Origin of the sequence: Streptomyces sp. NPDC090994, assembly GCF_044768905.1 — a bacterium.
Taxonomy (GTDB): Bacteria; Actinomycetota; Actinomycetes; order Streptomycetales; family Streptomycetaceae; genus Streptomyces.
Genome location: NZ_JBIVWS010000014.1, coordinates 1 through 115,343 on the forward strand (window position 1 = coordinate 1; position 115,343 = coordinate 115,343).

95 protein-coding genes and 2 tRNA genes (1 of these 97 running past the window's edge) are annotated in these 115,343 nt (G+C 71.0%); 45 read left to right on the top strand and 52 right to left on the bottom strand.

Annotation, left to right across the window (positions count from 1 at the left end):
• Positions 1-778: 778 nt before the first annotated feature.
• The 10 genes from ACIQR3_RS25480 (at position 779) to ACIQR3_RS25525 (ending at position 6,482) form a co-directional block, all read left to right on the top strand.
• Positions 779-1,405 (top strand): hypothetical protein, encoded by a 627-nt coding sequence (locus ACIQR3_RS25480; RefSeq protein WP_403542790.1) that lies wholly within the window; start codon positions 779-781, stop codon positions 1,403-1,405.
• A gap of 242 nt (positions 1,406-1,647) precedes the next feature.
• Positions 1,648-1,720, top strand: a tRNA-Cys gene (locus ACIQR3_RS25485).
• 107 nt (positions 1,721-1,827) lie between these two features.
• Positions 1,828-2,058 (top strand): hypothetical protein, encoded by a 231-nt coding sequence (locus ACIQR3_RS25490; protein ID WP_403542792.1) that lies wholly within the window; start codon positions 1,828-1,830, stop codon positions 2,056-2,058.
• Positions 2,059-2,917: 859 nt separating this feature from the next.
• A complete protein-coding gene (locus ACIQR3_RS25495) occupies positions 2,918-3,316 on the top strand; it encodes a hypothetical protein (protein WP_403542794.1) in 399 nt (132 codons plus the stop codon).
• Positions 3,317-3,425: 109 nt separating this feature from the next.
• On the top strand, positions 3,426-3,593 hold the full coding sequence (locus ACIQR3_RS25500; protein ID WP_356651084.1) for a hypothetical protein: 168 nt from the start codon (positions 3,426-3,428) through the stop codon (positions 3,591-3,593).
• Positions 3,593-3,808, top strand: coding sequence for a hypothetical protein (locus tag ACIQR3_RS25505; protein WP_403542796.1), 216 nt, complete (start codon positions 3,593-3,595; stop codon positions 3,806-3,808). The genes ACIQR3_RS25500 and ACIQR3_RS25505 overlap by 1 nt, the downstream gene beginning before the upstream one ends.
• 436 nt (positions 3,809-4,244) lie before the next feature.
• Positions 4,245-4,718 (top strand): hypothetical protein, encoded by a 474-nt coding sequence (locus ACIQR3_RS25510; RefSeq protein ID WP_403542797.1) that lies wholly within the window; start codon positions 4,245-4,247, stop codon positions 4,716-4,718.
• A 161-nt stretch (positions 4,719-4,879) separates the two neighbouring features.
• Complete coding sequence (locus ACIQR3_RS25515) at positions 4,880-5,689, top strand: hypothetical protein (RefSeq protein ID WP_403542799.1); 810 nt, start codon at positions 4,880-4,882, stop codon at positions 5,687-5,689.
• Between the two features lie 7 nt (positions 5,690-5,696).
• Positions 5,697-5,987: a DUF4262 domain-containing protein gene (locus ACIQR3_RS25520; protein ID WP_403542800.1), complete on the top strand. Its 291-nt coding sequence runs from the start codon at positions 5,697-5,699 to the stop codon at positions 5,985-5,987.
• Between the two features lie 42 nt (positions 5,988-6,029).
• Entirely contained in the window at positions 6,030-6,482 is a 453-nt protein-coding gene (locus ACIQR3_RS25525; RefSeq protein ID WP_403542801.1) for a hypothetical protein, read from the top strand.
• A 223-nt stretch (positions 6,483-6,705) separates the two neighbouring features.
• On the opposite strand, the gene ACIQR3_RS25530 is transcribed toward ACIQR3_RS25525, so the two are convergent.
• Together ACIQR3_RS25530 and ACIQR3_RS25535 are read right to left on the bottom strand one after the other, a co-directional pair.
• Positions 6,706-7,545, bottom strand: a complete 840-nt coding sequence (locus tag ACIQR3_RS25530) for a hypothetical protein (protein ID WP_403542802.1) — start codon at positions 7,543-7,545, stop codon at positions 6,706-6,708.
• An 85-nt stretch (positions 7,546-7,630) separates the two neighbouring features.
• Positions 7,631-8,176 (bottom strand): hypothetical protein, encoded by a 546-nt coding sequence (locus ACIQR3_RS25535; protein ID WP_403542804.1) that lies wholly within the window; start codon positions 8,174-8,176, stop codon positions 7,631-7,633.
• 189 nt (positions 8,177-8,365) lie between these two features.
• Here ACIQR3_RS25535 and ACIQR3_RS25540 point away from each other — a divergent pair, with 189 nt between their 5' ends.
• Entirely contained in the window at positions 8,366-9,715 is a 1,350-nt protein-coding gene (locus tag ACIQR3_RS25540) for an XRE family transcriptional regulator (RefSeq protein WP_403542805.1), read from the top strand.
• Between the two features lie 44 nt (positions 9,716-9,759).
• Here the strand turns inward: ACIQR3_RS25540 and ACIQR3_RS25545 are convergent, their stop codons facing one another.
• The 4 genes from ACIQR3_RS25545 to ACIQR3_RS25560 all read right to left on the bottom strand — a co-directional run bounded on the left by ACIQR3_RS25545 (position 9,760) and on the right by ACIQR3_RS25560 (position 13,715).
• Positions 9,760-10,554, bottom strand: coding sequence for a GNAT family N-acetyltransferase (locus ACIQR3_RS25545; RefSeq protein WP_403542807.1), 795 nt, complete (start codon positions 10,552-10,554; stop codon positions 9,760-9,762).
• 238 nt (positions 10,555-10,792) lie between these two features.
• Complete coding sequence (locus ACIQR3_RS25550; protein ID WP_392181007.1) at positions 10,793-11,119, bottom strand: WhiB family transcriptional regulator; 327 nt, start codon at positions 11,117-11,119, stop codon at positions 10,793-10,795.
• Between the two features lie 155 nt (positions 11,120-11,274).
• The gene (locus tag ACIQR3_RS25555) at positions 11,275-12,282 is read right to left on the bottom strand and encodes a hypothetical protein (protein WP_403542809.1); all 1,008 of its coding nucleotides are present in this window, start codon (positions 12,280-12,282) and stop codon (positions 11,275-11,277) included.
• Positions 12,283-12,941: 659 nt separating this feature from the next.
• On the bottom strand, positions 12,942-13,715 hold the full coding sequence (locus tag ACIQR3_RS25560) for a GntR family transcriptional regulator (protein WP_403542811.1): 774 nt from the start codon (positions 13,713-13,715) through the stop codon (positions 12,942-12,944).
• Positions 13,716-13,865: 150 nt separating this feature from the next.
• Between ACIQR3_RS25560 and lexA the strand changes: the two genes are divergently transcribed.
• From lexA to ACIQR3_RS25575, 3 genes are all read left to right on the top strand, one after another.
• Positions 13,866-14,567: a transcriptional repressor LexA gene (lexA, locus tag ACIQR3_RS25565; RefSeq protein ID WP_392181011.1), complete on the top strand. Its 702-nt coding sequence runs from the start codon at positions 13,866-13,868 to the stop codon at positions 14,565-14,567.
• A gap of 74 nt (positions 14,568-14,641) precedes the next feature.
• A complete protein-coding gene (locus ACIQR3_RS25570; RefSeq protein ID WP_392181012.1) occupies positions 14,642-14,962 on the top strand; it encodes a hypothetical protein in 321 nt (106 codons plus the stop codon).
• Positions 14,963-15,033: 71 nt separating this feature from the next.
• Entirely contained in the window at positions 15,034-16,452 is a 1,419-nt protein-coding gene (locus tag ACIQR3_RS25575; protein ID WP_403542814.1) for a hypothetical protein, read from the top strand.
• A 191-nt stretch (positions 16,453-16,643) separates the two neighbouring features.
• On the opposite strand, the gene ACIQR3_RS25580 is transcribed toward ACIQR3_RS25575, so the two are convergent.
• Genes ACIQR3_RS25580 through ACIQR3_RS25590 form a run of 3 tightly spaced genes read right to left on the bottom strand, consistent with a single transcriptional unit; the run spans position 16,644 to position 21,426 of the window.
• On the bottom strand, positions 16,644-17,522 hold the full coding sequence (locus tag ACIQR3_RS25580) for a M48 family metalloprotease (RefSeq protein WP_403542816.1): 879 nt from the start codon (positions 17,520-17,522) through the stop codon (positions 16,644-16,646).
• Between the two features lie 57 nt (positions 17,523-17,579).
• Positions 17,580-19,448: an ATP-dependent helicase gene (locus ACIQR3_RS25585; RefSeq protein ID WP_403542818.1), complete on the bottom strand. Its 1,869-nt coding sequence runs from the start codon at positions 19,446-19,448 to the stop codon at positions 17,580-17,582.
• Entirely contained in the window at positions 19,435-21,426 is a 1,992-nt protein-coding gene (locus ACIQR3_RS25590; protein ID WP_403542820.1) for an ATP-dependent nuclease, read from the bottom strand. The genes ACIQR3_RS25585 and ACIQR3_RS25590 overlap by 14 nt, the downstream gene beginning before the upstream one ends.
• Positions 21,427-21,618: 192 nt before the next feature.
• Between ACIQR3_RS25590 and ACIQR3_RS25595 the strand changes: the two genes are divergently transcribed.
• A complete protein-coding gene (locus ACIQR3_RS25595; RefSeq protein ID WP_391398413.1) occupies positions 21,619-21,882 on the top strand; it encodes a hypothetical protein in 264 nt (87 codons plus the stop codon).
• Positions 21,879-22,244: a hypothetical protein gene (locus tag ACIQR3_RS25600; RefSeq protein ID WP_388148282.1), complete on the top strand. Its 366-nt coding sequence runs from the start codon at positions 21,879-21,881 to the stop codon at positions 22,242-22,244. The genes ACIQR3_RS25595 and ACIQR3_RS25600 overlap by 4 nt, the downstream gene beginning before the upstream one ends.
• 56 nt (positions 22,245-22,300) lie before the next feature.
• Here ACIQR3_RS25600 and ACIQR3_RS25605 read toward each other — a convergent pair whose 3' ends face one another.
• Genes ACIQR3_RS25605 through ACIQR3_RS25625 form a run of 5 tightly spaced genes read right to left on the bottom strand, consistent with a single transcriptional unit; the run spans position 22,301 to position 28,557 of the window.
• Positions 22,301-22,891: a hypothetical protein gene (locus ACIQR3_RS25605; protein ID WP_403542822.1), complete on the bottom strand. Its 591-nt coding sequence runs from the start codon at positions 22,889-22,891 to the stop codon at positions 22,301-22,303.
• 57 nt (positions 22,892-22,948) lie between these two features.
• Positions 22,949-23,158, bottom strand: coding sequence for a hypothetical protein (locus ACIQR3_RS25610; RefSeq protein WP_403542824.1), 210 nt, complete (start codon positions 23,156-23,158; stop codon positions 22,949-22,951).
• Entirely contained in the window at positions 23,155-23,457 is a 303-nt protein-coding gene (locus ACIQR3_RS25615; protein WP_403542826.1) for a hypothetical protein, read from the bottom strand. Before ACIQR3_RS25615 ends, ACIQR3_RS25610 begins: the two co-directional genes overlap by 4 nt.
• Before the next feature lie 49 nt (positions 23,458-23,506).
• Complete coding sequence (locus tag ACIQR3_RS25620) at positions 23,507-24,691, bottom strand: hypothetical protein (RefSeq protein WP_403542828.1); 1,185 nt, start codon at positions 24,689-24,691, stop codon at positions 23,507-23,509.
• Between the two features lie 23 nt (positions 24,692-24,714).
• Positions 24,715-28,557: an SNF2-related protein gene (locus ACIQR3_RS25625; RefSeq protein WP_403542829.1), complete on the bottom strand. Its 3,843-nt coding sequence runs from the start codon at positions 28,555-28,557 to the stop codon at positions 24,715-24,717.
• 235 nt (positions 28,558-28,792) lie between these two features.
• Here ACIQR3_RS25625 and ACIQR3_RS25630 point away from each other — a divergent pair, with 235 nt between their 5' ends.
• Positions 28,793-29,179 carry a hypothetical protein gene (locus ACIQR3_RS25630; RefSeq protein WP_403542831.1) on the top strand — a complete coding sequence of 129 codons (387 nt, stop codon included), beginning with the start codon at positions 28,793-28,795 and terminating at the stop codon, positions 29,177-29,179.
• A 74-nt stretch (positions 29,180-29,253) separates the two neighbouring features.
• Positions 29,254-29,892, top strand: a complete 639-nt coding sequence (locus ACIQR3_RS25635) for a GNAT family N-acetyltransferase (RefSeq protein WP_403542832.1) — start codon at positions 29,254-29,256, stop codon at positions 29,890-29,892.
• A gap of 501 nt (positions 29,893-30,393) precedes the next feature.
• Here the strand turns inward: ACIQR3_RS25635 and ACIQR3_RS25640 are convergent.
• The 17 genes from ACIQR3_RS25640 to tap all read right to left on the bottom strand — a co-directional run bounded on the left by ACIQR3_RS25640 (position 30,394) and on the right by tap (position 50,044).
• Positions 30,394-30,885 carry a hypothetical protein gene (locus ACIQR3_RS25640; protein WP_403542834.1) on the bottom strand — a complete coding sequence of 164 codons (492 nt, stop codon included), beginning with the start codon at positions 30,883-30,885 and terminating at the stop codon, positions 30,394-30,396.
• The gene (locus ACIQR3_RS25645) at positions 30,882-32,990 is read right to left on the bottom strand and encodes a hypothetical protein (RefSeq protein WP_403542836.1); all 2,109 of its coding nucleotides are present in this window, start codon (positions 32,988-32,990) and stop codon (positions 30,882-30,884) included. Before ACIQR3_RS25645 ends, ACIQR3_RS25640 begins: the two co-directional genes overlap by 4 nt.
• 158 nt (positions 32,991-33,148) lie before the next feature.
• Positions 33,149-34,840 (bottom strand): DUF4209 domain-containing protein, encoded by a 1,692-nt coding sequence (locus ACIQR3_RS25650; protein WP_403542838.1) that lies wholly within the window; start codon positions 34,838-34,840, stop codon positions 33,149-33,151.
• Between the two features lie 85 nt (positions 34,841-34,925).
• Positions 34,926-35,960, bottom strand: a complete 1,035-nt coding sequence (locus ACIQR3_RS25655) for a hypothetical protein (RefSeq protein ID WP_403542840.1) — start codon at positions 35,958-35,960, stop codon at positions 34,926-34,928.
• 495 nt (positions 35,961-36,455) lie between these two features.
• Positions 36,456-36,881, bottom strand: a complete 426-nt coding sequence (locus tag ACIQR3_RS25660) for a hypothetical protein (protein ID WP_403542841.1) — start codon at positions 36,879-36,881, stop codon at positions 36,456-36,458.
• A 14-nt stretch (positions 36,882-36,895) separates the two neighbouring features.
• A complete protein-coding gene (locus ACIQR3_RS25665) occupies positions 36,896-37,681 on the bottom strand; it encodes a hypothetical protein (protein WP_403542843.1) in 786 nt (261 codons plus the stop codon).
• A gap of 341 nt (positions 37,682-38,022) precedes the next feature.
• Entirely contained in the window at positions 38,023-39,549 is a 1,527-nt protein-coding gene (locus tag ACIQR3_RS25670; protein ID WP_403542844.1) for a hypothetical protein, read from the bottom strand.
• Between the two features lie 159 nt (positions 39,550-39,708).
• Positions 39,709-40,113 (bottom strand): hypothetical protein, encoded by a 405-nt coding sequence (locus ACIQR3_RS25675; RefSeq protein WP_403542846.1) that lies wholly within the window; start codon positions 40,111-40,113, stop codon positions 39,709-39,711.
• Positions 40,110-41,648 (bottom strand): protein kinase, encoded by a 1,539-nt coding sequence (locus tag ACIQR3_RS25680; RefSeq protein ID WP_403542848.1) that lies wholly within the window; start codon positions 41,646-41,648, stop codon positions 40,110-40,112. The genes ACIQR3_RS25675 and ACIQR3_RS25680 overlap by 4 nt, the downstream gene beginning before the upstream one ends.
• 162 nt (positions 41,649-41,810) lie before the next feature.
• Positions 41,811-42,365 (bottom strand): hypothetical protein, encoded by a 555-nt coding sequence (locus ACIQR3_RS25685; RefSeq protein ID WP_403542850.1) that lies wholly within the window; start codon positions 42,363-42,365, stop codon positions 41,811-41,813.
• A gap of 189 nt (positions 42,366-42,554) precedes the next feature.
• Positions 42,555-42,628: transfer RNA gene (locus ACIQR3_RS25690), tRNA-Met, on the bottom strand.
• A 55-nt stretch (positions 42,629-42,683) separates the two neighbouring features.
• Entirely contained in the window at positions 42,684-42,890 is a 207-nt protein-coding gene (locus tag ACIQR3_RS25695) for a cold-shock protein (protein WP_047181530.1), read from the bottom strand.
• A 199-nt stretch (positions 42,891-43,089) separates the two neighbouring features.
• On the bottom strand, positions 43,090-43,371 hold the full coding sequence (locus tag ACIQR3_RS25700; RefSeq protein ID WP_398015769.1) for an HU family DNA-binding protein: 282 nt from the start codon (positions 43,369-43,371) through the stop codon (positions 43,090-43,092).
• A gap of 251 nt (positions 43,372-43,622) precedes the next feature.
• Entirely contained in the window at positions 43,623-44,348 is a 726-nt protein-coding gene (locus tag ACIQR3_RS25705; RefSeq protein WP_403542853.1) for a hypothetical protein, read from the bottom strand.
• Between the two features lie 138 nt (positions 44,349-44,486).
• Positions 44,487-46,898, bottom strand: coding sequence for a Helicase associated domain protein (locus ACIQR3_RS25710; protein ID WP_403542854.1), 2,412 nt, complete (start codon positions 46,896-46,898; stop codon positions 44,487-44,489).
• Positions 46,899-46,936: 38 nt separating this feature from the next.
• A complete protein-coding gene (tpg, locus tag ACIQR3_RS25715; protein WP_403542856.1) occupies positions 46,937-47,515 on the bottom strand; it encodes a telomere-protecting terminal protein Tpg in 579 nt (192 codons plus the stop codon).
• Between the two features lie 18 nt (positions 47,516-47,533).
• Positions 47,534-50,044 (bottom strand): telomere-associated protein Tap, encoded by a 2,511-nt coding sequence (gene tap / locus ACIQR3_RS25720; protein ID WP_403542857.1) that lies wholly within the window; start codon positions 50,042-50,044, stop codon positions 47,534-47,536.
• Between the two features lie 264 nt (positions 50,045-50,308).
• Here tap and ACIQR3_RS25725 point away from each other — a divergent pair, with 264 nt between their 5' ends.
• The 3 genes from ACIQR3_RS25725 (at position 50,309) to ACIQR3_RS25735 (ending at position 51,674) form a co-directional block, all read left to right on the top strand.
• Positions 50,309-50,941, top strand: coding sequence for a hypothetical protein (locus ACIQR3_RS25725; protein WP_403542859.1), 633 nt, complete (start codon positions 50,309-50,311; stop codon positions 50,939-50,941).
• Positions 50,942-51,018: 77 nt separating this feature from the next.
• Positions 51,019-51,408: a DUF6354 family protein gene (locus ACIQR3_RS25730; RefSeq protein WP_403542861.1), complete on the top strand. Its 390-nt coding sequence runs from the start codon at positions 51,019-51,021 to the stop codon at positions 51,406-51,408.
• A gap of 104 nt (positions 51,409-51,512) precedes the next feature.
• Positions 51,513-51,674, top strand: a complete 162-nt coding sequence (locus ACIQR3_RS25735; RefSeq protein WP_403542863.1) for a hypothetical protein — start codon at positions 51,513-51,515, stop codon at positions 51,672-51,674.
• A gap of 97 nt (positions 51,675-51,771) precedes the next feature.
• Here the strand turns inward: ACIQR3_RS25735 and ACIQR3_RS25740 are convergent, their stop codons facing one another.
• Positions 51,772-51,993, bottom strand: coding sequence for a hypothetical protein (locus ACIQR3_RS25740; protein ID WP_047181537.1), 222 nt, complete (start codon positions 51,991-51,993; stop codon positions 51,772-51,774).
• A gap of 29 nt (positions 51,994-52,022) precedes the next feature.
• Complete coding sequence (locus ACIQR3_RS25745; RefSeq protein WP_403542865.1) at positions 52,023-52,358, bottom strand: hypothetical protein; 336 nt, start codon at positions 52,356-52,358, stop codon at positions 52,023-52,025.
• Between the two features lie 739 nt (positions 52,359-53,097).
• On the opposite strand from ACIQR3_RS25745, the gene ACIQR3_RS25750 reads away from it, so the two are divergent.
• Positions 53,098-53,523 (top strand): GFA family protein, encoded by a 426-nt coding sequence (locus ACIQR3_RS25750; protein WP_403542867.1) that lies wholly within the window; start codon positions 53,098-53,100, stop codon positions 53,521-53,523.
• 25 nt (positions 53,524-53,548) lie between these two features.
• Here ACIQR3_RS25750 and ACIQR3_RS25755 read toward each other — a convergent pair whose 3' ends face one another.
• Positions 53,549-55,033, bottom strand: coding sequence for a hypothetical protein (locus ACIQR3_RS25755; RefSeq protein WP_403542868.1), 1,485 nt, complete (start codon positions 55,031-55,033; stop codon positions 53,549-53,551).
• Between the two features lie 40 nt (positions 55,034-55,073).
• The gene (locus tag ACIQR3_RS25760) at positions 55,074-55,586 is read right to left on the bottom strand and encodes a hypothetical protein (protein ID WP_403542870.1); all 513 of its coding nucleotides are present in this window, start codon (positions 55,584-55,586) and stop codon (positions 55,074-55,076) included.
• Between the two features lie 249 nt (positions 55,587-55,835).
• Between ACIQR3_RS25760 and ACIQR3_RS25765 the strand changes: the two genes are divergently transcribed.
• The 6 genes from ACIQR3_RS25765 to ACIQR3_RS25790 all read left to right on the top strand — a co-directional run bounded on the left by ACIQR3_RS25765 (position 55,836) and on the right by ACIQR3_RS25790 (position 59,888).
• Positions 55,836-56,423, top strand: coding sequence for a hypothetical protein (locus ACIQR3_RS25765; protein WP_403542872.1), 588 nt, complete (start codon positions 55,836-55,838; stop codon positions 56,421-56,423).
• 314 nt (positions 56,424-56,737) lie between these two features.
• Positions 56,738-57,370, top strand: a complete 633-nt coding sequence (locus tag ACIQR3_RS25770) for a hypothetical protein (protein WP_403542874.1) — start codon at positions 56,738-56,740, stop codon at positions 57,368-57,370.
• Positions 57,371-57,468: 98 nt separating this feature from the next.
• Complete coding sequence (locus tag ACIQR3_RS25775; RefSeq protein ID WP_403542875.1) at positions 57,469-58,143, top strand: hypothetical protein; 675 nt, start codon at positions 57,469-57,471, stop codon at positions 58,141-58,143.
• A 67-nt stretch (positions 58,144-58,210) separates the two neighbouring features.
• Complete coding sequence (locus tag ACIQR3_RS25780; protein ID WP_403542877.1) at positions 58,211-58,525, top strand: hypothetical protein; 315 nt, start codon at positions 58,211-58,213, stop codon at positions 58,523-58,525.
• An 83-nt stretch (positions 58,526-58,608) separates the two neighbouring features.
• Positions 58,609-59,136 (top strand): hypothetical protein, encoded by a 528-nt coding sequence (locus ACIQR3_RS25785; RefSeq protein ID WP_403542878.1) that lies wholly within the window; start codon positions 58,609-58,611, stop codon positions 59,134-59,136.
• Positions 59,133-59,888 (top strand): hypothetical protein, encoded by a 756-nt coding sequence (locus ACIQR3_RS25790; RefSeq protein ID WP_403542880.1) that lies wholly within the window; start codon positions 59,133-59,135, stop codon positions 59,886-59,888. The genes ACIQR3_RS25785 and ACIQR3_RS25790 overlap by 4 nt, the downstream gene beginning before the upstream one ends.
• Before the next feature lie 79 nt (positions 59,889-59,967).
• Here the strand turns inward: ACIQR3_RS25790 and ACIQR3_RS25795 are convergent, their stop codons facing one another.
• Positions 59,968-60,870 (bottom strand): hypothetical protein, encoded by a 903-nt coding sequence (locus ACIQR3_RS25795; protein WP_403542881.1) that lies wholly within the window; start codon positions 60,868-60,870, stop codon positions 59,968-59,970.
• Positions 60,871-61,720: 850 nt separating this feature from the next.
• On the opposite strand from ACIQR3_RS25795, the gene ACIQR3_RS25800 reads away from it, so the two are divergent.
• Positions 61,721-62,812, top strand: coding sequence for an AAA family ATPase (locus ACIQR3_RS25800; protein WP_403542883.1), 1,092 nt, complete (start codon positions 61,721-61,723; stop codon positions 62,810-62,812).
• Entirely contained in the window at positions 62,809-64,023 is a 1,215-nt protein-coding gene (locus ACIQR3_RS25805; RefSeq protein ID WP_403542885.1) for a hypothetical protein, read from the top strand. The genes ACIQR3_RS25800 and ACIQR3_RS25805 overlap by 4 nt, the downstream gene beginning before the upstream one ends.
• Positions 64,024-64,200: 177 nt before the next feature.
• Here ACIQR3_RS25805 and ACIQR3_RS25810 read toward each other — a convergent pair whose 3' ends face one another.
• Positions 64,201-65,451, bottom strand: a complete 1,251-nt coding sequence (locus ACIQR3_RS25810) for a Fic family protein (RefSeq protein WP_403542886.1) — start codon at positions 65,449-65,451, stop codon at positions 64,201-64,203.
• 2,089 nt (positions 65,452-67,540) lie between these two features.
• Here ACIQR3_RS25810 and ACIQR3_RS25815 point away from each other — a divergent pair.
• Genes ACIQR3_RS25815 through ACIQR3_RS25825 form a run of 3 tightly spaced genes read left to right on the top strand, consistent with a single transcriptional unit; the run spans position 67,541 to position 71,405 of the window.
• Complete coding sequence (locus ACIQR3_RS25815) at positions 67,541-68,746, top strand: hypothetical protein (protein WP_403542887.1); 1,206 nt, start codon at positions 67,541-67,543, stop codon at positions 68,744-68,746.
• A 14-nt stretch (positions 68,747-68,760) separates the two neighbouring features.
• Positions 68,761-69,807 (top strand): bifunctional DNA primase/polymerase, encoded by a 1,047-nt coding sequence (locus ACIQR3_RS25820; RefSeq protein WP_403543059.1) that lies wholly within the window; start codon positions 68,761-68,763, stop codon positions 69,805-69,807.
• Positions 69,804-71,405, top strand: a complete 1,602-nt coding sequence (locus ACIQR3_RS25825; protein ID WP_403542889.1) for a hypothetical protein — start codon at positions 69,804-69,806, stop codon at positions 71,403-71,405. The genes ACIQR3_RS25820 and ACIQR3_RS25825 overlap by 4 nt, the downstream gene beginning before the upstream one ends.
• An 882-nt stretch (positions 71,406-72,287) precedes the next feature.
• Here the strand turns inward: ACIQR3_RS25825 and ACIQR3_RS25830 are convergent.
• Together ACIQR3_RS25830 and ACIQR3_RS25835 are read right to left on the bottom strand one after the other, a co-directional pair.
• Positions 72,288-73,328: a hypothetical protein gene (locus tag ACIQR3_RS25830; protein WP_403542890.1), complete on the bottom strand. Its 1,041-nt coding sequence runs from the start codon at positions 73,326-73,328 to the stop codon at positions 72,288-72,290.
• Entirely contained in the window at positions 73,325-76,123 is a 2,799-nt protein-coding gene (locus ACIQR3_RS25835; protein WP_403542892.1) for a DEAD/DEAH box helicase, read from the bottom strand. Before ACIQR3_RS25835 ends, ACIQR3_RS25830 begins: the two co-directional genes overlap by 4 nt.
• A 326-nt stretch (positions 76,124-76,449) precedes the next feature.
• Here ACIQR3_RS25835 and ACIQR3_RS25840 point away from each other — a divergent pair, with 326 nt between their 5' ends.
• The 3 genes from ACIQR3_RS25840 to ACIQR3_RS25850 all read left to right on the top strand — a co-directional run bounded on the left by ACIQR3_RS25840 (position 76,450) and on the right by ACIQR3_RS25850 (position 79,069).
• Positions 76,450-77,292: an SDR family oxidoreductase gene (locus tag ACIQR3_RS25840; protein ID WP_403543061.1), complete on the top strand. Its 843-nt coding sequence runs from the start codon at positions 76,450-76,452 to the stop codon at positions 77,290-77,292.
• Between the two features lie 181 nt (positions 77,293-77,473).
• Positions 77,474-78,367 carry a carbon-nitrogen hydrolase family protein gene (locus tag ACIQR3_RS25845; protein WP_403542894.1) on the top strand — a complete coding sequence of 298 codons (894 nt, stop codon included), beginning with the start codon at positions 77,474-77,476 and terminating at the stop codon, positions 78,365-78,367.
• A gap of 165 nt (positions 78,368-78,532) precedes the next feature.
• Positions 78,533-79,069, top strand: coding sequence for a GNAT family N-acetyltransferase (locus tag ACIQR3_RS25850; protein WP_403542896.1), 537 nt, complete (start codon positions 78,533-78,535; stop codon positions 79,067-79,069).
• 99 nt (positions 79,070-79,168) lie between these two features.
• Here the strand turns inward: ACIQR3_RS25850 and ACIQR3_RS25855 are convergent, their stop codons facing one another.
• Positions 79,169-80,509 carry a transcriptional regulator gene (locus tag ACIQR3_RS25855; RefSeq protein ID WP_234318561.1) on the bottom strand — a complete coding sequence of 447 codons (1,341 nt, stop codon included), beginning with the start codon at positions 80,507-80,509 and terminating at the stop codon, positions 79,169-79,171.
• A gap of 358 nt (positions 80,510-80,867) precedes the next feature.
• On the opposite strand from ACIQR3_RS25855, the gene ACIQR3_RS25860 reads away from it, so the two are divergent.
• From ACIQR3_RS25860 to ACIQR3_RS25900, 9 genes are all read left to right on the top strand, one after another.
• Positions 80,868-85,523: an FkbM family methyltransferase gene (locus ACIQR3_RS25860; RefSeq protein ID WP_403542898.1), complete on the top strand. Its 4,656-nt coding sequence runs from the start codon at positions 80,868-80,870 to the stop codon at positions 85,521-85,523.
• Positions 85,520-89,716, top strand: a complete 4,197-nt coding sequence (locus ACIQR3_RS25865) for an amino acid adenylation domain-containing protein (protein ID WP_403542900.1) — start codon at positions 85,520-85,522, stop codon at positions 89,714-89,716. The genes ACIQR3_RS25860 and ACIQR3_RS25865 overlap by 4 nt, the downstream gene beginning before the upstream one ends.
• Before the next feature lie 5 nt (positions 89,717-89,721).
• Positions 89,722-95,223, top strand: coding sequence for an amino acid adenylation domain-containing protein (locus tag ACIQR3_RS25870; protein WP_403542902.1), 5,502 nt, complete (start codon positions 89,722-89,724; stop codon positions 95,221-95,223).
• The gene (locus tag ACIQR3_RS25875; RefSeq protein WP_403542904.1) at positions 95,220-96,641 is read left to right on the top strand and encodes a condensation domain-containing protein; all 1,422 of its coding nucleotides are present in this window, start codon (positions 95,220-95,222) and stop codon (positions 96,639-96,641) included. The genes ACIQR3_RS25870 and ACIQR3_RS25875 overlap by 4 nt, the downstream gene beginning before the upstream one ends.
• On the top strand, positions 96,638-97,567 hold the full coding sequence (locus ACIQR3_RS25880) for a phosphotransferase enzyme family protein (protein WP_403542906.1): 930 nt from the start codon (positions 96,638-96,640) through the stop codon (positions 97,565-97,567). The genes ACIQR3_RS25875 and ACIQR3_RS25880 overlap by 4 nt, the downstream gene beginning before the upstream one ends.
• A 65-nt stretch (positions 97,568-97,632) precedes the next feature.
• Entirely contained in the window at positions 97,633-99,219 is a 1,587-nt protein-coding gene (locus ACIQR3_RS25885) for a hypothetical protein (RefSeq protein WP_277725757.1), read from the top strand.
• 31 nt (positions 99,220-99,250) lie between these two features.
• Complete coding sequence (ureA, locus tag ACIQR3_RS25890) at positions 99,251-99,961, top strand: urease subunit gamma (RefSeq protein ID WP_403542907.1); 711 nt, start codon at positions 99,251-99,253, stop codon at positions 99,959-99,961.
• Positions 99,958-101,631, top strand: a complete 1,674-nt coding sequence (locus ACIQR3_RS25895) for an urease subunit alpha (protein ID WP_403542908.1) — start codon at positions 99,958-99,960, stop codon at positions 101,629-101,631. Before ureA ends, ACIQR3_RS25895 begins: the two co-directional genes overlap by 4 nt.
• Positions 101,632-101,658: 27 nt before the next feature.
• Positions 101,659-102,483: a hypothetical protein gene (locus ACIQR3_RS25900; protein ID WP_403542909.1), complete on the top strand. Its 825-nt coding sequence runs from the start codon at positions 101,659-101,661 to the stop codon at positions 102,481-102,483.
• 17 nt (positions 102,484-102,500) lie between these two features.
• Here the strand turns inward: ACIQR3_RS25900 and ACIQR3_RS25905 are convergent, their stop codons facing one another.
• The 12 genes from ACIQR3_RS25905 to ACIQR3_RS25960 all read right to left on the bottom strand — a co-directional run.
• A complete protein-coding gene (locus tag ACIQR3_RS25905) occupies positions 102,501-103,193 on the bottom strand; it encodes a phosphotransferase family protein (RefSeq protein WP_234318560.1) in 693 nt (230 codons plus the stop codon).
• Between the two features lie 420 nt (positions 103,194-103,613).
• Positions 103,614-104,636, bottom strand: a complete 1,023-nt coding sequence (locus ACIQR3_RS25910; RefSeq protein WP_403543063.1) for a tyrosine-protein phosphatase — start codon at positions 104,634-104,636, stop codon at positions 103,614-103,616.
• Between the two features lie 95 nt (positions 104,637-104,731).
• Positions 104,732-104,881, bottom strand: a complete 150-nt coding sequence (locus ACIQR3_RS25915; protein ID WP_403542911.1) for a hypothetical protein — start codon at positions 104,879-104,881, stop codon at positions 104,732-104,734.
• 344 nt (positions 104,882-105,225) lie between these two features.
• On the bottom strand, positions 105,226-106,329 hold the full coding sequence (locus ACIQR3_RS25920) for an NUDIX domain-containing protein (RefSeq protein ID WP_403542912.1): 1,104 nt from the start codon (positions 106,327-106,329) through the stop codon (positions 105,226-105,228).
• A 43-nt stretch (positions 106,330-106,372) separates the two neighbouring features.
• Complete coding sequence (locus ACIQR3_RS25925; RefSeq protein WP_403542914.1) at positions 106,373-107,149, bottom strand: PIG-L deacetylase family protein; 777 nt, start codon at positions 107,147-107,149, stop codon at positions 106,373-106,375.
• A gap of 42 nt (positions 107,150-107,191) precedes the next feature.
• Positions 107,192-108,040, bottom strand: coding sequence for a glycosyltransferase family 2 protein (locus ACIQR3_RS25930; protein ID WP_403542915.1), 849 nt, complete (start codon positions 108,038-108,040; stop codon positions 107,192-107,194).
• 2 nt (positions 108,041-108,042) lie between these two features.
• A complete protein-coding gene (locus ACIQR3_RS25935) occupies positions 108,043-108,966 on the bottom strand; it encodes a hypothetical protein (protein WP_403542916.1) in 924 nt (307 codons plus the stop codon).
• The gene (gene fxlM / locus ACIQR3_RS25940; protein WP_403542918.1) at positions 108,963-111,338 is read right to left on the bottom strand and encodes a methyltransferase, FxLD system; all 2,376 of its coding nucleotides are present in this window, start codon (positions 111,336-111,338) and stop codon (positions 108,963-108,965) included. Before fxlM ends, ACIQR3_RS25935 begins: the two co-directional genes overlap by 4 nt.
• Positions 111,339-111,365: 27 nt before the next feature.
• Positions 111,366-112,748 (bottom strand): phosphotransferase, encoded by a 1,383-nt coding sequence (locus ACIQR3_RS25945; protein WP_403542920.1) that lies wholly within the window; start codon positions 112,746-112,748, stop codon positions 111,366-111,368.
• Positions 112,745-113,596: a class I SAM-dependent methyltransferase gene (locus ACIQR3_RS25950; RefSeq protein ID WP_403542922.1), complete on the bottom strand. Its 852-nt coding sequence runs from the start codon at positions 113,594-113,596 to the stop codon at positions 112,745-112,747. The genes ACIQR3_RS25945 and ACIQR3_RS25950 overlap by 4 nt, the downstream gene beginning before the upstream one ends.
• On the bottom strand, positions 113,593-114,906 hold the full coding sequence (locus ACIQR3_RS25955; RefSeq protein WP_403543065.1) for a methyltransferase domain-containing protein: 1,314 nt from the start codon (positions 114,904-114,906) through the stop codon (positions 113,593-113,595). The genes ACIQR3_RS25950 and ACIQR3_RS25955 overlap by 4 nt, the downstream gene beginning before the upstream one ends.
• A gap of 5 nt (positions 114,907-114,911) precedes the next feature.
• On the bottom strand, positions 114,912-115,343 hold the 3' end of the coding sequence (locus ACIQR3_RS25960) for an MFS transporter (protein WP_403542923.1). The gene runs 936 nt beyond the window's last position; only the last 432 of its 1,368 coding nucleotides appear in the window; the start codon falls outside the window, past its right edge; its stop codon occupies positions 114,912-114,914.

Sequence of the window (115,343 nt, forward strand, 5' to 3'; positions counted from 1 at the left end):
GGTTCCCTCGTGGTCCTGGCGGGCCTTTTCTGTGGTTTCTCGACGGGTTTTCAGGTTGTCCCGGTGGTGTTTCTCTGCGGGTGGTCCTGATTTCCCGTGCTGCCAGATAATTCTAGAGATTCAGGGCCCTGAATTCAAGTTGTGCGGCGGAAATTGACGGGGTGTCCGCTCTCCTGTGCCCGGGGGCTGCTCCGGCGGGGCCGGGGTGCCTCTGTGTGGGCTGTAGCAGCAGCCTACAGGGGTCATGGCGGTTGGGGAAGGGGTTCGGGTGTGATGGCCTCACGGGGCCCGGTACGGCTTTCCGGGGCGCGTGCGGGGGTGGCGTTAGATTCAGGGTTCGGGATTTGGCGGTGTGTTAGATCCGGTGCCCCCGGGGTGTTAGATCCGGGGCCGCTCCAATCGGCGCGTACGGGTGGGGCGTTAGATTCGCCGGTTGGGCGGGGGCGGGTTCCGGGGGTGGCGTTAGATTCGCGTTGCGGGATCGTCCGGGGGGTAGATCGGGGGTCGCGTGAAAGTGCGGTCGGGTGGCCGCTGGTGACCCTGGCGGGGTCGGGGTGAGCCGGGGGCGGGGTCCGGGGGTGGGTGTGGTCGGTCGCTGGGCGGGGCGGTCCCGTGGGGTGAGGTTTCTAGATGGGTGCGGGTTTGGTTGAGCGTGTGGGGGTGATCCCGTTCCGATGTTGCGTGTTCGCGCTTCGGTGTGTATTGTAGTTATCACGAGGTCGGGGGAACGAAGAACCGGCCGAGAAACCACCTACTGACCCTGTTGGAGGGGATCTTCATGTCCGGTACCCAGACGTTCACCACCCCGGCCGGTAACACCTACTCGTACGCCGTCGAGACGGGTGAGAACGGCGAGGCGATCTACGACCTGTCCCGCGTCCTCCAGGACGGGGTGTTCCCCATCGGCACGGTCGTGGTCCACCCGAACTGGGAGCTGTTCCCGAAGACCGAGGGTCTGCTGAACGTCCAGTTCGGCAAGGGCAGCGCCACCGACCGCCACGAGCGGACCGACGCCCCGAAGCTGGGCGACATGGAGCTGCCGTACGTGGTCGGCAGCCACCTGGTCAACCCGGCCGACCTGACCGCCGAGACGGACAACGGAGCCGCGCCGCTGCTCAAGTTCCGCAAGCGGATGCTGGGGGCCGCCTTCGAGACCAGCGCCCCGGCCGAGAACGCCAGCCCGGAGACCTTCGAGAAGGTCCGCGACCTCGTCACCGGCCTGATCACCACCTACCAGACCGACAAGGCCACCCCCGCCCGCCAGGCCACCTACACCAAGTTCCTCAACAAGCAGCGCGCCGAAGCCATCCAGGCCCAGATCAACAAGCTCGACGACAAGGCACAGGCACTCGCCTTCATGCGCGCCGAACTCGTCGAGAAGCTGAACGGCTACAACGCCGCCTAACCCCCCAACAACCCACGGGGCGGCCCCCAACCCCACCAAGAGGACACCAGACCAGGGCACGGGCGGCCCTCCGCCCCCCGGAGGGCCGTCCGTGCCCACCACAGCCCGGCCCCAGGCTCCCAGACCCCCTCCACCCGGGGGCCCGGGGCCGGGCCCTCAGATCCCCGGTCGGGAGTAACTCCCCCACGGTCGGGCCCCGTCAAGTGACGGAGGACCGACCACTGCTCCACGGCCGGGCCGGGGGTGCGGTAGCTCAACAGCAGAGAGCCCGCCCGCAAGGCGGAGATACAGGATGGAGACCTGTCCGCGCCCCCACCCCAGACCCTGAGCAGCCCCTGAGCACCGAGGTCCCACGCCGCTGGCCACGCCCCCTCCACAGCGGCCCGGGGCCGGACCCAACCACCACCAAGGAGCAGCACCTGATGGGCACAACCCTTGCTGACCTGTCGGCTGAGCACATCGGAAAGCTGGTAGAGGTCGACGATTCGCTCATGGTCGACTCCCAGACCGTGCTCTACACCGCCACCCGACGTGTGCGACTCCTCGACTTTCAGCAGCTCAACGGCGCCACGCGCCTTCTTGACGGGCGCGTTCCGCAGTGGCCGGCCTGGATCGAGTGGGCCGACTGGCGCACGTTTCGCGTATTGCACTAACCCGGCTAACCCCCACATCCCCTTCCGCTGGGGGTTGGGGCCGGCCATCAGGCCGGACAGGCTCCTGTAGCTCAGCAATGGACAGAGCGGCCGTAAAACGGAACGGCGTCATGGTGAGAGGTTGCGGATGCACCGGGACCGGGCCCTGGCCAGCCAAAAGCTGGGTCGTGCCACCCGCCCACAGCGCCGCCGCGCAGAGCCCGGCGCTCAGTACCATCCTGCGCTCCACCACGCCACCGTCCTTACTGACCGCTGTCCCGGGGTTTTCGCCCGACCTTGCGACGGTACGGGCCCGGCCGAGCCTCGGGCAGGGCGCCCACCTGCTGGCTTCGCGCGCCCCTCTCTGCCCTGTCACGCCGGGGACGAGGGTGGGCAGGCGGAAGTGCGGGGACGCAGACCCAGCGCACCGCTCGGATACGGGCACGCGCACGTCGCGGTGTAGGGACGGTGGCGCGGACCGGCCGCTCGCGCCCTCCGGTACCTGCCCGGCGGCACCGGGCCCCGAGGCGGACGGTCCCCGGTTGCCGTACAGGCTTGGGGCCGGATCGCTCCGCGCCTTGCACGGGAGCCGGAACTCGCATTGTTGCTTATTTTGTTTCCAATGTGTATTGTGGTTCTCGTAAGGCCGGGGAACCACAGAACCGGCCGATAAGCCACCCGACCAACAGGCCGCCGCCCGCGGCCTCGTCAAGGAAGTCGACCCGCCCCGGGTCACCGGCTGCATCTCCCTGTACGCCCCGAGCCACAGCAGGACAGCCCCTCCCCCAAAGGCAGTCCGCGCCCATCCACACCGCTCCGACGATCCTGAGAGCTCACCTTGTTCTATTTGATGAAATGCCCCTGCTGCGGCCGCCCGACCATGTTTCACGAGCTGGAACGCCACACCGCTCCGAGCATCCTGATCGACCCCGAGACGGGCTTGCCGCCCGGCGTATCTCCCGACGGCCACCGTGCGACCCCTTCACCAGCGGCCGCAGCCAGAGCCCGCAAGCAGCCCCTGTGCCAGCTGTGCCTCGATGACGTACAGGCCGGCGGCGAGGTGACCTTCGCCGTACGCCTGAAGGGTGAGCAGACCGCGGTGGCTCTCGCGCACGAGATGCCCCTCCTCGACGAAGAGGGCCGGGTGATGGCCGTCCGCTGTCCGTCCGCCGGGTGCGGAGCGGTTGTCGACCTGATCAGCGGCCAGCTGGAGGGCCACTCCGTGCGCGGCCAGAAGTGCCGGATGTCGGGCGTGCGGGTGGTGGTCGGTGAGGAGTGAAGCGTGAGCTGAGCAGCCTCACGTGGCTGATCTTCTATCCCTCTCGGGCGATGCCCGAGCCCCATCAGCCGCCCCCGCTCGTCGGGGCGCTAAGCAAGAGGACCGCGTCTTGAACACCAAACTCAGCCCCTCCGAACGGGCCGAGGTGGAAGAACTTCTCGAACGTTGGAACGAGGCCGTCGAAGGCGACAGTAACGACGCCGAGCACGAAATCGGCGTCGACATGTCGGAGCTCCTGTGGAGGCTGCACGGTGGTCTGTCCGTGCGTGAACTCTGATGGCCATCTTCCGCCCCGGCGAGGTCAACTGCAGCCACTGCAACGAACCAACTGGAATCCCGGCTGACGACTGGGCCGGAGAAACCCGTACCGAGGACGGCGAATATGTCGCCTCCGTCGACCCCTGTGTGCGCTGTGCGGTTCACACCTACGGCACCCTGACCCGCTGTCCCGACGACTGCCCCGACTGCGCCGAGAACGACGAAGAGGCGTAAAGCATCGGGGCGAATGCGGAGTTGATCTCAACATGAGTACCCCCGTCCCGGGAACCGGGGCAAAGAAGCGTCCCGCGAGGCGTCGCAAGGTCAAGAACGCTCGGACCGGCTCCGTGGGGAGCAAGATCCTGCCGGGCCGGTACAGCGACGAAGGCGAAAAAGGACCCTGGTTCCGCCGTCTGGTTCGCCGCGCTGAGACGCGTGACTGGCAGCGTGAGACATCGCGGCTCTGACGGTCACCGTTGACCAGGTCTTCTGCCGTCGCGCCGGAGAGCCGCCCACACGCCTCATGCCGCCGTACCCGTTCCCCGCAGGTGCCAGTGCGCCGGTTGAGCAGCCGAACGCGCTCTGCTTCACCTCTGCCTCCCGAAAATGCGCGGCCCTGCCTCCCCCTCTGCATGCGCGCCCGCCGTGGCGCTCGAACCTAGGAAGAAACGTGTCTGCTGATCTGCAGCTCCGTATCCATTCGGCTCCCGCCGCCGAACTCGTTCCGCTGCTCGACCTCATGCGGGAGCACGGACTCCGCGGTGAGTATGAGCGTGGCCCTGCCGAGGTCCTCACGCTGGGGCAGGTCTACCGCGCCCGGGAAGCCGTGCTGGGGCTCTGCGAGGAGGTCGCCACGCGGTTGGAGGAGGACGCCCCGAACGCGGTGTTCGAGCTGTGGCAGGACCCTCACTGGAGCGCCGACGGGCACTACCACGCGTACGTGCCGAAGTTCGGCCATTTCGAGGCTGGTTGTGATGCCGAGGGTGTTCCGCATGTCAGCGTGCATGACCTCATCCAGAGGCTGAGCAACAACCCGGAAGCGCCGCTCGGCGACTGGATGTCAGGTGAGGGAGCCGGCCTTCTCGGCGTCGCGGTGCTCGCCGTGGTGGGCGAGTACCGAGCGCAGCAGTCGTCCGGCTCCTGAGCCGGGACCTTCCCCCTGTATCCCCGTCGAGGCCGGATGGCCGGTGATGCATGCGGATGCGAAGCGCCGCCGCTCAGCGATCGCCCGAGGAATCGACGACGCACTCATCGGCCTGGCCCTCGTCGGCCTCCCCTACATCTCGATTCACTGGAGTACTGATCATGGCGGATATCCGCATGCGCTTCCTCGGGCATCCCTGGGAGCGAACCACCGTCTCTGCCGATTCGGGGGGACGTGAGGAAGTGTTCGTCGCCCTCTTCCTCAGGGCGATGGAGACCGTGCCGGAACTGCGCGCCTTGCCCGACGACCTGGGGGCGTACACCGTCCGCTGGGACGGTGACGAGGTGTCGATCTACCACCCGGACGTCGATCAGGTGCTCTTCCGCGCCCAGCTCGAACCCGAGTGCTCCGCGCAGGGGGGTGATCCGGTCAGGACGCGGCCGCCCGAGCTGTGGCGCGAGGAGCGCGCCGGCGGCTTCTACCCGGCTCCGGCGGTGCTGGCCGAGATCCCGGGTCTGTGGGGCACGGTCCTGGAGCCGCATGAGCACAGGGTGGTCCGGCTGCGGTACTTCTCCGCCTGGGGCCAGTGGTACGTCGTTGAGGTCGACGACGCGAGCGGCCAGGCCTACGGGTGGTCGTGCCTGGGCGGTGACCTGTCGCAGGGCCGGTGGGGCCTTATCGATCTTCCGGCTCTGGAATCGTGCCGTCCGGACGGCGATCCTTCTCAGCTGGTCGCTCGCGATCTGGATTTCACGCCCGACGTCGCGGCCAATGTTTTGCCGGAGGGCCGCCCTCACGATTCTTGCGGGGAAGCGGATTGCCCTGTGTGTCCGCCCGATTTCATGACGGAGTACGTTGCTCGGCTGCGATCCGTGCTCGCGGAGCACGGATTCGCCGTCCAGGCGGTTATGGCAGATGAGGGTTCTGCTGCCTATTGCTACACCGGGTCTGCACGAGTCTCTGGGGTATGAGTTCGTGATGGCCGGGCTGGACGTCAGGGCGATGCAGGGCGTGCTCCATAGCGTCGTCGAGCGGTTCGCCGGATCGTCTGGTCCGGTTGCCGGTGAGGTGCTGGACGGGCTGCTCGCGAACGGATTCCAACTGCTCATGCGCCCCGTGGAGTCCTTGGAGCCGTTCGCGATGCTGCGGGCGGTGTACGGCAGGGAGATCGCCGTGCCGTACTGGCAGGCCGTGTGGCCCGATCGTGACGGCATCTTTCCGACCGACGCCTCTTGCTCGCTTTCCCCGCGCATCCAGCCACTTCTTTAGCCCTACCTACTTTCGACACCATACGTTCTAGGAGGTATTTCTATGCGCCAGCCTGAACCAATGAATGCCGTTGCTGAGCTGCGACTCTTCCTGGATTTCGCCGTTCCTCTGTGCGGCGCTGACATCGCGTACAAGCTCCGGCAATGGGGCCACTCTCGTGAGCAGGCCGAAAACTGGCTGCGTGGTGAGGCCGAGCGCGCTGGCGGCAGCCTGGGCGAGAACGGTGACGTGTTGCAGTTCAGCGATGGTCGGCCTCGGTCGGGGCGCGCACAGGACCGTGTGGTCCGGACGGCGAGTGAGCTTGCTCGCGGTGTGGCGGCCGCGGCGCTGCTTGCCCAGTTGGAGGGGAAGCGCGGGGTCGAGGCCTTCGGTGGCTTCTACGGTGTCCCCGCAGGGCCCGCTGAGGTCGACACGGCGCGCGTCCAGGACGGGGAGGACGGTGCAGTCGGTGACGCCGCTCGCGGCACCTGTCCTGTGCGGAAGCCGGCCGCGTGAGCGCCTTGCGGCAGTCTCCGCACCGTGCTCGTCCTCGCTCCCTTGTCCTCCCGGCCGGGAAGTCGGGTCTGCGGGAATCCGTGCAGGCGCTCTCGGGGCACCGTTAGGCTCGCCGTGGCCCGTGCCGGAATGGAGTGTGCGGGACAGGCCCCGGTCCCCGTGACGGGACGCAGTACGGCCGGGGCCGCCACCCCCGGGCGCAGGTCGTGCGGTCGTCGGCGGCTCAGTCCAGGCGGGAGAAGTCGAGGTCCACCAGGATCTCCTTCAGGTCGACCTTCTCGTCGTGGCAGAAGCCCCGGAGCTCGTCCCACATCTCGTAAAGGCCCTCCAGAGCCCCGCTGAGCAGGGAAAGTTTCCCGCGGTCCTCGTCGAACTCCTCGTCGTGGAGGTAGACCATCTCCGCCTTCTGCAGCTCGCGTACGACGCTGAGCAGCGTCGTGCGGTCCGCCGAGAAGCGCCTCAGCACCAGTTCGAAGTCCGTGCTCTCCTCGTGCACCACGAGAGCGAGGACCTGTCGGGCCATCCTCGTGAGGCCGCCGAGACGCCGCGCAAAGCGGTTGACCAGTTCGAGGGTCTCCTGTTCGTCCTCCAGATCCTGGTTGGCGTCCTCCCAGGCGAAGAAGCGGCGCATGGTGGCGGCGGGCCGCACCAGGGAGCCATTGACCGTGTCGCGGAATTCGGCCTCGATGGCCTCGACCGTGTACCGGTACCTGGCCTCGTGCTTCTGTTTGACTGCCCGCAGGTATTCGACCGTGTAGTCGTGCCGGGTGACGCTGCTGTCGATCAGGTCGTGGTGCACCCCGCACAGCAGCATCAGGTTGCCGAAGTCCCGCAGCTGTTCGACGTCCTGGCCGTCCCATTCCTCGTGCCGGGCGCTGCCGGGCTCGGCACCGATGATGTGGGCGATCTTGCCGACCCAGGCGCCCTCCTCCGTGACCAGCCGCGTTGAGCAGTGCGGGTCGCCCCAGGCGCACTCGTTGCCGGAGAACGCCCACAGCCGGCGCGCGACGCCGGACATCGGCTCCTTGCGGTTCTTCTCGGAACCGTTCGTCCGCTTGGCCACAACCCGCCCCTTCCTGCGCCCTGCCGACAGCGCGCAGCGTAGTCCAGCTCGGTCAAGTGCGGCGGGCGTGCTGCGTGTCCGGCTGCTACCAGCGCAAGGTCGGCCGGGGGCGGGCGGTGAGTTCGGCCTGCTCTGCGACGGCAACGAGGCGGTCGGCGGTCTCTTGGCCGACCGTCTCGACGAGGCAGTCGAGGTTCGAGACGATCAGGAGCCAGGAACGGCGCGGCAGCAGGCTCAGGCGGGCGACGGCATCCGCGAGCGCTCCCGCCTCCAGGGCCATCATGGCCTGGACATCGGCCGAATCCGGCTTCAGCGGAACCTTGGCCTCGCGCACCAGGTCGACGGAGAGGGTCAGGTCGTCGATGACCGTGACCGCGGTGGTGTTCTCGATCATGCCGGGCTCGTAGCTGCGCCCGAGCTCGTGGGCCTGGTGGACGATGATGTTCTCCTCGCGATAGCCGGCGGCAAGGAGACGGCGCAGCCCGGCGTAGGCGGCGTAGGACTTGCCCGACCAGTGCGGACCCAGGAGGAGTAGGCGGGCGGTGTCGCCGGCCAGGATGGTGGAGCACCACTGGGCGATGGCGGGGTGGTCGGTCTCGGCATCGCTGAAGAGCGGGGGTACGACGGGCATCGGCCCAGCGTATGCGGCCGTGTAGCGGGCGGTCGTGCTGGGTCTGATGCCGGGCGCTCCTGGCTGTCCGGGGCTCGGGCCGGGACTGTTCTGGTGGGGGTGAACTTCGGGCGTTGTCGCCCGCCTCCGTGTCATGGCCGGGATGATGTGACACGTGCGGGGCCGCGGCGGCCGCAGGATGGGGGCAGGGTGAGCAGGTGGGGGAAGCATCAGGACCGGTTGGTGGTGCGGGCCGTCGACGTGCTGTCGGGTGTGCTGAGCGGAGCGGTTCCGGAACCGGCCCGCCGTGTCGTCGCCTCCCGGGCGTTGCTGGCCGTCGAGGAGTGCCTTTTCCCGATGCACGAGGAGTTGGTGCTGGCGGAGAACGCGGACGCGGCGGCTCAGAAGGCTACCGATGAGCAGTGGGCGGACGACGCTGCGGTGCGCCGGTGGGTGACCGAGACGCTGGCCGAGCACGCCTTGTCCTACAACGAGCTTCACGAGGTGTGGGAGGACGATCCGGAGTACGTCGAGCCCCGTGGGGAGCACCCGGTGTGGGCTCTGCTGGAGCTGTCCCCCTTCGTACGGCGTCTGCGGCTGTTGCAGGAGGCGGCCGCGATGACCTCGGTCGGCCTGGGCGGCGACGTCGGTGTCGGCGCGCACCAGATCGGGCACTGGGCGGCGGGCCGCTCCCGGCCTGGGGATCGTGAGCGGGAGGCGCTGGCGGGGGCGCTGGGTGTCCATCCGGCGTGGCTGCACGCTTCGCGCGACGAGCAGCCCGATGTGCAGCTGTACCGGTTCGCGTCCTGCCCGTGCGAGAAGCCGACCGCCATGGCGCGCCTCGGCCTGGGCCGGGAGGAGCCGAGTTGGTACGACAGCCCCGCCGAGCAGGATGCCGCCGTGCACTGGTGCGGCTGCGGGCAGGCCTGGGTGAAGGGCACGGCCGGGTGGCTGCTGCCGCTGCCTCCAGGGGAGGAGCCGACACCGTCCGGCGAGGGCTCGGTCGACCTCGGCCATCCCCTCAGCCGCGGACCTTCGGTGTCGCTCGACGAGCCGTGGCCGCGAGCGCTGTGGCAGCCCCCGGCCGGCAGGAAGGGCCGCACCCGCACCGCTTACCGGGTCCCCGAACTGCTCACCCGGGAGCCGCAGCCCCTGCCCGAACGGCCGGATGTCGCGCGCGTCGTCGTGCCGGAGCCGGTGTGGGGTGCCGGTCAGGCGGAGCGCATTGCCGCGAACGCGACGTGGTGCCGCATGTGCCGGGTCTTGGCCGGCGCGCCCGCGGGGGCGGCCGGCGGCCCGTGGGTTCTGCTGCACCGCAGCGAGCCGGGACGCGGACTGAGCACCTGGACCTACCCCACCGAGAAGGACGCCCTGCACCACGGTGCCCATCTGGCCATGACGTACCTGCAGCTGGACGACGGTCCCCTCGACCGCGTGGCGCTGGACCTGTTCACCGGCCAGGCGCACGCCCAGGTCATCGCCCGCTTCCTCGAACTGCAGCCGCAGACGACTCAGTTCGAGGTCGCCGAACTCGTCCCCATGCGCGCCGACGAGTTCTGAGTGCCGACGGAGCCCCCTGGCCGCGCCGGGTGGGCGGTCAGGCGTCAGCCGTCGGTCAGCCAGGCGATCCACGCGCCGTCCTGTGCCCGGCCCACGTGAAGGTCCGGCGTGTGATTGGCCACGCGGGCGCAGATCCGGCCGTAGGCGCCGTGGCGGGCAGGGCACAGCCGGGCCAGCTCCTCGGGAGTGAGCGCCGAAAGGTCGTCGGGAAGGTCCTGGCCGGCCGCGGTCGCGCGCGCCTGCGCGCCTCGGTGCCGCTCGACGGCGTCCCGGCGCTCGGCGAGCAGGCGCAACCAGCGCAGATCGCTGTCGTCCTGGCCGCCCGCGGGGGTGTAGAGGCACTGGCGGGCACCGTGCTCGTCGAGCTCGTCGACGACCGTCATGCCGATCGCTTCCAGCATGCGGCACGAGGAGCGGTTGGCCTTCTGAGTGACCGCGACCAGCGGACCACCGCCGGGGACGGCATCCGTCCACCAGCTGACGGCCGCGGCGACGGCCTCCCGGCCCAGCCCTTCGCCCCAGACGGCGGGGAGCAGCTGGTAGGAGATTTCGGCGCGGCCCTCGCACCGGTGGTCGGCGCCGATGGTCACCAGGCCGATCGGTTGCTGATCGGCGACGCGGACGACGGTCCACGCGCCGGCCGTCGTCGGGTAGGCGGCCTGCCGGGCGGCGATGCGCTCCTGCGTGACCGGACCGCCGAGGTACGCGCGGACTCGTTCGTCCGTCAGCAGTTCGTGCACGAGGAGTCCGTCTGTGTGGGTGACCGGCCGCAGGAGGAGATGGTCGGTGCGCAGCTCTGCGGGCCAGAGGCGGTTCAGGGCGGTGTCGACGGATTCCATGGGTGTCACCTTGACAGCCGGCGGCTCGGAGCGCGCCGGCATCGTCGGAGACAGGCGGCGGGTGACGGCAGTGGGCGGCTCCGCCACCCCAGCAGCGAGGTGATGTTCCGTACCGTTTTCGGCAGCACGGGCGTTCTCCACCTCGCCGACGTGACCGGCCCGGACGACCTCCCGAAGGCGTAGGGACGGAACTCGGTGGTGCAACCACAGCAACGGTGGCTGTGCGGAGCGGGGGTGATCACCCCGTGGCGTTCCAGGGCTGCTCGTCGTCGGACCGGACGATGCGCTCATGTTCTGATCGGGCCGCTTCGAGTAGGCGGCGCCAGGAAGTGACCAGCGGCCGGCGTCGCAGGAGGGAGCGCCGTTCACGCTCGGTCATGCCGCCCCAGACGCCGTGCTCGATGCGATTGTCGAGGGCATGCGCGAGGCACTCGGTGCGCACCGGGCAGCCGGTGCACAGAGCCTTGGCCCGGTTCTGGGCCGCGCCGTCGACGAAGAGCTCGTCCGGATCTGCGGTTCGGCAGATCGCGTGTTCGCCCCAGGTCTCCTGTTCATCCCCGACCATCTGGACGCCGTCCCTCCCCGGTCCGGCCTGCCGTTCCCCCGGCAGACGCAGTCCGGAAACCGTACGGCAAGCACGCAGGTCGTGGGGCCTCGCCCGTTACGGCAATCCCTTCGAGTGACGGCGGCCTTGACGACATCGCCGGCGCGGGGCTCGGCTCAACCGGTACCCGAGCAACCGGGCATGGGCGGCAATGAGGCTTCCCCGGTCAGAGCGCTGGTGCGCTGCCGGATCGCCGCGAACATCTGCGCGCGATTCTCTTTGATCGGGTAGTCGATCCGGTCGTAACGCAGTTGGAGGGCGGCGGTGCGATCCGGGGACTTCAGGAGGACCAGCCCGAGGCCTTCTCCGGGCGTCAGGTCGCGGTGGCCGCACAGCTCCAGCGGCAGACCGTGGTGCGGGTCGGTCAGGGCCTGGACCAGCTCGGCGCGGCGCAGGCCGGTGTCGGAGTCGTGTTCGAGCTGCAGGATCCACCACTCCCCAAGCCGTGCCTCGTGCCCGGTGACGACCTGGGGGACGGCGACCGTGTGAAGGAGTCCGAGGCGGCGCAGCAGGCCGCTGGGCAGCCAAGCGGCGTCGCGCCATGTGGACTCGTAGGCGATCGGCTGGCGTTCGTCGTCCCACTGCTTCTCGGAGGGGGTCCAGGTGTCGCCGGCCAGCCAGCAGGCTTCTCCGCCGTTGCTCTGGAACTGCTGGGCGAGGGCTGCCTCGGCCTTCTGGAATGCGCGGCGTGAGGGCCCGGTGAGCTGGATGCTGGTCGGCTGCCCGAGTCGGCGGAGCTCGATGCCGCGATCGGTGCGTGCGCAGATGCGGACGCCGTTGAGTCCGTAGATTTCGTCTCGTCCGGTGCGCATCGGTGCGCGGGAGGGCAGCAGGCCGCCCAGCAGGCTGTCGAGGCTGTCGTTGCTCTCCAGGTGGAGCCTGATGCTGTGCGGGGTCGGCTGCACGTAGCGGATGCCGAAGGGGTACTCGAAGAAGTGCCTCTGAGAGTTGAGGACCCAGTAGAACACCTCGGATTCGAGGAGGAGTTGCGCCTGCTGGGCCGGTGCCTGGATGAGGGGCGCGCCGGGCCGCAGGGCGGTGACGGCGTCACAGGCGGCTTGGCGGGGGGCGCCGGTGTAGAGGGCGTAGGTCCGGGCTCGGCTGCTGGTCTGGGTGGCCGACATGGCTTCAGGCACCTTTCGCTCAGCTCCGTCGGCCCGCGGAGCGTGAGGAACAGGCACTGGTGTGCGGTGTTGCGGTCGGTGGGGTACAGCTGATCGAAGCCGTGCTTCTTCGCCTCCGCCTTGAACCCGTGGGCCGAGGTTCGCGTGAGGAGCAGCAGACCGATGCCGCGCGACGCGACTGTAGTTGTCGGGCCCGGCCTGATGCGGGCGCCACGCCGGGGCGGGGCGCGGGTTACAGGGGGGACGCGGCTGGCTGGGGATCGTTGTGCTGGGCGAGTTGGCCGCGGGCGCCGGCTTCTTGTCGAAGTGCGGTCCTGAGGTGCCACAACGAGATAGCCGGCAGGAGGCCGCCGAGCCGGGCCACCGCCCTCAGTGCCTCAGCCGCCTGGGCCAGGAGCTCGGCGGCTGATCGCGCCTGCTCGGTACTCCGATCCCCGCTCAGGCGTTCTACGATCTCGTCCAGCATCTGTGCCAGCTCACCCGCTCCTGGGTCCTCTGGCACCTCAGCTCCCCACCACTGGACGGCAGCCTCCAGGGCCATGAAGCAGTCGGTGCGGTCGAGCGGTGGCGTGGTTCCTACGTCCCCGTGCATCACGATCCCCATCGTTCTCCGTCAGGGGCCCCGTCGGGGCAGGAACCGAGAATCGGCTGCTCTCGGGTCAGCCCCCGACGCGGGGTGGGAGGGGTTCCGAATGCGTTCGCACTGCGGTCGGCACGGGTATGCCGCGGCGCACGGCCTCGCGGGTGAGGGCGTCGAGCTGGGCACCAGCCGCGGTGTAAGCGTTGGCGGCGCGCGCGAGACGCCGCTCGGCGGCGGCCAGGTCTGCGGCGAGTTCTTCATCGGTTCGCGGCCGCCCGCGAAAGCCAGCTGGTGCTGAATGCTCCGCCTCACCAAGGTGCGGCTCGTGCTGCCGTGCGGAGCGGCGGATGAACACGCCCTTGCCCTTGACCGCGTAGACCAGACCCTCGCGTTTGAGCACGCGCACCGCGTTCTGTGCGGTCGAGTTGGCGATCCCGAAGCGGTCTTGGAGTTCCCGCGCGGAGGGAAGCCGCCCGCCCGGTTCGAAGCTGCCGGACTGAATCTGCACCCTGAGTAGGTCTGCCGTACGGACGTATGGGGGCCTGGGGTCGTGTTCCTCGTCGATTGCGTCGTTGGGGAGGGGGGACTCCGTCCGGGCCGCCAGCGGGAGGCCGGGGGGTGTGCTGCTGACGTAGCTGCCCCGACCAAGCACGGAGTAGACGATGCCTTCCTGCTTCAAGACCCGCAGCGCGTTTTGCACCGTCGAGCTGGAGACTCCGAAGCGCGCCTGAAGGACCCGCGCCGACGGCAGTCGGCTCCCGGGCGCGTACTCCCCCGTCTGGATCCCGGCGCGCAGCACCTCGGCCGCCTGGAGGTAGGGCGGCCTCGAGTCGTCTTCCAGCGGCAATGTCATGGGCGTAACCGTACGCAGCAGTGCTCTCCGCTCCGGGCTGAGGGCTGGCCCCCGCGGCCGTCTGGCCAGGGAAAACAAGTCGAATACCTGTGCCATTTCCCGGAATCTCGGGTTACGGTTCGTACCTGTAAGAGCACGAAGGGGGACATCATGGAGGCCACAACGTCTCGGTACGTCGGGCGCCCGCCGGGCATCGTGACCCGGGAGGACGGGCTGACCGACCGGCAGCGCCGGATCGTCGACGCAATCCGGTCCAGCATCAGGGACCGCGGATACCCGCCGTCGATGCGGGAGCTGGGCCAGGCCGCCGGGCTCTCCAGCACCTCGTCCGTCGCGCATCAGATCGGCGCGCTGGTGAAGAAGGGCGTCCTGCGACAGGACCCGAAGCGTCCTCGCGCCTACGTCCCCACCACGACCGCCGGCCCCGAGGGCGACGTCGCCGTGGAAGCGGGCCCCGAAGACGCGGTGTCCGACTCCTCGGTGGTCCACACCCCCCTCGTCGGCCGCATCGCCGCCGGCGTTCCCATCACCGCCGACGAGCACGTCGAAGATGTGCTCGCGCTGCCGAGGCAACTGGTCGGCAGCGGACAGGTGTTCGCGCTCACGGTCAGCGGCGAGTCGATGATCAAGGCGCACATCATGGACGGCGACACCGTTGCCGTCAGGGTGCAGCCGGACGCCGAGAACGGCGAGATCGTCGCCGCCATGATCGACGGCGAGGCGACGGTCAAGCGACTCAAGCGGGAGGGCTCGACGGTGTGGCTCATGCCGGAGAACGACGCCTTCGAGCCCATCTGCGGCGACGCCGCGTCCATCCTCGGCAAGGTCGTGGCGGTCATGCGCAGCGTGTGAGCACGCCGGTCGGGAATTCAGCGGGCCGGAAGCGGTGACTGCTGTTGTTGATTCCTTTTGGGATAGGAAAACGCATGAGCGACGAAGCAACGCCGGACGTGACGTGGGAAGAGATCGCGCACAGCTGGCGGCTGGACGAACTCCTCGAAGGCCGCATGCGGCCCACCACGAGCGACGACGTGCTGACGCTGATGACGATCGGGGCGCTGCGCGACCGGCGGCCGCCGCTGAGTGAGGCCGCGCGGCGCAAGGCCCTCGACGTCATGATGTCGGCGGCTGACGGCCGCTCGGGGGCCGAAGAGGACCAGACGCCCCGGGATCCTGCCCGTATCGAGCAGACTCGGCAGGCCGCGCTGCGTGCCCTCGAAGAGGCCCAGCAGCAACGCGAGGAGTGACCAACCACAGGCGGCCAACGCAGGGCGCGGACAGGAGTGCCTTCGAACCGAGTGCCGTCGTTGACCAGGGCATGAGCGTGCGGAACCTCCTCGACGCGGCCTTCGGGCAGCCGGCCACCCCGGCTACGCGTGACAGCGGCCTGACCTTCACCGCCCTGACCTCGGGTGCCTGGAAGGAGTTCCTTCTCGGTCCCGGCGTTGGACCGGGCAGATCGGGATCCTGGGACGAGCAGTTGGCGGTGCTGTGGAAGCGGGTGGTCGCGGAGTGCGGAGCAGCACAGCGACTCGCGGACGAGCACGACATCAACTGGGAGCTGGCTCCTCACGAGTCCAAGGCGGTCCTCGCGCTGTGCGGGCCGGACGACGTCGTCATCGACGTCGCCGCGGCCGCACTGGCGACCCAACGGGAGCAGTGGGAGCTCGAGCGGCGCTTCGCCCGGATCCATCGCCCCCTGCCCTCGGACGTGGCCGGCCTGGTGCCCGCGGACGTCGGCGCGCTGCGGTCCGGTCTGCTGGACGAGCAGGACTTCCGCACCAGCACCTACACCGTGCAGCAGGACCGAGCCGTGCGGTGGCTGCGCGCCCTGACCGGCACCGCGGCCTACCTGGCCGCCGCGCACATGGTTCCCGCCCCGCTCGCCCTGGACGTGGTCACCACCGCCCCCTTGGACGAACCGACCCGGGAAGCGCTGCGGCTGCCGGCCCCCTGGTCGCTCATCACGCACGACCCCGTCCCCCTGCGCGCGGCCCAGGCCGATGACGACGAGCTCGCCGCGCTCGTCGAGGCCGGCGTGTGCGTGGGACCGGAGCCGGTCATCCTCGGCGGCCTGCTCGCCTCCCAGCCCGATGGCCGACTCGACACGACGTCAGGGTTCCTGCTCATCTCCTCACTCGACGCGACGGGGAAGCGGTGCCAGGTGCTGCAGCCGACCGCGTACGGCGACCACGGCGGCGGCCGCGTGCTGTACGGGTACGCCGCGCAGTTGGCATTCGCCCGGTGGACGCCGCCGCCCGTTCTCCCCGAACCCGGGCCGCGCCCCACGTCGCGCAGCACCCTGGGCAGGATCGCCACGAGCGAGGCCGGGCAGGCCGGCGGCTTCCATGGGGTCCGTGTCCTGGACTTCACCCCTCCGCCCGAGGGACCGCCCGAGCAACGCACGACGCCAGCCGGCTCGCGGGGACCGCTCGTCGTCGGCACGTGGCGGCGGGCGCACTGGAAGCCCGGAGTACGGATCGGGATTCGCGACACCGAGGGGCGGCTCGTCGGGCCGGTCTACAAGGACGGCGCCGTCGAGGGCCTCACGTTCACTCGTGAGCGCCGGTTCTTCCCCCGCGCGCGGGTCCGCCCCGACCTCCCCCTCGCGCCCACCACGCCGGTGTACCGGATCCCGGCTCTGCGAGCCGGTGACCTCCCGGTAAACGGAGAGAGAGCCGGTCGCGGCAGACGGGCGCGAGAGCGAGTTACCGCGGCGGAGGTGCGGGGCCGCTGATCACGCCGGACCCGGCGGAGTACACCCCCGGACGCAGCGCACGGGGGGACGCGGCGTCCAGGGGGACTGTCCGCCAAAATACCGCGCTGACCCCCCGCTTATCGCACATATCGGGGAATCCCATCACGCGTCGGGGCGGTGCACAGGCTCGTGGCCGGTCTGGCCGGGACGCTGTGGACGGGGAAGTCGGATCAGCTGGCGACCGGCGTGTGCAGTGGGTGCACGGCCTGCCCGTGTGCGTCCGGCAACGGGACATGTTCGGCGCACAGGATCCGCAGGCACAGTGGCGGGTGCGTGCGCAGGCCCCTCACCGTCACCCAGATCCGGGGCAATACGGCGCGGGCGCGTTCACGTTCGAGGTCCTCGCGCCACATGTCGGCAACGGCGATCCGGCCGCAGACACGGGCGGCCGCAAGGTCGCAGGCCAGTTCGCCCCACCAGAAGAACATGGTGTTCAGCGCCCAGGCGGCGGCTGCGGTCAGGGCGAGGGCGGGCAGGGACAGCAGGCCCGCGGCCAGGCCGACCACCGCGACGGCGGCGGACTCGGCGGCGATGCGCTTGCCGGTGTCGCGGCGCTGGAGGTGGGCGAGTTCGTGCTCCAGTACCGCGGGGAGGTGGTTGGTGTGCCGGGGGTGGAGCCACCGCATGCCGAGCCACACGTGGCCTCGGCGGCCGTGGCCGGTGGAGCGGGCGTCGGCCCAGCTGTCGGTCTCGCTGGAGGTGGCCAGGGTGATCTTCTTCAGTCCGCGCTCGGCGGTGGTGCGGCGTACGTGCTCGGTGGTCTGCCGCATCCTGGTGGCGATGTGGCGGTACGTGTCGCTGTCGGACGGGTCGGGCTTGCGGCCTGCGTGGACCTGCCAGGTCAACGCCTGGGCCGACGGCCCCATGGCGATCGCCGACTTCTGCCGGGCGCGGCCCTGCACCAACCACACTCCGCCGGCCGCCGCCGCCACACCGACGGCGATGCCGGCCGCCGGTCCGCGCAGCTGTGTCATGACGGCCTCGCTGATGATCGCCGTCGCCACCACCGCCTGCCCGGCGTGGCGTTGCAGCATCTCCCCCAGTGTCATGGTGATCACCGTAGTCGGAGGCCGGAGCGTCGGACTGGGCTGGGGACGGCCGCCTGGTCAGGTCTGTTCGTCGGGGAAGAGCCGCTGCGCCATCTCAATCACAAAGGCTGAGGGCCCAAAGGACATCCAGTATCCGTTCCTGGTCTCGTACCCGGGACCGACGATCATGGTTACGGTCGACTCGGCACGGGTGAGGGCGACGTAGAAGGTGCGCCTCTGCTCCGCGAGCTCCGTCTCCGTGGGTTTCCGCCACTGCCTCCCGCTCGGGACGTCACGCGGAATGAGGCCCTGGAGGAGGCCCGGCAGGATCACGGTGTCGAACTCTCGGCCCTTGGCTGCGTGGTAGGTGGCGAGCAGTACTTTCCCGATGACTTCCTCGCCGCGCGCGAGGTCCTGCAGCAGAAAGTCCTTGGACCTGCACAGGTCGGCCAGGCGGTCGAGGCTGCTCGTGTTGTCCTGGTCGGGGTGTCCTGCGGCTATCTCGTCGAGAGCCAAGCCTGCGCGCAGCTGCTCCAGCCAAGCGAGGGCAGGGGCTTCGGCTGGGTAGAGCGCCTCGGGGTCGAGGCAGAGTTGCAGAGCCCTGGGAACGAAGAGCCGCGAGGGGGACGGGGCGAGCTGGGCCTCGGTGCGCAGCGTGGTGAAGGCGCGGGCCAGGGAGGCAAGTGATGGCGCCTGGGTACGGCGCAGCATGTCGGCGCGATCGGCGCCGGATGCGGTGTGGATCTGGTAGTTGGTGACGGCGCGGCTGGCGCACCGCTGGACGAAGCGGGAGAGGCTGCCGTCGGGGAGCTTGTCGTCACCTTCGTGCCGGAAGTCCAGCTCGCGTCGGGTGAGCTCGCTGCGGACTTCGTCGAGCAGGCGACCGCGAGCGGGGTAGAGGATGGCGATCCGCTCGGGGCTGATGCCCTTGTTCTGCGCCTGCTCGACCAGGTCGCAGGTCACTCGGGCATGGTCCGCGAGCCCTCCCTCGACCTGTTCGAGGTTGACGTCGCCTGGGGGTGCGCCTTCGCGGGCGAGGCGGCCTCGGGAAAGGCCGAGGGCGGCTTCGGCGGCGGTGATGATGTCCTGGCCGCTGCGGTAGTTGACCTCGAGTTCGAGATCGCGGAAGTCCGCTCGGCTTGCCAGTTCGGTCAGGTACTTGGCGTCGGCTCCGGTGAATCCGTAGACGGACTGGTCGGTGTCCCCGACGGCGAAGACGGTGATGCCGGCCAGGTCGCGCAGGGCGAGGACAAGTTCGTGGAGGACTCCGCCGAGGTCCTGGTACTCGTCGATGACGAGGTGGGGGAAGCGGGAGCGCAGCAGGTCGCGGACATGTGCGTGTTCCCTGACGAGGTGCACGGCCCGGGTGACCATGGCCTCGAAGTCGATCTCGCCTCGGAGGATGAGCTGTTCCTCGTAGAGGCGTGCTGCCTGGACTTCCCGCGGGTCGAAGCTGTCCAGGTCCTCGTTGCAGGCCAGGGCCCGGCGGATCCGGGTGCTCTGGGGCATGCGGTGCTGGGCGAGGATCTCGCCGATGCCGGCCTGGTCGAAGCAGCGTTGCAAGAGCGCTTCGGTGGCCGCCTTGTTGAGGACCTGGCCTGCTTGAGGTGCCGACTGCCCGGTCAGGTGTGCGAAGGCGCGGAGGATCTCGTTCAGGCAGAAGGCGTGCACGGTGGAGCAGGTGATCCGCCCTTCGGCGCGTACGCCGCTGCGCAGGACGCGGCGGCGGATCTCCTCGGCCGCCGCGTTGGTGTAGGTGATGCAGGCCACGCCGCGGAAGGCCGAGATCTGTGTCTGGAGCACGTAGGCGATCCGGGCGACGAGGGTGCGCGTCTTCCCGCTTCCGGGCCCGGCCCGCAGTACGACGTTGCCGTCGTGTAGAACGGCGGCCCGCTGCCTGGGGTGCAGACTGTCGAGTTCTGCGAGCAGGGTGTCACTGACCTGCATCGCTGCCCTGTCCGTTGACCTGTAGCGCCGTGTGGCCGGTGAGCAGCGAGGTTCCGCGGGCCGCGCGGCTGATGCGTTCCATGGCCAGGAAGAGGTAGGAAGCCGTGCCCAGGCGGCGCAGGGCGTGCTCGTCCAGGGGGACAAGGTCGTCGGTGATGTTGGCTTCGGACCGGATCCGGGCGTCCAGGTCGACCTGGGCGATGTGCGCGGCGAGGCGCTGGGCGAAGCGGCCCTTGCCGAGATCGCCGATGCGCTTGAGCATCTTCTTCCGCAGCTCGGGGTCGATCGTCGTGTTCAGCTCGTTGGCGACCCCGCGGCTCACGTCGTCGATCGCGGTGGCGTTGCCGTTCAGCTCCTTGAAGGCCTGGATGATCTCCTCGCCGAACATGGAGCACAGGTCGGTCTCCAGGGTCTGGGCGCCGACGTAGACGCCGTGGTTCTGGAGTTCTGAGGCGAGGGGATCGCGGGTCGTTTGATAGTCGGCCGCGCCGGTTTCCGGCAGGCGGGCAATCTCGTCCCGGAGCGCCTTGCCGCGGGCGTCCTCGGGGTGGAGGTTGGCGCCTCTCTTGAGGCCGGCTTCCCGTCGGCCGCGCTTGTCGCGGGCGGCGTCTCCGTCGGTGATGACTACGTGGGGGGTGTCGAGGCCCTTCGGACCGAGGAGCGCCCGGTAGGGCTTGAAGTCGGTGCCGTGGACGCTGGCCACCACGGTGCCGTAGGCGTCGAGGTCGAAGCCGGCGGCTTCAGCCAGGGCGGGGAGGATGTACAGCTCGGCCAGTCCTTCGACCAGTACGACGGCGGAGGCGAAGAGGACCTCGGCGCGGCTGACGTCGAGGTAGCGCTCCAGGTCCGCGGCCTGCTCGCTGCTGACGGGGAGGGCGGACGTTGTGGCACCGGTAGTGCCGTTCTCCGTTGCGCGCAGCACGATGAAGGAGCGGACCGGGGCGACGGCGGCGATGTGCGGACTGTGGGTGGTGAGGACGAGCGACGGTCCGCTGCGCAGCAGGTACCCGAAGAGATGCCGCTGGAGGGTGACGTGGAGGTGGGCTTCGGGTTCCTCTACGGCGACGAGGGTGGCGATGAATTCCTCGTCGTCTCGCTGCTGGCTGAGGGCTTCGAGCAGCAGGCCGAGGTAGATGACGTTGGCGCTGCCCAGGCTGGTGTCCGAGATGCTCCTGCGGCGCGCCGTGTCGAAAAACAGGCGTACGGCGCGGATCAGTTCGTCCGGCTTGGAGGAGGCGAACCCCAGGGTGGGCTGGACCGCCAGGCGCGGCCCGAACATCGCTCCCAGCCGGTCCGTCAGGTGCCCCTCCAGCTTGGCGACGTTGTCGTCCTTGGTGAGCTGGTCGATTGCCGTGGCCATTGCCGAGGCGGTGGCTTCCAGGTTCACCGGGTCAAGGGGGAGTCGTTCGAGGAGGTCCCTCATAGGGCTGCGGCGCCAGTTGTGCAGGTCTGCCTCGGCGTCTCGCAGGGCCGGCAGGACGCGCAGGGCAACTTCGCGGCGGATGGCGCGCACGTCGTTGGTCTCGCGGTCGCCGGCGAAGACGATGACGTCATAGTCCTTCGCGGTCAGCGGCCGACCGGTTGGCTGCACACGGGAGCCATCGGCCGTTGCCACCTCCGTCCGCGGGGCGAAGCGGTAGGTCAGCCGGGCTACGTAGGGGTCGAAGCCGACCGCGGCGCTGGACAGAATGCTCTTGGCGTCGGCGTCGTCGTCGAAGCCTCGTAGCTCGACCACGATGGTCACCTCGGCTCCGCCAGCCAGGCCTGTGAGGTGTCCTTCCCAGATGTCTTCCTCGCGCAGCATGCGCCGTGCGTCGGAGATGGACGGGTCGAGGACCAGGCGGATCGCTTCCAGCAGGTTCGACTTGCCGACGCCGTTCTCGCCGACGATCACGGCGTGGGCGGGGAAGTCGTCGATGACGAGGTGCCGGAAGTTGCGGAAGTTGCGTATCTCGATCCGCGAAATGTGCAGGCCCATTCGTCCCCTTGGCGATCTGGTGCGATGTGGTGATTCATCATTCCAGGGCGACCTTGCGGGTGGGCGGTTTTCCCAGCGTCCGGTGGTCGACCAGGTCGCCCGATAGACGATCTTCGCTCGCGGGTGGGTAGCGAGAACCTGCGGGCCCTGGCTGCTAGCCGACGGTATCAGTGGCTAGCTATGGTGGTGGGTATGGCAAAGCAGACGAATATCCGACTGGACGACGCCGTCAAGGCGGCAGCCGAGGACCGGGCGAAGCGCCGTGGTCTGACCCTGCAGGGGTACGTGGCTGACTTGATCGAGGCCGATGTGAATCAGGCGCGTGCCGCCTTCATGGCCGGCGCCGCGACGTTCCTGGCCCAGTACGCGGACGCGTTCGAGGCGGAGGTCGGTGAAGACCGGTATCCCGGCCTTACGGAAGGGCTGGCCGAGCGCGCGCCGAGGGACGCCGCGTGAATCTCCGTGTCGATCTCGCCTGGATCTTGGCAGTAGCGCAGCAGATCCCGGGGGACCCCCAGGTCGTCGACTACGGCGTGCCAGTAGCAGCCGAAGCACGTCATCGCGCGGAGGTCCTGGACCGCGAGGTCTATCCCGAGCCCCATCACAAAGCCGCCGCGCTGCTGTGTGAACTGGCGAGGAACCCCAGCCTTGAGGTGCGCAACCTCTTGTTCGCGGCCACGGTGACGGCGGCCTACCTGTCGGCATGCGGCCTCCCGGTCAGCCCTGGACTGGACACCGTGATTCCCTTGGCCCGCGCCGCCCGGGACGGGCTCCCGGTGCGTGAGGTCGCCGCTCAGATCAAGACCTGGACGAGCTGATCACGCGTTTGGTCATGGACCGGAGTTCCTGCGATCGACGTATCACGCAAGATCGGTCACGCGCCAGGGGGCGCCACGTCAGTCTGTGGTCTGCCGACGAAGTTCGTGACCAGCGCGCGGATCCGGGAGCGGAGCTCGGACCACTCCTCGGTGGATCGGTGCTCCGTCTCCATCTGTTCAAGCACCTTTTCGAAGGACAGCAAAGCCACACGGCCGCGGCGACGGCCCAAGGCGGTCCGGGCCTCCTGCAAAGGGAGCTGCCTGACATCCGCGCCCTCGGCTCGGCGGTGCAGCGCGGTGATCCGGGTCAGCACGTTGAGGTTGCCCAGGATTCGGACGAGCTCTTGATCCGCCCATCGGCCGAGCACGGCTCGTCTGCCCTTCCAGAGCGCGAATCCGACGCCAGCGATCCACGTCGGCAGCATCACGATGCGGACGGCCGGAGTCTCGGCCTGGGGGATCGCCCCACTGGCCAGGAGAATTCCATACGGCCCCTGCGCCAGAGCGATGACCATGCACCACTGCAGCAGACCCCTCGGATACCAACGTAGGCGGCCGTCAGCGAGGGTCACCATCGCACCGACCACCGCCAGACCGACCAGGAGCAGCCAGGCGGCCTCCGCACTCACAGCTGTCATGTCACGCACATGCGGACTGTAATGCCCGGCACCGACAGCCTGGCCACGAGCGGCCGGGCAGGACGTTCAGGCTTCCGGGACGTCGTCGTGCTCGGGGCGCTCTGCATCGGGGGCGAGATGGTCCACCAGCACGAGCAGCATCTGCACGGCAAGGGCGCCGAGGAGGATGGCGACCCATCCCATGGTCCATGGCGCGCTGCGGGTGTCGCGTACGGTGGGCGTGAGCACCACCATGACGGCGATCATGCCGCACGGAAGGACCCACTGCCGCCTCATGGCCGGCTGCCCGGCACGGTGTCGTCGGGCTGGTGCCCGCCCTCGGTGTCGTTGTCCGGGTGGTGCGGATGGTTTCGCCACGGAGCGGCCATGTTCATGAGCTCCTGGAGAAGGTGCTCGGCTGTGTCGGGGTCCTGGGCGTGCACGGCCTCGGCGTAGGACTTCTCCAGATCGTGGGCGGCTGTCCAGTCGTCCTCGTACGCCTCACGGCCGTCGGGGTACTCCTCGCGGCGCCGGCCCTCGAGCCGGTCGACGATGAACTGGTAGACGCCTACACCGGTCTGCGAGTCCAAGAGCATGCGGTGGACCTTTCGGAGTGGGTGACCTGGTCGGCTGGGGGTCGGGCTATCACCTGAGTGGTCGTGCGGCGCGGGCGCGCCGCGCGGCACGGAAGGCTTCGGCGGGATCGTCGCAGGCTCCGGGGGCGGGGCGCCACTCATCCGCTCGCCAGAGCGTGAAGGGGTACCACCGACCATCGAGACCGGGCCGGATCTGGACGCCGGCGGTCGAGTCGGTGAGCGATCCGTCGGCGATGTCGATGACGCCGAGGGTGACGGTGCGGGAGGTGCGGAGGGCCTCTGCGGCCTGTTCCAGCGTGCTCGGCGGGACTGTGGCCGCGGCGAGGGTGGCATGGGCGCCGGCCGGGCCGCCGTGGCGGTAGCCGATCATCATGGCGCGCAGCGCGGCTTCGGTGAGACCGGTGGCGTCGGCGGCGGCCGGGAGCCGGTCGACACCGTGGGGGGTGGCAATGATCCGTACGGTGTCGGCAAGGTCGTCGTGGGGTTGGTCTGAGACCGCGGACAGGAGGGCGCGGGCGCGGTCGGCCGCGTCCTGGGTCATCCAGGCCAGGTCCTGCGCGCGGGGGCCGGGAACGGGCGGGTCGTCGAGGGTGGTGGTGACCGGGACGACGGGGTCGAGGTCGAGTTCGGGCGTGGGGTGCGGGGCCCGGTGAGCCGCCAGGGAGTAGAGCTGGTCGGCGCGGACGGTTCCGTCAGCGTCCGCCGGGAGGGTGCCGGGGTCGGTGTCAGCCACGAGGTCGCGTACGAGGCCGGCGAGGGCGCGGGCGGACATGCCGCGGGCGCCGAGCAGGACTGAGGCCGTGACGGCGAGCCGTTCGGTGACGGCGTGGCCGAGGGCGGCGCTGTGGTCACACACGCGGCCGGTGCGGCCGGTGGGGCAGGAGCAGGAGAAGGCGATCTCTTCGGCCCCGGGCACGATGGCGATGCCACGGGCGTGGCCCGGGTCGGCGATGGCGGCGGGAACCCGGTTGGCGAGAAGGTCGGCGACAGCTTGGGTGTTGCCGGCGAGACGGCCGGCGAGGGTGTCCCACTGCGTTTCAGTCAGTTCGGGCAGGAGCAGGGCGGCTTGGTGGGTGGCCTTCTTCGCGGTGACGGCAGCCGTCAGGCGGCCGGGTTGCGCATGGATCTGGGCGATGGCGCCGTTGCGGTGGAGGTTGAGGCCCTTGCCGTAGGAGACGGATCCGTTGGTCGCCAGGTGGAAGGCCTGCTTCCAGGCGGCGACGAGGGGGGCCATGTTGCGGATGTTGCCGGAGCCGGTCATCGAACCCTCGCAAGGGCGACGAGCGCGTTGAGTTCGGTGTCGTCGAGATCGGCGAGGGCGCTCTCGCCGGAGGTGAGGACCGCCTCGGTCAGGGCCCGTTTGCGGGCGAGGAGTTCGTTGATGTGGTCTTCCACGGTGCCTTCGGTGATCAGGTGGTGGACCTGCACGGTGCGGTGCTGGCCGATGCGGTGGGCGCGGTCGGTCGCCTGGTCCTCGACGGCGGGGTTCCAGGGCCGGTCGTAGTGGACGACGTGCTCGGCCCGGGTGAGGGTGAGTCCGGTGCCGGCCGCCTTGACCGACAGGATGAACACCGGGGCGGGGTCGGGGTCGTTCTGGAAGGCGTCGACGAGGTCCTGGCGGCGGGACTGGGGTGTCCCGCCGTGAAGGAAACGGACGGAGCGGCCGCGGGCACGGAGGTGCTGCTCAAGGATGCGGCCCATCTGCACGTAACCCGTGAAGATGAGAGACGCTTCGCCGCGCTCGGCCAGGGTGGGCATGAGGTCGTCCAGGGCTGCCAGCTTGCCCGAGCGGCGGGCGAGGTCCGCCGGGTCGATGTCCTCCAGCGGCTCCTTGAGGTAGAGGCTTGGGGTGTTGCAGATCTGGCGCAACGCCTGGAGCAGTTTGAGGACCAGGCCGCGGCGATGGATCCCGGTGCTGGTGGCGATCTCGTCCATGGTGTCGCGGACAGTCGCCTCGTACATGCCGGTCTGCTCGTCGGTGAGGGCGACGATGCGGTGGTGGTGGACTTTGCCCGGCAGTTCGGGCGCGATGCCGGGATCCGACTTGCGTCGGCGCAGCATGAACGGGCTGATGAGTCGAGCGAGTTGGGCTGCGGCGGGTGAGGTGGAGTCCTTCTCGACGGCGCCGTAGCGGGTGCGGAATGCCTTGCGGGTGCCGAAGAGGGAGGGGTTGGTCCAGTCGAGGATGGCCCACAGCTCGGTGATGTTGTTCTCCACCGGGGTGCCGGTGACCGCGATCCGGCTGCGGGCCGGCAGGGCGCGCAGCGCTTTGGCCGTGGCGGAGGTGGGGTTCTTGATGTGCTGGGCCTCATCCGCGACGACCAGGCCCCACTCGGCGGTGGCGAGGGCGGCGGTGTCGCGGCGCGCGGTGCCGTAGGTGGTGATGACGACCGTGTTGGGTTCGAGGGCGTCCGGGTCGAGGGTCCGGCCGGCGCCGTGGTAGCGCACCACCGTGGTGGAGGGCGCGAAGCGGGCGATCTCGCGTTCCCAGTTCGTGATGAGGGAGGCCGGGCAGACCACCAGCGTCGGGCCGGTGGTGGTCTCGGCGCGGTTCAGGTGCAGGGCGATGGTCGTCAGGGTCTTGCCGAGCCCCATGTCGTCGGCGAGCAAGCAGCCGAAGCCCAGGTCGACCATGTTCGCCAGCCAGCCCAGGGCGCGTTGCTGGTAGTGGCGCAGCGTCGCCTTCAGAGCGATCGGTGGCGGGGTGGGCCGGGAGTCGTCAGGGGCTTGGCGCAGCGCGTCGATGAGGGTGGCCAGCGCGCCGGCGGGTCGGGCTTCGAGCGCTTCGCCGTCGAGGGTGAGGGTGCCGGACAGGGCGGCGGTCAGCGCGTCGAGGGATGGCAGGGGCGCGAGGTTGCGGGCTCGGGCTCGACCGGCGGTGACGTCGTCGACGAGGAGCCAGCGTCCGCGCAGCCGGATCAGCGGCCAGGCGGCGTCGGCGAGCGCGGTCATCTCCTGTTCGGTCAACGGTTCGCCGTCGAGGTTGATGTGCCAGCGGCAGTCCACCAGCCGGTTCAGGGCCAGGTAGCCGCTGCCCGTCGTGCCCTCGTTCTCGTCGTAGGGGTCGTGGGTGCCGAGAACGGCGGTGGCGGTGAGGGCCCCGAGGAGGGTGGGGGGCCACTGCACGGTGATGCCGGCCTCTCCGAGCGGGGCGGTGGCGTGGTCGTGGAGATGGGCCAGGTCCTCGGCGGTCAGGGAGAGGCGGTGGGGGCGTTCCTGGGCGGCGAGTTGGGCCAGGGGCGGGAAGTGGCGGGCGGCGCGGCGCAGCGTGCGGCGCACGCCGGGCAGTACCGCGGGGGTGAGGTCGGCGTGGGTGCGCTGTCCGTCCCAGACGGTGATCGCCGCGACGGTCTCGTCCTGGCCACCGGCGGCCAGGTGGAGGACGGCGAGAGCGGTTGGGACCGGACCGTTTGCCTCGGGGTCCTTGATGCGCAGTACCAGGCGCGGAGAGGGGTGGGGGTCGACGCCGTCCTCGATCGCGTCCGCCCACCTCCACAATTCCGGCGTCGGATCGGCGTCCTGGCCGGCTGGCCCGGTGTGCGGGCCGGAGCCCAGCAGCGTGGCGGCGGCGGGGGTGCGCAGGAGGGTATCGGCGACCGCGTCGAGCAGGGGCCACGCCGCGTGCTCGGGGGACGGAACGCGGATGGGGTTGGTGCCGGCGAGGAGGCAGTGCCCTTCGGGGGCCATCAGGGCGGCGGCCGCGGTGACGGCGGTGCGCAGCGGTTCGGTGATCGGCCCGATGCGCCAGCAGCCCTGGCCGTCGGCGGTCAGGGCGGGGTAGACGCGTTGCTGCGCCACGCACGCCACGGCCAGTCGGAGGCAGGGGCGCCAGCCGGTGACGGAGGCGTGTTCGCCTTCCCGGGGAGTGAGCAGAGCCGTCAGGGCGAGACCGACCGGGACAGCGACGCCGGTCACGGTGGCGCGGCGGGGCATGATGCCGCCGGTCCCGGCGAGGACGAGGTCGCGGGTGACCGGCTGGAGCGGCGCCGGCATGCTGTCGAGCAGCTGCAGGTGTGTGCCGTCGGGCTGGAACAGCATCCATGAGGCCCGGGCGGGGTGGCGGGAAGGCAGCAGGGTCAGGGCGGCGCCGCCCGCGAGGGCCTGCTCGATCGCGCGATGCGCGGCGAACAGGTCACCTGGACCCGCGGTCAGGGCGGGTGGTGTCTCCTGGTTGAGGGCGGGCGGCGCGGGTGCTGCGGGCGGCAGGGGTGTGGCCGTCGGCTCGGGTGCCGGCTGCGGCTGGGGTTCGTCGGCGCCGAGGGCCTTCTCCAGGGCTTTGAGGAGGCGGTCGGCAGCTTCGGCACGGGCCTGCCGTTTGCTGGATCCGGTGCCTTCGCCGATGAGCTGCTGGCCGCGGTGTACGGCGGTGACCGTGGCCGCGAAGCCGGTAGGAGACGGGGTCGGGGGCCGGTAGTCGGGCCGGGTGATGTGGCCCGCCTGGTGAAACTCGTTGAGGACCGAGACGGCGTTGGAGTCCCCGGCCGGAGCGGCTCGGAGCGGGACGGCGGGTGTATCCCAGCTCCAGTTCTGCACCGCACGATCGGCCAGTGGGTCAGGCAGGCCGGCGAGTGCAGCGATGAGGGCGGCCATAGCCTGTTGCCTGGCTGCCTTGCGGGTGCGGGCCTGCTGAACGCTGCCGGTGACGTCGCGGCCGGTGGGAGCGAAGGTGGCCTGCGCCACGAAGAACGGCAGGCCGTCGTCCCCCTGCCCCTCGCGGACGGTCGCGGCGGGCGTTCTCAGCATCTGGGCGTGCATGGAGATGATGCTCGGCGCCAGGGCCGGGCTGGCAGCGACGGCGAGGATGGCGGCTTGCCGGACGGGCGCCCAGTCCTGTGCTTCGGCCGTATCGAGGAGCACCGTCCGCAGGGCGGCGACGTCGAGGTGCCCCCGGGCGATGCGGTGCACGGCTTCGGCGGCGATCGCCGCCGCGGGAGCGCGTTGGGCGACAGCGCGTTGCAGCGTGCTGCGGAAGGTCTCCGCGTTCATCAGGGACAAGGTCGGGCCCTCGGCGGTCTCGGCGCGGGAGGCCGGGATCTCGGGGTGCGGGTTTCGAGTGGCCAGCGCTGCAGGGCTGATGGGCTGCAGACGGTCGATGGACAAAGACACTCCCCCAGTAACCGGACGCCGTCGAGACCGCCTCCATTGTGACCTGCGCAGGCGTCGGGTCCGCGCCGTACACACGAGGACCCCACTCAAGCGTGTTGCTTATTTTGATTTCAGTATGTAGTTTGGTCATGTCGCCGGATACCGGCTCCCCCTCACTTCACCCGCGTCACGCCGGGATTCCCATCTGTGCGCCGACAGTTACACGGCGCCCGCTCTTGCGAGGATCGTCATGCACCTGGAACCCATGGTCTTCCGCTTCACCGCCAGCGGCCCCAGCGCCGAGAGCGCCTTCGCGAACCATGCCGCCGAGGACCGGAAACTTCCGGTCGACCCGTTCTCGCGACGCGCGGACCTGACGAAGGTTGACCGCGTCACCGTCGTGCGCAACCGCTCCGCACTGGGCCCCGTCATGGCGGGCTACTTCAACGCCTCCCTTCCATCGCCCGTCCCGTACGGCGCCCCCCTCGACGAGGACGACGCCGACTGGCTGGCCGACCGCCTGATCGAGGACGACGCCCCGTGCGTCCGTTCCGGCAGCGCCGGAGCGCTGCTGCTCGAAACGGACGGGCCGGAGCCGAGCTGGCTCTTCTTCGGCTGGAGCACCCCCCTCGGCTGACCCCCTTCTGCCCGCATCCCATCCCCTCCAGCCGTGCCACGCCCAGTGCGGCTGTCAGCACCAAGGACTCGACCATGCCCACCCTCATGGCCCTCACCGGCACCGACATCCGCATCCGTACCGCCACTCAAGAGGACGGCGACACCCTCGTCGAGCTGATTGCGCTCGTCGACCTCCAGTTGCGGGCCGAGGATCTGCCCGGTGCCCTGGACCCCATGCGGCACGCCCTCACCGACAGCGACGACGGCCCGCTCTCGCACCGCAGGAACCACTTCCTGATCGCCGAGAACAGCGAGGGCGTTCCCGTCGGAGCCATCACGTGCGGCCCCGCCAAATGGATGTCCGACCCGAACCGCTCGCCCAAGATCATGCGGCGCAGGATCATCGAGCGCATCTCCACCGTCCACGGTCTCGCCGTGGTCCCCGCCTACCGAAATCAGGGAATCGCCCGCGCACTCCTTCAGCACGCCGAGCAGACGTTCCGGGACGCCGAATACACAGCCCTGACGCTGCGCCACGACCGAAGCCTCACGACGTTCTACGGGCAGCTCGGCTACACCAGCCACAACCGCCTGTCGCTGAAGCTGCCCACGGGAGAACTTCTCAGCCTCGTGGAGCGGGGGTGGAAGCATGCCTTCAAGGTCCTCGCCCCTACCGCCTCGGTCACTACGGTCCAGGGGATGCCCACCATCACCGGCGCACTGTCCGACTGACGTCCCGCCAGCCTCGGCCCAGTACACATGCGGACCGGCGCGGCTCGTTCTCAGCCCCTGTCCCACCCAGTTCGGTTACTGCGGTTCGTCGTCCCCGCCTTCCAGAACTGGAGGCTCCTGCCAAGTCAGGGTCTCCAAGGGCGACTGCAGGCGCCGGGCTGGGCCGGGCAGGGGCCTCATCACGGCGGAGGCTTCGTCGCTGAAGTAGACGACGGGCTTGCCGGGGACGCCTACGGGTCCGGGTCCTGCTGTGCGTGCAATCTCGGTGGTCATCTGGTCCCCCTGGTTCGTCACGGGCCATGCCCGGTTGAAGGCCGGCGCACAGGCCGGCTGCGAAAGCGTATCCAGTTTCCGAACGGCGGCCCGAGGAGAATCCCCCAGGGGCGTATCCCCCCAGGTCGTGTCTGCCCCAATCCGTAGCAACTCGCCGCTCCTCGCACGGCGCGCGTACGCATGTCCGCCTCTGCGAACGCGTCGACCACCCCATGCGGGTCCGAGCCGTCACCGCTCGTCCGTCGCCTCACGAGCACCCTTCGGACACCACCGGACCGTTCGTAGCAGCCGATCCAGCTCGTGCCCCCTGCCTGGGCCGCCCGGCCGGCGCCTCTCCGGAGGCCGACTCGGCGACCTGACCACGTGGGCCATCTCATCCATGACCGCCATGGTCGGCTTGGGCTGCACCAGCACGACGTTCACAGCCGGTCCTCGTTCCCGGACCGCGCGCGCCAGCTGGTGGACCTCGCTGTGACCCGGATGGCGGATCCGGAGCTCGTCCTCGTCGATGAGCACGGTGACACGGCTGTCTGCGGTGTCCGCGAATGGTCCGAACTGCTGCTGGGCGGCCTCCGAGCCGAGTTCACGGCATTGGACGGTGTGCAGGGCGCGCCTCAGCACGGTCGCGATCTGGCCGGCGTCGGCGTCGACCGGCAAAGGAGGCTTCCCCGTCCCGGTAGGTCCGAGAAAGGTTGCCGGGTCTGGCATTTGATCGCTCATCGTGCGTTTCTCCTTTTCCCGTGGGTCGGTGGGGTCCAGGCTTGGTCGAGGTGCTGTTCGTACCAGGCAGTCAGCTGGGTGGGGTCCTGCGGGAGAGACCTGACCAGGCGGAGGAGCCGTTCGCCGACGGGCCTGATCTCGGTAACGGCCAGGGCGGACAGATCGGTGGTGCGCAGGGCGGCGAAGCCGGCGAGGTGACGCTCTTCGAAGGTGCGCTCGCCGGGGAGGCTGTCGGCGGCAGCGAGGTAGCGGGTGACGAACGGGTCGAGCGCGGCGCGGTGGGCAGCGAGGTGACGGAGGTAGACGGGGTTGTCGACCGAGGTGGTGTTGGCGGCTTCGTCGTGGCGGGGTGAGGGCAGTGCGAACCAGTCGCTGACGAGCGCAGTGAGGGTGGCCGGGCAGTCGGGCCTGTCGGAGCGGGTATCTCCTCGCCAGTGCCCGTCGGCTGCTCCCTGGGTTGCGCCCACGCGGTCGTGGAGGCGGCCGAGGACGCTGGCGAGGGTGAAGAACCCCAGAACGTAGTCGGCCCCGGCGATGACGGACCGGATGGTCGGCTCGGCCGACACCGCGGCGGGCAGCAGGAGGCGCTGCTTGCGGTGTTCGCGCTGGAAGGGCAGGCAGACCGCAGCTTCGATCGCGGCGTGTTCGGCCAGCAGGACGGCGGCGGCCTGCGAGGGCGCGGCCTCGCGCTCCCACTCCACTGTGTCGTCCTCGTGGACGAGGTCGCTCAGCCCCAGTGCGTCCAGGCTGACGCGGTAGACGCCGGTAGTGGTCGCGGTCAGAGTCAGGACTCCGTCGCGGTCGGGCAGTGGCTGCGTGTGCTGAAGCGTGCCGTCGGCGCTGTCGCGGGTCCAGTCCGGATTGGCGGGGCGGGTCGCGGCGGCAAGCGCCCAGTCAAGCAGGTGGATGAGTTCTTCCTGGCCGGCGCTGATGAAGTCGGATCGGGAGGTGTCCGAGGGTCGGCTGCAGAAGTGCCGGCCGAGGCGCTGAAGGGCTTCCTCGGGGAGGTCTGCGACGATCTCGGCGCCAGGCGGAAGGCAGGGGTCGCTTCCGTGGACCGTGCCTTCGGGGTACGTGCGGCAGCTGCCCGCCCAGCCGCCAGCGGCGTACACGCCGGCGTGGGCAGGGTCGGCGAGGACGCGGGTAGCGACGTCGAGAACGTGCTCGGCGGCCTGGACCACGACAGGGGCCGCGTTGAGGCCAGCGATGTGGCAGAGGGCGCGGGCGGCGGGGTGCTCAGCAGTGCCGGAGGGCGCGCGGGCGGGTTCGATCTCGGTGAGGAGGTCGAGGACAGCTGTGCGCGGGTCCGCAGGACCCGGGGCGGGAATCGGTCCGGCGGGCCACAGGGCCAGGGGGACGGACCGGGAGGTCCACAGCGGCAGGACGGTGGGGGTGGCCTCGCATGCCTCGAACAGGTGGAGGTTGCCGTGGTGGCGGGTGGTGAACAGGTGGACGTGACCGCTGATTCGGGTGAGGGCGTCGAGGAGCCGGATCCGGCGCAGGGTGGCGCACAGGTGATCGGCGATGCCCGCGAGTTCGGCGTCCTGGGTGGCTGCGTACTCGGGTTCACGGAGGAGCTGAGGGATCCAGTACGGCATCAGGCTGCTCTGGTCGGCGGACCGCCGGCCTAGCGCGGCACGCCAGTCGGTCTCGCTGATGTCGGCGAGGACCATCCTCATCCCGGGCAGTGTCAGGACGATCCCGTCTCGGCGGCCGGCCCAACGCAGGCCAGCGACGCCTGTTCCCCCCTCCCGGTAGGCGAGGGCGTCGATCCACCGGTCCAGCTGGGCGGACGCAATCCGCACCACCAGTTCGTCGAGGCGGGGCGTGAGGCTGCGGATGCCGAAAGGGCCGCCGGTGAGGGTGGTGCGGTGACGACCGTAGGCGGCGATCAGCGCGTGAAAGATCCGTGCCTCTCCGCGTACCTGTTCGGGCGCGGGTGTCGAGATGAGGTGCTCGAAGTCCGTGAGCTCGGCTCGGGCCATCTCTTCGGATTCGCCCGTGGCCATCTGGCGCAGGGCGACCGGGGAGACGGCCGTCTCGGTCGTGCGAAGGCTCTGCTGCTGCCGGGGCGTGTACGGGGTGAGAGTGTGGGTGAGGGTCACGTGCTACTCCCGCTGTGAGATCCGCTGTCACCTGCTACAGGTGTGCGGACGGCGCGCGGTGTGACAGTCAGCGCGGACGAATTTCCAAGAGCGCTCGGACGCTGGGCAAAGCCGCCGTCCTCCCACTGCCTCTGTTGAGCGCCGTGTGGCGGGACATCTCAGGGAGCGGGCGGGGCGGGGATGCGATGTCCGTGAGCGTGGCTGAGCAGGTACAGCGCGGCCTGGAGGATGAGCGCGACGCGGTGCTTGGGCAGCGTGTCGATCAGACCGTGGCAGACCTTGTTGCGCAGGTTCATGCCTCGGTCAGGGTCGACGAGAAGGAGCTCCAGGGCGCGGCTCCAGTCCCGGGGATACCCGGCGGCCGGCATGCTGCGGAGGAGTCCGCCCATCTGGTCGACGGCCCCGGGGGTCTGCCCCTTGGCCACAGACACGATCGGGACTCGGGAACGCAGGAGCTGTCTGAGGATCTGCTCAACCTGGGGAAGAGCGATGCATGCTGCCGCGTCGAGTTCTCCCAGCCAGAAGTACCGGAAGGCGTAGGACAGGGTCCGAGCGCGGGCCTCCGGCAAGACGGTGTCGTGGACCAGGGCGGTGACCAGCTCGGCCTCGTCCGGTGCGAAGCGCTCGTGGATACGGTCGAGCTGCTCGACGGTGAGGTATCCGAGGATGTCGATCGCGCGGACCTGCAGTTCGACGACGTGGTCGTCGTCGGCGTCGACGGGCGGGGCGACCTGGACGGGTCCGGCTGTGTTGATGCGTGTGCGCGGGATCCGCCACAGACCCTCCCGGGCGCGCGCGTCGGCGGCTTGCTCTCGCATCGCCGGATGAACGTCTACCGCAGTTCGCCACAGCGCGTCCTGCAAGTCTGCTGCGGCGTCGATATGCGCTCGCGCCCAGTTGAACAGCCCTTGCGGAAACATGATGGGGCCACCGATGCGGGTCCATCCCAGGGAGTCCGGGTCGGTCTGTTGCAAAGCCATCTCGGCACGCATCCTCAGCTCGGAAAGACCTCGGTCCCGGGCTTCGGTCGCGGCCTGGGTCAGCAGGTTGTGGCGACGGAACCCGGTCTCCGCGTCGGCTGCGGCAAGGAGGGCGCTGACGATCGCGGTGCCGATTTCGGTTCGGCGGGACTCGGGCGCCTCCTTCTGCAGCAGCTTGAGGAAGTCGACATGGGTGTACACATCGCTGGCATAGCGATGTGCGGCACGTTCCGCGAGGTCCGTGACGTCGTAGCGCTGAACGCGCAGTCCCTCCAGAAGACCGGCCATGATGCGCGGCTCGTCCTCGGGGGCGGCCAAGACGTGCTCGGCCAAGGCGACCGTGTCGTCGGTGACGCGCTTGCACAGGTCGGTCTGGTTGAAAGTCCGGGCGAGGTCTCCGGCCCGGCGTAGGCAGGTGGTCGCGCCGCGCAGGCCGCGGAAGCGTTCGGCTGCGCCGAGCAGAAGCGGTGCCGCGTCCAGGTATCCGGCGACCGCGCCCCGGATGCGCTCGGGCCTGCTGCCGTGACCAGCGGCCAGCAGAAGGTGATGAAGGTGGCCCCGAACGAAGGGGTGGCTGACGGCTTCGGCGTACGCGCTCCAGATCTCCAACTGGACGGCAGTGGCATCGGACAGGCTCGCCAATCGCCCCGTGAGCGGACCACCAGGGACCTTTGCGGCGAAGTCCTGCCTCTTGCCGGTCCCGGAGGGGCTGAAGCGTAGCGCAGTGACCAGTGCATCACGCTGCTGCGAGGAGGCCGTGTTCGTGCCGGTATCCGCGACCGCGAGCACCGCGGCGATGGCCTCATGGGAAGCGGCGTCCTTTGCCGCGTGCATGAGCACGTCGAGAACACGCGGTTCGACTTGCGGCATGGGAACCTCACTTCCTTCGCCGCCAGTATCGGCACGGCTCGGTACTGGGCCCACCGCTTTTCTCTGGTTCGGTTCTGCTGGAGCGTCAGCGCTCACGCCGTCGGCGCAGGATGCGGAGGGCGTCTGTCCACCGGTGTTGCCGGCGCGCCGGGGGTACGGAGGGCAGATGCTGCGGGGGCGGGGGGATCGGAGGCGGGGCAACAGGTCGCGGCGGGAAGGCTGGCGTGAGATTCGCGGACGGCTCGGACGTCGCGATCACGTTCTCAGGCGGGGGCGTCTCGGCGTCCTGCTGGCTGGTCGGCTGCGGGCGCTCGGGGGCGGGAGCCGGTTCAGTTTCTGCGGCGGGAGCTTCGGCCGCCGGGGTGGGCGCGACGGGCGGCGGAGCGTGCCGCTCGGCGTACACCTCACGGGCTCGTCGCTCGCGCCAGCGGTAGCGGCCCTCCTGGGCGGCGTACAGCTCATTCATGATCTTGTGCGCGTCGGCGGGGTGGAAGGCCGCCCGGGTGCGGGTCAGGGAGGACAGGGCGATCGGGACCAGTCCCCAGCAGTCCGCGGTCGGAGCCGGACGGGGTTTGCTGAGCCGCCAGTCGTCCCGAGGGTCCTTGTTGCGCGGCCACTTCGGCCAGGCAGTCCAGTCCTGCTCAGGGCGGGCGGGGTGCCGGAAGGCGTGGTAGCCGTAGGGCACCAGCACGAGTTTCCCGTCGAGCCAGTACACGTGCCCGCCGGCGTCGAGGATGGCCAGCTGCTGCTCGGTGGGGGCGACGCGCTGGTGCTCGACGTCGCGTCCGCTCAGGCGGACCGTGTGGCTGAGAAGCTGGCCGAACTGGCCGGGATCGCGGCGCAGGAACCAGACGTGTGCGGCGCCGACGTGGTGCTCGCGTACCGCGAGGATGCGCCGGCGTACGGCCGGCGGGTTGGGAAGGGTGCCGGGCCGTTCAATGACCACGGTGGTGTCGCCGCACTGCGCGATGACGGCTGGCGGCAGCCCGATCGGCTGGTGCGGGTCGTCTCCGGGGGAGGCGAGGGTGCAGCCGGTGACCCCGGGCAGGGCGCGGATCTGGTGGCTCAGCTGGATGACGACCTGGTCGTCCGCGTCAATCTGTGCCTCTCGCTCGGGCATGCGGCACGGGCCTCCCCCCTGGTGGGCGAAGTGTGGCGTGACCTTCGCTTCGGGCCGGGCTCCCCTGAGCATCACGGGATCCGTGCAGGCCCTGCACAGGTACCGGCCGCCCGCCAGACCGATCGGCAGGCCCTCGACTCCCTGGTCTACATGGATCGGTCGCTTTGTCTCGGTATCCCATGCGCTTGCACCCATACGGCGATCATGACCGGCGGCGGGGCTGTCCGGCCAGACCCTCTCCCGCCAGACGGGCACCCCATGCCGCCAAGGCCAGCACGGCGGGGCACGACTTGTTCCCGAAGGCCGCCCGGCGGGAGACCACCCCCGTCGGCAAGGGTGACCCTGGGACACGGCGGGACGTCCGTGCTGCCCGGTGCCGATCCGGCGGGTGGCATGCCCTGGCGTCCCTGGTGCGGGAAAGACGTACCAGCCACGGCCCGCGCACCGCTCCCGCCCGCCGAGCCGGTTCAAATGGCCGTTGAGTGGGCTGAATTGTCATGCGCGGATGGGCGCGATGTAGCGCCGGACAGCGACCATGAGGCCGAATGCCAAGGTGAGGCCGACGAGGTGGAAGCCGCCGAGGACGGACTTGGCGGTAGCGCCGGTGAGATCGTAGTCGTGGGTGACGTTGCGGCCGGTAACGTAACAAGCGCCCCAGATGATCAGCATGACCGCCGCCAGGATGACGAGGCGCGCGCCGACGGGGAGCCACTCCGGCCCCTTGGACGCGCTGACCTTGGTGCTGACGTGGGCGACATGTGTGGACAGAGCCTGTTCACGGGTTCCTGCCGGCTGGCGGGGCATCCTGCCACAGGAGCACGTGACTCGGAAGCGGGCCGTACCGGCAGCAGTGGAGGCGTCCTCGTCGATGACGATCTCCGCCAGGTGATGGCCGTCGTCGATGGCGAATCGGTCGAGCATGCTGCTCTCCATTGTCAGTTCCGGGCGGCCAGGCTAAGGGTTTCGGCGGCGAGGCGTTGGCGGCGGGCGTGCTGGGTGTGCAGTGCTTCGTGCAGCTGGGCGGCCTCTGCTTCGGCGTCGATGTCTGGCTTGTCCGCCGGAGGGTGGCCGGCGGGGAGGATGAACTGCTCGTAGGCATCGACCAACCTGTCGGCGTCCTCTCCGCGACGGAGGGACGCCAGGCGCATCAAGGTTTCGGCGGCAACCTTCCATGCGTCGATGGCCCGGTGGGCGTCGTCCTCGGCCCGGACATATGCCTGGTGGCCGTGCAGCCAGCTGCCCTTGCTGTTCGGGTCGGCCAGCGCCTCCCACCGGACGTCGACCAGGTGCAGAGCGCGGTCGCGCTCGGTACGGGCGTCTTCCTCTTCGGCGAGGCTGGCCCGCAGGTCGTTGTACTGTCCCAGCGCCATACTCAGTGCCAGCATCCTGCCGAACTCCTGCGAGTCGGGCGCCGTCGCCCGGCCCTCGTGCTTGGCCACGACAGCGTCGTGGAGCGGACCTCCCGGCTGGTCGTCATCGACGCCGTTGAAGCCCTCGACGGTCACAGCGGTCATGTTCTTCCCCTTCGGGCGGTCGCGGGGATCGATGCCCCGGGACTTGAGGTCGTCGTAGATGGTCTGGCGGCTCTTGGCGCGGGCGGCCTCGGCGATGGCCACCACCGTGGCGCCCGCCCTCCACGCTGCTGCGACCAGGTCCGCGCGGCGGCCTGGAACGGACCACTCGCGCAGTGCTGACAGCGCGTTCTCTCGTTCCGTACTCACCCCCCAATCATGTGTCTAAAGAATAGACATGTCTAGTTATTGGACATGCAGCGTTAGCCGGAAGAGGTGGCCAAGGCTCGATCGGCAGCTCCCACGTGGCGTGAGTCGGGACTGTTCGCCGGTCAGGCTGCCGAGGCCGACGCCCGCCATGCCGGGGTACAGACTCCAATGCGCGCGAAGCGCCAGGTTCCTCGATCCGGTTGCCGCACGACAGCCGACGCCTTGGCGACCGCCGAGGTGGAACAGTTGACCGGCGAGGCAGTGCAACGCGCGGCGGAGCCCCGCTCCTCGCCACCCCGCGGCCTCTGGGGTCGGCTCGCTCACCCGGCCCGGCTGGACAGCTAGAACAGGGTCAGCGGCTCGGGAAGGGCTGGGGTGGTCTGGTGTTCTCGGATCGCGTCCCGAAGCTGGGCGGCGGTCACGCGGGCGGCATCGAACGTCTCGGTCCAGCCATTGGGCATCTGGACGGCGGTTAGGAAGACGCCGTGCCCGGCGGCCCGCAGGCGCCGCAGGATCGTCTGCTCGACGGACAGGGCGTCGTCGCCGGTGGGCACGTGGTGTTCGTAGAACAGGGCCCATCCGAGGCGGCGGTGCTGGGCGATGCGGTCGTTGCGCTGAAGAGCGCCAGCGACGCCGATCTTGACGGCGCCGTGCTGCGCGTGGGTGACGACGTAGACGCGGGCGGGCGCGGCGCGGTCGAAGCCGAAGCGGGCGCAGTACTTGCATCTGCGGCCGCTGCGGATCTTGGCCAGGGTGGGCGTCGAGGTGCGGCCGCAGGTGGTGCAGCGGCAGCGCCAGGGCGTCATGGTCGTGGTGTAGGGCTCCAGGGGTTCGAGGCCGGCCTCGCGCATGGAGGCGGCGGCGCGCTCGGGGCCCTCCCGTCGTGCGGCACCGGCGCGGAGGTCGGCGCAGCGCCGGCATCCGCTCTGGCCGGCGAGGATGGACCCGAAGGTCGGCGAGGTGATGGTGCCGCAGCCGTGGCACAGGCACCGCCAGGGGTACTTGACCCCACGGTACGGTTCCTGGGGTTCGAATCCGTGCTCACGCATCTCGGCGACGGCCAGGTCCTCGTCGTGGCGCTGTGCCTCACCATTGGCCCGGTCGGCGCATGGTTTGCAGCCCGGGCGCCGGCTCCGGCCGGTCAGGGAACCCAGGCGCGGGGAGACGATGGACCCGCACTTGGTGCAGCGGCTCTTCCACGGGAACGCGGTGCCGGGGTACGCCTCCAGCGGTTCCAGGCCCGCCGCCCGCATCACCGCTGCCGCGGTCTCGGCGTCGTGGCGCATCGACTCGTTGGCCTTGCGCCGGCCGCAGGGGTAGCAGCCGCCCTGACCCCGCCGGATGGAGCCCAGCGTGGGCTTCCCGGGCGCTCCGCACGCCCGGCATCGGACGGGCCACGGCGTGTCCACTCCCGGGTACGGGCCGAGAGGTTCCAGGCCCGCGGCCCGCATGTCGGCCGCGGCGACGTCCGGGTCGACCGGCGCGTTCGGCGCGCACCACCGGCAGGGCCCGGCACCGGAGTTGATCCGGACGTAGGTGGGTGTGACCTCGCGTCCGCATGCGAGGTGACGGCACCGCCACTTCCGGTCGCTGCCGGGATAGGCCTCGAGAGGCTCCAGGCCGGCCGCCCGCATCACGCCGGCCGCGGCCTCGGGCTCGATCCGGGCCCGCCCGGAGCAGTACACGCAGCCGCCCTGTCCCTTGGTGACGTTGCTCAGGCGTGGGGTCACCTCCCGCCCGCACGCCGTATGGCGGCACCGCCAGGGCGCGGAGCTTCCGGGGTAGGGCTCCAGCGGCTCCAGTCCCGCCGCCCGCATGATCTCTTCGGGCTCGCGGAGGTCCTTCCGTGGCCGGCCGGTGCGCGCCATGCTTCAACTCCCCGCTCGTGAAGGGTGAGCGGGGTCGTGCCTCGCTGTGCGGCGCAGCATAGAGGCGGCCACTGACATCGGCGCCGACCGCGGCCTTGCCGCCGACGGGATGTGCTGCACGCCCGTCGCTTCGGCGCCCAGGCGCCGGGCCGACCGGGCTCAGTTCACGGCATCGGAAGGGGCGCAGGGTTCGTCGCCGGTGCCGTTCGCTCCGGTCAGGTCCTCGCAGATCTTCAGGTGCAATCTGGTGGCGGCGGCATCGAGGCGCTCCCACTGTTCGGTGGTCAGGTCGGGCAGGAGGGCACCGAGGTGGTGCAGTGCGAAGGCGACGGCCGCCGGCACCGCGTGGCCGAGGAGATTGCCGATCCCGGCGCTGTGGGCGTCGTGGTGGAGGTCGCGGCCGCCGGACAGGCCGTAGGCAAGGCCGTACGTGTAGGCCGCTTCCTCGGTGAGGGTGGTGTGGGCGATGGCGCGTGCACCGTCGGCGCAGGCGACGGTGGCCAGGAGCTGGTCGATCACGGGTCCGGGAATGGTCTCCCCGGAGACGGTGGTGGCGTCGTTCATGTGGGGGTAACGGCGGTTCGGGGTCGGGTGACACGCCGGAGTTCGGCGGCTTCCGTCCGGGCTGCCGGGTGAGGGGCGCGGTGGGTTCGGCGAGATGAGAGGACTGCGGTGAGAAGTGCTGTGGCTGGCCACAGCACGGCGGTGACGGCTGTGAGGGCGAGGGGCGGAAGGCCCGCGTGGTGGGCGGCGATCAGCACGGTGGCGGTCTGCAGGGCGCCGGCGGTCGTCGCGAGGTCGCCGTGCCAGGCCGCACGGTGGAGGGTGTGCTCGACCATGCGGCGCACACCGCTGGCGCAGGCGACCATGGCGGGCCCGCCGAGGACGCTGATGGTCAGGGCGGTCGCCCACCGGGAGAAGTCGGTGGCGAGGACGGCGAGCGCCGCGCCGCCGGTGAGGAGCAGCAGGGTTGTGAGGGCGGCCGTGGTGATCCTCAGCTGCCCGGGGTGCGGAGTCTGGGGTGGGTCGAGGAGGTAGAGGACGGCGAGCAGCAGCCCGGCGAGCATGCCGATCCCAGTCGTCCAGGGCGTCGGCACGGTGGTGGTGAGCGAGAGGGCACCAGTGACGACGGCCGCGGTCAGGCCGGCCGCGCACACCGCGGTGCCGCGGGCGAGCGGCTCACGGTGGCGGCCGGCGGAGGTCGTGGTGGCGACCAACGTGGGCGGGTGGCGGTGCGCTGTGGCGGTGGGTGCGTCGGCGAAGGCGGCCAGCTCGGTGTGCAGCCGGGTGAGCCGCGTGCGGGTGTCGGCCGCAGTCGGCCGGCGGTCGGGGTCCTTGTCGAGGAGCTCCAGGACCAGCTGCTCGAGCTCGCGGGGTACGCCGGAGCGCAGGGCGGACAGCGGGGCCGGCTCGTCGTGGACGTGCTGGTTGAGGACCTGCCAGCCCGTGCCCGTGAAGGGGACGGAGCCGGTGAGCAGCTCGTGGAGGAGGCAGCCGAGCGAGTAGAGGTCGCTGGGTGAGCCCAGCGTGGTGTCGCCGCGGGCCTGCTCGGGCGACATGTAGGCCGGGGTGCCGATGGCGACGCCGGTCACGGTCAGGGTGTGGTGGGTGGCCTCGGCCAGGCGCGCGATACCGAAGTCGCACAGCTTCGCGGCGTTGCCGGCGGCCTGGTCGATGAGGATGTTGGCCGGCTTGAGGTCGCGGTGGACGATGCCGCATCGGTGGGCGGTCTCCAGCGCCCGGCTGATCTGGATCGTCCAGGTCAGGGCCTGGGTGACAGGGAGCAGGCGGCCGGTGAGCATGTTCAGCGGCCGTCCGTCGACGAGGTCCATGGCCAGGAAGAGGATCCGGCGGCCGTCGAGGTCGCCGGCGCCGTGGTCCCGGACGGCGACGACGTTCGGGTGGGACAGTCGCGCGGCGACCTGTGCCTCGCGGCGGAAGGCCGCTTCCCGCACCGGGTCCCCCTCCCCCGCCGAGATGATCTTGAGGGCGACGTCGTGGTGTTGGTGGAGGTCCTCGGCGCGCCACACGGTGCCCATGCCGCCGTTGCCGATCGGCTCCTTCAGCCGGTACCGGCCGGCGACCGTCGTGCCGCGCATCAAGTCCTCCAGCCCTGCGTGTCCAAGCTCTGGAGCCGGCCGGCTCCAGACGCGCCGCGGGCAAGGGCGTGCCCCCGGTCCGGCGGAGCATACGAAAACGCCTCGCCGGGACTGAGCGGCGATGCCGATGCGGAGGGCTGCGGTCGGGCCGGAAGGTGCGGATCACACGGTCACGGGCGCCTCCTGCGGCTCGCGGGGCCCCAGATGGCGGATCATCTCCTCACCCAGGTCCAGCAAGGTTTGGAGATGTTCCCTGGCCAGCTCCTTGTGCCCTTCGTCGATCAGGTCCAGCGCGGCTTTTCCCGCAGCGAGGTAGTCGCGAGTCCACTGGTACAAAGGACAGTGGGCTCGGCGGATGATGCGGCCGGCCGCTTGAGCGATCGCTGCAAGAAGGTCAACGTCGAGATCTACCAGGTCGGCATGTGCGACAGTCTCCGTGTACCCGCCTTGAGGCATCTCCCTCTGAAGCAGCCGATCGGTGGCCCCGCACTCCCGTAGAAATCCCAGCACGGCACGCTCAGCTTGCAGGGCCTGGCGTCCGGTCTCGAACCCCGTCACCATCTCTGTCACCCAGCCCTGCCGCGCGTGAGCGCTCAGCCGCGCCTCCCGGGAAGCGGCACCCACCACCCCGACCTTGAGCGCAGCCAGCCCTTCGTGCCGTACCACGTACAGCAGGGCCGGTTCGTCGGCACGCTCGTGGAAGTTGCCCCCAGCCATCCTGTCCCCATCTCGTCGGCTGTGCGGACAGTACTGCCCGCCTCCGACAACGCCCCCTCTTGGCCGGCGCATGCCCCTTCGCACAGCCAGCCCGCCGGGCGTTCGACGAGGATCGTCATCGACGCCCAGGGAGAGCGCGGTATCCGGACACGACGACGGGCCCGGCTGTATGCCAGGCCCGTCGGTCAGTAGCGGGGACAGGATTTGAACCTGCGACCTCTGGGTTATGAGCCCAGCGAGCTACCGAGCTGCTCCACCCCGCGTCGGTGACGCCACTCTACACAGTGGGGTCCGGGGGGTGGCGCGCATTTTCGGGTGTCAGCCGCGGCGGACGATGTTCTCGGCCTGGGGGCCCTTCTGGCCCTGGGTCACGTCGAAGGTGACCTGCTCGCCTTCGTTGAGCTCGCGAAAGCCGTTGCCGGAGATGTTGGAGTAGTGCGCGAAGACGTCCGGTCCGCCGTCGTCCTGAGAGATGAAGCCGAAGCCCTTCTCGGCGTTGAACCACTTCACGGTGCCGCTGGCCATGCTGCTTGTCCTTCGATGTCGCCGGGCGCTTCCCGGTTGGTCTGGAGGTGGAGCCGTCCGTCACCGGAAGGCGTCCGTCGTCCGTTCTACCCCGTGGGCGGCACGTCTATCCTGCTCCGCGTGGTCGCGGCATGCCGTTGCGCTGTGAGTCTGGGGAACATGGCCTTCCGGTGATGAGCCGCTGCCCGGGCACGGCGGGCTACTTGCCCTTGGCGGCTTCCTTGAGCTTGGAGCCCGCGGAGACCTTCACGCTGTAGCCGGCCGGGATGTCGATCGGGTCGCCGGTCTGCGGGTTGCGGGCGGTGCGAGCGGCACGGTGGGTGCGCTCGAAGGTCAGGAAGCCGGGGATGGTGACCTTCTCGTCGCCCTTGGCGACGACGTCGCCGACGGTCTCGGCGAGTGCGGCCAGGACGGCGTCGGCGTCCTTGCGGGTGACCTCGGCGCGCTTGGCGAGGGCTTCGATCAGCTCACTGCGGTTCATGTGCGGTACTCCGTGCTGTTCGGGTTGCCGCGCCTGCTGGGCGGACGCGACGCTTGTGCCGTCATCCTGTCACCGGGGTCTGACAGTGAGGCCGCTCGGGGCGTGGCCCACCCCCACTTTGACCGGACACCGACCTCGCTCCCGCATGGCGCGCCGAAGGCATCCACTCGCCGCCAACGCCGGGCTGACCGTCGCGGGCAGCGCGGCTGATCTGTCGTGCAGCGGGGCCCCGAGCGCGGGGTGCGGAGGGGTCAGTTCGGTTCCGGCGAGGTCGTGGGAGGGGCAGGCGGGTGGGAGGTGTGCTGACGCGGCAGGTGCGTGGCGAGCGAGCCGGCCGATGCTCGTGCAAGGAGGTCGAGAGCGTCGTCGTTGAGCTGCTGCGCTTCGGGGACGGCTGCCGCGCGCTGCGCCGCCTCGGCGTCGGCGAGGTCCGAGGCCCGGGCGGTCTGCAGAGCGTCCTCGATGTGGGATATGCGGTCTTCGACCGCCTTGAGTGCTGCTGTGAGGCGGTCGCGGAAGACGTGGTCGGCCGCGGGATCGGCGAGGGCCGGTGTGCTGGCGTTGAGGGTGTGGCTGCGCTCGGACAGCTCTGCGTGCCGGGCGAGGAGTTGGGTGAGTGCGCGCGCTTCGGCGGCGAGGGTGAGCCGTGTCTCCTCGTCGCGCAGGGAGGCGCCGGCCTCGGTGACCGCGGCGATCCTGGCCTGGAGAGGCTTGAGGTCGTCCGGCAGTTCACGCACTTCCTCCACCTGGTACCGGCCGCGGTATGTGACGGCTGCGGCGTAGCCCTCTCGGTAGCACAACCAGCGGTAGGACTCGCCGCGATCGAAGAGACCTGGCCGCTTGCCGGCCCACGCGGGGCGCGCGGGGACGTTTCCGTGCGCGGGAGGCAGGAGCTCGGGCGGGACCCCGGCGATGAGGGCGGCCTGGCTCGCCGGTACGGACGGGTCGATGGTCACGCGGTATTGCGGTGCGGGCATGGAGGGTTCCTGGGTGGGTGGGAAGAGTCGTCCGCCCGGCTGCGGTAGCTGGCCGACGAATTGAGCAGGGGGTGGGTGCGTACCGTTCGTGGCCGGGAGTTTCGCCGGCGGCGGGCCGGGTCTTTCGAGGAGCTTGGTTCAGGTGCCGGGGGTGGCTGTGAGCGTGGCGGGCGGCTGCGGGTGGCGGGTGATGCCGGCGGCGGTGACGGCCTGGAGGTGTTCGGGGGAAAGGGTGTCCCAGCGTTTGCGGAGGTTCTTGAGCCACTGGCCGACCTTGCACTCCTCACCGTCGACGGTGACGGTGTCGCGCTGGCGGATGTGGACGTGGCCTTCGCGGTCGCGGAAGGCGGCGACGGCCGCCAGGCCCTGGTCGAGCTGCCTCTGCTGGCGGGCGGCGCGGCCGGTGGGCTGCGGCGGCTCATCTTCGGCGGGTTCGATCAGGGTGACGCCCAGTTCGCGCACGAGCCGGAGCTGCTCGGGGTGGAGCGTGCTGTAGTCGGTGCTCTGGGTGCGGACCCATTCGCCGAGGGGTTCGTCGTCGTCGGTGATGAAGTCCGCGGGGAGGTCGTCGAGGACGATGCTGGCCTCGGCGTAGGCGCGGGCGGTGTAGTAGAGGCGCTGCCAGGTGATCGGCCAGGCGGGGTTCCAGTACGGGTCGATCTCGGTGAGCGCGGTGTCGGTGGGGTCGGGTTCCAGTCCGTTTTCCGCGCGGGTGCGTGCGGCGGCTCGACGGTTGGTGAGCCAGCGGCCGAAGGCGTAGTCGCCGATCATCTCGTCGCTGGGAACGGCGAGGTGGCCGCGGCTGGCAGCCCAGTTGCGTGCGTGGAGGAGTCCGCGTTCGGCGGCCTGGGTCTGGAGGTTCCAGATGATGCCGAGGTGTTCGAGGGACTTGATCTGGGCGGGCTTGAGGGTGCCGGCCGCGTACGCCTTGCGCATGCGGTTGATCCAGCGGCCCAGTGCGAAGCCGTTCTCGTCGTCGTAGAGGCGGGGGACGTCGAGGTGCCCGTAGGTCTGCTGGTAGGCGGTGGCCGCTTCCAGGCCGCGGCGGAAGGACGCCTCGCGGGGGTGGAGGACGCGCAGCCGGAACGCCTGGGCGATGGTGTCGGCGGGGAAGGGCCGGTCGAAGACGACGTCCACGGGCACGCCGGTCTCCTCGTCCTCGTTGTCCGGGGCCGGGTGGGCGGGCTGCTGGGGGACGGCGAGACGGTCGGCGATGCGGTCGTCGTGCGCGCGCAGCGCCTGGAGGACCCGCCAGAGCGGCCGGTACAGGTTGGAGCCCATGAGGTCGTCGGCGTCTTCGCCGGGGGCGACGTAGACGGGAACGATGAGGGTGGCTTTCTTTCCCTGGCCGGGCTTTTGGCGAAGGGCGCGTCCGACGGCCTGGACCGTGTCGACGATCGACTCCTTGGGGTCGGCGAAGACGACGGTGTCGATGCTGGGGATGTTGACGCCCTCGCCGAGAAGGCGGGCGTTGGCGATCACGGTGCGGTGGGCCGGTTCGAGGAACTCGCCGGGGCGGCCGTCAAAGCGGTCCAGGAGCTCGCGGCGGTAGGCGGGGTCCTGGGTGCCGTCGAGGCCGGCCGCCCACAGTTCCCCCGGGTCGGGGCAGCTGGTTCCGGTCTCGTCGAGCGCGTAGAGGCGGGCTGCGGTTTCGGGGAGGGTGGCGGCGAAGGCGTGGGCGTCGTCGACGCGGTGGTGGAAGGAGACGACGCGGCGCAGGTCGAGCTCGGCCATGGCACGCAGGACGGCGATCTGGAGGGCGGCCTGGCGCAGCTCGGCTTCGGTGGCCTTGTCGGAAATCCCGAGCCGGGTGCGGATGGTGGCCTCGTGGACTTCCATGACGACGACGCGGTAGTCGGCCAGGAGGTCTATGTCGATGGCCTCGGCGAGCGGGAGACGGAAGCAGGTGTCGCCGTAGAGGGCCGGGTTGTCCATGGACGCGACGAGCGAGTCGTCCTCGTCGTCACCGGGCTCGCCGGCCGACCAGATCCTCGGGGTGGCGGTGAGGTAGAGGCGCTTGTGCGCGGGGATCAACTCGTCGTCGTGGACGGCGGCCCAGCGTTTTCCCACGTCACCACTGGTGCGGTGGGCTTCGTCGACAGCCACCAGCGACCAGGTGGGCAGACCGAAGCGGTGGTGGGCGTCTTGGACACGGTGCAGGGAGTGGTAGGTGGCGAAAACCGTCAGGCCGGGGTTCTGGCGGACGGCGGCGGTCAAGGCGGCCGGGTTGGTGGTGAACGCGACGGACTCGCCCGAGGTGTTGGGGCGTTTGGAGCACAGGGCGAGAACCGGGCCGGTCATGCCGGCGGTGCGCCAGTCGTCGATGGTCTGGGCGAGGAGCTCCAGGGTGGGCAGCAGCACCAGCCGGGTGCCCTGGGGGGCGACACGGGCGGCGGTGCGCGCGGCGACGTACGTCTTGCCGGTGCCGCAGGCCATCACGACGGAGGTCCGGGCGGTGAGGCGCAGCGCGGTGTGCGCAGCGTGGACGGCCTTGGACTGGTGCGGGCGCAGCCTGATCCTGGGCGGCGGGGTGGTGATGGTCGCGGTCACGGGGTGGCCGGTCCTCTCAGCCGGGTGCGGGCGGCGGGTCAGGTGATGCTGAACTTGATGTGGTCGATGCCGGTCAGTGCGACCGACTGAAGGGACGTGGCGCGCGAGCCGCCGTCGGTGAAGTAGTCGTCACGCAGTCCGTCGGCGACGATCTGGGCGAGGTCTTCCTCCGAGGCGCCGGCCTCTTTGGCTTCGAAGAGGGCTGCGGCGGTGGTGGCGTCCAGGCGGCGGGTCAGGCGGCGGTAGCGGGGGTCATTGGTGGTGCCCTTGGGAGACTTGAAGCCAAATTTTCCTCTTACGTCCACTTTGATGCCGCCGGTAGTGATGGCGTCCTGGAGCTTCTTCGCCTTGACGATCGGCTGCCAGAGCTGCTTGACCGTGGCTTCGATGAGGGCGGCGGTCTCCGGTTTCGCGGTTTTGATCTTGTCGTCGCGGTAGCGCTCGACGGTGCGCTGGGACTTGCCGATCTTCTCGGCGACCGCGCGGGCGGCCTCGGCGCGGCTCACGCCTTTCTCCTGCTTGAGCAGGAAGCGGATCCGCGCGCCGAGCGTCTTGGGGATCGGCTGGGAGAAGGCGGTCTCGGCGGCCTCTTCCAGGCGGTCTTCGATCAGTCCCACAGTCAGTCAGCTTCCTCTTCAGGCCACGCGGACGAGCGAGACGTCCTTGATCTCGTTGGCGATGTTCACTCCGGCGACGAGCAGGTCCAGCGCCCAGTCGATGGTCTGGGAGCCCTGGTGCTTGACCGAGCCCGGGTTGACGCCGAGACGGAACCCGCCCCGGATCGGCTCGCCGTCGGGGCCGAGCAGGAGGGGCAGCGGGGACACGCCGTCGACGGCGTAGACGACGCAGTCGTTGTTGACCGCGAGGGGGTAACGGCCCGCCGTGGTGGCGAGGTTGTACATCTTGCGGTGCATGTTGGTGCGTGCCTTCGACAGGATCATGGCGCGGATGTCGGGCCGCCACGTCAGCCGCTTCAGGGCCGGCCACGGGGTGCCGAAGACGTGGTCGAGGCCGATGTTGGGACGTTGGCGCAGCTTGCCGATCCCGGATTTGGCGGTGGCCTTGATGGCGTTCGCCAGGGTCACCAGGAGCGGGTCGCCGTCCTTGTAGCGGGCCATCGCCGCGAGGAAGGCTTCGTCGTCGAGGTCCTGGGTGACGCCGAGGTCGGCCATCACGGTCAGGTAGGCGTTGCGAAGGGTGTCGTACCAGGGCTGGAGGTAGGGGCTGTGGGTCTCGCGGACCCAGGCTTCCATGGGGCGGACGTCGGCGCCGAGTTCGACGGCGTAGGCGACGGTGGGGGTGGCGTACCAGGCGGGGCCTTCTGGACGCGCGCCGCTGGAGGTGAAGGGACTGGGCAGGCGCGGGTCGGTCTCGACGTGGGAGAGGTCCAGGTACCAGGAGCCGGGCAGGTCGGGGTCGAAGTCGGGGTTGCGGGGGTAGTGGATGGCCGGGCCGGTGCCGACGTGGAGGCGCCGGCATGCGGCGAGGAAGGCCACCTGTACGTCGAGGGCGGCGACGTGGGTGCGGGCCCGTTCGTCGTCGGTGATCAGTTCGGCGGGCCGGACCCAGATGCAGGCTTCCTCGTCGAGGGCCTCGCTGGCGGGCCGGGAGCCTTCCTCGGGGTAGTCGGCGGCGACAACGGGGTGTTCGTCGGGTGCCTCGCACGGGGCGGGCTCGACGACGGTGTGGAGGGTGTGGGGCACCTTCGCCGAGACGTACTTGTTCTCCTTCTCGCTCCACTCGGCCTTGGTGGGCGGGCGCAGCGCGGTCATGAGTTCGTCGCCGGTGACCGCGAGGGTGCCGCGGGGGGTGATGACCAGGCGGGCGTAGGTGCCGAGCATGGCGGCGAGGTCGGCTGCGGACAGGTCCCCGGCCCTGCCCCAGGCACGGGTCTCCAACGCGCCCCAGGGCACGAGGGCGAGCTGAACGCAGTGGCGCTTGCCGTCGAGGCGCTTGAAGATCCTGGCCCAGGGGCCGAAGCCGGACTTGGTGAGCTCCCAGCCGGCCTTCGTGATGTTCTTGACGATTCTGTCGTCGGCCGGCAGGCGCAGGTCCTCCTGGTCCGCGAGGTCGGTGGGCAGGCTGAAGTGGGCCACGGCTCCTTCGGTGAGGACGAGCAGCGGGTCCTGGTCGAAGCCGTTGTCGTGGAGCTTGACTGCCCCCAGGCGGATCTTCTTCTTGTCCAGTGCCCAGGCGGCCAGGGCCTGGAGGGTCTTGGCCGGGCACGGGAGCGTGCGGCCGTCGACGAGGTGCGCGGTCAGGGCGCCGTCGGTGATGTCGAGGACGGCCAGCGGGCCGTCGGCGTACTCCGGGGGCACCGGCTTTACGGCCGGCTTCTTCACCGTTTTGCGGCGGGAGGCCGGGGCGGCGGCCGGGCGGCGCGGCGCGGCCGGCGCAGGGGCGGCGGGTACAGAGGGTGCGGCGGCAGCGGGGAGCGCCGGAGCGACGCCCGGTACGGCGGCTGCCCGTGCGGCGGCCGCCGGTGCGGCGGAGGATGTGGCAGCCACGGTGGGCGTCGGCGTCTCGTTCCGCGCGGTGGGCCGGGTGCCGCAGCGGGGCATGCCCATGGCGGCCATGGCCTGGAGGTACACGTGGCGGGGCTGGCCGTCCACGACGCTCGACGTCGGTTGCCCGCAGCGGACGCAGAGCCGGGTGACCCCCTCCGGCAGGTGAATGAAGGATTCGGGCGCGTCGAACTCCGGCTGCGCCGTCTCCGTGAGGGCGGGAGCGGGATCGGGGTCCGGCCAGGACAGCTCGGGAGGGTCCTCGATGTCGAAGTCGAAGTCGAAGTCGAACTCGAGAGGGGTTGCCTCCGCGGCGGCCGCGTCGGGCGCCGGCTCGGGCTCGGGTCCGGGTTCCAGGTTGGCGGAGGGGTCCTGCGCACCAGCGCGGGCGAGCTCGGCGGCGAAGTAGGCGAGGATCCTGGCGTACCGCTGTCCCTTCTCGCCGCGCGGTGTGCGGGGAGGGTCCGATTCCCAGGTCCACACCGTCTCGCGGCGCACATCGTTGGCCTGGCCCATCTGCGTCACCGTCCAGCCGAACGCCTCGCGGAGCCTGACGCGTTCCGCCGGGTCCGGCAGTGGCGGCACCGGGCCGTCGAACGGGATCCGGTCGAGTACGGCCGCTACCGGGTCGCTGCCCCCCATCTCCACCTCCACTCTCACCATCCAAATCTAACGCGAATCTAACGCAGCAGTCACAGTCGACGCAAGCGCCTTGCTGGTGTTCCAATATGTATTGTGACCGTTGCCTGATTAGTTTTCAAGATGTATTGTCATTGCTTGTTGGTCAGGGCCGCCGCGAAGACAGCGGTCGCGCCCAAGGAGGCAGTGCACACCGGAACTTCCCCGTCTCCTGGCCCGCCGGGGTCTTCCTCCCGCGTCCGACATGACACCTGAGGAGTACGCACCATGCCCTTTCTGTCCCCCGAGCCAGGGGAACCCGCTGCTGCGGGGTCGAGGATCGTCGTGGAGGCCGGCGACATCCTGATGCGCCGCAGTCTCACCGATCACGCCCCCGCAGCCCAGGTGCACGTGATCGAGGCAGCCAAGGCTCTGGAGGACTTCCGTCTCGGCCACGGCGCCGCGCTGGAGCGCGCCGAGGCCCTCCTCGACCGGGCGATCACGACGTTCCAGGAACGCACCGGCGAGCACGACGAGGCCGCCTGGCAGGCTGCTGCGGTCTACATGGTGGAGCTGTGGGCGACGCGTTTCAGCGCGGCCCGCCTGACCGCGTTCGACCCGGCCCCGCCGCCGCCGTCCCGGTTCACCCCGGCACATCCGCTGCGGCTGGAGACGGTCAGCCGCGAGGCCCACGACCACGTGCTTCGCGCCGGCCGGTGCCTTGAGCGCACGGTGCGCCGCCCGGACGAGACGGACGTGGTCCGCGCGCAGCACGGCATGCACGAAGCCGCCCGGCTCCTCCATGACCAGCTCGACGGGCTGTCCATGCCGCTGTGGGTGCTCATCGGCAGGTTCTGCGCCGAGATCCAGGCGGAGAACCTCCGCATCCGCAAGGCTCCCGCCCCCGGGGCCACGGCCTGAGACCCCCGTTCCTACGCTCGTCCCCGGGCGCGCCCGCCGCCCGGCACCAACCCTTCGCCCCCGTTGAGGAGTTCCCCATGAGCGCCAGCCCCTCCCCCGTCTCGTCCACCGCCAGCCCCGTCCGGGTCGGACAGCTGTGGCAGGACATGGCCCCCGACATGGTCGACCGCGAGCGGATGCTGCGCGTTGTCGCCGTGACGGAGACACACGCCGAGTGCGTCATCGAGCGCGACAAGCAGGGCACGGCCGGCCGCAAGACGCGGCCACTGGCCCTCAGGCGCTTCGCGACGAGCGCGTTCAGGCTGATCGAGGACGTCATCGACGCCGCCGACCAGGCCCGCTACGCACGCTTCCTGGCGGCGATGACGGACGTGCAGGGTGCCAACCCGTCGCCCGTGGAGTACGCGACGGCGGCACTGCGTGTGCACAACGAGCTCACCGCCGAGGCGGCGAGGGCCCACCACTGACCGGCCCCGCGAAACCCACTGCCACCCGGGCGCCTTCGCGAAGGCGCCCGGACCGAGGGAACGCGGCTCCGGGGCAGCCACTCGACCGACCTCCCCCGGAAGGCATGTACAGCTTCGTGCTGCTCCCCTACATCCGGTACTCGGCCGACGCCAAGAAGCTCTACGAGGACGAGGTGCCGTTGCCGCTCCTCCCGCCCAACTCGGTGCCCTCCGTGGACTACCGGAAGGTGATGACGCACCTCGGCTTCGTCGACCTGGCGGCCTGAGCGTTTCCACTGGAAATGGCGGTGGCCCCCACCCACAGAGGGTGAGAGGCCGCCGCCGTTCTGTGCTCGTACGGAGGCCGGCGCGCCCGGCCGGGGCTCACTCCTGGAACTCGCGGCTGGTCACGCCGTAGAAGGAGGGCTTCGCGGGCCGGACCTCGGACCGCTCCAGCGTGTCGGCGAGCGGGGCGAAGGTCTCGCTGCGCCGGACGACGTTGAGGAACTTGCCCAGCGCGTCCTTGTCCTCCCAGAGTGCCGACGCGGTGCTGATGATCAACGACTTCAGGTGATCCGACTCGGTCACGGTCTCGCTCGCTGCCACGTTGTGTCCCCTCCTGGTCATCGGGACGATCAGCCAACCAACCGGCGGCCCTGCCCCGCAAGACGGCCTTCGGTCAGGGGCCGGTCCAGGATGCTGTGGGTCCCGACCCGGTGCCACACGATGTGCGGTCCCGCGATCCGCTCGCGGCCGTAGGACCACGTTGCGCGGCCGTCCGGCGCCCAGGTCAATTCGTAGACGCCCGGGGCGCAGCGGACGCGCTTGATGCGCAGTCCGGGCCGGAAGCGCCCGGTGCGCAGGTCGGGGACGAAGGCTTCCCGTACGACGCGGCGGAAGCGCTGGCGCTGGGCGGGGGTGAGGTGCTGGAGGTCGGTGGTGAAGCGGGGGAGGGTCTCGAAGGTCGGCACGGTGGGTTCCTCCGGGCAGCACGACGAAGCCCCCGACGGATGCCGGGGGCTGCTGTAGCGGTGCTTCCTTGGTGCTCGTCTCTTGGCGCGTGGTGATGCTCGGTGGTGCTGATTGGTGGCGTCCGGGTCGTGGTGTGCGTGCTGCCGGAGAGCGATGACATTCGCGTCCGGCCCGGCGCCGCTTCCCGCCCGGTGGGCCCTGGTGAAGAGAGTTCGGCCGTTTCTCCCGCCTGGCGGGACGTCCTGCTGATCGCCCTCTTCTTGCAGTTCAGAGCCGTGTGGCGTGGTCTGGATGACAGTGGATATGGTCATCCGGGCCGCTCAGATGTACCGCTACTACCTGCCCGCCGGGGGGTCTGGTCGCCGCGCCCTTCCGCTACTACGAGGACGAAGTCGGGCCGGCCGTTGCTTCGTGACCATCTGCTGCTGTCGGTGAAGGGGGCAGCGCGCACGCGCCTCGGAGTTGGCGTGATTCTCCGCATCTGCCGGAACGGCTGGAACGCGGGCTCCGTACGGACGGATTCACCGCTCCCGTGTCCACAACGCCGGGTTCCACGAGCGCTGCGATGAGGCCGACGCGTCCCGTGGAACCCCTCTCCCGTCGCGGCTTCCAGCCCAGAGACACACGTCCTGGTGAACCGGTCCGCAAGACAGCAACCGAACTGCTGCCCGATCGGTAGAGGTGTACGTGGGCAGCACGTGCGTTCGTGCCGCCGGTCTTCGATCCTGGGAGCAGCCCGTGACTACCACCGCTTCTTCTTCGCCGTCCGCCGTACGCCGCGGCGGCTGCCTGTGCGGGGCCGTCCGCTTCGAGGTGCCCGATGCTCCTGACGCGCCCCACCTGTGCAGTTGCCGGCACTGCCAGAAGTTGAGCGGCGGGCCGGTGATGTCGTGGGTCTCTTTCCCTCTGGTGGGGCTGGTGTGGAGCGGGCGGGAGCCGCTTTGGTTCTACACCTACCCGCAGGAGACCCGGCGCGGGCGCTGCCCCGACTGCGGGAGCCAGTTGTGCGCCCTGGACGACGGCGCCGTGAGCATCGCGTTCAACTTCAGTGCCCTGGACGACTCCTCGGACCTCGTCCCGGAGTTCCAGAGCTACGCCCACGACGCGGTGCCATGGCTCAGGCCGGTCACCGACACCCGGCCCACGGCCGCCGCGGGCAGCTGACCGCCGACCGGGAGCGTGCCCGGTGTCAGGAGGGGATGGTCGACGCCTTCGCCACGGCGTGGGCGTAGCTCATCTCGATGACCTCGCGCTGCGCGGAAGTCTGCTCGGTCAGTTCGCGCAGCCGCTGGGTGTGCAGGTGGGGGTAGCGGACGTCGGTGCTGAGGGTGCCGTGGCGGGTGATCCACCGAGGGCTCGGCAGCGCGCCCTCGGTGAGGGGGAGCAGACCGTACTCCCAGCCGATCAGCTCATCGCTGGGGTCGGTGCGCACTTCCGCCCAGCCCACGGTGATCGTCCCGGCGGGGGCGGCGCCGTCTGCTTTCTCCCGGGCCGCGGCGGCGGTCAGCAGGAGCATCTGCGGCTGCAGGGCGCGGGGCTCCGAGCTTGCGGTGCGGCCCTGGGCGACATCTTCGGCCAGGGCCGCGTGCAGCACTGTCTCAGCGTCCTCCCGGGTGTCTTCCAAGCGGATGTGGCGGGAGCGGCAGGCGGTGACCCACCCGTAGCCGTGCGCCATGCCCTTGCCGGCCCGCGCGAGGTAGCCCAGCAACTGCCCATGGTCGACGACCGGGTACAGGGCCGCCGTGCGGTCCGGCTCGTCCAGGACGGAGCGCGCCTGCTCCTCGTCGAGGTAGGGCAGCGGCTGCCGGCCGACGGCTGCGGCGGCCCGCTGGCGGGCGGCGGCCTGGCGGGCGCCGCGCAGGGCCTTGAGCGGATTGGACATGTAGTCGTGGCCGAGGTGATCGACGGCGCTGCCGTCGGCCGCCACCCAGGCGTGGAGGGCATCGAAGGGGCCTGTGCGGAAGAGGTATCCGATCGTCTCGCCCTCTTCCTTGACGGGCCGGAACCCGGCCGCGGCCGGCCAGACGCGGCGCGCGGCCGTCTTCGCTGCGGCACTCACCTCTCGGTGGGCCTCGTACGCGGCGCGGACCGCCTGCTGTGCGGGGGCGGGGTCGTAGACGGGGAAGGGCCACTTCGCGGCGTTCCAGTCGGCGATCTCCTCATCGGTGATGTCGTTGGGGGAGACTTCCGCGTCTACGGTCACCCAGTGCGCGCGGTGGAGGTGCTTCCACGTCCACCCCGCCAGCTCGCCGGAGTCGGTGCGCACGGGTTCGTAGGTGAAGTGGCGGGCTCCGTCTCCGAAGACGTCGCAGACGGCGGGTTTCACGGCGTCCAGGGCTGCTCGGTCGAAGTCGGACTCCCGTGTCCGGTCGAGGTACTGGTCGCCCAGGACGCCGAGCCGCACTGCGGGCGCCCTGGTCGGTTCGGCCGGCTGGCGCAGGGCCGGTACGAGGTCGGCGACCCAGGCGCCACGGCCCAGGGCGTGAACGGTGACCAGGCCCTCCTCTTCCCACTGGCGGGCGAGGTCGAGCAGGCGCCGCCCGGGGGCCCCGTCGCGGCGGACGGAGCCGCGGAAGACGCCTCGGGCCAGTTGGTTCCACAGCCTGGCGTGAAGGGGGGTCGGCAGGGCCGGGCGGATGGTGTCGGCCATGACGGTGGGGCGGTTGGCGGTCATGGGCTTTTCCCCTTCTGCGGGAGGAACGGTGGGAGAGGGCTCAGGCGGCCGCGGGGCGGGTGCGGACCAGCCGGTCGCCGAGACGGTGGACGTGCCCGAGGTACGTCCTGGCCCTGGCGGCGTGATCTGCCGGGTCCTCGCCGGCCCGCAGGACGGGGACGTTGAGGGCCGCGAGCAGCAGAGGGCTGCCTGCCGGGCCGAGGTTGCGCAGGAGGCCCTGTGGCGGGCCGGACCGTGCGTCCACGCGGCCGCGGTTGAGCCGCAGGTCCAGGACGGTGTAAGGCGGCCGGGGTCCGCCGGCGACGAAGTGAGCGAGCCAGGTGGCCCGGTCGTGGCCGGGTCCGGGCTCGTAGTCGGGATCCGGGCACCCGAGGAGGAACTCGCCCAGTTCTGCCAGATGGTGACGGGCGAGGGCTGCGGTGTGCACGAGCTGGTCGCGGACGGTGCGGAAATCCGGCTCGGACAGCGAGAGGGCGACGCCTGCCGGGGTGTCGTCCAGGACCAGACAGGCGCGCGGCGAGGCGGTGTTCAGCGGGATGGTGAGGGTGCGCACGGTACGGCTTCTCCAGGAGGCGGCGGGAGCCCTTGGCGGGCATGACGACCGGCCCGTACCGGAGCGGGCCGCGTCCCCGCGCTCGCGGGGAGAATCCCGCCAGGACCGGCTCTCCTGGCCCGGTCATGCTAGCCGCACGGATCAGCCCGGCTCCGGCGTTGTCCGAAACCGGACGGCCTGCCGCAGGGACGAAGACCCGTTGGCCGGGCAACGCAACGCCTCGGCCTCGCGAAGGCGAGAATGGCGGCCATGTCACTCTCCCTGGCCCGCTGCGTGGAAGTGGTTGCCCACCTGCTGGATGGATGCGGCCCGCTGGAACCGGTCCGGCTGTGCATGAGCGAGGGGGACGTGCAGGCGGAGGTGTGCGCGAGCGGACCGGCCGCCTCCGTGAGCATGGCGCGGCTTGCAGTAGCGACGGGCAGCGAGGCGGCCGGCCGGACCGACGCTCGTGACGACGGTGTGATCACGGCGGATCTGGAAGACGACGTGGTCCTGGTCGCCGCCGTGGACGCCCCGGTGCGCGGCACTGCGACCGGGCTCCGCGCGACATCGACGGCGGCGGGAGCCTCACTGCTGAGGACACTGGCCCCGTGGACGGCCGCACTGGACCAGGAGCTGCTGTCGGGGGCCCAGTTGTGGGTCGAGGACGACGGTCAGGGCTTCACGGTCCGGCTGCTGGCGACAGCCGCGTGCGGTGATGACCTGGAGAGCGTCGCCGCTGCCGCCGGGGCGGGACTGGAACGCGTCCGGACATGGCGCACCGACAGCGGACTGGACGGGCGAGGGAGCCTGCCGTGCGGCCAGAGCGTTCACCTCGGCGTCGTCCGCCTTTCCTGACCACCCCAGCCAGCCACCAGCCACCTCGTAGTACGCGGTGCTCAGGGGGTAGTTCCGGGAGGCGGCTCCGGGCCACCGACGGCTCCACCGTCTCGTTCGGACTGAACGGCGGTGCTCCACAAGCCCCGTGAACGGGCAGGCCCGCACGGTGGCCGGCTTCCCCTGAGGACAGAGGTACGGCCTACACTCCTCACTGTTGTTGCTTATTTGCATTTCGATGTGTAATGTCATCCGTGTTGAGGGCGCCGTTCCCCTCCATCCCACACGCCCCTGGAGCCGCACCGCCGCTCCCCCTTGCCGCGTACGGAGCACCGATGAACCCTGCCCCCGCATCCGAACTGGCCACGGCCGTCCGCACCGCACTGACGCCGTTCGTCACCGATCCGACCGCCGGCACCCTGTGCGACCTGAGCCGCGCCATGAGCAAGATGACCGCCTACGCCAACTCCAGCCACTACGCCCGCCGCAACCGTGAGATCCCCGGGCCGTGGACCGACAGCTACTTCGCCTGCGACCACGCCCACGAGCACATCCAGAACGTCAACCACACGTTCGCCACCAGCACGGCCCCCACACCGCTGGACGTCCGCACCGTCAAGTACGCCGTCCTCGCCGCCGTCGCCCTCTTCGACGACGCGGCCCGCAGCGACACCCCGAACCCCGGTGCCGAGCACGAGTTCAGCGTCTTCGCGATCGCCCGCGCCGCTGCTCACCTCCTCGGAAGCGGCTGGCAGGCGGAGCCCGGCCTCCACAACACCAGCGGTCTCATCCAGCACTCCGTCGGTGAGGACTACCTCCTGGCTGTCGGGGACGTCGGCGACATGAGCCCGGAACTGTACGTGGAGAGCGACGACCACCGGCACATCCTCTGGGGCACCGCCGGGGAGGGCCTGCCCGCACTCGCGCAGCGCGTCGCCGACACCATCCGCGACCCCGCCCTGGCCTGACCCCCGGCGCTGCCGCGCGCCGGGACGAACACGCGCGCCGCCCGCCCCCGCCCATACGGGCCACGCCTCGACCTCCCTTCTCGGAAGGATCCACCCGCATGACCAGCACCGTCTCCGGCTTTCCAGTACTCGGCGCGGCGATCGTCGACCTTCTCGGCCACGACTGGGAGTTCGTGCAGACCAGGCCCTCGCAAACCACCGGTTCGATCCGGCACCGCGACGGCAAGCACCTCGGCTTCGTCGTCGCCGTGGAGGCGAACGGCAACCTGACCGTCCAGGCCGGCGACTCCCAGCCGCTGGCCGTACTCCAGACCACCGAAACCGCTCAGGACACCGAGCACGCCGCCAACGCCGTCGTGGACCTGATCCGCGACTCGCTCAAGTCTGCCCCCGTCAAGCTGGACGACCAGCTGCCGTTCGAAACGCTGCTGGCCGTCTACCACCGGGCGGAGCGCCTGATGAGCGCGCACATCGAGCAGGTGCTGCCCCGGCACGTGGAAGGCGCCGTCCGTGCGGCACTGGACAAGAAGACCTTCGCCGAACACGGCGCGCCCGTCTCGGCCTCCTTCGACACCACGGAGCAGGACAACGGCTACGTCTGGCTCGCCGACGAGACCCAGGTCGTGCTGGCCGACGGCACCCAGCGGACCGTCGACCTCGGCTGGGCGGGCCAGTGCCGGAACTTCCTTGTCGACCACGCCCTGGAGCACGAAGTGGGCGACGACGACGTCCTCACGGTGACCTTCGCCCCGTCCGGCCTCCGTATCGCCTGACACAGCCCGCCCGTCGGGGGCCGCGTCCGCCGCACGGCCCCCGCCCGCCCCCGGAAGGACCCACGCCATGGGCAACACCCTCACCCCCACCAGGGCCTTGACCGCCGTCACGCGCACCACCGTCACGGTCGCCGTCACCGAATCCACCGTCCATCGCATGACGCCCTCAATGTGGGACGCCCTTGCCGAGCTCGATGCCTGCCCGCTCGACTCCACCGCCATGGCGTGGTTCGTCGGCACCCGGGGGCACACCCACGCAACCTGTTCCCGGCTCGTCCGGGCGGGCCTGGCCGAGTACCAGGGGAACGTCTGCCTGATCACCGAACCGGGTCGCGCCGCCCTCGCCCAGCGGTCGGCCGACAAGCAGCCGGCCACCACCTGACACAAGCCCCTCACCCCACCGCTCCCCCATTCCGTTTCGGGGCCGGGCCTGCAAGGCCCGGCCCCGCCCGACCCAAGGTCCCAATGAACCCCCACGACGCAGCCCTCTCCCTCTTCGAAGCCCTCCTCGCCGAAGCCCAGCACTGGGCGTGCGACGACCCCGACGACCAGGAGGTGCTCGAAGCGATCGGCCGCGCGCCTACCCCGCTCGACAAGCTCGCCCTGATGCAAAACTCCAGCCTCGTCCCCAGCGGACTGTCCTCGGCCGTCGCCGACGCCCTCCTCGCACTCGACCCCGCCACCTACTCCTCCGCACCCACACCCACGCCCCCTCGAACTCCCATGGCCGACCCCGAACTCCACCGCATCCGTGCGGCGTTGATCACCGTGGCCGACGCCTCCCCCGAGGACGACGCCCCCAGCGACGTCTACGAAATCCAGGTCCACGGCGTCAGCGTTCTCATCCGCCGCGCCCAGTGGGGCGCCCACGCGCATGTCGCCTACGTGCACATCGAAGACCAGGCCCATACGCCCGGTCTGCTGCTCGTCGAGGTGAACAACGGCGGAAAGAACGAACACCCCCGCCCCCTCCCCCACGGAGCCCGCACATGACCCTCGACCGCGCCTACACCGCCGCCCGCCAACTGATCGACCCCGACGCCGACTACACCGTCCACGTCCGTGCCGACAACGGCTGGCAGTCCCCCGGCAACCGCGACCAACGGGAACTCCCGGGCCTGGACGTCCTGCTGGCCGCCCGCCGGGTGCTGCGCACCCAACCCGCAGGCCGCGTGTGGAGCACCCTCCCCGACACCCTGAACGTGTGCACCGGCGACGGCCTGCTGTGGCTGCGCTTCACCGTGACCACGCTCGCCGAGACCGGCCTGTGCGACGCCGCCGGGTGCGCGGACTTCCTCACCGACTCCGGCCACTGCCCTCGGTGCGCCGTCGGCCCCGGCCCCGGTCCCGGCGGCCGCGCCCCCACGGGGGTGTGGAAGGTGCTCGGCCTGGCCGACTCCGCCGTCCTGCCCGTCACACGTGACGACCTCACCACGACGGACCTGGTGCTCCTGGCCCGCGCCTGCCACACCCTCGACCAGCAGCACCATGCCGTCCACGCCCGCACGCCGCTGCCGCCGGAGGCCAGGCCGCTCCTTCAGCGCCTGGCACTCGTCCTCGACGACCTCGACGAAGGCCGTACCCACGCCCTGAACCCCGCCGACGTCTTCTCTCGGGAGGAGTTGCTCACCCTCGCCGACACGGCACTGGCCCTCTACCGTGCCCATGGGGACCCCGATGATCTCCTGGGCAGTCCGTCGGTACTGCGGCTGGCCCACCTCGCCTACGCGGACATGCCGGACTGAAACTCGGAGGCCCGGCCGGCCTCGGCCGGGCCTCCGCCCGGACGGCACAGCCCGGCGCGTCCCACCGAACGGCGTGCCGTCATCCACTTGCCGGCGCAGGGGATACGCCGTGCGCCCGGTCGCACGCGTCGCGGGCGAGGAGGACAAGCGCGCGCTCCCGGACCAGGTCGTCATGGACTCCCGGGTCGCCGGGCGGCAGCAGTTCCAGCGCCCGGTCGATGGTGGCCAGGGCCTCACCGAAGCACCGCATCTCCCGCAGGACGCCGGCCTCCCGGAACAGCGCCACAGCGTCGGTGCGCCCCCTGAACGGCGGACGAGACAAAATGCCCAGCATGTGCTGGTGACGCTGGGGCAGTCCATCGCCGAGCCACAACCCGTGCAGCAGAGTGTGAAGGACCTTCACGTCGTCGCCGGCGTCGGCCAGGACTTCCTCCATGATCTGCAGCCCCTGCGGCTTCGACTGGCCGAGCAGCGCGAACGCGAACAGCGCGTGACTGAAGACGTCCCAGGGACCGCGGTGAGCTCGCAGCACCTCTTCCAGCGCGACCCGTCGAAAGTCGTAGCGCAGCGCGAGCCCCAGAAGATGGATACGGGTGCGGGCGGTCACGGCGTCGCCTGCAAGGGCAGCAGCACGGGGGATCTCCTCGCTCACGCGGCGGCCGTCGCGCCGCGCCTGCCAGGCCACGTCGGCGAGGAACGCCGCCGACTCCTGCCACGTGGTCCGGGCGACACGCATCCAGTGCTCGGCCCGCGCCGTGAACACCATGTCCGGGGCATCGCAGACATCGACCTGAGCCAGTGCGAGGACGCCCGGACGCAGCTGCGGAACGTGCACGGCCTCCTCCAGCAGAGGCAGGACCCCCGGCTCGCTCAGCAGTTGACGTGCCTGGGCAAGGCGTGCGAGACGGGCGGCCGGCGGATGCCGAACGAAGGCGAGGACGCCCTCGGGCAGTACGGGCGAGGTTGGAACAGCGACAGTCATCGAGACGCTCCTGGGTCGAGAACAACAGCAGGTGAAGGAGCGAGCGCCCCTTCACCTGCTACAGGTGCTGATCTCGGCCACGGTGTGACACCCGGCAGCGCACTTTCTCGTGCCGGCGCGAGACGTTCCCCTTGAGCTCTCACGCCCACCGCCGTGGCGCCGACCCTGTACCGGGTGCACGGAAGACCCCGAGGACCTGCTCGGCCGCCCTTCGGTCCTACTCCTGGTCCACGTCGCCTACGACTTTCAGGCGCAGTCTCTTGGTGGACCACTTCCACGGACGGTGCGGAAATTCGAGGTGACCGGCGAAGCTCACGCGACAGCATCGGCCGGTAAGGCGCTTCGTCGCAGCTGACCGTTCCTCACACACTGAATTGCACGGCTCACCTGCCAGCGCACACCCTGAATCGAGACGGAACGTCTCGCCCAAGCCTAGCGTCCAGCCACCTTCTCGATCGTCAAGAGATGGCAAAGTGCCCTCTGACCTGCGAGTTTCACAAAATCACATACATCACTCACTTACTCACTCAGACACTCACCCTTGATGCCCCGCAGCTCCATAAATGCCTTTCTTCCGAATTAACCGCACACGCAAATGGAATGCGGGTCAGCAAATTAATTGAGTTCCTGCGTCTTTAGGGGCTAGAAATAAGGAAGGCAAAGAATGATCTTGATGGTCTCAACACGCCGAGCGACACGTCGATGTGACGTGACGTGACACACGCTCGCTGCCCCGTGTATGGTCACGCCCGAGCATGAAGGGACACGCGGGCCGATTGCGGATCAGAGCATCCACTGTGGGCTAGCCAGCGCGTGGTTCTCGTGACCATCTCGCGACGGCGGAGAAGCCTTGGAACTTTACGAGTACAACGAACTGCAGAGTCGACTCGACGCGATCGCCGAGTTCGACGACATGTCGGATGACGCCATGCTTGCGGCGCTCGTTGAGCAACTGCGCCCCTACCTGCGGAACGTCATCGGCTCCACCATCGGCAAGGGTGGTGAAGGAAAGACCACCTTGGCCACCAACTTGGCCTACATGTTGGCCGAGGAGCAAGCGAACCGCGACAGCCAAGGGAAGTCCGCCCTGCCGGTCCTCTACATGGAGATCGATGCCAACGGAGACGGAAGGACTGATCTGGGCCTAGACGCAACGGTCTTCAACGATCACGGGAAGGCCCTCCGTGATGCGATCACCAACGACGGTCCCTTGAAGGTCGTCAAGAACGTTCGACCGTTCCTGGATGCAACGATCTCGGGTAGGCACTGCTCCGATATCACCGGTCGCATCAACAAGCTCGCCGACACTCATGCCATCGCCGCCTATCTCCTACTGGCTCTTCTTCTGGCGCAGATCTCCCACCTGTACCGCTGGATCGTGCTCGACTTCGCCCCGGGCGACAAAGCCATCCAGCGAGCCGGCCTGGCAGCATCCACCCATCTCGTCTCGCCCATTCACAACACGGACAATGCCGCTCTGCGGGGCCTGTCCACTGTCACACGCCTCATTCGCGCCAACCGGCGTCTCAACCCGGAGGCACAGCTCACTGCGATCGCCTTCCTGGGTTTCCGGAAGGTTAAGGGCGAGCCGACCACGGAGCTGACCAACGTTCGTGCCAAGATCGAGAAGTTGCTTACAGATGCTGGCATGGATCCTGGACTGATTCTGGACGAGTACGTACGCGATGCTCGCTCCATCGCTACCTTGTGCCGCAACCACGGCCGCCCCGCCCGCGAGTTCGCACTGGCGGCCACCGGGCAACTTCGTGACGAGCAGGGCGAGTTGGTACCCCGACCTCGAGACGAAAACGGGCGCTACGTGGATGCACAGTTGTCCGTCAACCTCGCGGACGACTACTCGAAACTGGCACGAGGGGTGATCACCCGGGTGCGCCAGCGCAACGCAGAACTCCGTGAGAAGCAGATGCAGGGAGCGTCATGAGCAAGTCCACCGCTGGCACGGCGGGTACTGGAACCGGACCCAAGGCCAACGCCAAACGGGGTGAACAGGCGGACAAGAAGGAGCACCTCATCGTTCCCGACCTGAACCTCGGGGGCGACGACGATGACGAAGACGAGGACGACTTCCGCCCGGTCCGTGCCTTCGTGCCTCCGACGACGGCGAAGTCGACCGCTGCTAAGGCTGTTGTTCCTCCGCAGCAGGGCGAAGAGCCGGAGCGCAGCCCTGTTGCGGGCGAGCCTGACCCTTCGCCCACTGCTAGCCGCGTTCCCGTGTCGCCGACGCCGACGCCTGGTCCCGCCGCTTTCCACGGTGAACCTGGCCTCTCTGCGGCGGACTCCGCTGAGGATGGGCGAGTGGCGTTGCACGGGTCGGGAGAGCCGAGCGGTGGATCAGTAGGTGAACCCTCTTCCCTAGAGGGCGCCTCCGTTCGGCCCGCAGCCGAGGTTCAGGAAGCTCCCGCCGAGCGAACGGCGGAACTGGCCAGAGTTGACCGGCATGCGGCGCCGGCCTTGCGCACCTCGGCTTCCTTGTCCGGGCTCCCCGCCCGGCGGCCTGGTCGACGAAGGCCCGCCGAACCGTTCAACCCGGACGAACCGCGCCAGCGCAATGAGCAAGCGATGCTTGAGTTGTCACAGCAGGCACCGGGCTACGCCTCGCTGTTGACCGTGTACAGCGCGTCTCAGCTGAACGCCGTGCCCTTCGAGAACCGCAACATCAATCTCTACGGCCTCACGGCAGACCAGGTCGGCACTCAGCGCACCGCCGACATGGCTCTGTTGAAAATGTTGACGTTCCAGCGACCGAAGCTGACTCCGGCGCACTACGTCGATGCCGCCCTGGAACCGGTGCTGAAGCCGCTCGATCCGGATGGCATCGACATGGAAGCAATGGAGGACGAGCGGGACTACGTGTGGCAACTCGCCCAGAAGGGTCTCGCGTACCGCAGGTACATCCTCAGTGACCCCGAGAGCGCCAACATGGACAACTACCGGCCCGTGTGCTCCTTGCGCAAGGATGTCAACGCTCGCCTCACTCGCATGATGGACCTCATGGACTCAATCCAGGGGATCCAGGCGAAGCCCTTCGAGATCGTCAGTGCCTGCCTTGCTGAGTACGTTGCCAGCTTGCCGGGAGAACGCACGCACCTGTCGGAGTTCTTCCAGAAGCACCTGGTCACGACGATTCAGTAAGCAGCGAACCCGGCCCGCCTGTCTCCCTCTCGGCCCCCTATCCCTGTCCGTGGGATAGGGGGCCGAGAGCCTACCGGCGCACCGCCGAAGCGCACCATGAGTCCCACCAGGCAGACATTCAGCTACACAGAGTCACTTTTCCCTTTAACCGGGACCGCACCGGGTTAAAGGAAACCGTCACACCCACGCGTCGAGCTCGGGAAGGTCCCACTTTGTGTACGTCAGCCGGCGCTCGGCGCCGTTGATCAAGTCGAGCACGTCGGTGGCCAAGTAGGCACGCGTCCCCCGCTCCACCTCCTTCACCTGCACGACCCCGGCTCCAGCCAGCTCCTCCAGGGCGTTCGAGGCTGAAACGAAGGAGATGCCGAGCAACGACTGCGTAGCCCTCGCGGTCACAATCGGCACGCCAGGGAGCTGCTCCATCAACCGCACAACTGCAGCTCCCTTCCGAGGCTGTCCACGGAGTCCTTGGCCCTCCCTGTAATGGGCAAGTTTCGCGTACCAGGCCCTCCGCATCTGGCTTAGCTCATCGGTGAAGCGCCGAGCCTCTGCGACGGCATCGCGGGTAGCCGCCAGGAACACACGAATCCAAGCATCAACTCCAGCGGCCGCGGCGGAGCTGTCAGGCTCACCCACGTAGCGGAACGCGTTGAGGCCGGCGATGTACTCGCGAGCATGAGCCAAGAGAGACATGGAGATCGGCAGGACATGTCCAACCGCGAGGCCTTGCCTGGCGAGTGCCGTGTGAATCAGGGCTCTACCGGTTCGACCGTTGCCATCGTTGTAGGGGTGGATCGTTTCGAACTGCGCGTGAACAAGGGCGGCCTGGACAAGAGGCAGCGGGTGATCTTCAGAGATGAAGGCGGCGAGATCGTCCATGAGAGGACCTACCGCGTCAGGGGTGGGTGGCACATACTCCGCTCCGTGCGGCCCGTAAGCGTTGCCTCCTACCCAGTTCTGAACGGTCCTTAGAAACCCCGATGACTCGTCTTGCTCTGTTTCCACCATCAGGGCGGCTTGCAGGCCGTTGATGTCGTCAACCGTCACTGCCTCGGTCTCGGACAGCGCAGTGACGGCACGGCGCAGAGCCAGAACGTTGTTGACAACCTCGCGTGCGCTGTCGCTGATACCGCGGTGGGTGCGCTGATCATCGCCGGCCTTGGTCGCAAGCATCAACTCAAGGTGAGCGATTGCTCGGGCGGAAGCCACCACGCCTTCGATGCGCGAGGACGCCACCGCCTCCGACCGGAGAAGGAAACGGGCCAGAGACTCCAGATGAGGGCTGGTCGGCGCGGCGTCGTTGAAGGCACGAACCAGCCGGTCCACTTCGGCAACCTCTGCAGCAAGTTCGGCTGACAGACGGAGCTGGCGCCCCCGAAGTAGATCCGGCTCGTACGCGGCGAACGTCCGGAGGTCCTGCTCCTCCACACCAGGCATCACGCCAGGCTGTGACGGCCAGGGCCGTTCCGAAAACCTTGCCACTAGACACGCTCCAAAGGTTCAGCCTCAAGCAGATCCATTTAAGGATAGTGTGTGCCCCGTGATGTTTGGTGTGATGCATGGGGTGGTTCCGGAGAGTGGGGCTCGCGCTCTTCTCGCCGGACGCCGTCCTGTGAAGACTCTGGACTCACACGCTTCGGGCCGGCACGAGGCACGCCATGCCTCGGCAGGGTCAACGCTGGGACCGTCGCCACGGTCGCACCGTCCTCAGGCTCGGGGCGAAAGCGAAAAGGCGACCCAGCGGGTCGCCTCACCGGGTGACTTCGCCAAGTCACCCATCACCACCGCTCGGGGTCGCCACCCTGAGCATTTCCGTGTCTGCCACATCGAGCCGACTTCGTCGGCGTCACTTGCAGCCTGCGGTGCCACCCGCATGCCGCAAGGGGAGGAGAAGCCAACGGCAACCTGACCTGACCCTTCCGCCCTCAAGCGGATCTCAACTCACCCCCGCTGACCAGGAATTCTCCGTCCATCGGTCGAGCGGTCGGTCGCGTTGTGCCTTCATCCCTATGCAGTTCTGGAGCAGATCATAGCCGCCAGCCATAGGGCTAGTCCCGTATTGCCAAAAAGAGCCTCGAACGAGTCTCCCCCGGACGATGCCCAAATCGGTAAAAAAAGGACATTCGAGGGTGGTCGATGGACGTCGACTCATCCTCGGTGGCAAAACACATCCCGTTCCTCCGACAACGAAGGGCTTCCCGAACCGCTGGTACTGCGCCAGAAGATGAGGCAGCGGCTCTCAAGCGCTCTCGATGCTCTGCTATCAGACCGAGCCGTCTGCCAGCGCCCACTGGCCGAGGTATTGGGTGCCACGGTCCTGTTGGCGAAGTCGCCGGCGGGAGAGTCACGGTTGGAGCTGCGCGCGGGGGAGCTGGCCCGGTGGTTGGGGGTGTCGAAGTCCTACGTCGATCATCGGGTGCTGCCTGGGCTGCGTGGTTCTGGCGCCGTGGCGACAGAGGTCGTGACGAAGACGGTGGACGGGGTACGTCGGGTTGATGGTCTTCGTTGGGAGCTACTTCCACTGACTGCCGCTCAAGCCCGTGGCAATCCGCAGGCTCTGGTGCTGAAGAAGCGGGAGCTGGCCGTCTTGTTGGCGTTGTGCGAGGCGCTGTTTGCGCCGGGTTGGGCGCCGGTGGGGAAGCGGGAGACGCCTGCGGGTCTGCTTGGTGCCCGGCGGGGTCGCGGGGCGGCGGCGGAGCGGCTGGCGTTGCTGCGGTTGGTGCTAGCTGCCCGGTCGGATGGTCGGGTACGGCTGGTGGGTGGGGCGGTGGCGGCCGGGCGTGATCGTGCGGATGCGACGGTTGCGCGGCTGTTGGGGTGCTCCCTGGCGGAGGCGGCCCGGGTGGTTGACGGGCTGATCCAGCAGGGGTTGTTGGAGGTGCGGGGCCGGGGTGTGCCTGGTGCCCGGATCCGGATGGTGGTGCCGGCGGTGGCGGCCGCCCACGGTCGGAGTGCCGGGGCGGAGCTGCGGGTCGTGCCCGATCCGGCCGAGGCCCAGCGGGCTGAGGACGTCTCCCCGGGTCAGGTTCGAGTCTGCGTGCACTGCGCTTCGGGGTTGGACGAAGCGGGGCCGGAGGAGCCGGGGGAGGGGTGGGTCCAGGAGGGGTTCTTCGCGGTTGTGGACGGCGGCTGGGACGACGGAGGTGATGGTGCACTCAGGGGTCAGGAGGCTACCGAGGTTCTCCGGACTGACTCGGAGAACGCTTCTGACCTGGGGGAATGCGAGGATCGAGAAGGCATCGAGGTCTCCGGGGCGGAGACTGGTGGTGCGCTGCTCCACGCCCACCACGCGCCGGTGGTTACTCATGGTGGTTCTGGTGCGGCTTCGTCTTGCTTTTCCGGCGAAGCCGCATCGGGGTTCCCACCGTTGCCGGAGCGCGCGGACGGGCGCGAGACCGCGTCCGGATCGGGGTCGGGGCGGATCGGCGTGGTCGACGAGCCGGGTGGCCGGGGTGGCCCGCTTCGCGGGGAACAGCAGGCGGATCGAGCGGGGGAGTGCCAGACGGCTCGTGAGCCGGTGGTCGCGAGGCCCGTGCCGATGCGGTGGTCGCTGCCGCGGGGCCTGGAGCGGGTTCTGGACCCGGTCCGGCTGGAGTGGGCCCGCATCGGGCATGCCGGGGGGCGCGCCCGGGTGCGGGTGGCGCTCCAGGCCGAGTTGCGGCGGTTGGCCGGAATCGTGGGTTCGGAGCAGGCGCCGGTGGTGCTGGCCGAGCGGTTGGAGCGACGGCTTGCTGCTCAGCACGGTGAGCGGGTGCGTGAGCCGGTCGGCTGGCTGCTGGCGCGGGGTCTGCCGCAGCGGGCGGAGTGCTACGCGACGGCGTGCGACGACCAGGTGCGGATGGACACCGGGCTGGTGTGCCCGAGCTGCGAGCTGCTGATCGGGGACCGCCGGGCGCTGCGGCACCAGGTCGGTCGGGCCGTCGCCGCCGAGCTGCCCGGCCTGACGCCGGCCGAGGCCCGGGCGGAGGTTGAGCGGCGGCTGAGCCGGGAGGTAGCGCAGCGGGCCGCGCGGGACGCTGTCCGGCGCGAGCAGGCTGCGGCGGAGCGGGCGCGCCGCGAGGTGGTCTGGGCGCAGCAGCGCGAAGAGCTCGAGTCGGCGAAGGCCGAGTTGGCGGCACGGCCGTGCGAGGAGTGCGGGGTGCCGGAGGCAGGTGGTCTGTGCCTGGTGTGCTCGCAGAACCGCACGGCCCGTGCGGCTGTGGAGCAGGCGGCACAGGTCGCGGCCGCGGTGAGCGGGCCGGTGCAGGACCTGGGCGTGGTGGCCGAGCGGTTGGCCGCGTGCCGGGGCCGGCTGGAGGACGAAGTCGGCCGGGCGGCCGGGCGGTTGCGGCGTGAGGGTATGCCGGAGGCCGCGGTGGCCTGGGAGGCGCGCACCCTCGCCGAGCAGTTGCTGCGGCAGGAGCGGGCCCGCGCGATGGACGCTCTGCTGGCCTCGGAAGAGGCCCGGGCGGAGGCGGAACGGGTCTTCGCCGTCGAGCGGGCTCGGCGCGGCGGTGAGGAGCAGGCCCGTGCGGCGGCCGAGGAGGCGCGGCAGCGCTGCGCGGAGCTCCTTCTCGCCCAGCGGCTCGGCCAGATCCGGGTTGCCCAGCGGCCCCCGGCTTCGGAGGAGGTCGGTGGATGGCGGCAGCGGCTGGCGGCTCTGGCGGCGCGTCCGCTGCACGACGAAATCCGCGTGCCGCAGCCAGCGGCGGGCGGGTGCCGGGAGGCGGTGGGCGCGGCGTGAACGGGGGACTGGAGATGGCGCTGCGGTGCGCTGAGCGGGGGTGGTGGGTGCACCCGCTGCTGCCCGGGTCGAAGCGTCCGGCGGGCAACTGCCGCCGGTGCCGGCCGCCGTCGGCCGGGGCGCGCCCGGAGTGCGGCTTCCCTGATGCGGCCGGGTGTGCGTGCCGTGAGGCCGGGCGGTACTGCCACGGGGTGCGGGCGGCAACGCGGGAGCGGGAGCTGATCCACCGCTGGTGGCGAGGCCAAGACTTCGGTGTCGGCGTGGCCGCGGGGCCGTCCGGCCTGGTGGTGCTCGACCTCGACGACCACGACCGTCCGCCGCCGGAGCAGGCGCTGTTGCTGCCGGGCGTCGACCTGACGCAGCACCCGGACACGGATCTGGGCCGGGTGCGGAGCGGGGTGGACGTGCTGGAGTTGCTGTGCCGGGTGCGGCGGGCGGCCAGCTTGCTGGAGACCCCGGCGACGCTGACCGTGCAGACCCCGTCCGGCGGGATCCACCTGTGGTACCGGGCCGGGGAGACGAGCCGGTACGTGCAGGGCGCGGGACGGCTCGGCTGGCAGGTCGACGTCCGGGCCGGCTGGTCCACCGTGGTCGCGCCCGGCACCGTCACCGCGGCTGGCCGCTACCGGATGGTCGGGCACCAGGAGCGGCCGGCACGGCTGCCGCGCTGGGTCGCGCTGGAGCTGGACCGCGTCGGACTGCGCCACCGCGATGCGGCCCTCGGCCCGCCCCGCCGAGTCCGGCTTCCCCATCCCGCCCGCGACAGCGGTACGCGGGACGCCTCCGCGTACGCCGCCGCGGCGCTGCGCGGCGAACTCGAGGCCGTGGCATCGGCCCGCGCCGGCCGCAACGACACGATCAACCGCGCCGGGTTCCGGCTCGGTCAGCTGGTCGGCGCCGGGCTGTTGAAGCACGACCAGGTCCACCAGGCGCTCACCGACGCCGCCGCCCAGGCCGGGGTCGACCCCGGCGAGGCCAAAGCCCAGTCCACCCTCCGCCGCGCACTTCAGGCGGGCATGTGCTCGCCGCGCACCATCCCGAGCCCGGGAGCACGGTCATGAACCACCCCCTCACCTCCCGCGCCGCGCTGCCCTCCCCGGCCCGAGAACCCCAACCCGCAGACCCGGCCGGCGCGGCTGGCGCGGGCGGCGCGGGCGGGCCGGACGGAGCACGGCCCGCGGAGCGGGAGGCGAAGCTGTCGCAGGCCGACATCCTGCTGCACCTGGGCATGGACCAGTACCAGCTGGTGCGCCACGACCAGACCGCGTACGCCGTCCCCCTCGACGGCCCGCCGATCGCGCGCCCGCTGCGCGCCAAGGGCGGCTTCGGCGGCACCGGCTCCCTGCGCCAACTCCTCAACCGCTCCTACGTCCTGCGCACCGGAAGATCCCCGTCCCAGGGCTGCCTGACCGACGCGATCGCCTCCATGGACGCCCTCGCCCTGGACGCTGAGGAACAGCCGGTCTGCCTGCGGATCGCCCCCGACCCGGCCGACGACCAGGCGACCTGGCTCGACCTGGGCCGCTCCGACGGACTCAGCGTGCTGATCGAGCCGGGCACCTGGTCGGTGACCACCCCGCCCATCGGCGAGGGCCCGCTGTGGCGGCGCACCCGGCTGACCGGCGAACTCCCGATGCCCGAACGCGATCCGGGCGGCTGGCAGGCCGGACTCGGTCTGCTGCGTGAGCTGTCCGCGCTGGCGGAGCCGTCCTGGCGGATGGCGGTCGCTTGGCTGCTGGCCGGACTGCGCCCGGACATGCCCCGCCCGATCGCGTACTTCAACGGGGAGCGCGGCACCGCCAAGACCACCTCCGCCCGGCAGCTGCTGCGCGTACTCGACGGGATCCGCGCCGAGGTCCGCAACGTCCCGCGCAGCGAGGACGACGGTGCGGTGGCCGCGTCCGCCGGGTGGACCATGGGGCTGGACAACCTCGCCGGCATCCCCCAGTGGCTGTCGGACTTCCTGTGCCGGGCGGTCACCGGGGCCTCCGTTGCCAAGCGCGAGGTCTACACCGACGACGACGTCACCTCCTGGGCCTACCAGCGCCCGGTCCTGCTGACCGGCATCGACGTCGGCGCCCTCCAGCCCGACCTCGCCGAACGCCTGCTCCCCTTCACCCTGGAGGCCATTGACCCCAAGGCCCGGCGCAGCGAGCACGAGCTGTGGCGCCGCTACCGCGCCGCCCACGGCCGCATCCTCGGCGGCCTGCTCGACCTGGCGGCCGCGGTGTGGGCGCGCCTGCCCGACGCGGCCGACCAGCTCGACCAGAAGCCGCGGATGGCCGACTGGGCCGAACTGCTGTGGGCACTCGACGCGGTCACCGGCTGGGACACCCTGTCCACCTACACCGGCTCCCAGGACGCGGTCACCGACGACGTCATCGACGCCGACCCGGTCGCCACCGCCCTCACCCGCTGGTCCGCCACCGCCGGCAGCACCGAGTGGCGGGCCACCACCGGCCAGATCGACGAAGTGCTGCGACCACCCGGGCCCATCCCCGAGACCTGGCCCAAGACCACCGCCCTGCTCTCCGCCCGCCTGACCTCCCTCGCGCCCGCCCTGCGTCAACGCGGCATCGACATCCGCAAGCTGCCCCGCACCAGCGCCACCCGCGGCTTCCTCATCACCCTTAGCCCGGACCCCGGACCACCTGCCTGACCTCACGCCTCCGTACGGCCGCGAACCAGCCCCCACACCGTCAACGAACCCGCCGCCACCCGAGACGCGCGGGCCTTCAGCACGTCCCGGACACCTCCGGGAGACCGGCCCGCGCGAACCGAAGGCACCTTCTGGGACTTCAGCCTGCCTTCCCGGCCGCTGCGCGCTGGACCGGGCCCGTTGTCGACGGCCGACGGGTTGCCGGCAGACGGCCTCGCCCGCGCAGCGATGACGCGGTGCTGACGCTTCCCATGACGCACCCGGTACCCGGCCCTTACCGGCGCCGGCCTGGAGGTTTCCCTCCCACCAACCGGCCCTGTGACGCTATGACGCTCCAGCTCCCCATCTCTCTGAAGAGAAGAAGGAGGAGGGAAGAAATAGAGGCATGGTGCGCCAGAGCGTCATCAGCGTCCGCCTCCCGATCAACCGGACGGCAAAGAAGCAGGTCAACGCGGAGGTTGAGGGAACGGGGGCAGCGTCATTCGGTAGCGTCACCGGTCCGAGCCCACGCGTCACCGCCCTAGCCGGCGGACTCAGGTGCCGGCCCACCGCCTGGCCACCGACGAAGGCCATCGCCCCGGTCCCGAGCAGCTCCTGCAAGTGAGCCTCGCCCGTGGAACCGCAGGCTTGGGGGCACGGCGCCGCCGTCGGCCACGAGGTCATCAGCGACGCTGGTGTCGGGACCGGCTCTTCGCCCGGGGCACAGCGCGCCGTCGAGTACGGGGCCCTGCGGCGTGCCTGTGCGGCAGTTCGGTTTCGGCCCTCACCGCAAGCCGCCTCTGGCCGCCGGGAAGCCGGTTGGGTGACCACCAACTCCCCTCCGCGCCCCGGACGGCCTTTGCCCGGCAGAGCCACCCCGAGAGGTCACCCACCGCGGCGGGGTCAGCCGTTGAGGCCCCAGTCGCGGACGGCCTGGGCCAGTTCCGCCTTGGTCATGCCCGTGGCCTCCTGGAGTTCTCTGAGCCGCTGCTGCAGTGGAATCTGGGGGAGCTGGGGCGAGACCGGTGAACCGCCGCCCGGGTCGGCCTCCGCGAAGATGTCCGCCGGCCGTGCCGTCGCCGTGGTGACGCCTTCGGTCAGCGTGCGCAGAAGAGAGTGAGCCCGCCGGGCCGTGTCGCCGACGAGCCCGGCAAGGCTGTAGTCGGCGAAACCGCCGACGGCGCGGACCACGGGGACGGCCGGCTGGTCGGGAGGGCTCGCGACCGGTGGGAGGGGCGGGCGAGTGGCCTGTTCCCTGTCGTGGAAGGCGATGTGGGCGGAGGTGACCGGCGGAAGCGACGCGTGCCTGTGATCGTGGTGCTGGAGGCTGGGGTGGTCGGGGTCCTGGAGGCCGGCGAAGAAGTCGACCGGGGGGCGGCCGCGGAGCAGGAGAAGGACGAGGGGCATCGCGTCGAGGCAGCGCGCGACCTGGATCAGGGCTGTGGCGGCGTGCTTGCACAGGGCGCTGCGGCTGGAACAGCCGCATGAGGCGCGGCACTGGCCGAGGTCCGGCAGGAGGCGGAGGCCGTTGCGGGCACCTGCGACAACGAGCTCTTGGAGGACGTCCTCAGCCGGCAGGCGCGCGAGCCGGTCGACCAGGTGGCGGGTGATCACGGTGAGGTCGCACCACTGCCCGTGGTCCAGGACCGGGATGTGGATCGTCGGGTTGGGCTGGGGTACGTACGTGCGCGGGGCCGGGGCGGTACCGGTGGTCTCGTTGATCCAGCACCGGATGATGCCGGGCTCGATCACCAGGTGCGTCACGGCGGCGGTCCGGGCATAGGCGCGGGCGCGGCCGAACGGGCTCTTCGCGGTGCCCCTGGCCTGGGGCGAGAGCGCTTCCAGCCAGAGGCGGCCGCCGGCGCCTTCGCACAGTTCGTCCCCCGGGAGCGGGGCGAAGGGGGCGAACCGCATCCGGTAGGGGTTGTGGTCGGTGTGGGTCATCCACTGCTCCTGAGCGCGATCAGGTCGAAGAGCTCCTCGTCGTTCAGCTCGGTCAGTCCGCTGCTCACGTCAGAGAGGACGGAGTCGGCGAGGTCCTTCTTCGCGGCCAGGAGCTCGGCGATCCGCTCTTCGACAGTGCCCTCGCTGATCAGGCTGTGGACCTGGACGGGATGGCGGGTGCCGATGCGGTAGGCGCGGTCGGCGGCTTGGCCCATCACCGCGGGGTTCCACCACTGGTCAAGGAAGACGACGTGCTGGGCGCGGGTGAGGGTCAGGCCGGTGCCAGCGGCCCGCAGCGACAGCAGGAACACCTTGAAGTCGCCGCTCTGGAAGGCGTCCACGAGAGCGGGCCGGCCAGCCACCGGCGTGCCGCCGTGCAGGATGCGGTGATCGATGTGCTGCTGACCGAGGCGGGCGGAGACCAAGCGGGCCATCTCGACGTACTGCGTGAAGACCAGCACCGACTGCTGCTCGGCGAGCATGACGCTCAACAGGTCCTCGAAGAGGTCGAACTTTCCCGAACGGCCGGCCAGCCGCGGGGTGTCGGCCTCCTTCAGGTACTGGGCCGGATGGTTGCAGATCTGCCGCAACGAGGTGAGGAGCTTGAGGACCAGGCCGCGGCGGGCGATGCCCTCAGCGGCTTCGATCTTGGCCATCGTCTCGCGGACCACCGCCTCGTACAGCACCGCCTGCTCGCGGGTCAGGCGCGCGAACTCAGACGTCTCGGTCTTGGGCGGTAGCTCCGGCGCGATGCCGGGATCGCTCTTGCGCCGGCGCAGCACGAACGGCCGGATCAGCGTGGCGAGTTCGGCGGTGGCAGCCGGGTCACGGCGCGCCTCGATCGGCTTCGCGAAGCGGGTCCGGAACGCCTTGAGCGGTCCGAGGAGCCCGGGGGTGGCCCAGTCCAATACCGACCACAGTTCGGAGAGGTTGTTCTCGACCGGTGTGCCGGTGAGCGCGACGCGGCCGCGGGAGGGGATCTTCCGCAGGGCGCGGGCCGTGGACGAGGCGGCATTCTTCACGTGCTGGGCCTCATCCAGGACGACCAGCGACCAGTCCACCCCCGCGAGCCGGTCGGCATCCAGCCGGGCCGTGCCGTAGGTGGTCAGGACGAAGCCGGCGTCGTCGAGGCCGGCCGGCGTGCGGCCCGGGCCGTGGAAGCGGCGTACGCCCGTCGCGGGAGCGAACCTGCTGACCTCCCGTTCCCAGTTGCCCAAAAGGCTGGCCGGGCAGACCACCAGAGTCGGACCGCGAGTCGCGCCGGTCTCCTGCCGGGTCAGGTGCAGTGCGATCAGGGTGATGGTCTTGCCCAGCCCCATGTCATCGGCGAGACAGCAGCCGAGCCCGTTCGAGGTGAGCTGCTGCATCCACGACAAACCGTGCCGCTGGTAGGGGCGCAGCGTGCCGGCCAACTCCTTGGGAGGCACCGTCTCGGGGGCCGGGCTGGTGAGTACCGTGCGCAGGGTGGCGAGCCACCCTGCCGGCTCCACCTCGATCACCTCGCCGTCCACTTCCGTCCGACCGGTCAGCGCCGCCGCGACGGCGTCGAAGGCGGCGAGGTCGGCGATCTTCCGGCGGCGGGCCCTGCGCAGGACAGCCGCGTCGACACGGACCCACTGGTCGCGTAGCCGCACGAAGGGCCGCTTCGCCTCGGCCAGCCGGTCCATCTCACCCTCGGTGAGGTCCCCGTCCTTCCCGAGCGCCGCCTGCCATCGGAAACCCAGCAGCGCGTCCGGACCCAGCCGGCCCGACGGGGAGGTCCCCGGCATCTTCGGTCCCAGAACGGCCCGCATCGTCAGGGAGCGGACCAGATCGCGGGGCCAGTGCACCGCGCAGCCCGCGGCGATCAGGTCGTCCACCGCGTCATCGAAAAGGTCGTCGACTTCCTCGGCACGTACCTCCAGAGCGTCCGGCACGCCTGCGTCCAGCAGGCGCCCCAGCGGCGACCAGGCGCGCGTGGCGCCGCGGAGAGCGACCAGTGTGCCCTCCTTCCGGGCCGCGTCCGAGGACCCTGGCGGCGCCGGGCGACGCCACAGCGCGCCGGCGTCCACCAGGTCGCGGGGCGGGTCGACGTCCTGCACCTGGACCACGGCCCGCACACCGGTGTCGCCGATGTCCTCGATCTCCAGGCGCAGGGAGATCTGCACACTGACCGGCGCCCCCGCAGGACGGGCCTGTGCCCCCAGCGTCAGGTGCGGAACGTGCTGCGGAGCGCGGGCCGCGTACGCACCCGATCCGCCAGGAGCGCGCGCGAAGGAGTCGGCAGCCGCGTCGAGGAACGCGTCGAGCAAGAACGAGCGCTCGCAAACCGACAGCGGATAGCTGTTCGCGCCGAACGGCAGGGCACGGGCCTGCGCAGGCATCCCCTCTGCCAGGGCATCGAAGTACTCCTGCTCGTCCGGCAGACGAGCCGCGCTGCGCCAGGTGTCGAAGCCCGCGGCCGTGACGTCCGGGCAGAGCCGGCCGCGCGCCAGCAGCTGGAGGGCGAACAAGGAGGCTGCCCCCCAGAACTGGCAACTCGCGTCCCCCTCACTGTCGAGACGGCTGCGCGCGAGTACCGGCAGTGCGGCGTCGATGGGCATCCACCAGTACGGTGCCCGGGCCGAGCGGACCCCGTCACGGCGGGCCCGCACCACCGTCGTCTCCCGCTCCCCGAGCACGGCGCCCTCGGGAACGGTCACCTTCTCCGGCGCCCCCATCGACGCCACGGGCCTGAAGAACACCATCCGGCCCGAACGCGGAGGATCGGCAGGGTCGAACGCCGCCGCGTACTCGATCAGGCGGTAACGACCCACAGCAGGTGAACTCCCCTCAACCACCACACCCTCACCCGAAGGGCACACGACGAAGCGGAGTTTGCCGGACGCTCCGGCCCTGGGAGGGCGAAACGCAGTCGGAAAAACCCGATCGAGTGAAAGGGCGCGATGACGCCCCTGTCCGCACTGCAGCGGCAGGTCCACTACCTCCACGAGACGGCACCTCGGACGCCGGTGTTCAAGACGACAAGATGCCTGGCGAAGCGACGGCCGGCGGGCCGCTGCAGTCTGCTGCCAGAATCCCCATCAGGCACTTTATGCGGTTGCGCCCCAAGACGGACTTTATTGTCCTAGCGTGGGATGACGTGACGGTATTGATTGTGGGCGGCAGCGGATTCCTGGGCGCTGAACTGGCCCGCCAGGGACGTTCAGCGGGCCTGGAGACGGCCGCCACCTTCCACTCGCACCCCGGCGAGAGCACCGGTGTGTCGTGGCACCGCCTCGACCTGCGCGACCCTGCGAACCTTCGGGAGGTCCTGGATGCCGTCAGCCCCAGAGCGGTCATCAACGCGAGCAGCGGCGGAGCCGAGTGGGCAGTCACGGCCGAGGGCGGGATGCGCCTGGCTCAAGCCGCGGCACAACGGGGCATCAAGCTGATCCACGTCTCGAGCGACGCCGTGTTCTCCGGTCTCAGAAACGGCCCCTACGACGAAACGCGTTCACCCGACCCAGTAACGCCGTACGGAGCGGCGAAGGCAGCAGCCGAGACGGCCGTGCGGCTCCTGAGCGCGGGCGCTGCCGTCGCCCGGACCTCGCTGATCATCGGCGATGGCCGGTCCGAGCACGAACGCCTGGTGCACGCCCTGGCCGCCGGAACACGGGACGGCGCCCTGTACACAGACGACGTCCGATGCCCGATCCACGTCGGCGACCTGGCCGCAGCCCTGTGGGAACTCACCGTGTCCGACACAGCCGGCGTCTTTCACCTCGCCGGCCCGGACGCCGTCACCCGCCACGAACTCGGCACCCTCATCGCGCAGCGAGACGACCTTGACCCCTCGTTGCTGCCTACAGGCCGCCGTGCCGACAGCGGCCTCCCCGGCGGGCTCGACGTACGACTCGACAGCCGCGCCACCCAGCAGAAATTGCGCACCCGACTCCGCGGCGCCCGCGAGTTCCTGAGCGGGAGCAGCCCGGAGCAGACCTGACGGGCGTGCGTTCCGGCGCTGTGAAGAGGGGGCGGGCCCCTGCGAGGCGGCCTTTCAGCGGCTGCGCGAGAGAACGAACGCTGGCTGGCCCTGCCGGCGAACCGGACAGGAATCACGCGGATTCGGCCGGGCCCACCGGACCTTCAGGCTGCGGGGGCTGGGATGCCGTAGCTTCCTCGCCATGGCGAGGACATTGCGGCTGGCTGTCGCGCAGAGCACTGTGCCGGAGGATCCCACCGACCGAGGCGCGCTGCGAGCAGCCGGGCAGGAGATCCGGGCCCTGATGGCTGAGGCCGCCGACGCGGGCGCGCGCCTGGTGCAGTTCCCCGAGGGAGCGATCACCTACCCCAGCAAGCACGTGATGGCGGCCGGCCCCGACGGCGAGTTGTCCCCGGCCGACTGGAACCGTGCCGCCTGGGACGTACTGCGCGAAGAAGCCGAGTCGATCGCCGCGCTGGCGGGAGAACTACGGCTGTGGACGGCGTTCGGGTCGATCCACCCGCTCACACCGCCGAACCGACCCCACAACAGCCTCTTCATCGTCTCCGACCGCGGCCAGCTAGTCGCGCGCTACGACAAGCGCTTCCTGTCACACACCGAGGTCTCCTACCTGTACACCCCGGGGCGTAAGCCTGTGGTCTTCGAGGTGGACGGCATTCGCATCGGATGCGCGCTATGCGTCGAGGCGAACTTCCCGCCGCTCTTCGCCGAGTACGAACGCCTGGACGTCGACTGCGTCCTGCTCTCCGTGATGGTCGACGACGCGCCGCGGGCCCGGATCGCCCAAGCCTACGGAACTCTCTACAGCTACTGGCTCGGCTACTCCATCCCAGCCCAGTTCAGCACCACGGTGCCGTCCGGAATCGTGGCCCCCGGCGGCCGGTGGCTAGCGCAGTGCCCCGCCGACGGGCAACCCGCTGTGGCGGTCGCGGACATCAATCTCGACTCGACCGACCCGGACATCGACGTGGCCCTCCGCTACGCCCGACCCTGGCGCCGTTCGGCACAGAACGGGCTCTACGACGACCGTCGGGTAACAGGGGATCCGCGAAGCGACACCCACACCGCTTTCTGAGACCGCCGCCCTGTCCTCCAGAGCCTATCGGCGCCGGGCCACGCCGTCCCGCCCCTGCGATTGCCGCAGCCTCCTCACCCGAGTCCGCACCGTGGTCGGTCGGCAACTGCGCGGCGCCGGACACAGTGATGCGCTGGACGCCCGCGGCACGGCACCATCGACACCATGACCTCGCTGTTCCAGGCCGCCCCAGAATGGACGCTCACCGCCGTCCCCTACGGCAGCCCTGACGCCCGCGTCCTCGTCCAGGCCCTCCACCAGGAGCAGCTGGCCACCTACGGCACGGCCGACGACCCCGAAGCCACCGAGGACGCGGAATTCGACGCTCCCGACGGCCTGTTCCTCGTCGCCCGGCTCGGGGACGGGCCGGCACTGGCCTGCGGGGGCTGGCGCACCCTCAACTCCTCGGCCGCCGAGATCAAGCGGATGTACGTGCTGCCGTCCGCTCGCGGACAGGGACTCGGGCGCCGGATCCTCGCCGCTCTGGAACAAGACGTGCTCGGCCGCGGTCCCACCGAGATCCTGCTGGAGACCGGTATACGCAACGTTGCCGCTCTCGGCCTGTACACCGCATGCGGCTACGAGCCGGTCCGCTCGTACGTCCCCGGCCGCGACCCCGAGATCAACCGGGCACTCAGGAAGGTCATCCGGCAGAAGCCGGCGTCCCATTCCCACACCGGCCTGCTCATGGAGCCCGGCTGAGGCCCAGGCTGCGGCCGTTCTCGCAAGCTCCTGTGCCTGGCTGCCTGAGTCGGCCACCGCCGGTCTGAGATCACCGATCCGATCGAAGACGAGGCTCGGTTACGCGGTAAATTCCAGGAAGTTTCTAACTTCCGGGACGCTCCGATGTACCCGCAGCTTCGTTCGTAGATCGGCCAGGGCGCTGCTGCCGCGGGCGGAGTTCACGCCGCCCATGTGCTCGACGGCGAGGTGGGCCACGGCTACGGCTTCTTCAATGGCGTCGAGTTCGAGGTGCGCTTCGGCGGCGCGGGCCTCGTAGATCGCCGCCCCTCGGGGGAAGGAATCACCGTCGTAACTCTCTTGGAGTTCGGCCAAGCCGACGGTGGCGGCCTGTTGGAAGTGGTCCAGTGCGCGGGCGGGATGACCAAGGTTGAGCGCGGAGCTGCCCAGGAGTTGGTGGATCTCACCCAGGTTGACCCAGTACAACGACGGTAGATCCTCGGTGAGGGAGATGGCGTTGCTGTAGGCATCCATGGCTGCGTTCGCTTCCCTGTCGGAAGCACGCAGGTCGCCCGCCCGCGCGTGGGCTCGACTGGCGCGGGCGTGGAGCATCGCGAGCATCCGGGCCGATCCGGTTGCACGACCGTGAACCTTCGCGGCTTCCACGAGCGAAACTGCTTCCTGGGGTGCACCGGTTGAGTACAGCTTGATGGCCCAGAAGGAAAGGGTCGTGGCCAGGACCTCCGGATCCTGGGAAGAGAGCGCGTCTTCGGAGGCGTCCGCGAAGTGGGTCTCGGCGCGGTCGGGGTGCCCGCTGTCGTAAGCGGTCCAGCCAGCTGCCCGCTGTGCGTCGGCTGCGGCGGCGAGCAGACGCCGACCAGTCTCCTCGCTGTAGGAGGCGGTACGCAGCGCTCCCGTGATCATGTCGAACTCGTTGACGGCGGCGTTGTAGACGTGGCCCGAGCCGACCTTGTCGTCGAGGTGCCGTAGGGCGATCAAGCGCTGTTCGTGAAGGGCGGCCAGGCCATCGCCGACTCTGCGGCCGGCACGGGCCGTGGCTGGGGCGCCGGGTGCAAGGGCGAGAGCCATGCCACCGGCGGCGGCTGTGATCATGAACCGACGACGTTCCACGGTTTCACCGGCCTTTCGTGGGGCCTTCAGCGCGGTCGGGGTCGCGCGGCGCGGTGCGAGCAGCGCATCGGGGACTGCGCGATGCAGCCAGGCCGGCCAGCCGAGTTCCACCACGTCGCGCCGGGGGCAACCCAGAAAGTCGGCAAGCGCGAATTGGGTATTTCTGTCCGGATGGGTGCCGGTCTTCCAGCGGTGGAGCTTCTGCTTGTGGGTTGCCATGCTGCCGAACCCCATGTGCTCATGGCGGGCCGCGATCCGTTTCAAGAACGCTTCGGCCTTTCCCCCGTGATGTGCGACGAGGTAGTCGAGAAGATCCCCGACTTCGCTCAACAGTGCCCCCCTCCGCTGCTGGACCGGCCGTCCAAGTGTCCCCGGTCGAAGCCCTTCATGGGAGACCCCGGGGGCAGGTGGATGACCGCTGGATGACCGCGAGGCCACTCGAGATGACGACAGCGCTCTTCCTGCCGCTGTCTACCGGCGGTCTCCTTGAGGGCGGCCAACTGGCGCGTCCGTAGAACTCGGACGGAGCGGGGTCTCGGCCGCATGCAGCCGACTTGTCGTGAGCCTGGGATGTGCACGTCGACGAGGGGGAAGAATGGCGTCTGCACGGACTGAACGGGCCGATCTCGGACGGCCGTGCACGCGCCGGGCCGATACAGCCCCCGACCGCGGGCCTCATCGGCTGACGGTGTCATCCCTCACCCGCCTGCCCGTCGGCTGGACGGGTGCAGCGGCCGACTTCGACGCCGGCCTGCTCGCACGAACGGCGTTCGCGGTTGTCTTGGCGATCAGTTCCGGCGTCGAAGACGTGCGGATGGTGTGCGGCACCACCGCGGCTGGGGAGCCATCGCGGGTTGAGGCTCTGCAGGTGCTTCCGCAGGCCCCGATCCGCCACCTCTCCGCGCGGTGGGCCGACAGCTCGCCGGCGCTGGCCGAGGTCGGCGGGCTCCCGCGCCTTCAGCAGCTGATCGACTCCAGTGCGCTTCCGGCGTTTCACTTGTTGGCCGCCGGGCAGACCCCGCCCCCGGCGCTGTCTCCACTCGCCTGCTCGGTCCGTGTCACTCCGGCGCGCTGGGAGTGGACCCTCAGCGCTCTGCCCAGTGCCGCCGACGAAGACAGGCTGTGGGCACTCGCCAGCCTGGTCGAATCCGTACTGCATTCTCTGGCTGCTGCACCGGACCTGACCGTGGCGCAGGCCGCGGAGCAGGCCGGGCCGCTGGGCTTCGAGATCCAGGTCCTGGGTGGTGCCGGCCTCGCTGACGTGACCACTGCGCTTCAGGGTTGGGGGTACGCGGTCGGGCTGCCCGTGAGGGTGCACCGCGTCGAGACCGAGCAGACGCAGGCGTCCGGGCCAGCTGGGGGAGGGGTCCGGCCGACGGCGTGCGGAGCCAACCTCGTCGTCCTTGAGCAGGGCCTCGGTAGCCTCCCGCAGCCGAGGTCCGAGGACGCCCCGGGAGGTGAGGACGCGCTGGGGGCCGGCCTGGGAGTGCTGCCGGACGGCCGCGCTATCGCACAGACGAACGCGAACGAGACGCGTGAGCTCTACGACGAGATCGTCGTCCGCAACCAGTACCTACGACACGGCGTACAGCTCTGCGACGGCGACACCGTCGTCGATGTTGGGGCCAACATCGGGATGTTCGCACTGTTCGCCGCCGCGCAGGCGAGCAAGGTCACGATCCACGCCTTCGAGCCGGTCCCCGTCGTGGCCCGCGCCCTGCAGACGAACATGAGCCTGTACGGGATCAGCGGCACGGTGAGCTGCGCTGCCGCCGGAGCGAGCGCAGGCGTCCGCGCGCTCACCTTCTACCCGCAGTCGTCGCTGCAATCCGGCTTCTACGCCGACGCCGAGGGCGACCAGCACATCGTGGGGGAGTACGCCCGCCACCAAGCCGACGCACTTCCCGGACTCCCCGCCGAGCTGCGAGCGGCCGCCGCTGAGGCCCTCGCGCCGACAGCCCGCGCACGTACGGCCGAGCGGCAGGAGCTCCAGGTTCCGGTGATCCGCCTGTCGGACTGGATCCGCGACAACGCTGTGCGCCGCATTGACCTCCTGAAGGTCGACGCCGAGCGCGCCGAGGAGGACGTTCTCGCTGGGCTCGACGACGAACATTGGCCCCTTATCGGTCACGTCGTCGCCGAGGTCCACGACCGGGACGGACGGATGGACAGGCTCCGAACCCTCCTTCAACGCTGGGGCTTCGAGACGGTCGTCGAGCAGGACGCGCTGTTCGCCGGATCGGAGATCTACATGCTGTACGGTCTGCGGCCCGGTGCCTCGCGCCCCGAAGCGCCGTGGATGGAGCGCCAGATCGCGGCCGCCGAACGCTGGGCCCAGACCTCAGCCCTGCCGCTGTACGTGACCGTTCGCCCCGGCGCGATGCCCGCCGAGGCGCGGATCGCCCGTCAGGCCGTCGCAGCCCGCGGCCTGACCTGGGTCGAGCCGCCACCTCTCCCGCAAGCCGACGTCGCCGCCGAGAGGCCGGGTGTGGTGCTGGCGTGGGCAGAGGCGGTGCTGCGACGGATGACCTCCGTGCATCGGCCGGTGGTCAAGGCCGTGGTCGTGGACGGTGACAACACACTGTGGGGCGGAGTGTGCGGCGAAATAGGACCCGAGAACGTGGAAACGGGCGGCCCCTACCGGCTGGTGCAGGAGGCGCTGCGCGCGCAGCTGGAGGCAGGGCGGGTGCTGTGCCTGTGCTCGCGCAACAACCCGGCCGACGTGGAGGCGGTGTTCGCCACTCACCCGGACATGCCGCTCAGCCTGCAGGACTTCACGGTGGTGCGAGCGGGCTGGGGCCCGAAGTCCGTCGCCGTCGGTGAAATCGCCGAGGAGCTCGGCTTCGCGGTGGAGTCGCTGGTCTTAGTCGACGACAGTGCGGCCGAGCGGGCCGAGGTGGCCATCGCGCACCCGGGAGTCACAGTCGTCGACCTGCCCGCCGAGGCTGAGGAGTTCACCGCCGCCCTGCGTGGGACGTGGCAGCTGGCGTTGGAGGGCACCGGGACCGCGGAGGACCGTGCGCGGACGGCCCTGATCGCGGGGGAGGCCCGGCGCCGGAGGACTGCGGCGCAGGCGGCGACGACGGCCGAGTACCTGGAGCAGCTGGACCTCCGTGTGGAGGTGTCTGAGGCGACGGACGACGAGGTGGAGCGGATCGCGCAGCTTGCGGCCCGCACCACCCAGTTCAACCTGGCGCTGCGCGTCCACACGCCGGGAACGGTCCGTCAGGTGCTCGCGGCCGCCGGGGTGGCGTTGTCGGTCCGGGTGCGCGACCGCTTCGGTGACTACGGGCTGGTCGGCTTCGCCTCGGCGGATGCCGACGGCCGGGTGCTGCGGGTGAGGGACTTCTTCGTCAGCTGCCGCGCCCTGGGACGCAACGTCGAGTGGTGCGTCCTGCGGGAGCTGGCCGGGCGGGCCGGGCCTCTCGGCCTGGACGGCATCGCTCTCACCGGCACGCCGGGCCCGCGCAACCGGCCCGCCCTGGAGTTCGCGGACGCTGCCCGGACTCGGTTCAACTTCTCGGATGCGCCCGATCTGGTGGATGCTTCGGCGGCCGCGAGCTTGGACTGGCGGCTCCTCACTTCGCCGCAGACCGCCGCCGCGGCCCCGATCGCCAGTCAGTGCCCGCCCACCAGGGTTCCGTCGCGGGTGCGCTGGCCCGTCTCGCAGCAGGCCGCCGCGCGGGCCGCTGAGGCCTACCGGCGCCCCGGCGAGACGACGTCCACCACCCCCTACGTCGCGCCGCAGACCGAGACGGAGCGCCGGATCGCTGCGGTGTGGGAGGAGGCGCTCGAGGTCGCGCCGATCGGCGTCCACGACGACCTGTTCATGTTGGGTTGCGACTCGCTGACCGCCGCGGTGATCTGCGCGCGCCTTCGCCAACACGGAGTGGAGCTGGCGGTCCACGAGCTTCTGGCGCATCCGACCGTCCGCAGGGCAGCCCGGCAGGCGGGCGCGGAGCTGCGGCCGGCCATCGAACTGCCGTCGGACGCGGAGGCCGGGCCGGCGTCGCTCGGGCAGCAGCGCGTCTGGGCGGCGGAGGCGATCGGCGGGCGCGGAAACGCTCAGGTCATCCCCCTGGCGTACCGGATCGCCGGTCCGCTCGATCTCGGCCGGCTGCGCTCGGCGCTGGAGGGGGTCGTCGCCCGGCACCCGGCCCTGCGCACTGTGCTGGTCGACGGCGGCGGGGCGTTGGTGCAGCGCCGGCTGACCGCCGGTGAGGGGGTCGACATCAAGGTTCACGAGGTGTCGAGCCTGCCGGAGACCGAGCGTCCCGGCCGGGCGGATCTGCTGGCGCGCCGGTTCTTCTCGGCGAGGTTCGACATCGGCCGGGACGTGATGCTGCGCGCGGCCGTGCTGCGGTTGGGCCCGGACGACCATGTGCTGCTGCTGATGCTGCACCACAGTGCGGGCGACGGTTGGTCCGTCGACATCCTCCAGCGCGACCTGGGCGCCCTGTACGCGGACCCCAAGGCCCTGGCCGGCGTGCCGGTCGGTGCGACGTTTGCCCAGTACAGCGCCGCGGCCGTTCGGCGGCGTGAGAGCGGCGCGTTCGACCAGGGCGCGGCCGCCGTCCGCGCCGCGCTCGACCGGGCGTCCGCCCGCCCCTGGAGCACGCCCTCCGGTCTGCCCTTCGAGCCCCGCCACCTTCGCTTCGCTCTGGACTCCGGCCTTCTGGCTTCGGTGCGGGCGGCGGCGCGAAGCCGGTCTGTCACCCCGGTCGCGGTCCACCTCGCTGCCTGGCAGCTTCTGCTCGCGGTCGCGGCCGGCACGGATGCGGTGGTGACAGGCTGCGCGGTCGCGGGCCGTAACGAGGAGGTGTTCGCCGACACGGTCGGCTTCTTCGCCAACCTCGTGCCCGTCCCTGTCCACTTCGACTGGTCCGCCACCGCAGGCGGGCACCTCAGTACGGCAGTTGCCGCCGTGGCTGAGGCGCTGATCTACGCCGAGGTGCCCTACGGGCTGGTCGCCGACGGTGCCGGGGCGGTCTTCGACACGCTCTTCACCCTGCAGCCACCCGCCACGCACCCGCTGCGCTTCGACGGCTGCGCCATCACGGGCAGCGAACCGGCCCTGTGGCCGGTGCCGTACCCGCTGATGCTCGACGTCCAGGAACACGCCGACGGCGCCAGCGCGCTGCTGCGGTTCGACGCCCGCGCCCGTCACCCCGTGGATCCACCGTGGCTGGCCGAGGCGTACCCGCTCGTCCTGGCCGCGCTCTGCACCCTGCCCGAACTGCCCCTGCAGCGACTGCGGGATCTCCTGCGGCCCGGTACCGCCACTGTGCACGACCTGGTCCGTGACCGATTGGCCAACCTGCGAGAGGACGGCGAACCCCGGTGACCACCACGAGCCCCCGACCCGCCACCGCCACCACCGTGTGGCAGATCGACGCCACCGACGGCCCGACCGTCGCACCGGCCGCACCGCAGCACCTCCACCTGGTCTCCCACCCCGAGGCCGCCTTCACGGCCCCGATACTCGAACTGCGGCTGACCGGACCGCTGGACGCCGACCGGCTCCGCGTGGCCGCCGAGCACACCGTGCGCGAGCACCCTGCGCTGCGCCGTCGCCTCGACGCGACCGCCGCCGACGGGGCGCAGCCGCTGGTCCGGCTCGTCCGCCTCGCCTCCGGCAGCCACACCCTCTGCCTCAGCCCGGCGCTCGGCTCGATGGACACCACCGGCCTCCTGCGCGCCGCCTCGGCCGTCGCCGCCGGCTACCGGACCAAGGCCGCGGCCGGGGCGAGCGGCCCGGACCCGCAGACCGTCGACGCCTTCCTCACCGGCCTGCTCACCGACCCGGGAGCCGCCGCCGGCCGCGAGCACTGGCAGACCCGCCGGCTGGACACGACGGCCGAGGACCTGGCCCGCGCCTTGGTAATGCGCACCGCCACGCCCGGCCCGCGCCTGCACCTTCCCGTGCCGCTGGACGATGCTGCCGGAGACCGGCTCGTCCGTCTCGCCCGGGACCTCGATGTCGGCGTGGACGACGTCGTGGTGACGGCGTGGCGGCTGCTGCTGAACCGGATCGCGCCCGGCGAGGACGGGGCCCTGGGCCTGTTCACCCCCGGACCGGTGGAGCAGCTGCCGGACACGATCGGTCTGCTGGGCCGCTGCGTCCCCGTGCCGGTACGCCCGCAGACCGCCGACACGCTCGCGGATACCGTCCGCGGCTGCCACCGCGAGAACGTGCTCGCCGCCCAGTTCGGCGACTTCTTCACCCACACGCAGCCGGGCGGCGAGTTCACCGTCGGATTCCGGCACGTGGATGCATCCCCGCTGGACTTCGGACCGGGCCTGGACGTCGCCGTCGAAGCGCTGCGGGCCGCGACCGACAGCATCCGCCTCGACCTGCACTCCTTGCACGTCGGCAGCCGGCTGCGCCTCACCGTGGACGCGGATCGCGCCGCCGTCACCGAGGAAAGCGCCCGCCGCCTGGCCGACTGGCTGGGCGCCCTGTGCACCGGCCTGCCGGAGCACATCGATGCCCCGGCCGAGGCCGCGGTCGCACGGATCCTGGACCCGCTCACCTCTGAGAGTCGCCTGCACGGCGCCGACCAGGTCGGTTCCGGCACCGCGGCGCCCACCACCCTGGTGGAGGCGTTCGACGCCCAGGCGGCGCGCACCCCGGCCGCCTGCGCCGCCCGCGACGACGACCACGAGGTCACCTACCGAGAACTGCACGCCGCAAGCGTCGCGTTCGCCCGAACGCTGGCCGACCGGGGCGTGGCCGCCGGGGACCGGGTGGCCGTGTGCATGAGCCGCCGGGTGCCACTGCTGGCCGTGCTGCTGGCCGTCGCCCGCCGCGGCGCCGCGTTCGTGCCGACTGACCCAGCCCTCCCGGCCGGCCGGGTGACCGACCTGCTCGCCGACGCCGACCCGCGACTGCTCGTCACGGACCAGCACCGCCCTGACCTCCCGCCGGGCGGCCGCGCGCCCGTCCTGCGCATCGACGCGATGCCACCCGGCACCCCGGCGGCCGGACCGGAGCCGGTCGCGGCAGGGCCGGAGACGGACGTGTACGTGATCTACACCTCCGGCTCGACCGGCCGCCCCAAGGGCGTCCCCATCACCCATGCGGCGCTGATGAACTACCTCCGCTGGGCCTCACGCCACTACGGCACCACGGACGGCAGCGGCACCCTGGCCCATTCCTCGATCAGCGTCGACATGACCGTCACCAGCCTGTTCCTGCCGCTGCTGACAGGCCAGGCCGTCACCCTGCTGCCCTCCGACGAGCCCACGGACCTCGCCGCAGCCCTGACCCGGACCCGCGACCTGAGCCCGCTGAAGATCACCCCCGGCGGCCTGCGCCTGCTCACCACCTTTCTGACCGGCGCCCAGATCACCGCAGCCACCCGGCACCTGGTCGTCGGCGGCGAGCAACTGACCGCCGCCACCCTGGACCTCCTGGACGCACCCGGCCTGCTCGTCACCAACGAGTACGGACCCACCGAGGCCACCGTCGGCTGCTGCGCCCACACCCTGCGCCTGGGCGAGCACCCGGCGGCCGGTCCGGTGCCCATCGGCACACCGATCCACAACACGACGATCGAGCTGCGCACGCCGGACGGCCGGCTCGCCCTGCCCGGCACCGCCGGGGAACTCGTCGTCACCGGGCCCGGTGTCGCGGTCGGCTACCTGGACCGGTCCGCCGAGACCGACGCCCGCTTCACCACCGACCCGCACACCGGCACCCGCTCCTACCGGACCGGCGACCTCGCCCTCCTCGGTCCCGGCGGGCAGCTGGTGATGCTCGGCCGCAGCGACGACCAGCTCAAGATCCACGGCTACCGCATCGAACCCGGCGAGATCGAAGCCGTCCTGACCGGCCACCCCGACATCACAGCGGCCGCCGTCACCACCACCGGCGGCACACCGGTGCTCGCCGCGTTCCTCGTCCCCGCCCCCGGCGCCGATCCGGCCGCCCTTCCCGAGGCTGCAGCTGCGCTCGCGGCCGACCGGCTGCCGTTCTACGCCCGCCCCGACCGGTACGAGGTCCTCGACCGGCTGCCGCTGCGCGGCAACGGCAAGGTCGACCGCCGGGAGCTGGCCGAACGCCCCGCGCCTGCCGCCCGGGAGGAGGCGTTGGACGCGGCCGACCCGCAGCTCGCCGTGGTCGCCGCGCTGTGGAGCGAGGTCCTCTCCACGCCGCCGACCAGCCCGGACGCCAACTTCTTCGCCGAAGGCGGCGACTCCATCAAGGCGGTCCTGCTGGCCGGCCGGGCGCAGCGGGCGGGCCTGGAGCTGACCGTGCACGACATCCTTCAGCGCCGGACCCTGCGCCGGATCGCGGCCGCCGCGCGCCCGGCCGGCGTGCGGGACACGGTGAATCCAGGGCCTGTGCCGCTGACGCCCCACCAGGCCGGGTTCCTCGCGCACGCCGCCCCCCGACCCGAGCGGTGGACTGTGCGGTGGAGCGTTAACGCTCCCGCCCCGGTCGACACCGGGCGCCTGGAGCGGGCACTCGCCGCGATCGTCGCCGGGCATGAGGCGCTGTGGACGTCGTTCACGCACACGGGCGGCCGGTGGACGGGCCGGTTGGGCGAACCCGGCCCGGTGCCCGTACACGTCCTCGACCTGGACGGCGTCCCGGCCGCCGAGCGGGAGCAGGCCGTGGCCACCGCCCTGGAGCGCGTGGAGGACGGGTTCGACCTCGCCGGCCGGCTGGTGGGCCTGTGCCTGATCCGTGCCGCCGGACAGGCGGAGAGGGTCGTGTGGATCGTCCACCACCTGGTCGCCGACGTCGTCTCCCTGCAGAGCCTGAACCAGGAGCTCTGGCACGCCTACGCGCACCCGGCCCAGCTGGTACAGCGGCGCGGGGACGGGTACGGGGTGTGGCTGCGGGACCAGGACGGACGGCCCGCGACGCTCTTCCCCACCTGGCCCGGGTCCGGCGGGCCGACCGCGTGCCGTTCCGCCGTCTCGCGGCTGGGCGCGGGCGCCCGCCGGGCCCTGGCCGATGCGCAGCAGGACGCACCGCGATGGGTTCTCGCCGTGCTGGGGGCCGGGTTGCTGGGTGCGCTCGCCGAGGTGCGCCCGGACCTGCCGCCCGCGCTGTGCGCCGAGCTCCATGGCCGTGACCGTCCCGGGCTCGACCTGGCGGCCGCGGTGGGCTGGCTCACCGACTTCCGGCCGCTGCGAGCCGAGCTGCATGTGCTGGGCGACCCGTCGGCGCTGGCCGCCGCCCTGCACCGCCGGATCGAGGAGCCCCGGGATTGGACGGGGGCGCTGCCGCCGGTGGCGCTGAACTACCTGGGCGACCTTCCGGCCGGCTGCGGCCCCGACCTTCCGGACGCCGCCGCGAGCCCGCTGTTCGGCCTGGAGGCCGTGATGTGGACCGGACCGGAGGCAGTCGAGGTCAGGTGGCGCTTCGACGAGGCGTTCATCCCGGCCCCCACCGTCCAGCGCCTCGCTGACGCCTTCGCCCGCCGCGCGGCCGCCACGCTCACCATCCGCCCGCAGACCGCCACCGGGCCAGCCGGACTCTCGGCCGCCGACCTGAGCCGGATCACCGCCACGTTCGAGGGATGACGATCATGACCGACCGCACGATCGCCGCAGTCCACCCCGCCACCCCCGCGCAGCAGGGCTTCCTTCTCGGCACGCTCGCCTCCCCCGAGGACGCCCTCTTCATCGAGCAGGCTGTTCTCCCCCTGGCCGGGCCGCTGGAGGTACCCAGTCTGGAGCGCGCACTTGCGGGGATGATCGCCAGCCACGAGATCCTGCGGACCGGCCTCGCATGGAACCTGGCCGCCGATCCGCAGCAAGTCGTCCTCACCCGAAGCGAGAGCGCGATCGGCGTCGTGGACAGCCGCCGTCACGACACCGGCCGCCAGCAGGCCGACCTGGAAGAACTGCTGCGCACCGAGCGGGCCGAGCCGTTCGACCTGACGCGGCCGCCGCTGCTGCGCCTGGCCGTGCAGCACCTCGACGGTGAGCGGCACCACCTGGTGTGGACCCACCACCACGGCGTGCTGGACGGCTGGTCGCACCTCACGCTCGTCGACGAACTCCTGCAGCGATACGCCGGGGACGCCCCGGCCGCGCGGGCGGGGTTCGGCGCGTACGCGCGCTGGCTCGCCGCCCAGGACCGCGGCCGACAGCGGGCGTACTGGGCGGGGCGCCTGGCCGGGTACCAGCCGCTACCCGCGGTCGCCGAGCACTCGCTGCTCCCGGACCAGGAGCGGCACGGACAGCATCACCTCGACGTGAACACGGCCACCTCCGGGGCCTTGGCCGCCTTCGCCCGCGCGCACGACACCACGGCGGCGGCCGTGCTGATCTCCTGCTGGGGCCTGGTCGCCGCCCGGCAGCGCGGCCGCGACGACATCGCCATCGGAGTCACCCTCTCGGGGCGCACGGCCGCCTTCCCCGGCGTCGCCGACCTGATCGGGCCCGTCGCGACGACCGTGCCGATCCGGCTGCCCGCCCCGGCAGGGGACGCCGGCCGCTGGGCGAGGGCCATCCAGGACCTGCTCGCCGAGGCGGAGGCGAACAGTGCCTGCTCCACCGCCGACCTGTACGCCTGGGCCGGGCTCGCGCCGGGCGGCGCCCTGTACGACAGCGTGGTGTCGATCGCCAACTACCCGCACACCGGCGACCGCGGCCCCCGGCCCGGCCTGGTGCTGGAGACGGCCGGGATCCGGTCCGAGGGCGGACGCACCCGCCACCCGCTCGCCCTGGTCGTCGAGACCTTCGACGGACTGCGGCTGCGCCTGGTCAACGACCGCACCCGCGTCGGTGACGACGACGCCCGCACCGTGCTGCACACCCTGCACACGATGCTGCACCGGCTGGCCGACGAGGCGACGGTTCCGGTCACCGACCTGACCGCGGCCACCGGCGACCTCACCCCCTTCCAGCCCCGCCGGCCCCAGACGGGCGCCCTCCCAGCGTCCGGCCGGACGGCTGACGACAGCGACCCGCTGGTGCGGGTGCTGACCGACGCATTCGCCAGCGTCCTCGGCCAGCCGGTCGGCGCCGACGACGACTTCCTCGCAGTCGGCGGACACTCGCTGCTGGCGCTGAGGCTCGCGACCCGGTTACGGACCGCGCTCGGCGTCGATCTCACCCTCGGCGACCTCCTCACCAGTGGCACCCCCAGGGCGCTGGCCACCCGGGTGCGCCACCTCCTCACCGCCGAGACCACCGCGCCCGACCCGCTACCGCCGCTCACCCCCGCCCCGCCCGACGGCACCGGGCAGCCGTTCGCGCTGACCGGCATCCAGCAGGCCTACTGGACCGGACGCAGCACGGACTTCGACCTCGGCGGAGTCGACTCCCACCTCTACACCGAGACCGACCTTCCCGAGGCCGACCTGGAGCGGCTGACCGCCGTGTGGCGGGCCCTGATCGACCGGCACCCGATGCTGCGCGCCGTCACCACCCCCGACGGCCGCCAGCAGATCCTCACCGACGTGGCGCCCTACCGGATCCACACCACGGATCTGCGCACCGACGCCGACCCCGAGACGCAGCTCGCCCAGGTACGCGAGCGCCTGTCCCATGCCCACCGCGACACCGGCACCTGGCCGCTGTTCACCATCGAGGCGGCCCTACTGCCCGGCGGGGCCACCCGCCTGTTCCTCAGCTTCGACCTCCTCATCGGCGACGCGCTGAGCTGGCAGATCCTCTACCGCGAGGCCCGCGCCCTCTACGAGGACCCGGACGCCGAACTGCCCGTGCTCGAGCTGACCTTCGCCGACTACGTGGCCCACCTGCCCGCCCTGGCCACCGGCCCGCGCTACGAACGCGACCGCGCCTACTGGCGGGCGAAGCTCCCAGCCCTGCCCGCACCGCCCACGCTGCCGCTCCTGCCCAAGCCTGCGGACACCGCCGAAGGGTCGCGGCCGCGCTTCTCCCGGTTGCAGCTGCGCCTGCCCGCCGACGACCTCGCCGCGCTGCGCCGGGTTGCCGCCGCGCACGGCGCGACCCTGTCCGCGCTGCTGATGGCCGTCTTCGCCGAGACGCTGGGACGGTTCACCAACAGCAGCACCTTCCTGCTCAACACCACCATCTACAACCGACCCGACGTCCATCCGCAGATCAACCAGATCGTCGGCGACTTCACCTCCACCGTCCTGACCGGCATCGACCTGGGCGCGCCGACGTTCGGCCAACGGTTGCGCGCGCTGCAGCGCCGGCTGTGGGCCGACCTCGACCACGCCCGCTACAGCGGAGTCGATGTCCTGCGGGACCTGCGGGAGACCCGGGACCGGACCGCGGCGGCCGCGCCCGTCGTGTTCACCAGCACCCTCGACCTGGAGGTGCCCGGCTCCGAGCCGGCCACCCCGTTCCCCGGCACCATCGGGTTCGGGATCGGTCAGACCCCGCAGGTCCTGGTCGACTACCAGACCTACCAGGCCGCCGGCCACCTCGCGATCAACCTCGACACCGTCGACGGCCGCATGCCCGACGGCCTGGTCCAGGCGATGCTCGACGACCACGCCGCTCAGCTGCGCACCCTGATCGACGACCCCGGCGCCCCCGAGCGCCCCCGCCTCAGCGCTGCCGCTCCGGCACCCGAGCTCGCCGAGCCGCTCGGCGGCGGCCGGCTCCTGCACGAGCCGTTCATCGCGCAGGCCCGCCGGCACCCGCGGCGCACCGCAATCGTCTGCGACGGTGAGCGCACCACCTACGGCGAACTCGCCGACGCGGCACGGCAGATCGCCGACCAGGTCACCGCCGCCGGGCCCGCCGGCGAACTCCTCGCCGTGCTGTGCCGCCCCGGCCGCGAGCAGGCCGCCGCCACGCTGGGCGTCCTGCTCGCCGGATACGCCTACGTTCCCCTGGACCCCGCCTGGCCCGCCGAACGCCTCCACGACCTCCTGGCCGCCACCGGTGCCACGGTCGTCGTCACCGAGCAGGAGACCCGGGCCCGCACCCAACTGCCCGCCGGCCTGACCGTCCTCCTCACCGACGGCCCCACCCCCGCCAGCGACCCGGCGATGGGCCGGGCGCAGCGCAGCCGCACGGCCGGGGACCTCGCGTACGTGATCTACACCTCGGGCTCCACCGGCCGGCCCAAGGGCGTCATGATCTCCCACCAGGGAGCGCTCAACACGGTTCTCGACGTCAACGAGCGCTTCGCCATCGGTGCGACGGACGCGGTGCTGGCGGTGTCCCCATCCACGTTCGACCTCGCCGTCTGGGACCTGTTCGGCACCCTCGCGGCCGGTGCCACCCTGGTGGTGCCCACCCGCGACCAGCGCCAGGACCCTGCCGCCTGGACCGCCCTGGCCCGCGCCGAGCACGTCACCGTGTGGAACTCGGTGCCGGTGCTGATGGACCTGCTCCTGGACACCCTGCCCCCCGGCGACACGGTCCTGGAGAGCCTGCGGGTGTGCCTGCTCAGCGGCGACTGGATCCCCCTGAACCTGCCCGGACGGCTGCGCGAGCGCGCCCCGAAGTGCCGGATCGTCAGCCTCGGCGGCGCCACCGAGGGCTCGATCTGGTCGATCCTCCACGAGATCGGCGACCTCGACCCGGCCTGGTCGAGCATCCCGTACGGCACCGCGATGACCGGGCAGAGCGTCCAGGTCCTCGACGACCAGCTGCTGCCGTGTCCCGCACACGTCCCCGGACAGCTGTACATCGGCGGCCACGGCACCGCGCTGGGCTACTGGCGGGATCCGGAGCTGACCGCGGCCGCGTTCGTCTTCGACGGCCGCACCGGCCGCAGGCTCTACCGCACCGGTGACTGGGGCCGGCTGCGCCCCGACGGCACCCTGGAGTTCCTCGGCCGCCGCGACGCCCAGGTCAAGATCCGCGGCTACCGCGTCGAGCTGCGCGAGGTCGAGACGGCGCTGTGTGCGGTGCCCGGCGTCGAGCAGGCCGCCGTCGTCGCCACCGGCGAGCGCACCAACCGGCGCCTGGCCGCCTTCGCCGTCACCGCCCGCCCCCTGGACGCGGTGCGCGCCGACCTCGCCCGCCGCCTGCCCGCCCACATGCTCCCGGCCGCGCTCACCGTCCTGCCCTCGCTGCCCCTGAGCACCGCCAGCAAGGTCGACCGCGGCGCGCTGGAGCGCCTCGCCGCAGCCCCCGGCCACCGGTCACCGCAGCCCGCCGCCGGGCCCGCCCGCCACGACACCGGCCTGGAGAAGGAGCTGCGGGCGGCGCTGGCCGCGATCGTGCCCGGACGGCCCGGCCTGGACCAGGACCTGCTCGCCTTCGGGATCACCTCCGTCGACGTGATCCGGCTGGCCAACACCGTCGAACAGCACACCGGCGGGCGCCCCGACCTGAAAGCCTTCTACGCCGCCCCGACCCTGCGCATCCTCCTTCAGCACAACTCCGCGGCCCCCGACGACTCGGCGTCGGCCGCGCCGGGCGTGTGGTCCGGCCAGCCGCAACTGACCGATCCCGCCGAGCGGGCCGCCTTCCGCGCCGCCCGGCCCGTCCACGGCCCGGCCCCCGCCTCCCGCACCCTGCCCGAACGGGTACCCGGCCACCTGGACGTGCGGGCGCGGCGCCGCACCCCGCGCACCTTCGACCCCCGCCCGGTCACCCTGGAGGCGCTCGCCGACCTGCTGGACAGCCTGCGCCGCACCCATGTCGATGGCCGGCCCGCCTTCCTCTACCCCTCAGCCGGCGGCCTGTACGCCGTCCAGGTCCACCTCCACGTGCGGCCCGGCCGCGTCCAGGGCCTGCCCGGCGGCCTGTACGGCTACCACCCCGACGCCCATGACCTCACCCCGCACGCCCCGGACATCGACCTCGACCCCGGCATCCACCTCGGCCCGGCCAACCGGCCCCTGGCGAACACCGCGGCGTTCAGCATCTTCCTGGCGACCGACCCCGCCGAGTCCGCCCCGCTGTACGGATGCGACGCCGAACCCCTCGCCCTGCTGAACGCCGGCTACATCGGCCAACTGCTGTGCCACACCGCCATCGGAGCGGGCCTCGCTCTGGCCCCGGTGCACGGCCTCGACTTCGACCGCATTCGCTGGCTGCTGCCCGGCGGCGAACGCCTCGTACTGCTGCACACCCTCCTCGGAGGCATCCCCGACCACCCCGCCGCCGAGGGAGAGCCCGCATGACCGCGACCACCGCCGCCGGCGAGCCCTCGGTCGTCACCGACATCGCGCCGCTCTCGCCCGGCCAGGAGCGTCTGTTCGACGCCGAGTTCGTCCTGCCCGACGGCTCCTGGCCCACTCCGGGCACGCCGACCCGGCTGCGCCCGATCGACAGCGGCGCCATCCGCATCGACGGTCCCCTGGACGTCGCCGCACTCCGGCGCGCCGTCACCGCGCTCGTGGCCCGGCAGTCCGCGCTGCGCACCACCTTCCGCCGGCGGCCCGATGGCGCGCCCGTCCAGCTCGTCACCGACCGCGCCCCGGACCCGATGAGCCTCGGGGCGCTCGACCTCGCGGCCGGGCAGCAGTTCGCCACGGCCGAGGAACTGCTGCGCCACGCTCCGGCCCGGCTGGTCGACCCCCGCCACGACCTGCTCTTCCGCGTCCACCTGCTGCGCCTGGACCAGGAGCGGCACGTCCTCCTGCTGCAGGTCCACCACGCCGTCAGCGACGGCTGGTCCATCGGCGTCCTCTACCGCGACCTGTCCGAGCTCTACAACGCCGCCCGGGCCGGGCGGGACGCAGACCTGCCCGCCATCCCCCGCAGCTTCGCCGCCCACAGCCGGCAGATGCGCGCCGAGCGCGGCGGCCCCGAGGAGCAGCGCCAGCTCGCCTACTGGCGCCGCCGACTCGCCCCGCCGCTGCCTGGCCACCGGGCCGAGCCGCAGACCGACGGCCTGAGCCCGGTGGACGTCGAACCGGTCCTCGTGCCGGCCGACCTCGTCCGGAGCCTGCGCGAGACCGCGGCCACCAGCGCGCAGCGCGGGGGCGTGGCCGGACCGTTCCTCGCCGCACTCGCCCTGGTCCTGCACCACGCCGACGGCGAGCGGGACGTGCGGATCGGCATGATGATCTCCAACCGGGCCCGGCCCGGAGCCGAGCACCTGATCGGCTACTTCGTGAACACCGCCGTGATCCGACTGCACGTCGACCCGACGAAGACCGCCGGAGATCTGGTGGCGCAGGCGAACACCGCCGTCACCGAGGCCATCGAGCACCAGGCCCTGCCCATCCAGGACCTCTACCAGAACCTCTGCGACACCGGCGCCCTCGGGCCGGGCCCGCTGTACCGGGTGACGCTCGCGCTCAACACGATGCGCACCACCTCGCTCACCCTGGACGGCCTGCACTGCCAGGACATCGCCCTGGAGCGGGTCGGCCCACGCCGCGCGCCGACCAGCATCGAGCAGCGCTGGGTCCTGGACGAGCACGTCGGCCATCTTGCCGGAACGCTGACCTGGCGCACCGACACCGCCACCCGGCCCGCCATCGCGGCCACGCTCACCGGCCTCGACCAGGCGCTGTGTGCCGTCACCCACCCCCGCACCACCCTTGCCGACATCACCGCCACCCTGCCTACGCCCCGGCCGGAGGCCCGGTGAGCACCGCCGCGGCAGGGGAGCCGCTCTCCGAGCTGGACGCCGCCGAGCTGCTCGACGCGTATGGCCTGACGTTGCGCCGGGCACGACCGCTGCCGGGCGGTATGGAGAACGCCCACATCAAGGCGCAGACGGCCACTGGCACGGTCGTGGTGACCGTGCTGAACAAGAAGTCGCCGGCGCAGGCCGAGGAGTACGCCCGCTTCCTGCGGCATCTGGAGCTCACCGGCGCCCCGGCACCGCGGCTGCGGCCGCTGCGCGCCAGCGGCTGGGTCACCCGGCACGGCGGTCGGCCGGTCATCGTGTGCGACTTCGTCGACGGGCGCAGCCCCGCCCGGCTACCAGTCCGCCTGGTCCACGAGGCCGGGCTCCTCCTCGGGCGGGTGCACCGCACTGCGGCGGCCGGCTTCGACAGTGCGCTGCCCCCGCACCTGCGGCTGCACGACGCCGACGCCGACACCCTGGCCACACTGCCCGATGGGCCGTTCGCCCAGTGGGCGCGCTCCACTTGGCACGCCGTCGGCCACGTCACTGAGCACGATGCCCCTCACGTCCCGGTCCACGGCGACCTGTTCCCGGACAACATCGTCGTCCGCGGCGGCCGGAGCCTGATCTTCCTCGACTGGGAGGACGGCTCGCTGGACCTGCCCCACTTGGACGTGGGGATGGCGCTGCTCGGCCTGTGCGGCCGGCGCGGATTCTCCCTGAGACGCGCCCGCCACCTGCTGAGCGGCTACCAGCAGGGCAGCGCAGCCGCGCTGAACGGCGCCCTGGTGCGCGACGCGGCCCTGTACGCGGCCGTGCTCGTCGCACTGCGCCGCCACCGCTGGCAGCGGGAGCACCGCCGCCTGCCCGCCGGGCGCTCAGCCGCCGCCATGCACCACCTCGCGAACTCCCTGTCCGACCGCTGGCCGCACCTTCAGCCGTAGGCCGGCCACCTGTGAGCCGCGCGCCCCGGCCGGGCGTGCCCCGATCCTGCAGAGAGCAGACCGCCATGCCCCGTGATCTTGTCCTGGTCGTCGTCCCGCCGAACTCCAACACCGTCATCACCGGCCGGCTGCTGACCGTCACCCGCCCCGAGGAGCACTCCGACTGGTCGGACTTCCTGTGCCTGGGCGCACTGTCCCTCGTCTCCTCACTGGCGACGATCCCCGCCCTGGAGCCGGTCTACGTCGACGGCACGATCACGCCGCTGGACGACATCCTGGAGTGCATCACCGCCCACGCCGACCGGATCCTGGCGGTCTGCCTGGGCATGCTGACCGCGAACTACGAGGCCGGCGTCCTGATCGCCCGGCACGCCAAGGACACCGACGCCCGGATCACCACCGTCGCGGGCAACGACCACTTCAGCTCCCTGCCCACGGTGTGCATGAACGCGTCCCCCAGCCTGGACTACGGCTTCGTCGGCAACGAGGTCGTGGGGCCCTTCACCGACCTGATCGGCGCCCTGCGGGCTGAGGCGCCGATCGACCCGTCGGCGTTCCCCGGCCTGGTGTACCGCGCCGACGGCCTCGTCCACACCACCCCTACGCGGGCCGAGCCGGTGTTCTCCGGCTACGACTACACCCTGGTGGACCGGGTCTTCCCCCAGACGCCGCTGTACACCAGGCAGTTCGGCCACCGGATCGCCCCGCGGATCCACGAACTGCTCGGACGCACCGTCACGGCCGGCATGCCGGTCGACATTGGCCGCGGCTGCGTGAAGTTCGCCGCCGACGACGCCTGCTCCTTCTGCTCGATCCACCCCGGGCAGCTGTGGCGCAACCAGCTCACCCCTGCCCAGGCGTGGGCCGCCATCGAGGCCGCCTGGAACGCTGGTTACGACTACCACTACCTGACCGCCGACGAACTGCCCCTGACGTTCGCCCAACTGCTGACCGGCATGGCCGCGGACACCCCCGCCTGGTGGTCTGCCCTCAGCGAGAACGAGCGGCCCCTCCTGGTCGGGTACGGCCGCGCCGACGGAATCGCCGACCCCCGCAAGACCGCGCTGCTCACCTCCCTCGGAGTGCGCCAGATCATGATCGGAATGGACGCTGGCGCCGCGACATCCCTCGCCGCGATGAACAAGCCGGTCGGCGGCCGCCGCCGCAACGTCCTCGCGGAGGCCGAGAAGCTGTACGAGCTCAACTCGCAGGCGATCACGGTCGCCCGCGACCACGGCATGCTGATCCGCGCGGGTTTCGTCGTCGGCCACATCGGCATGACCCGGGCCCTGCTGACCGAGAACCTCGAGCGGATCCTGGCCCTGATCACCGAAGGCGGCAAGCACGGCGTGTTCTCGGCGATCGACGCGGAGGTGCTCTCCCCGCAGCCCGGCGCCCGCGACTACACCTACCTCACCACCCCCGACGCCGCTCGGCAGGCTGCCGCGAAGCTCGGCCTCACGGTTGCCGACGAGGCCACCCTCGCTGCGGTCTCGGCCCGCTGGGCGCACCAGGACGTGGTGATGCCGGAGGACGCCATGCGGGACTACACCCTCGCGTTGATGCCCGAGATCACCTTCGACGACCTCGCCCAGGCCCGTGCCACGATCCGCTCCCACGCCAAGGCGTGCGGCGTGGTCATCGGCGAATGACCTCGCCCGCCCCCGCCGGGAAGGAGACGTCGTGCACCTGACCCCCGCCGAGCAGGGCCGGCTGCTGCTGTACACGGCCACCCTGCTGGCCCGCGAGCGCCACCAGCGTGGTGTGAGGCTCAACGTGCCCGAGGCGACCGCGCTCATCGCGCACGCCGCGTGCGAGGCCGCCCGGGACGGCGGCCGGCTCGAGGACGCGGTCGCCGCCGGGCGCGAGGCCCTCACCGCCGCGGACGTGCTGCCCGAGGTGCCGGGCATCCTGACCGAGATCCAGGTCGAGGCCGTCTTCGCCGACGGCTCCAAGCTCGTCGTCATCACCCACCCCCTCGGGCCGCCCGCCAACCCGGCCGATGCCCCCGGCGCCGTCCTTCCCGCCGACCAGCCGCCGCCCGAGCTGGCCGACATCATGCGGGTCGAGGTCACCAACACCGCCGACGTGCCGGTCACCGTCACCTCGCACTTCCACTTCTTCGAGGCCAACCGCGCCCTGGCCTTCGACCGCCGCGCCGCCTACGGCCGCCACCTCGCCCTGCCCGTCGGCGCCAGCACCCGCTTCGAACCGGGCACCACCCAGGAGGTCGCGCTGACCCCGATCGGCGGCGACCGCGTCGTCATCGGCTTCGCCGGTCTGGTCGACGGCCCGCTGGACGCCCCCGGCGCCCGCGAGGCCGCGCTCACCCGCGCCCACGTCGCCGGCTACCTCGACACCGGCCCTAGCACCGACCAGGAAGGCGACCTGTGAGCAGCCACCTCACCTACGCGCAGCAGCACGGCCCCACCACCGGTGACCGCGTCCGCCTGGCCGACACCGGCCTGACCCTGCGCGTCGAAGCCGACGCTCAACGCTCGGGCGACGAGTTTCTGACCGGCTACGCCAAGACCGGCCGCGACGGCATCCACTACCAGGCCCGCCTCACCGACCGGACCTGCGATCTGATCGTCAGCAACGTCCTGCTCGTCGACCCCGTCCTCGGCATCCGCAAGGCCTCGATCGGCATCAAGGACGGATGCATCGCCGCCGTCGGCCGCGCCGGCAACCCCGACACCCTGGAGGGCGTCGACGTCCTCGCGGGCACCGGCACCACCGTCATCCCCGGCGAAGGCCTCATCGCCACCCCCGGCATCGTCGACACCCACGTCCACCTCTGCTCCCCGGGCATCATGGGCGCCGCCCTCGCCTCCGGGGTCACCACGATCGTCTCCCAGAACTTCGGCCCGACCTGGGGCTGCGGCGTCACCAGCCCCGCCGAACTGCGCCACGCCCTGCGCGCCTTCGACGCCTTCCCGGTCAACATCGCCCTGCTGGCCCGTGGCTCCTCCTCCCACCCGGACCCGCTGCTGCGCGCCCTGGAGCAGGGCGGCGCCTCCGGGTTCAAGGTCCACGAGGACATGGGCGCCCACGCCCGCGCCCTGGACACCGCCCTGACCGTCGCCGACGACCACGACGTCCAGGTCGCGCTGCACAGCGACACCCTCAACGAGGCCATGTTCGTCCAGGACACCCTCGCGGTCATCGGCGGCCGCACCCTGCACGCCTTCCACGTCGAGGGCTGCGGCGGCGGCCACGCCCCGAACGTCCTGCAGCTGGCCGGCCTGGCGAACATCATCGGATCCTCCACCAACCCGAGCCTGCCCTACACCCGCGACACCGCCGCCGAGCACCTGAACATGATCGCCACCGTCCACCGGCTCGACCCGGACGACCCCGACTGCCGGCGGATGGCCCACGACCGGATCCGCACCGGCACGCTCGGCGCCGAGGACGTCCTCCATGACCTCGGGGTCATCCCCATCACCTCCTCCGACTCCCAGGCCATGGGCCGCATCGGGGAGACCGTCCGCCGCACCTTCGCCATCGCCGCCAAGATGCGCGCCCTGGACCCCGAGCCGCGCGGTGACGACAACGACCGCGTCCTGCGCTACATCGCCAAGCTCACCATCAACCCGGCCATCGCCCACGGCATGGCCCACGAGGTCGGCGCGCTCACCCCCGGCCGCCTCGCGGACATCGTGCTGTGGAACCCCGCCTACTTCGGTGCCAAGCCGCAACTCGTCCTCAAGGCCGGCTACCCCGCCTGGGGCGCCACCGGCGACCCCAACGCCTCCACCGAGACGAGCCAGCCCCTCGTCCTCGGGCCGCAGGTCGGCGCGTACGGCGCGACCGCAGCCGACCTGTCTGTCGCCTTCGTCAGCAGGTCCGCGCACGACAGCGGCACCGACACCCTGCCGACCCAGCGCCGCCGGGTCGCCGTCCGCGACACCCGCACGATCGGCCTGGCCGATATGAACCGCAACGACCGACTCAGTGACGTCCGCGTCCACCCGGACACCGGACGGGTCACCCTCGACGGCGATCCCATCAACTCCCCGCCCGCCCAGGCCACCGCCCTCAGCCAGCTCTACTTCCTGTAACCCAGGCCCGAGACCAGGAGCGCCCGTATGTCCCTCACCAGCCCGGCCCGCGACCTCCTCGACCGCGGCCACGCGACGATCCCCCTGCCCGCTGCAGACGCCGAGGTCCTCGCGGAGCTGCGCACCCACGCAGCGCGGTTCTTCACCCAGGACGAGGAGACCAAGCTCCGGCACGGCAGCAGCGACTTCAACTTCGGCTACCGGCCCTACGGGCGCCAGTACTCCGTCAGCCCTGAACGGCCCGACATGAACAGCTCGTTCACCTACTGGGCGAACGACCCGGCCAAGGTCCCCGGGCACGAGGCCGACACCGTCGCACCGTTCCTCAAGGCCCTGGCCGGGTACTGGAGGGTCGCCGCCGACGCTGCCGACCAGGTGCTGGCCGGCCTGGCGGCCCACTACGGCTACCGCGACGACCTGCAGTTCCGCACCTCGTCCTACCTGGAGATCAACTGGTACCTCCGCGAGCCCGAGCGAGACCTCCTTCAGGACCGCCACGAGGACGGCCACCTGTTCACCCTCGCCACCTCCGACGGCCCCGGGCTGGAGATCGAGACCGACGGAGAGATGAAGCAGGCGGCCGTCGGAGACGGCCGCCTGCTCGTCATGCCCGGCAGCGTGCTCACCGCGATGACCGCCGGCCACATCCCGCCGCTCTACCACCAGGTCCGCAACCACCAGCTGGAGCGGCGCATCACCACACTCTTCCTGGTCAACCCCAGGCTGGACCGGAACATCGCCCCCTACGCCACGGCAGGGGGCGAAGCCGTGGACGTCGCGGCACTGGCACGGACCAGCGGCTCGATGTTCGGGCTGCCCCCGGCACCGGTCCTGGCCCCGCCCACCGTCTGAAGCGCGACAGGGCCGGCTCAGGCCAGGGCGTCCTCGAACACCGACCGGTTCGATGCGGTGAACGCGAACTCGCGGCGGCTCCACTCGATCCGGGAGGCCAGCACTTCGGGCTCGGCGGGCGCGGTGTCGGGGGAGGCCATCAGCTCCGCCCAGAACCGGGCGTTGCGCGCCTGCCGCTCGAGGATGGCGTCGACCACCGCACCGCGTTCCGGGCCCTGGAGGCCGTAGGCGTCGGCGAGGATCTTCACCTGCTCCGCCTGCCGCTCCACCGGGACGGTGCACTTGGACGCGATGCACCACGTCCACGCGGCATAGCCGAGGTCTTCCAGGGGTGAGCCGGGCGCCGCGGTGTCGAAATCGATCCACGCGGTGGGCAGCCCATCGACGAAAACGGCATTGTTCGGGGCGGCATCGTGATGACACACCACGGGCGAGCGGCCGGCCAGCTCGCTACCACGAGTGGCGTCGTGCATGGCCCTCAGCAGCGCTCCGGCCGCCGCCACCTGACCGTCCTCCCACACCTGGAAACGCGCCGGGACCTCGCCGGGGAGAAAACTAAGAATGTCCATCCCGTCGGCCTGTCCGAGATATTTCGGAGCGCCGTCGAATCCTTGCTGTTCGAAAACCTTCAGAAGGGTGGCGACGAATTCCGAGGAATCCGATACCGGCCTGCGCACGGAATCATCGACCTTAACGACGCCGTCGGTCATCCTTCCGCCGGAAAGCGGGACCGCACCACCAGGCGCATCAGTCATTTAAGCCGCTCCCATACCTAGATCCCGAATCGGCCCATGGGTCTACAAGCAGCACATATCTACGCTAGGACACCAGGGCTCGCCTTGCGACCCAAGCGATGTTATACGAGCCACGCTGCGCAGCGGTCCCGGGGTGCCCAACTCGCCTTGTCGCGTGTAGAGTCCGGCATTCTCAAGATCGAATTTAATGCATCCGGCGTCGCAATTGATCAAAGCGCACCGGTGTGGCCTGCGGCGATGCTGAGAGCGGATGTGGGCGAGACGGCGTTCACGCCGTGGGCCGCGTAGCGAACGTCACCCGAACGGATGACGAGGCGTCGACGCGCGGCTGCGCCCGCGATCCACCGGATCGCGGGCGCAGCTGCGCGGGCCTGGTTAGGCGAGCAGGTTGGAGCGGAGGGCGTCCAGGTCGGCCTCCGTGATCCCGTGGGGTGCCAGGTAGGCGGGGATGGAGCCGAACCCGGTCAGAATCGTGTCCATCGCCGAGGCCAGCAGGGCCTCGTTGACCGGGTGCGAGTAGCGGGTGACCCCCGCCTCGTCCAGGAAGGACGTCGGTCCAGCCGTCAGCTCCAGCTCGACGTTGGACCGCACATAGTCCCCGACGACCTGGTCCCACGGGGCCCCCAGTAGCGACTGGACCACGGCCACCGCGAGACCTGTGCGGTCCTTGCCCACGGCGCACTGCACGACCGCCGGCAGCGCGGTCGGCTCGGCCAGCCGCTTGACCAGCGCCGCGATCGCCGCAGCCCCGTAGGTGGCCATGAAGGGGTACAGGGCGGCCGGGTCCACGGGCCACGGCTTGCCGTCGAAGCCCGTGAAGTCGGTGAAGCCCATCGCCTTCAGGGCGTCCAAATCAGGCAACGCCGGAATCGGAACCCATTCGATGTCGAGCCCGTGCGTCTGCCCGGGCCAGACGTCGCTTTCGACGCCGCTGCGCAGGTCGATCACCGTGCGAATGCCCAGTTCTCTTAGGCGCCCGGCCCCAACGTCGGTCAGCCGGTTCAGGGAACCGGATCGGTAGAGAATTCCAGAACGCATAGGGGAAATGCATGCGTCCCGGAAGTTGCGCACGTTCGGTACGTCCGGCAGGTGGTTCCGTGCCGTACGGAGGTGACTGGCCGACCTTGTTCCACTGTCAGGCTTTGCCATGGGAAAAGAGTAGGGCCCACGCGGCCTTTTCGTTCCCCTATTGCAGGAAAATAACTCAATTACTTGCTGTGGCTGAAAGACGTCGTCCGCGTCCCGGATGAGGGTTGGATGCGGTCGGCTGATCGGCACAGTCAGCGCCTGGTGTACGTGATCTCTGATGATTGGCCGGGCGGCTCGCTTCGGCGTGTAGTCGGCCAGCGGTTTGCCGCAGCCGGCGACGGGAACAACCGCCACTCGCGACTCGGCCATCAGGACGATCCGACCGATGGTGTTCGAGAGGTTCGCTCTCGACACGGCTCTTCAAGGCTGTCAGCTGGCTCAGTTCCAGGTGCCGCAACCCCGTCTCAGTCGGGTGCCGGGGCAGGGGCGAGGGTGATGTGCATCCACGGCACGGCGTGCTCACGGAAGGAGTGGCCCAGTGGTTCGATGCCGTTCTGGTCGGCAAGGCTGAACCCGGTGACCATGACCATGTCGGAGTCATCGGCGATGGACACGAGCTGCGATCCGCAGTCGGGGTAGAAGCCTCATCGTAGGGTCGGGTAGGTCGCATGCCCCCGGGGCCGGTCCAGATCAGAGAGTCCAGAGGGAAGCCCACCCACAGCACCGCGGGCCCGCCGGAGATCCGCGTCTCATGGACACATGAACACAAATGCGGATCATCTGGGACGCCGGTGACCTGGTAGGAGATCCGGCCGCACTGGCAGTGTCCCGTTCGAACCGGCGGTGGAGCATCCGATGCGGCTCTCGTGACCGGCAGGGATCGAGCGGCCACAGGGGGCGTGCCCAAGGCAGGTGATGTGTTGCTCATGCGAGTCCTCGCTTCGAGATGGGCCGGGGGCTACAAGGTGGTGAGGTCGATGGCGTCCGGCAGTTCGGTGAGGGGCTGCCGCGCGGCACGGGGGATCCCGAGCCGCGCTCGGACCTGGTGGACAGCGGCGAGCTGGTCGGCCGCCGGGAGTCCCCAGTCGAAGAGCTCCGAGGCCTGCTCGGGTGTGGCCAGGACCCGGATGTGGGTACGGCCGGTGGCCGGGTCGACGGAGGGCGGGCCAAGGCGAGTGAGGGGCGCGGCGTAGCGGAGGCGGGCGTACGGCTTGTCGGGGTCGCAGAGGTGGCCGAGGAGCAGGGGGGCGCCGAACTCGGCCGCGGCTTCCTCGCGTGCCTCCCGGCGCAGTGTGGCGAGCGGGTCGCCGCGGTCCGGGAGTTCGGGGGCGCCGCCCGGCAGGAGGGCCGCGCCGGTGTCCGGTTCCAGAAGCACCAGGACGCGGCCGTCGGGTCCGAGGAGCCAGCCCCAGACCTGGACCACCGAGAGCTGCTCCGGGGCGGGGCCGATGTAGAAGGGCAGGTGGTGCCGGGCGCGTGCGGTGCGAAGGGCGCCGGCCCGGTCCAGGACGGTGGGGGCGATCGGGAGGCCGTTCTCCAGCAGGGCGGGCCCGGCGGCGTTGATGCGCGCGCGCAGGGCGGACAGGGCCCGGCGGGCGTCGCCGGGGGACATCAGGTCCGGTAGCCGGGCGGGTTCGACGAACTCGACGGACGTGATCTCGCGGTCGGGCAGCCGGATGGCGGCGATCTGCTCATTGTCCCAGGTCCCGCCGTCGTAGACGTGCAGGATCTCGCCGGGAAAGCGCATGGTGGCGGGCGCGTTGAGGCTGTCGGCGCTGACCCAGTCCACGGCGAGCCCTCGGTCGACGGTCGTAGTGACGCCGAGTTCCTCGCGCACTTCCCGCCGGGCGCCCTGCGCGGGGGGCTCGTTCTCATCGACGCCGCCGCCGGGCAAGAGGCAGGTCGTGCGGTAGTCGACGTGCTGGACCAGGATGCGGCCGCGTTCGTCTGTGATCAGCACGGACGTTCCCACCCATAGGGCGGCCGCGGCGCGTAAGGCTCCGTACTCCTCGTCGGTCATCATCGTGCTGGGCGGCGTGTCAGGGGCGGGCGTGACGGTCATCTCGTCTCCGATCGTGCTGGGGGACCGCGTGGACATCGGTCGGTCAGGCGATGAGCCGGTGAGGGTCACCCGGCGCGGGGCCGGGGGTGAGCCGGGTGAAGTACTCGGTGCTGATGATCTCGTCGCGTTCTCCTTCGGGCAGGCGCGCGAGCAGGCCGGGCAGGGACCGCTCGCGGGCGACTTCGCTGCGGTGCGCGAGGATCGCCTCCATCTTCGCCGCGGCCCACGGGGAGACGTCGACGGTCGTGGTCACGTACGCCTCCGGCACCGCGAGGAGCGTCTTCCCGACGCTCTGAAGGAGCGGGCCGAGCCGGCCTACACCGGATTGCGAGTGCGTGGCCGCGTACAGGGCTGCCGGCTGCCAGGGATCGCCGGCGTGGGGATACAGGTGCGGCAGGCCGGCGGCCTCGACGGCGAGGAGGGTGATCTGGTGGGCGCGCCGGTGATCCGGGTGCCCGGTGAGCTGGCCCAGGGCGTCGTGGCCGACGACGATGTCGGGCCGGACCTCGCGGATGTGTGCGACCAGGCGGCCGACGGCTTCGTCGAGGGGCGCGTCGACGAGGCGTACGGCGCCGTCGGGGGCCGAGGCGGGGTTGCGGGCGTCGGCGTAGCCGAGCAGGCGCGGGGCTTCGGCGCCCAAGACGTTCAGGGCGTCGGCGAGTTCGGGGGCTCGGTGGCTCGTCGGGGCCCAGGTGGCGGTGACGACGCAGGTGCGGGCGCCGGAGGCCTGGTGCTGTGCGAGCACACCGCCGGCCAGCAGACTCTCATCGTCGGGGTGCGCGAATACCCCCATCAGCGACGGCAACGGCGGCTTGTTCATGGCGAAGAGGACTCCTCGAAGTGGGCTGACGGGGCAGAGGGGTCAGATGATCGGCGGCCGCCCGGCGGCGGTGAGCCGGTAGACGGTGCGCCAGCTCATCGGATGCCGCCGCTGCGTACGCCGGGTAGTCCATCCTTCGCGCATGCCGCGCAGCGTCTGGTCCAGTCCGCCCCCGCGCACGGCCCGGGCCAGGGTGATCGCAGTCCAGGCACTCAGGTAGAGGGGGAGGAGCGGGGCGGGGAGGTTGCGGTGGGCGATCCAGATCCGGTTGCGGGCGGCGAGCCGGTGGTACAGCGCGTGGCGGGCGGGTTCGGTGAGGGGGTGGTGCATGCGGATCGACGCCGCGTACCAGCCACACCAGCCCGCCTCGTACAGCCGCCAGGCCAGGTCGAACCCCTCGTGATACAGGAAGAGTTGCGATTCCCACCCGCCTGCTGCGTCGAAGGCGGCGCGCCGAATCAGGACGACACCTTCGGTCATCGAGGCGACCTTCCCCGGCCGTCCCGGATTCGAGGCGCGCAGCCGGGGGACCCAGCGGCGCGGTGTGGTCGAATCGTCCGGGCCGGTCAGCCGGGGCTGCACCCAGGCGGCTTCTGGATGCCGCTCGGCCTCGGCGACGAGCCGGGCAAGGACATCGGGGCGGGGGAAGGTTGCGTCGTTGTCGAGGAAGTACAGCCAGTCGGCCGGATCGCCCGCGTCGCGCAGCGCGGCGGCGCCTGCGTTGCGACCGCCGGGGATGCCGATGTTCTCGGGCAGGCACACGGTGAGCGCACCGGCTGGTACGACCTCGGGCTTGCAGCCGTTGCCGACGACCACCACCCGCACGTCGACGCCGCTCTGGGCAAGGAGGGTCGCCTGCGCGGCCGCTTCCTCGGCAGGGCGATCGTTCATGGTCAGAACGACGACGTCGACGCGTGGGCGGGGCATGGGTTTCTCCGGCCGTCGGGCTGGTCAGGGCGTGGGGACGGGGATGTTGGTGAGGTGCTCGGCCTGGCGGGCGATGAGCGGGGTGAGGTGAGGGTGGACGCCCCGGGAGCACGCCTGGAGGAGCTGCCCGAGGGCGATAAGCTCCCCGGTCCGGCCTGCGTCCGTGTCCAAGACGGGCCGAACTCGCGCCGGATCCGGGCGGCGGTCGCCGGCGCGGCCAGCGAATACGCATGAAGCAGACCAAGGTCGTAGCCGACGGGTAGCCGGCCCCAGTTCTCCCAGTCCAACAGGATCAAGGGTGCACGTGTCAGATTCGCCCAGTGCAGATCGGCGTGCCCGGTCGTCGTCTCCCGGATCCGGATGGGGGCAATGCCGAGGAAGCGGCGAAAGTTCCGGTCGACCCAGTTCTGCCGTACCGATTCCCGGTCGGTGGGCACCGTCGCGAGCGTCCCGAGTGCGGACTTCAGCTCCGCCCACCACGAGTTGGGCAGAGCGGTGTCCTGGTCGAGGACGGGAGTGCCGCTGGTGACCGGCGGGGTGGAGACGTACTCGGTGAGCTCCGCCCGGTAGGCGACGTCCCGGGAAGTCCAGTCGAGAACGCCGCGAAGCCGTGGCCGCGGCACCGACCGGGGTACGTGCGTGTCTGCGGTCGCCGTCCCCTCCCACAGCCGTCCGCCCGCCTTGTCGGCCTCGGCGGAGACGATGCGTAGCCAGCAGTCCCCGGCCCGGCGCCCCAGGGTGCGGCCCTGCCACCCCCATACCTCCGGCCCCGATGCGGACACCCGGAACTGCTTGGCGGCGGCCGCGTGCGCTCGCCGCATCCGGTCGAGCTCGTCGCGTTCCGCCGGAGCGGCGAACACCGCCTGCTGCACGGCTTGTTTCACCGTCACACCCCCTCCGCCACAGCGTCGGCCACCGGACGCTCAACGGGCCCGGGCAGCACAACGTCACGACCCGGCCATCGGAACACCATCCGGCAGTTCACCTTGTCCAGGACGTCGCCGGCGGGCAGTGCATCGTCGGGCGTGCCGGCCGGGTGGACCGTCAGGTCGGGATCGGCGTGCTCGTCGTTGGCCTCGGCGCGGATGTGTCGGTCCCAGGCCAGCACCGTGGTCACCAGTCGCTCGGCGAGCTCGGGCCCCTGCTCGCCGAAGGCGTACGCGAACCACTCCCACTCCTTGTCTTCTTGGCGGTCGCTGTCCTTGGTCTGGACGTGGATCAGGTAGGCCAGCGAGGCCTCGCCGAGGATCGCGGGGGCGTCGCAGTCCTTCGCGATGCCGGTCACCGCCTCGGCGGACTCCTGGTGGACGGCCAGCCGGCAGAAGCCCGACAAGGTGGTGGCCGCCAACAGCTGAAGGGAGCCGAAGTAGGAGTTCGCAGCCCTCATGGTCACGCCGGTCGCGACCTCGTGCCGCCGCCCGCGCAGCGCCTCCTCCAGGCCCTGAGTGCCGACGGCGGGGCCGTCGTCGAAGCGCAGGGCCAGCGCTCCGTCGAGCAGGGGGACGACCGGGGCAGGGCGGGCCTGCTGACCCTGGTCGCGGACGAAGCCGCAGTAGGTGAAGCGGCGGGCGTGCAGTACCTCGCCGCGCCGCTCGAACTCGATCGCCCGGGTGTAGCCGCCCATCTCCAGCGGCAGGACCAGGCGCCCGCCTTCCGTCAACTGCTCACACCAAGCTGGAGAGATGTCCCAGCAGTTGTAGGTGATCATGTAGCCGTCGAAGCCGCCGCGGGGTACGAGGCGGGCGGGCGCGCCGAGGGCCGCGTCGGCTTCGACGGCGGTGACGCGTCCGCTGCCGGCCTCCGTGAGGAAGGCGCGGGTGCGGCGTACGACCCACGGGTCGATGTCGACGCTCACCACGCGACCGTCGGGCCCGGCGACGTGGGCGATCAGCTCGGCGTTGTAGCCACCGGATCCCGCTTCGAACACGATCGCACCCGGCCGAAGACGCAGGCTCTCGAGCATATCGGCCTGGAGCCAGGCCGCGGACACCGAGCTGATGGCCGTCCCGGTCTTGTCGCGGCGGGTGGTGACGGCCCGGTCGCCGCCGTAGTACGCGGCCGCCAGGTTCACTTCCGGGGCGAAACGATGGCGCGGAACGGTCCGCAGCGCGCTGCGGACGGGCTCGGACGGGGCCCAGCCGCCGTGGATCACCGTCTGGGCCATCGCCTGGCGCAGCCGGGCGGCCTCACCCGGCTCGCCCGGCACGGGCGGCCGATCGGCGGCGAGCGGGTAGGACACCACGGGAGGCAGGTCTGGGATGACGCCGGGCCATACGCTGTCGATCGCGAGTGCGGCCGGGACGAAGACGTCCCCGGCACAGGCGAGAGTGTGCAGGTCGAAGAACTCCCAGCGGTCGAACTTGTCCGCCTCCGTGTTGGTGAGGGTTCCCGTCCACGCGGTGATACGGACGACGGCCGTGAGTCTCGGGATGCCGTGGCTGTCGTCGACCAGCATCGTTACCACGTACGCATCCGCCGGGTCGGCGGCCAGGCCCGTCTCCTCGGCGAGCTCGCGGACCGCCGCGGCCGCGAAGCCCTCCGGGCCGGAGGTCTTGCCGCCGGGCAGTTCGAGCATGCCGCGGCGGGATCGGCCGAGCAGGACCCGGCCGGCGTCGTCGGTGACGACCGCGAGGGCGCCGGTCAGGGCATGGGCGGTGGTCGGCCGCTTCTCGACGGCCCTGGTCTCGGCGTGGCAGGGGCCGCGCAGGACCAGGACGGCCAGGCCGTCCGCGTCCAGGCGTTCCACCGTTTCCCATCCGGCGGCGAGCACGGCGATCTCGTCCTCGTCCAACGCGATCCCGCGCCGCTCCTCAGGCGTGGTCGCCGCCACCGGGGTGATGACGACGAGAGCGCCGCCGTCCCTCAGCCGCTCACCCAGCCCGTGCAGGACGCGCCCCCTGTCCTGCACGAACGGGTACACCAGCCGCATCGTGATCAGGTCGTACCCCTCTTCATGCAGCGGGGCCGGGTCGTCGCGCTCGATGTCCAGGTGCAGCCAGCGCACGCCCTCGACGTCGGCGTGCTCCTCTCGGGCCCGAGCGAGGGCGCTTTCCGTGAAGTCGACGGCGTCCACGGTGTAGCCGAGCGACGCGAGGTAGGCGGCCAGCTCCCCGGTACCGCAGCCCACGTCGAGCGCCCAGCCGCCGCCGTCGGGGACGGGGGTGTGCTCCGCGAGGATCTCCCGCTCCCGCTCACCGACCTGCCGGAAGTTTTTGCCGTCGCTGAAGTGTTTCTCCCACTTGCCGCGGGCGGTATACGTCAACGTGCTGCTCCTCATATGTAGGCGTGCTCAGGGGCGTTGTGCGGCGCGGAGCCGGGCCAGCGTGCGCCGGCCGCGCTCGATGAGTTCGGGGTCGTGGTGGCCGGCGCCGTAGGAGATTCCGGAGACGGAATCCAGGACGGTCAGAATGCTGAGGTGAGCTTTTTCGTCTGGAGTGAAGCGGCGGCCGTAGCCGTCCATCACGGCCTGGAAGAGGTCGGGCCGGCCGTGCCAGGCGTCGGAGAGCCGTACGAAGTCCCGTACGGCCGGGCCGTCTTCCGACCGCTCGAAGTCGATCACGTAGAGAGCTGCGGCGGCCTCGTCCCAGCGCAGGTTGCGGAGCTGGAAGTCGCCGTGCGTGGGCACCGTCATCAAGGGAGGCAGGCCGACGGCCCTCTCGGCGGTGGCGCGGATGAACTTCTCGTCGCCGGGGTCGAGGTGGGGCAGGGCGCCCGCGAGGTGGCGCTCCAGCTTCCCCAGCGGCAGGCCGTCGGTGGTCGGCTGGGGCGGGGCGCTGTGGTGGATGGCTGCCGCGAGTTGCCCGATGCGGTGGAAGATGAGGCGCTGCTGCTCGGGCGAGTGCACGGCGCCGTGCAGGGTGCGGCCGCCCACCGCGGTGAGTACGACGGCCCGCAGCGTGGGGTCGGCGGCCACCAGCCGGGGTGCGGCTGCCCCGAGGACGGGGACCCAGCTGCGAAAGGCGTCCACCTCCCGACGGTGGAACCGGTCGTTCTGGTGGATCTTGACGTACCACTCGCCACCCTCGGTGCCGACCGCCCGCCACACGCGGCTTTCCTCCCGCGCCCAGGAAGCGTCCGTCCACGCGGTGATCCTGCCGACCGCTTGCTGGGCGAACGCGCGCACCGTTTGGTCTGGGACCGCGCCGCGGGCGGTGGGTTCAGGGAGCAGGGCCAGCCGGTCGACGGACCGGTCGTAGGCGATCGGGTCACCGGGCTCCTGGAAGTGCACGGCCATCCGCGCGCCGGCCCGGTAGGCATCCAACCCGGCGCGGCAGTACGCCACCATCGGCTCCGGCAGGGCGTCGAAGGAGAACCACCCCATGGCGTCGCACACCTGGGGCTCCATGACCTCCGGGGTGCCCTCCCACCGTTCCACCACGAAGAACACCCCGAGCCTGGCGCCGCCGGCAGGGGTTCGGTGGTGCACGGTGACGGCCGCCCGGACATCGGCCCGGTCGATGACGACACCGGCCTCCTCCCGGGCCTCACGCACCAGGGCGGCGACTACGTCCTCCCACGGTCCGTCCAAATGCCCGGACACGAGATGCCAGCAGCCAGCCGCGTACACGGTCCCGGCCCGCCGGGACAGCAGCACCTCAGGGCCTGCCGCGCCGTCGCGTACGGCGATCAGGTGGACGTCGAGCGGCTCGGTGTGCCGCTGGGTGCCGCTCACGCAGCACCGCCGGGGCGGCGCGCGAGCAGCACGGTGAACACAGTGTCCTCCGTCAGGACGCCGCCGCCAGCATGGTCCTGGAGCAGGCGGAGAGCGGTGGCCTCGAACTCGAGGTGGCGGCCGGCGAACAGGGCGGGGCGGGCGAAGCTGGTGGTGCGCAGGTAACCGATCACGTCTTCGGGCGCCCAGGCGCGGGAGACGGGGAAGCTGTGCTCGGACACCTTGCTGAACGCCGAGTCGGCCAGGTCGTCCTCGTAGGAGCGGTCCGGCCCGGCGTAGGTGCCGCGGGTGCCTGCGCGCCGGTTTTCGCCGAGGTAGCTCTGGATCAGTACCCGAAGGGCGGCTGTCCAGTCGGCCTCATAGGTCCAGAGGCTGCCGTCGCCCATGATCGCCACGACGGCGTGCGGCGCGGCGACCTGGTCGGCCATGGACAGAACCTCCGGGCGGGCCATCCAGTGGAAGGACCGACAGCAGGTGATCAGGGTGGGCGCCAGGCCGGGCGCGGCGGGCGCGAAGTCGTGGGCGGCGCCGGTGAAGACGTCGACCGTGCACGCTCCGCGGACCGGTTCGAGTGCGGCGCGGGCCGCCTGCAGCATCGAGGCGTTCACGTCGACCAGGGAGATGTGCGCCAGTCGGCGCAGGACAGGCAGCAGCGCGCGGGCCACCTGCCCGGTTCCGGTCCCCAGGTCCAGCAGGACGGGGGCGGGCACACCGTGCTGGGCGGCGGCCAAGAGGTGAATTACGGCGTCCGGGAGGCCGGGACGGTAGCGGGCGTAGTCGGCGGCCTCGGGCCCGAACAGGGCATCGTCCGAAACCGCCTCAGAGGCCGGCTGGTCGGGGCGGGTCATCGTGCATCTCCAGTCTCGCCAGGGGAAAGCTGCCAGGTCAGGGCGCCGTTCGGGCTGGTGGCCCGCTGGCCGCCGTCGGCGTCGAAGTGGAGCCGGAAGACGTCTGGCGCACCGGCAGCCCGCCACCGGCCGGCGACATCCTGGATCTCCGCCCAGATGTCCCGCGGCCCCGAAGTCGTCACATCCCACCGGCGGTGGCCGACAGCACGCACACGCATCCACGACCGGCATGCGGGCGCGCCGACCGTCAGGTTCTCCGCACCGAAGTCGCGCACCAAGCCCGGATACAGGTGGTCCAGGGCCAGCCACATGCCGCGCGCCGTGTCGGGCGGCGGCGCGAGCATGCTGCGCTGCGTCCACCCGTCGGCTGTGGTGATCTCCGCGCGGAACGCAGCGGACAGGAACAGCCGGTCGAAGCCGGCACCGGCCCGGTGACCGAACTCGACCGCCCGCAGCTGGGCCTCCACGCACCCGTCCCGTCGTCTTTCGATCAAGGCCAGGCCCGGCCACGACGGCGACGACGTCCCGACCGTCATCAGCGCGCGCCCTCCCGGCGCCAGCTGTTCCACCAGGGCCTGCGGCACGTGGCGGACGGCGAAGGAGACGAAGATCCGGTCGTACGGGCCGCCGGCGGCCCACCCGGTGGTGCCGTCCCCGGTCACCGCGGCCGACCGCCGGTAGCCGAGGGCGGACAGCCGGTCGCGGGCGGCCGCGGTGACGTGCGGGTCGATGTCGAGGGTGACGACGCCCTCATCGCCGCACACGAAGCAGGCCGTCGACGCGGTCACCCCGGCGCCGGTCCCCACATCCAGCACCCGCTGCCCGGGCCGCAGGTCCAGCTGCTGCAGCAGGTCCGCAGTCAGGGCCATCGTGCTCGACATGGCGGTGATTGCGCCGCCGCGGCGCGGCCCGGGAGCGCGGCCGAGGATCGGCTCGCCGTTGTGCTGGATCGCGACGCTGTTCCCGCTGTGCAGGCGCTCCAGCAGCTCCTTCCGGTCGGCCGGACGGGACAAGTCCAGCAGATCCCAGCACGGTGGCGTCTCGTCGGGGGCGCTGCGCCGCACGTATGCCTGGGGCATCAGGATCTGGCGCGGCAGCGCGAGCAGCGCTTCTCGCACCGGTCCGGGGCGAAGGTCTCCGCTTTCCTCGAGCCGGGCGACCATCGCCGCCCGGGCCGCCACAGCCTCGGAGGTGTCGCCGGCGGGCTGCGCCGGAAGGAGGGGTGCGCCGGAAGGAGGGGAGTCGCTCAGCACGGTGCACTCCAGAGGATCGAGTGGGGGAGCAGCGGGCATCGTCGCCGAGTTCGGCATCTTGTTCACGAGGCATCGCCTCCGAGTGCGCGCTCGTGCCGTGTGTCGTCCGTGGGCGCTGGAGTGGGCAAGGGGGGTGTCCGGGCTGCGGGCGGCGACGGCAGAGGGGCGGCGGGCGTATCCGGCATCTGCCGTAGGGCTCGGATCGGGGAGCGGGCGAGGACGACAAGCGGGATCAGGAGCAGGAGGGTTCCGGCGGTCAGGGCGGGCCGGACACCGATCCACGTGCCCAAGGCGCCAGCGAGGAGCGCGGCCGCGGGCCGGGCGCCGGACGTCAGCCAGGTGCTCACCGCCTGCATCCGCGCCTGCATCCCGGCCGTGGTGACGATCTGCCGAATGGATCTTTGGGTTGTACCAGCGGCGCCGGCGCAGGCGAGCTGCAGGAAGAGCGCCGCACCGATCGTGATCTGCCAGGCAAGGCCGGGGGAGGCGAGCAG

Excerpts from the sequence above, each read along its gene's own strand:
- tap (WP_403542857.1), bottom strand. The coding sequence starts at position 50,044 with ATGGGGGGCAGCGACCCGGTAGCGGCCGTACTCGACCGGATCCCGTTC.
- ACIQR3_RS25825 (WP_403542889.1), top strand. The coding sequence starts at position 69,804 with ATGAACCACCCCCTCACCTCCCGCGCCGCGCTGCCCTCCCCGGCCCGA.
- ACIQR3_RS25545 (WP_403542807.1), bottom strand. The coding sequence starts at position 10,554 with ATGGAATCCGTCGACACCGCCCTGAACCGCCTCTGGCCCGCAGAGCTG.
- ACIQR3_RS25700 (WP_398015769.1), bottom strand. The coding sequence starts at position 43,371 with ATGAACCGCAGTGAGCTGATCGAAGCCCTCGCCAAGCGCGCCGAGGTC.
- ACIQR3_RS25920 (WP_403542912.1), bottom strand. The coding sequence starts at position 106,329 with ATGACCGTCACGCCCGCCCCTGACACGCCGCCCAGCACGATGATGACC.
- ACIQR3_RS25520 (WP_403542800.1), top strand. The coding sequence starts at position 5,697 with ATGGCCGGGCTGGACGTCAGGGCGATGCAGGGCGTGCTCCATAGCGTC.
- ACIQR3_RS25495 (WP_403542794.1), top strand. The coding sequence starts at position 2,918 with ATGTTTCACGAGCTGGAACGCCACACCGCTCCGAGCATCCTGATCGAC.
- ACIQR3_RS25905 (WP_234318560.1), bottom strand. The coding sequence starts at position 103,193 with ATGACCGACGGCGTCGTTAAGGTCGATGATTCCGTGCGCAGGCCGGTA.
- ACIQR3_RS25585 (WP_403542818.1), bottom strand. The coding sequence starts at position 19,448 with ATGCAGGTCAGTGACACCCTGCTCGCAGAACTCGACAGTCTGCACCCC.
- ACIQR3_RS25805 (WP_403542885.1), top strand. The coding sequence starts at position 62,809 with ATGAGCAAGTCCACCGCTGGCACGGCGGGTACTGGAACCGGACCCAAG.
- ACIQR3_RS25595 (WP_391398413.1), top strand. The coding sequence starts at position 21,619 with ATGGCAAAGCAGACGAATATCCGACTGGACGACGCCGTCAAGGCGGCA.
- ACIQR3_RS25560 (WP_403542811.1), bottom strand. The coding sequence starts at position 13,715 with ATGACATTGCCGCTGGAAGACGACTCGAGGCCGCCCTACCTCCAGGCG.
- ACIQR3_RS25955 (WP_403543065.1), bottom strand. The coding sequence starts at position 114,906 with ATGCCGAACTCGGCGACGATGCCCGCTGCTCCCCCACTCGATCCTCTG.
- ACIQR3_RS25570 (WP_392181012.1), top strand. The coding sequence starts at position 14,642 with ATGAGCGACGAAGCAACGCCGGACGTGACGTGGGAAGAGATCGCGCAC.
- ACIQR3_RS25580 (WP_403542816.1), bottom strand. The coding sequence starts at position 17,522 with ATGACACTGGGGGAGATGCTGCAACGCCACGCCGGGCAGGCGGTGGTG.
- ACIQR3_RS25480 (WP_403542790.1), top strand. The coding sequence starts at position 779 with ATGTCCGGTACCCAGACGTTCACCACCCCGGCCGGTAACACCTACTCG.
- ACIQR3_RS25885 (WP_277725757.1), top strand. The coding sequence starts at position 97,633 with ATGCCCCGTGATCTTGTCCTGGTCGTCGTCCCGCCGAACTCCAACACC.
- ACIQR3_RS25875 (WP_403542904.1), top strand. The coding sequence starts at position 95,220 with ATGACCGCGACCACCGCCGCCGGCGAGCCCTCGGTCGTCACCGACATC.
- ACIQR3_RS25730 (WP_403542861.1), top strand. The coding sequence starts at position 51,019 with ATGAGCGCCAGCCCCTCCCCCGTCTCGTCCACCGCCAGCCCCGTCCGG.
- ACIQR3_RS25870 (WP_403542902.1), top strand. The coding sequence starts at position 89,722 with ATGACCGACCGCACGATCGCCGCAGTCCACCCCGCCACCCCCGCGCAG.
- ACIQR3_RS25640 (WP_403542834.1), bottom strand. The coding sequence starts at position 30,885 with ATGAGCGATCAAATGCCAGACCCGGCAACCTTTCTCGGACCTACCGGG.
- ACIQR3_RS25830 (WP_403542890.1), bottom strand. The coding sequence starts at position 73,328 with ATGACCCACACCGACCACAACCCCTACCGGATGCGGTTCGCCCCCTTC.
- ACIQR3_RS25950 (WP_403542922.1), bottom strand. The coding sequence starts at position 113,596 with ATGACCCGCCCCGACCAGCCGGCCTCTGAGGCGGTTTCGGACGATGCC.
- ACIQR3_RS25795 (WP_403542881.1), bottom strand. The coding sequence starts at position 60,870 with ATGACTGTCGCTGTTCCAACCTCGCCCGTACTGCCCGAGGGCGTCCTC.
- ACIQR3_RS25850 (WP_403542896.1), top strand. The coding sequence starts at position 78,533 with ATGACCTCGCTGTTCCAGGCCGCCCCAGAATGGACGCTCACCGCCGTC.
- ACIQR3_RS25630 (WP_403542831.1), top strand. The coding sequence starts at position 28,793 with ATGCACCTGGAACCCATGGTCTTCCGCTTCACCGCCAGCGGCCCCAGC.
- ACIQR3_RS25725 (WP_403542859.1), top strand. The coding sequence starts at position 50,309 with ATGCCCTTTCTGTCCCCCGAGCCAGGGGAACCCGCTGCTGCGGGGTCG.
- ACIQR3_RS25635 (WP_403542832.1), top strand. The coding sequence starts at position 29,254 with ATGCCCACCCTCATGGCCCTCACCGGCACCGACATCCGCATCCGTACC.
- ACIQR3_RS25615 (WP_403542826.1), bottom strand. The coding sequence starts at position 23,457 with ATGCTCTTGGACTCGCAGACCGGTGTAGGCGTCTACCAGTTCATCGTC.
- ACIQR3_RS25575 (WP_403542814.1), top strand. The coding sequence starts at position 15,034 with ATGAGCGTGCGGAACCTCCTCGACGCGGCCTTCGGGCAGCCGGCCACC.
- ACIQR3_RS25765 (WP_403542872.1), top strand. The coding sequence starts at position 55,836 with ATGTCACTCTCCCTGGCCCGCTGCGTGGAAGTGGTTGCCCACCTGCTG.
- ACIQR3_RS25785 (WP_403542878.1), top strand. The coding sequence starts at position 58,609 with ATGAACCCCCACGACGCAGCCCTCTCCCTCTTCGAAGCCCTCCTCGCC.
- ACIQR3_RS25675 (WP_403542846.1), bottom strand. The coding sequence starts at position 40,113 with ATGAACGACGCCACCACCGTCTCCGGGGAGACCATTCCCGGACCCGTG.
- ACIQR3_RS25735 (WP_403542863.1), top strand. The coding sequence starts at position 51,513 with ATGTACAGCTTCGTGCTGCTCCCCTACATCCGGTACTCGGCCGACGCC.
- ACIQR3_RS25820 (WP_403543059.1), top strand. The coding sequence starts at position 68,761 with ATGGCGCTGCGGTGCGCTGAGCGGGGGTGGTGGGTGCACCCGCTGCTG.
- ACIQR3_RS25780 (WP_403542877.1), top strand. The coding sequence starts at position 58,211 with ATGGGCAACACCCTCACCCCCACCAGGGCCTTGACCGCCGTCACGCGC.
- ACIQR3_RS25930 (WP_403542915.1), bottom strand. The coding sequence starts at position 108,040 with ATGAACGATCGCCCTGCCGAGGAAGCGGCCGCGCAGGCGACCCTCCTT.
- ACIQR3_RS25755 (WP_403542868.1), bottom strand. The coding sequence starts at position 55,033 with ATGACCGCCAACCGCCCCACCGTCATGGCCGACACCATCCGCCCGGCC.
- ACIQR3_RS25535 (WP_403542804.1), bottom strand. The coding sequence starts at position 8,176 with ATGCCCGTCGTACCCCCGCTCTTCAGCGATGCCGAGACCGACCACCCC.
- ACIQR3_RS25655 (WP_403542840.1), bottom strand. The coding sequence starts at position 35,960 with ATGCCCGAGCGAGAGGCACAGATTGACGCGGACGACCAGGTCGTCATC.
- ACIQR3_RS25790 (WP_403542880.1), top strand. The coding sequence starts at position 59,133 with ATGACCCTCGACCGCGCCTACACCGCCGCCCGCCAACTGATCGACCCC.
- ACIQR3_RS25900 (WP_403542909.1), top strand. The coding sequence starts at position 101,659 with ATGTCCCTCACCAGCCCGGCCCGCGACCTCCTCGACCGCGGCCACGCG.
- lexA (WP_392181011.1), top strand. The coding sequence starts at position 13,866 with ATGGAGGCCACAACGTCTCGGTACGTCGGGCGCCCGCCGGGCATCGTG.
- ACIQR3_RS25555 (WP_403542809.1), bottom strand. The coding sequence starts at position 12,282 with ATGTCGGCCACCCAGACCAGCAGCCGAGCCCGGACCTACGCCCTCTAC.
- ACIQR3_RS25550 (WP_392181007.1), bottom strand. The coding sequence starts at position 11,119 with ATGGTCGGGGATGAACAGGAGACCTGGGGCGAACACGCGATCTGCCGA.
- ACIQR3_RS25620 (WP_403542828.1), bottom strand. The coding sequence starts at position 24,691 with ATGGCCCCCCTCGTCGCCGCCTGGAAGCAGGCCTTCCACCTGGCGACC.
- ACIQR3_RS25910 (WP_403543063.1), bottom strand. The coding sequence starts at position 104,636 with ATGGCCGAGTCGCGAGTGGCGGTTGTTCCCGTCGCCGGCTGCGGCAAA.
- ACIQR3_RS25670 (WP_403542844.1), bottom strand. The coding sequence starts at position 39,549 with ATGGCGCGCACCGGCCGGCCACGGAAGGACCTCCGCGAGCCCGAAGAG.
- ACIQR3_RS25590 (WP_403542820.1), bottom strand. The coding sequence starts at position 21,426 with ATGGGCCTGCACATTTCGCGGATCGAGATACGCAACTTCCGCAACTTC.
- ACIQR3_RS25525 (WP_403542801.1), top strand. The coding sequence starts at position 6,030 with ATGCGCCAGCCTGAACCAATGAATGCCGTTGCTGAGCTGCGACTCTTC.
- ACIQR3_RS25925 (WP_403542914.1), bottom strand. The coding sequence starts at position 107,149 with ATGAACAAGCCGCCGTTGCCGTCGCTGATGGGGGTATTCGCGCACCCC.
- ACIQR3_RS25680 (WP_403542848.1), bottom strand. The coding sequence starts at position 41,648 with ATGCGCGGCACGACGGTCGCCGGCCGGTACCGGCTGAAGGAGCCGATC.
- ACIQR3_RS25845 (WP_403542894.1), top strand. The coding sequence starts at position 77,474 with ATGGCGAGGACATTGCGGCTGGCTGTCGCGCAGAGCACTGTGCCGGAG.
- ACIQR3_RS25685 (WP_403542850.1), bottom strand. The coding sequence starts at position 42,365 with ATGGCTGGGGGCAACTTCCACGAGCGTGCCGACGAACCGGCCCTGCTG.
- ACIQR3_RS25515 (WP_403542799.1), top strand. The coding sequence starts at position 4,880 with ATGGCGGATATCCGCATGCGCTTCCTCGGGCATCCCTGGGAGCGAACC.
- ACIQR3_RS25775 (WP_403542875.1), top strand. The coding sequence starts at position 57,469 with ATGACCAGCACCGTCTCCGGCTTTCCAGTACTCGGCGCGGCGATCGTC.
- ACIQR3_RS25695 (WP_047181530.1), bottom strand. The coding sequence starts at position 42,890 with ATGGCCAGCGGCACCGTGAAGTGGTTCAACGCCGAGAAGGGCTTCGGC.
- ACIQR3_RS25505 (WP_403542796.1), top strand. The coding sequence starts at position 3,593 with ATGGCCATCTTCCGCCCCGGCGAGGTCAACTGCAGCCACTGCAACGAA.
- ACIQR3_RS25650 (WP_403542838.1), bottom strand. The coding sequence starts at position 34,840 with ATGCCGCAAGTCGAACCGCGTGTTCTCGACGTGCTCATGCACGCGGCA.
- ACIQR3_RS25610 (WP_403542824.1), bottom strand. The coding sequence starts at position 23,158 with ATGAGGCGGCAGTGGGTCCTTCCGTGCGGCATGATCGCCGTCATGGTG.
- ACIQR3_RS25770 (WP_403542874.1), top strand. The coding sequence starts at position 56,738 with ATGAACCCTGCCCCCGCATCCGAACTGGCCACGGCCGTCCGCACCGCA.
- ACIQR3_RS25660 (WP_403542841.1), bottom strand. The coding sequence starts at position 36,881 with ATGCTCGACCGATTCGCCATCGACGACGGCCATCACCTGGCGGAGATC.
- ACIQR3_RS25490 (WP_403542792.1), top strand. The coding sequence starts at position 1,828 with ATGGGCACAACCCTTGCTGACCTGTCGGCTGAGCACATCGGAAAGCTG.
- ACIQR3_RS25705 (WP_403542853.1), bottom strand. The coding sequence starts at position 44,348 with ATGCCCGCACCGCAATACCGCGTGACCATCGACCCGTCCGTACCGGCG.